Raw genomic sequence first — 113,054 nt, 5'->3', positions numbered from 1 at the left:
TCGTCGACGGGCAGATGGTCCAGCGCGACGACGACAAGCCCGAGACCGTCCGGCACCGCCTGGAGGTCTACCGGGAACAGACCGCGCCGCTCTCGGGGTTCTACGAGACCGTGGGGCTGCTCTCCCGGATCGACGCGATCGGCTCCGTGGAAGAGGTCACGGCCCGGGCGCTGCGGGCGCTCGGTGTCGACCCCGAGGACCCGAGCGCGGCGCCGGCCGGCGCCTGAGGGAGGCCGGCAGTGCACGGCGACCGTCGCGAGGCGCTGCTGGCCCGGGTGCCGCTGCTGGCGAAGTGGAGTGGACGGATGATCCAGATCAAGACGGCGCAGGAGCTCGAGCTCATGCGCGCCTCCGGGCTCGTGACGGCCGGTGCGCTGGCCGCGGTCAAGGCCGCCGTCCGGCCCGGTGTCACCACCGGTGAGCTCGACGCCATCGCGGCCGACCACATCCGGTCCCGGGGCGCCGTGTCGAACTTCCTGGGCTACCACGGCTTCACCGGGACGATCTGCGCGTCCATCAACGACGAGGTCGTCCACGGCATCCCCGACCCCGGCCGCACGCTGGCCGAGGGGGACAACATCTCCATCGACTGCGGCGCGGTCCTGCAGGGGTGGCACAGTGACTCCGCGGTCACCGTGACGGTGGGGGAGCCCTCACCGGAGGACGCCGCGCTGCTGGAGGTCACCGAGCGCTCGATGTGGGCCGGGCTCGCGCGCGCCGTCGCGGGCGGCCGGCTCACCGACATCAGTGCGGCGGTCGAGGAGTCGATCCGGGCGCACGCGCACCCCTACGGGATCGTCGACAACTACGGCGGGCACGGCATCGGCACCGAGATGCACCAGGACCCGCACATCCTGAACTACGGGCGTGCAGGCCGCGGGCCCAAGCTGGTGCCCGGGCTCGCGCTGGCGATCGAGCCGATGGTGACGGTGGGGGACCCGTCCACCGTCGAGCTGGACGACGGCTGGACCGTCGTCACCAAGGACGGCTCCCGGGCCGCCCACTTCGAGCACACCGTCGCCATCACGCCCGAGGGTCCCTGGGTCCTGACGGCCGAGGACGGTGGCGTCGCGGGACTGGCGCCCTTCGGCGTCACCGCCCGCAGCTAGGCCTCCCCGGCCGGGGTGTCCCACCCCTCACGGGGGCCGGTTGGTGGCTGGTGTGTCGTCAGGTACGATTCCCTGTGGCGCTAGCGCCGTTCTTTCGTCGTGCTGTGGCCGCGTGACGGGGAACGCCCTCTGCGACAGCGCCTGCACCACCTGTTCTGCAATCACCGAGCTCGTCGCCCCGGGTCCACCCGTGGGCGCAGGAGCGAGGTACGAGTACCACCGAGTCAAGGAGTGCGTGTAGGGCATGGCGAAGAAAGACGGGGCCATCGAGGTCGAGGGTCGCGTCGTCGAGCCGCTGCCCAACGCGATGTTCCGGGTCGAACTGCAGAACGGGCACCGGGTGCTCGCCCACATCAGCGGCAAGATGCGTCAGCACTACATCCGCATCCTGCCCGAGGACCGCGTGGTCGTGGAGCTCTCGCCCTACGACCTGACGCGCGGTCGCATCGTCTACCGCTACAAGTAACCGCTCGGCCAGCGACTGCCCACCGGCAGAGACGCGGCCGGCACACGATCGAGGAATGAGGGGCGGCACCGGTGAAGGTCCAGCCGTCGGTGAAGAAGATCTGTGACAAGTGCAAGGTGATCCGCCGGCACGGCCGGGTCATGGTCATCTGCGACAACGCCCGGCACAAGCAGCGCCAGGGCTGAGGGAGTACCTGAACATGGCACGACTGGCAGGCGTCGACCTTCCCCGCGAGAAGCGGTTGGAGGTCGCGCTCACCTACATCTACGGCATCGGCAAGACCCACGCCAAGGAGACCCTGGCCGCGACGGGCGTCAGCCCGGACCTGCGCGTCAAGGACCTCGGCGACGAGGACCTGCTGAAGCTCCGTGACTACATCGACGAGCACTTCCGCGTCGAGGGTGACCTGCGCCGCGAGGTGGCCGCCGACATCCGCCGCAAGGTGGAGATCGGCTGCTACCAGGGGCTGCGTCACCGTCGTGGGCTCCCCGTCCACGGCCAGCGCACCAAGACCAACGCGCGCTCGAGCAAGGGCCCGCGCAAGACCATCGCGGGCAAGAAGAAGGCTCGCTGATCCACAGCACGTCGACGTGCCGTCACAGCGACCCGTGAGGGCGGGAGTGACAGCACCCGGCGTGCGCTGCCTCGCGGCAGCACCCCCAGGCCACAGCAACTGAAGGAACCGGAGAGACATGCCTCCCAGGGCTCGCACCGCGGCTGGTGCCAAGAAGGTCCGCCGCAAGGAGAAGAAGAACGTCGCCCACGGCGCCGCGCACATCAAGAGCACGTTCAACAACACGATCGTGTCGATCACCGACCCGGCCGGGAATGTGATCAGCTGGGCTTCCGCCGGCCACGTCGGCTTCAAGGGCTCGCGCAAGTCCACGCCGTTCGCGGCGCAGATGGCTGCCGAGAACGCCGCGCGCAAGGCACAGGAGCACGGCATGCGCAAGGTCGACGTCTTCGTGAAGGGCCCTGGCTCCGGTCGCGAGACGGCCATCCGCTCCCTGCAGGCCACGGGCCTCGAGGTCGGGCAGATCCAGGACGTGACGCCGCAGCCGCACAACGGCTGCCGCCCCAAGAAGCGCCGCCGGGTCTGACCGGTTCTTGACGAGACGATCTAGGAGTATTTGACGTGGCCCGTTACACCGGAGCCGACTGCCGCCTGTGCCGGCGCGAGAAGATGAAGCTGTTCCTCAAGGGCAGCAAGTGCGAGTCCGCGAAGTGCCCGATCGAGATCCGGCCCTACCCGCCGGGCGAGCACGGCCGCGGCCGCACCAAGGACAGCGAGTACCTGCTCCAGCTCCGTGAGAAGCAGAAGGCCCGCCGCATCTACGGCGTGCTGGAGAAGCAGTTCCGCGGTTACTACGAAGAGGCCAACCGCAAGAGCGGCAAGACCGGTGAGGTCCTGCTCCAGATCCTGGAGTCCCGCCTCGACAACGTGGTCTACCGGGCCGGCTTCGCCGAGTCCCGCGACATGGCCCGCCAGCTGGTGCGCCACGGCCACATCCGGGTGAACGGCCGCAAGGTCGACATCCCGTCCTACCGGGTGACCGAGAACGACATCGTCGAGGTGGCCGAGAAGTCGCGCACGATGCTGCCGTTCGAGATCGCCCAGGCCCGCGCCGGCGAGCGTCCCGTGCCCCCGTGGCTCGAGGTCATCAGCAGCCAGCTGCGCGTGCTCGTGCACAACATCCCGGCCCGTCAGGTGATCGACACCCCGGTCCAGGAGCAGCTGATCGTGGAGCTCTACTCCAAGTAAGCAGTTCGACGGCGGGGCGGGCGGACAGATGTCCGCCCCGCCGGCACCACCCCTCACGGCGTCATATGGCGGTCGCCGGAGGACCTGAAGGAGATCTCATGCTCATCGCACAGCGCCCCACGCTCACCGAGGAGACCATCTCGGAGATGCGCTCGCGGTTCGTCATCGAGCCGCTCGAGCCTGGCTTCGGCTACACCCTCGGCAACTCCCTGCGGCGCACGCTGCTGTCCTCGATCCCCGGCGCTGCTGTCACCAGCATCCGCATCGAGGGCACCCTGCACGAGTTCACCACCGTGCCGGGCGTCAAGGAGGACGTCACCGAGCTCATCCTCAACCTCAAAGGCCTGGTCGTCAGCTCCGACTCCGACGAGCCGGTGACCATGTACCTGCGCAAGCAGGGCCCCGGTGAGGTCACTGCCGCGGACATCGCGCCGCCGGCCGGTGTCGAGGTGCACAACCCCGACCTGCACATCGCCACGCTCAACGGCAAGGGCCGCCTCGAGGTGGAGCTCGTCGTCGAGCGCGGTCGCGGCTACGTCCCCGCGCCGCAGAACAAGCAGCCCGGCCAGGAGATCGGTCGCATCCCCGTCGACTCGATCTACTCGCCGGTCCTCAAGGTCACCTACGCCGTCGAGGCGACCCGTGTCGAGCAGCGCACCGACTTCGACCGCCTCGTGGTCGACGTCGAGACCAAGCCCTCCATCGCCCCCCGCGACGCCATCGCGTCGGCCGGGTCGACGCTGGTCGAGCTGTTCGGTCTGCTGCGCGAGCTGAACGTCGACGCCGAGGGCATCGAGGTCGGGCCGAGCCCGGCCGAGGCCGCCGACATCGCGAACTTCTCGATGCCGATCGAGGACATGGACCTCACCGTCCGGTCCTACAACTGCCTCAAGCGCGAGGGCGTGCACACCGTCGGTGAGCTCGTCACCCGCTCCGAGGCCGACCTGCTCGACATCCGCAACTTCGGTGCGAAGTCGATCGACGAGGTCAAGATGAAGCTCGCGGCCATGGGCCTGGCCCTCAAGGACAGCCCGCCCGGATTCATCCCGACCTCCATCGAGAGCTACGACGAGGGCTACGAGACCGACGCCTACCAGGGCACCGGCGAGTTCGCCCCCGGCTACGAGCAGCAGCCCCAGTACGACGAGGGCTCCTACCAGGAGACCGAGCAGCTCTGAGGAAGGGCCCCCTCGCCCCCCACCGCTCGCACGCTCGCGGCGGGGCCCTGCGAGGGGGCCACTCCAGCACGTCACCATGAACGCAGCCGCCCCTCGCACCGGCCGGCAGCCTGAGGAAGGACCGACATGCCCACCCCCACCAAGGGTCCCCGTCTCGGCGGATCCCCCGCGCACCAGCGGCTGATGCTGGCCAACCTGGCCACGTCGCTGTTCGAGCACGGGCGGATCACGACCACCGAGGCCAAGGCCAAGCGGCTGCGCCCCTACGCCGAGAAGCTGGTCAGCTTCGCGAAGCGTGGTGACCTGCACTCCCGTCGCCAGGTGATGACCGTCATCCGGGACAAGGACGTCGTCCACACGCTCTTCGCCGAGATCGGTCCGCGCTTCGCGAACCGGCCGGGCGGCTACACCCGCATCACCAAGGTCGGCCCGCGCAAGGGCGACAACGCCCCGATGGCCGTCATCGAGCTGGTCGAGGCGCTGACCGTCGGGCAGCAGGCCGTCGGCGAGGCCGAGCGCGCCCGTGGCACGCAGTTCGCCACCGGCGCCGGTGCTGCCGCCGCCTCCGGTGAGGTCACCGCCGACGCCGTCGAGCCGGCCCTGGCCGACGACTCCGCGGACGCGGACGCAGTCGCCACTCCGGACGAGGCCGACGCGGTCGCCGCCCCCGACGAGGCCGACGCGGTCGTCGCCGACGAGGCCGAGGCCGTCGCGGAGGCCGAGCCCGAGACGGACGCCAAGTGACCAGCTCCACGGGTACCGGGCCTGAGCCCGGTGCCGGCGCTGCGGGTGTGAACGCCGGCGGCGGCGACCAGGGCGCGACCTTCGAGGGCGAGACCACCGGACCCGGCGGGGACACCTCCCCGGCGGTGACCGACGGCAGCGTCACCGACGAGGCCCAGCAGGTCGTCACCGACGTCTTCAACCCCGACGGCGAGCGCCAGGACGACGGCGCCGTCGACCGGCAGCCCACCGCGGAGAACGGCGTCGTCGTCGAGGGCGACAACATCTCGCCGGAGCTCGCCGATGCGGCCGCGGCCGAGGTCAACGCCGCGGAGCAGGGCGACGCGGCCACCGCGAGCCTGCACGCCCCCGGCGGCGAGTCGGCTCCCGACCCGCGCTGACGCTGCGACAACGCTGAACACCGAACACCCGGGCGAGCCCGTCACCGACACCGGTGGCGGGCTCGTCCGTCTTCGTCTGTCGGTCAGCTACGACGGCACCGCGCTGCACGGCTGGGCCCGCCAGCCGGCGCAGCGCACGGTCCAGGGAGACCTCGAGCAGGCCCTCGGGACCGTGCTCCGGACCCCGGTCGAGCTGACCGTCGCCGGGCGCACCGACGCGGGCGTCCACGCCACCGGCCAGGTCTCTCACTGCGACGTCCCGGGCGCGGTGTGGGACGAGCACCGGGACCGACTGGTGCGGCGGCTCCGGGGGGTCCTGCCGCCGGACATCGCGGTCCCCGCAGTGGTGGAGGCGCATCCGGACTTCGACGCCCGGTTCGCCGCCCTGGGCCGGCACTACGTCTACCGGCTGACCGACGCCGTCTGGGGTCCACCGCCGCTGCGGCGGGCCGACACCGTCGCCTGGCCGCGCACGCTCGACGCCGGCGCAATGGCAGCGGCGGCGGCGCTGCTGCTGGGCGAGCACGACTTCGCCGCCTACTGCCGCCGCCGCGAGGGCGCCACGACCATCCGCACCCTGCTCGCCCTGGACGTCGTCCGCACCGGTGAGCTGGTGACGATCTCCGCCTCGGCCGACGCCTTCTGCCACTCGATGGTGCGCAGCCTCGTGGGTGCGCTGACGGCGGTGGGCGAGGGGCGGCGCACCCCCGACTGGCCCGCCGGGCTGCTCTCCCGCGACGAGCGGGCCAGCGAGGTACCGGTGGCCCCGGCCGGCGGGCTGACGCTGGTCCGCGTCGACTACCCGCCCGACGACATGCTGGCCGACCGCGCCCTGCTCACCCGCGCCCGCCGCTCCTAGAAGAAGGACCCGCTGCCCCCCACCGCTCGCAGACTCGCGGCGGGACCCTGCAGCTGGCCGTTCCATCACGTCGCGTCGCGGACCGCCTCGGCGATCGGGGTGTCGCCGCCGACGAGCTCGACCACGGCGCCGTCGCGCCGGGCGTCGAGCAGCGCCACGAGCACGGCGGCGACGTCGTCCCGGGGCACGCTGCCGTAACCGATGCCGTGGCCCAGGGTCACCCGGCCGGTGCCGGGGTCGTCGGTGAGCCCTCCCGGTCGCAGAACCGTGGTGGACAGCGCCTCCCGCGGGAGCACCGCGTCCTCGGCGCGCAGCTTGGCCTGCAGGTATACGGCCATCACCGGGTCCACCCCTTGCGGCGTCCCCTCGCGGGCCTGCTCGACGCCCATGGACGAGACGAGCACGTAGGGGCGCACGCCGGCTCGCTCCGCGGCGTCGGCCAGCAGGACGGCGGCGCCGTGGTCGACGGTGTGCTTGCGGGCCTCTCCGCTGCCCGGGCCCGCACCGGCGGCGAACACGACGGCGTCGGCGTCGCGCACCACGTCCGCGAGCTCCTCCACGGTGGTGGACTCGAGGTCGAGGACCGCGGGCCGGACGCCGTCGCTCTCCAGGTCCGCGGCGTGGTCGGGGTTCCGGATGATGCCCACGACGGTGTCCCCGCGGCCGGACAGCAGGCGGCCGAGCCGACGGGCGACCTGGCCGTGGGCGCCGGCGATGACGATGCGCATGACCGGCCCCTACCCGTCGAGGTCGGCGGCTACCGCGCGGGCCCGGGCGAGATCGGCAGGGGTGTCGCAGTCCAGCCACGGCGGCGGCGTGCCCGGGGGGACCGTCGGGCGGAGCCGGTCCACGGAGAGCGGGGCCAGCACCCGCCGCAGCGACGTCGGCCCCTCGGCGCCGGGCAGGGCTGCCCGCAGGGACGCCGTCCGCCACACACCCAGCAGGAACTGGTCCCGGCCGCCGTCGTCGACGACCAGGACGCCGTCGCCGGCCAGCCGGTCACGCAGCTGGGCGACCAGCCCGGCGGAGAGGAAGGGCAGATCCCCGGCCAGCAGGGCGACCACGTCGCTGTCCACCGCCGGCAGTCCCGCACTCAGTGCCGCCACGGGTCCACCGCCGGGCGGCTGCTCGCGGACGACGACGACGTCCTCGGGCACCGGCTGCGGCGGACCCACCACGACGCGCCGCTCGGCGTCGGCGACCGCGCCGAGCACGGCGGCGAGCATGGTGCGCCCGCCGACCTCGAGCTGCGGCTTGGCCTGCCCGCCCAGCCGGGCCGCGCGACCACCGGCCAGCACCAGGGCGGTGTACGGGGGCAGCTGGTCCACGGCGTCACCGTAGGGGTCGTGGGTACCGTCGCTGCCGTGGGACGAGTCACCAGCCGGACGCCGGTGCTGCGCATCCGCGGCGCGCAGCGCAACACCCGACCCGACACGGTGGCGGCCGAGGAGCCGCTGGAGATCCGGCTGGCCGGGACTCCGCTGGCGGTCACCATGCGCACGCCGGGGGACGACTTCGACCTGGTGCACGGCTTCCTGGCCACCGAGGGCGTCATCGGCGGCCCCGACGACATCGCCGGACTCCGCTACTGCGACTCCGTCGACGCCGACGGACGGAACACCTACAACGTGGTGGACGTCGACCTCGCGCCCGGCGTCCCCATCCCGGACACCGGCCTGGAACGGAACTTCTACACGTCCAGCTCCTGCGGCGTCTGCGGCAAGGCCAGCATCGACGCCATCCGCACGAAGACGGTGCACGACGTCGCGGCGGACGCGCTCCGGTTGCCGCTGGGCACTCTGCTGGCGCTGCCCGACCGGCTGCGCGCGGAGCAGGAGGTCTTCGACAAGACCGGGGGGCTGCACGCCGCCGGGCTGTTCACCGGGGACGGCGGGCTGGTCGCCCTGCGGGAGGACGTCGGCCGGCACAACGCGGTGGACAAGGTCATCGGGGACGGCGTCCGCGCGGGCCGACTGCCCCTGGCCGGTCAGGTGCTGATGGTGAGCGGGCGGGCCAGCTTCGAGCTGACGCAGAAGGCGGCGATGGCCGGCATCCCGGTGCTCGCGGCCGTCTCCGCGCCGTCGTCCCTGGCGGTGGAGCTGGCCCGCGAGGTGGGCATCACGCTGGTGGGCTTCCTGCGTGGCGACGGCTGCAACGTCTACACCCGCACGGAGCGGATCGTCCTCCCCGCGTAGGCGTCCTCCGGCGCTACGGTGGCCGCGAGGTCGGGGTGGCGCGACCGGGAGAGGTGGGGATGACCGTGCGCGGCAGCCGGCTGCGGGGCCTGGTCGGGGCCGGGGGTGCCTTCGCCGTCCTCGGCCTGCTGCAGGTCGCCCTCTCCGACCAGGACGCCTCCGGGTACGGCATCGCGACCGGCGGAGCGCTGGTTGTGGTCACCGCCGGACTGATCGGGTGGCGGAGCCACCGGTCCTGAGCCCGCGGCGGGGGGCGCGCTAGGCGGGGTGGTCCCCGCCGCGCAGCTGGCTGACGACGTGGGGGAGCAGGGGCCCGAGCACCGCCAGGGCGTCCGTCACGCCGCCGGTGGAGCCGGGCAGGTTGATGATCAGGGTGCGACCCGCTGTCCCGGCCAGCCCACGGGACAGCACCGCCGTCGGCACCCCGTTGTCCGCGCCGTAGCGGCGGACGGCCTCGGCGATGCCCGGCGCCTCGCGCTCCAGCACCCGGCGGGTGGCCTCCGGGGTGACGTCGGTGGGGGAGAGCCCGGTGCCGCCGGTGGTGAGCACGACCTCGATGCCGGCGTCCACCGCCGCGCGCAGCACGTCCTCGATCTCGACGGCGTCGTCGGGGAGGACCTTCGGGCCCTCCACCCCGAACCCGAGCTCGGCGAGGCCGGCGGCCAGCACCCGTCCGCTGCGGTCCTCGTAGACCCCGGCGGCGGCCCTGTTCGACGCGGTGACCACCAGTGCACGCGCGCCCCCCGGCAGCTGGCTCACCTCGTCCACAGCCCGCTCTTGCCGCCGGACTTCCGCAGCAACCGGACGTCGGTGATCGAGGCGCGCGGGTCGACGGCCTTCACCATGTCGATCATCGTGAGCCCGGTGACGGTGACCGCGGTGAGCGCCTCCATCTCCACCCCGGTGCGGTCCGCGGTGCGTGCGGTCGCGGTGATCTCGACGGCGTCGTCGGCCACCTCGATGTCGACGGTGACCCCGTGCAGCGCGATCGGGTGGCACAGCGGCACGAGGTCCGGCGTCCGCTTGGCCCCGGCGATCCCCGCGATCCGCGCCACTGCGACGGCGTCGCCCTTCGGCACGCCCGTGCCGCGGAGCAGGGCCACCACCTCGGAGCTCACCAGCACCCGTCCGGCAGCGGTCGCCTCGCGCGCGGTCACCTCCTTGGCGCTGACGTCGACCATGCGCGCGGCACCGGCCTCGTCGACGTGGGTGAGCCGGGGTCCGGTCATCGCAGCGCTCCTTCGATCAGCACGACGTCGACCTCGGCGCCGGCGGTCAGTTCGGTGACGTCCTCGGGGACGACGACCAGGCAATTCGCCCGCGCCAGGTGCGCGACCAGGTGCGAGCCCGGCCCGCCGACCTGCGACACCTCGCCACCCTCCACGTACCCGCGCAGGAACTGCCGGCGGCCCGCGGGCGAGCGCAGCGGTCCGGTCAGCCGGGCGGGGGCGCGCAGCCGGTCCGGGGAGGCGTGCCCCAGGGCCCGGCGGAGCGCCGGCCGGACGAACACCTCGAAGGACACGAAGGCGCTCACCGGGTTCCCGGGCAGGGTGACGACCGGGACGCCGTCGACGGTGCCCGCGCCCTGCGGTCCGCCCGGCTGCATCGCGACCTTGCCGAACTCGACGGTGCCCAGTCCGCGGAAGGCGTCCTTGACGACCTCGTAGGCGCCGGCGCTGACACCGCCGCTGGTGATCAGCAGGTCCGCCGTCGCCAGTTCCGCGCGCACCGTGGCGAGGAACTGGTCGACGTCGTCGGGCACGAAGTGCAGCCGCCGGGGCAGCCCCCCGGCCTCCTCGACCGCCGCGGCGAGCAACAGCGAGTTGGACTCGTAGATCTGGCCGGGTGCCAGCGGCTCGCCGGGGGCCACCAGCTCGCTCCCGGTCGACAGGACCAGCACCCGCGGCCGGCGACGGACCGGCACGTCGGTCAGGCCGACCGCGGCGGCCAGCCCCAGCTGGGCGGCCCCCAGCGCCGAGCCGGCCGACAGCGCGACGGCGCCGGCGGCGATGTCCTCGCCCGCCCGCCGGAGGTGCGTGCCGGCGGCGGGGGAGTCGCGGATCTCCACCTGCCCGGTGCCGCCGTCGGTGAGCTCCACCGGGACGACGACGTCAGCGCCGGGGGGCAGCGGGGCGCCGGTCATGATCCGGTGCACCGTGCCCGGCGCGAGGGGGACGACGTCGCTGCGTCCGGCGGGGATGTCCTCGGCCACGGGCAGCCGGACCGGTCGCTCCGTCGCGCCGCCCACCTCGTCCCACCGCGCGGCGTAGCCGTCCATCGCGGAGTTGTCGAAGCCGGGCAGCGCGACGGCGGCGGTCACGTCGCGCGCCAGCACCCGGCCGTGCGCCTCGGCCAGCGGCACCCGCTCCTCGGGCAGCCGCGGCAGCAGGGCGGCGACCGCAGCCTGGTGTTCCTCGACCGTCCGCACCGGCCCATCCTCGCCGATGGTCCGGGCCGGGGCCGCCGGGGCCGGGACCGTCGCCCGTCCGAGGGGATCACGGCCCGGGGCCGGCGGTCCGGGAGCGGATGCCCGGCGCCCCGGTTAACCTCCCAGCGACCAGGACGGCAAGGAGGACGCGTGGCCGAGATCGACCGGATGCTCGAGGCGAACCAGCAGTGGGCGAAGGAGTTCCCCGGCAGCAAGCCGGTGCGCCCGGCCCGCAAGGTGGCCGTTGTGGCGTGCATGGACGCGCGCATCCCGCTGTTCGGCGTGCTCGGCCTGGAGGTCGGCGACGCCCACGTCATCCGCAACGCCGGCGGCGTCATCACCGAGGACGTCATCCGGTCGCTGACGATCAGCCAGCACGCCCTGGGCACCCGCGAGATCGTGCTGGTGCACCACACCGAGTGCGGGCTGCAGACCACCGACGACGTCTCCTTCGCCGACACCGTGGAGCAGGCGACGGGCCGGCGCCCGCCATGGGCGGCCCGGGCGTTCACCGACGTGGACCAGGACGTGCGCGAGTCGATCCGCCTGATCCGGGAGAGCCCGTACCTGCTGTCGCACGAGGTCCGGGGGACGGTCTACGACGTCACGACGGGACGGCTGCGCGAAGTGAGCTGATGGAACGCCCCCCCTCCAGGGTTCCGCGCCGAGCGTGCGAGGTGCGGGGGGAAGGGGGGCCTCTCACGGCTGGTATCGTGCTCGGTTGGCGCGTGTGCCGGCTGGTGCCGCGCGTGCAGCTACGTCTCCCGTGCTCGGTGAGGCGATCCCACCAGCCTTCCCGACAACGACGGAGGACACGAGCGCCGTGCGCACGTACACCCCCAAGCCCGGCGAGATCGACCGGGCCTGGCTCGTCATCGACGCCACCGATGTGGTGCTCGGCCGACTGGCCAGCCAGACCGCGCAGCTCCTGCGCGGCAAGCACAAGCCGCAGTACGCCCCGCACGTCGACGTCGGTGACTTCGTCGTCATCGTCAACGCCGGGAAGGTCGCCCTCACGGGCAGCAAGCGGGACGACAAGGTGGCCTACCGGCACTCCGGCCACCCGGGTGGTCTGAAGACCATCAACGTCGGCGACCAGCTGCGCACCCACCCCGACCGCGTCATCGAGCGCGCGATCAAGGGCATGCTGCCGCACAACAGCCTGGGCCGTCAGATGCTCAAGAAGCTCAAGGTCTACGCGGGCCCCGAGCACCCCCACGCTGCGCAGCAGCCCCAGAACTACGAGATCAAGCAGGTGGCCCAGTGACCAGCGCTCCGACCGTGACCGACGCCGACGGGCGTCCGATCCAAACCGTCGGCCGCCGCAAGGAGGCCATCGTCCGCGTGCGCCTCGTGCCCGGCACCGGTCAGTTCAAGCTCAACGGCCGCACCATCGAGGACTACTTCCCGAACAAGGTGCACCAGCAGCTCATCCGTGAGCCGTTCGTCATCCTCGAGAAGGCGGAGCAGTACGACGTCATCGGTCTCCTCCACGGCGGCGGCGTGTCCGGGCAGGCCGGTGCGCTGCGCCTGGCCATCGCCCGCGCGCTGATCGAGATCGAGGCGGACGACCGTCCGGCCCTCAAGAAGGCCGGCTTCCTCACCCGCGACCCGCGGGTCACGGAGCGCAAGAAGTACGGGCTGAAGAAGGCCCGCAAGGCGCCCCAGTACTCCAAGCGCTGACCGGCACGGCTGCGTCGGCCATGGGGGGGAGACTCTTCGGGACCGACGGCGTCCGGGGTCGTGCGAACGCCGACCTCACGCCGGAGCTGGCGCTCTCGGTGGCCCGGGCCGCCGCAGGCGTGCTCGCCGACCGCGACGGGACCTCGCGTCCCGTCGCGGTCGTCGGCCGTGACCCCCGGGCCAGCGGGGAGATGCTCGAGGCCGCCGTCGTGGCGGGGCTGGCGAGCGCGGGGGCCGAGGTGCTCCTCGCCGGTGTGGTCCCCACGCCGGCCCTGGCCCACCTGACCGGGTCGACCGGCGCCGACCTCGGCGTGATGATCTCGGCGAGCCACAACCCCATGCCCGACAACGGCATCAAGCTGTTCAGCCGTGGCGGGCACAAGCTCCCCGACGCCGTCGAGGCGGCGATCGAGGAGTCCGTGGCCGACGGCCACCCGGCCGGCTTCCGGCCGACCGGGGCGGGCATCGGCCGCGTGCGCGCGCTCACGAACGCGGTCGACGACTACGAGGCCCACCTGCTGGCGGCGGTCGACCAGCCGCTGCGCGGCATCTCCGTCGTCGTGGACGGCGCGCACGGCGCGGCCGCGGCCGTCGCGCCCGAGGTGTACCGCCGCGCGGGCGCCACGGTGCACGCCATCGGCTGCGCGCCGGACGGCTGGAACATCAACGACGGGATCGGCTCGACCCACCTGGAACCGCTGATCGAGGCGGTCCGTGCGCAGGGTGCCGACCTGGGCCTGGCCCACGACGGCGACGCCGACCGCTGCCTGGCGGTGACGGCGGCGGGTGACGTCGTCGACGGCGACGAGATCCTGGCCGTCTGCGCCCTGGCGCTCCAGGAGCGAGGCGCCCTCACCGACGCCACGGTCGTGGCCACGGTCATGAGCAACCTCGGCTTCCACCACGCGATGCGCGACGCCGGCATCGCGGTGCAGACCACCGCCGTCGGCGACCGCTACGTGCTCGAGGCGCTCCGCGCGGGCAACCTGAGCCTGGGCGGCGAGCAGAGCGGTCACCTGGTGTTCCTCGACCACGCCACCACCGGCGACGGGCTGCTCACCGGCCTCGCGCTCATGGCGCGCATGGCAGGGACCGGCGCCTCGCTGGCCGAGCTGGCCGCCGTGGTGCAGAAGCTGCCGCAGATCCTGATCAACGTGCCGGTCGTCGACCGGGCCGCGGTCGCGGGCAGCGCCGAGGTCGCCGAGGCCGTGCGCGCCGTCGAGGACGAGCTCGGCGACAACGGCAGGGTGCTGCTGCGTCCCTCCGGGACCGAGCAGCTGGTCCGCGTGATGGTCGAGGCGCCCACGCAGGACCAGGCAGACGCCGTGGCCGGCCGGCTCGCGGACGTCGTCGCCCGCGCCGGCTGAGGCCCGCGGCAGCCCGGCTGCTGCCCCGTGCGGGGTGGGCCGGTCCGCGGATGCCCCGATCGGGTGCCGGCCCCCGGTACCCTCGTGCGAATGTGCGGAATCGTGGGATACGTCGGCCCGCAGGATGCCCGGGACGTCGTCCTGGAGGGCCTGCGCCGGCTCGAGTACCGGGGGTACGACTCCGCCGGGATCGCGGTGCTGGCCGACGGTGAGCTGACGACGGCGAAGAAGGCCGGGAAGCTCGCCAACCTGGAGAAGGTCCTGGCCGAGCGGCCGCTGCCCGCGGCCACCACGGCCATCGGGCACACCCGGTGGGCCACCCACGGCGGCCCGACCGACCGCAACGCGCACCCCCACGTCTCCGCCGACGGCCGAGTCGCCGTCGTCCACAACGGCATCATCGAGAACTTCGCCTCGCTGCGTGCCGAGTGCGAACGCACCGGCATCGAGTTCACCTCGGAGACCGACACCGAGGTGGCGGGGCACCTGCTGGCCGCCGCGTACGCCGACGCCCCCGAGGGCGCGGGCCGGCTGGCCGAGGCGATGCGGGCGGTCTGCCGCCGGCTCGAGGGCGCCTTCACCCTCGTCGCCACCCACGCCGCCGAGCCGGACACCCTCGTCGCCGCGCGGCGCAGCAGCCCGCTGGTGGTCGGCATCGGAGAGACAGCCGACGGTACTGCGGAGTATTTCCTGGGCTCCGACGTCGCGGCGTTCATCGGCCACACCCGCAACGCCCTGGAGCTCGGCCAGGACCAGGTCGTCGAGATCGACCGCGCCCGCGGGGTGACCGTCACCGACTTCGCCGGGGCCGCTGTCGAGCCGACCGCCTACACGGTCGACTGGGACGCCGCCGCCGCCGAGAAGGACGGCTACGACTGGTTCATGCTCAAGGAGATCGCCGAGCAGCCCAAGGCCATCGCCGACACCCTGCTGGGCCGGCTGGGCGAGCAGGGCCAGCTGGTGCTCGACGAGGTGCGGCTGTCGGACCAGGAACTGCGCGACATCGACAAGATCTTCGTCGTCTCGTGCGGCACGTCGTACCACGCCGGCCTCATCGCCAAGTACGCGATCGAGCACTGGACGCGCATCCCGGTCGAGGTCGAGGTGGCGAGCGAGTTCCGCTACCGCGACCCGGTGCTCGACCGCTCCACGCTGGTCATCGTCATCAGCCAGTCGGGCGAGACCATGGACACGCTGATGGCGCTGCGGCACGCCAAGGAGCAGAAGGCCCGCGTGCTGGCCATCTGCAACGCCAACGGGTCCACCATCCCGCGCGAGTCCGACGCCGTCCTCTACACGCACGCCGGTCCTGAGATCGCGGTCGCCTCGACGAAGGCCTTCCTCAGCCAGATCGTCGCCTGCTACCTGGTGGGGCTCTTCCTGGCCCAGGTGCGCGGCATGAAGTACGAGGACGAGATCGCCGCCATCGTCGACGATCTGCGCAAGCTGCCCGACGCCGTCGCGACGGTCCTGGCGAGCATGGAGGAGGTCCGCGCCCTGGGCCGCTCGCTCGCCGACGCGGACACCGTCCTGTTCCTCGGTCGGCACGTCGGGTTCCCGGTGGCGCTGGAGGGTGCCCTCAAGCTCAAGGAGCTCGCCTACATCCACGCCGAGGGCTTCGCGGCCGGCGAGCTCAAGCACGGGCCCATCGCCGTCATCGACCAGGGGACGCCGGTCGTCGTAATCGTGCCCTCCCCGCGGAGCCGCGAGTCGGTGCACGGGAAGGTGGTGTCCAACATCCAGGAGGTCCGCGCCCGCGGCGCCCGGACCATCGTGATCGCCGAGGAGGGCGACGAGGACGTCGTGCCCTACGCCGACCACCTCATCCGCGTGCCGCGCACCCCGACGCTGCTCGCGCCGGTGGTCACCACGGTGCCGCTGCAGGTGCTGGCCTGCGAGATCGCCGACACCCGCGGCTACGACGTCGACCAGCCCCGCAACCTCGCCAAGAGCGTCACCGTCGAATAGCAGAAGGACCCCTCGGCCCCCACCGCCCGCACGCCCGCGGCGGGACCCGGCCGAGGGGCCGTTTCATCCCGTCACCAGGCAGACTGACCCGGTGATCATCGGGATCGGGATCGACGTCGTGCCGGTCGAGCGGTTCGCGGCGTCGCTCGTCCGCACGCCGGGTCTGCGCGACCGGTTGTTCACCTCCGCCGAGCAGCACACGCCCTCGGGCGCGCCTCGCACCGCCGAGTCCCTGGCCGCGCGGTTCGCCGCCAAGGAGGCGCTGGCCAAGGCGCTCGGCGCCCCCGGCGACCTGCGGTGGCACGACGCGGAGGTCATCGTCGGCGACCGCGGCCGGCCGCACCTGGAGGTGCGGGGGAGCGTCGCCGGCCGCGCCGCCCAGCTCGGGGTGAGCGGCTGGCACGTCTCGCTCAGCCACGACGGCGGCATCGCCTCGGCGGTGGTCGTGGCCGAGGGCGTGGTCCGCGGGGACGCCGAGTGATCGGGCTGTTCACCGCCGAGGAGGTCCGGGCGGCCGAGGAGCCGCTGCTGGCCGCGACGCCCGAGGGGGCGCTCATGCAGCGCGCCGCGGCCGGTCTGGCCGCGGTGTGCGGCCGGCTGCTCGGCCCCGTCTACGGCCGGCGCGTCGCGCTGCTGGTGGGCAGTGGCAACAACGGAGGCGACGCGCTGTTCGCCGGGGCGCGGCTGGCCGGACGCGGCGCCCGCGTCACCGCCGTCCTGCTGACCCCTGACCGGGCGCACGGGGCGGGTCTCACGGCACTGCGCCGGTCCGGCGGTCGCGTCGTGCCGGCACGGAACCCCGGAGCGGAGGCGGTCGTCGCGCGGGCCGACCTCGTGCTGGACGGGATGCTGGGCATCGGCGGTCGCGGCGGGCTGCGCCAGGACGCGGCCGTGCTCGCCCGTGCGGCGGCAGCAGGAGCGGGCATCACCGTCGCCGTCGACGTCCCCAGCGGCATCGACGCCTCCACCGGCGAGGTGGACGGCGTCGCGTTCCCCGCCATGCACACGGTCACCTTCGGCGCGGTGAAGCGCGGGCTGGTCGTGGGGGAGGGGCGCGGTCACGCCGGGCAGGTGCACCTGGTGGACCTCGGGCTGGACCCGCACCTGCCCACCCCGACCGCCTGGCAGCTCACCGACGCCGACGTCGCCGCCCGCCTGGAGCCGCCGTCCGCCGGGGACGACAAGTACTCGCAGGGTGTCGTCGGCGTCCTCGCCGGATCGGCGGCCTACCCGGGTGCCGGGGTGCTGTGCGCCGGCGCCGCGCTGCGCACCCGTCCGGGGCTGGTCCGCTACGCCGGCGGCGCGGCCGACGGCGTGCGGGCGGCCTGGCCGGAGGCGATCGTGACCGAGGGCGGACCGGGGGGCGCCGGCCGCGTGCAGGCGTGGGTCGTCGGGCCGGGTGCGGGGACCGACGACGCCGCGCGCACCGTGCTGGCCGAGGTGCTCGCCACCGACGTCCCGGTCCTGGTCGACGCCGACGCCCTGACGCTGCTGGCCCGGGAGCCCGACCTGGTGCGACGGCGCAGCGCACCGACGGTCCTCACCCCGCACGACCGCGAGTTCGCCCGCTTCGGGACGGAGGTCGGCACCGACCGGATCGGCGCGGCCCGTCGGCTGGCCGCCGACCTGGGCGCCGTCGTCCTGCTCAAGGGCGACGCCACCGTCGTGGCCGACCCGGACGGGACGACGTTCGTCAACGGCACCGGGACGGCGGACCTGGCCACCGCGGGCACCGGCGACGTCCTCAGCGGGATCGCCGGGGCGGTCCTGGCCACCTCCGCCGCCACCGGCCTGCCGGCGGTCGAGGCGGCCGCGGTCGCCGCCCACCTGCACGGCCGCACCGGGCAGCTCGCGGCGCAGCGGGGACCCCTGGTCGCCGGCGATCTCGTCCGGCGGCTCCCCGAGGCCGTCGGCCGTGTCCGCGGGGTCGGGCCGGCCGTCCTGGGAGACTCACCGGCGTGACGACAACACCCGGAGCCGGCCGCGCCGAGGTGGTCGTCGATCTCGACGCGATCGCCGCGAACACCGCCGTTCTGCGCGAGCGGGTCGGCCGCCCGCTCATGGCCGTGGTCAAGGCCGACGGCTACGGCCACGGCCTGGTGCCCGCCGCCCGCGCCGTCCTCGCCGGCGGGGCGGACGCCCTCGGCGTCGCCGTCGTCGACGAGGCGCTCGCCCTGCGCGCGGCCGGCGTCACAGCGCCGGTCCTCGCCTGGCTGAACGGCCCGGGAGCCGACGTCGGCGCGGCGCTGGCCGCCGACGTCGAGCTGTCGGTCAACGCCGGCTGGGGGCTGGACGAGGTGGTCGCCGCCGCGCGCGCCGCGGGCCGGACCGCCCGCGTGCACCTGGCCGCCGACACCGGGCTCTCCCGCGAGGGCGCCACCCCGGACGTCTGGCCCGACCTGGTCGCCGCCGCGGCGCGCGCCCAGGGAGACGGCGACGTCGCCGTGGTGGGGCTGTGGAGCCACCTGGCCTACGCGGACGCGCCCACCCACCCGACGATCGGCGCCCAGGTGCGGGCTTTCGAGGAGGCCGTCGCCGTCGCCCGGGACGCGGGGCTGACCGACGCCCGGCGGCACCTGGCCAACTCGGCGGCGACGATCGCGCTGCCGGAGACCTGGTTCGACATGGTGCGCCCCGGCATCGCCCTGTACGGGCTGGACCCGCTGGGCGGCGACCCCCGCCAGTACGGCCTGCGCCCCGCGATGACGGTGCGGGCCCAGGTGGCGCACACCAAGCGGGTGCCGGCCGGTGCCGGCGTCTCCTACGGCCACACCTACGCCACGGATCGGGAGACGACGCTGGCCCTCGTGCCGGTCGGCTACGCCGATGGCATCCCGCGCGCGGTGGGCAACCGGGCGCCGGTGTGGGCCGCGGGCGCGCAGCGGCGGATCGCCGGCCGCGTGTGCATGGACCAATTCGTTCTCGACCTCGGGGACGACGCCGTCGCCGCGGGCGACGACGTGGTGCTGTGGGGCCCGGGCGAGGACGGCGAGCCGACGGCGCAGCAGTGGGCCGACGCCGCGGACACGATCCACTACGAGCTGGTCACCCGCGTCGGTGGCCGGTTCACCCGCCGCTACGTCGGCACGGCCGGTTCGGTCTGATGGCCCGCGCACCGCAGCTCCCGCACCCCAGCGCGCACACCGTCGGCGTCGTCGGCGCCCTGGTCGGCCTGGCCGCCGCCGGGACGGCCGCCGGGGTGGCACTCACCCGCATCGCCCGGCGCCGGCTGGACGTCGGCGGCCTCCGTCCGGCCGACCTGGCCGCCGTGCCCGACGCCGAGCTGCGCGCCAACGACCCGCTCGGCGCGGAGGCGCGGCGTGCCGACCGCACGGCCGTGGTGCGGGCCGACGACGGAGTGCTGCTCAACGTGGAGGAGGTCGGACCGCCGGACGCGCCCCTGACCGTCGTCTTCGTGCACGGTTACACCCTGTCGATGGGCTCGTGGGCCTTCCAGCGCCGCACGCTGGGAGCGCAGCTGGCGACCGCCAACGGGCACCGGCCCGCCGCCCGGCTGGTCTTCTACGACCAGCGCGGGCACGGTGGCTCGGGGCGCGGGCCCAGCGAGCACTCGACCATCGAGCAGCTGGCGTGCGACCTGGCAGCGGTGCTGGAGGCCCGGGTGCCGCGCGGCCCGATCGTGCTCGTGGGCCACTCCATGGGCGGGATGACCGTCATGGGGCTGGCCGCGGAGCGGCCCGAGCTGTTCGGCACCCGGGTGGTCGGGGCGGCCCTGCTCTCGACCTCGAGCGGCAACCTGGCGGACCTCACGTTCGGTCTCCCCGAGTTCCTGACGCGGGTGCGGGCGGCGGTGCTGCCGATCGCGGCCTGGACGATGCGCCGCCGGCCGGCCATCGCCGAGGGCACCCGGCGCGCGGCCGCGGACCTCATCTCGGTCGTCACCCGCTCGCTGTCGTTCGCCTCGCCCGACGTCGATCCGGCGCTGGTCCACTACGTCGACGCCATGATCGCGGGGACGCCGGTCGACGTGATCGCGGAGTTCTACCCGGCGCTGGCGGGGCTGGACGAGACGGGGGCGCTGGAACCGCTGCGCCGCGTGCCGACGCTGGTGCTCACCGGCGACGCCGACCGGATGATCCCCAAGGAGCACAGCGAGCTGATCGTGGAGCGGCTCCCGGACGCCGAGTTCGTCGTCGTTCCGGAGGCGGGGCACATGGTCCTGCTGGAGAAGCCGGACGTGGTCGACGAGGCGCTCACCGGGCTGCTGCGCCGGGTCGCGGCCGCCCAGCCGGCGGTGCGCTGACGATGGCTCCGCGACCGCCGCGGCTGGACGCGACCGCCGGGGAGGTGGCGCGGACCGCGGCTGCTGCCCCCGGCTGGGACGAGTTGGCCGCCGTGGCCCGCGACTGCGTCGCCTGCCCCGAGCTGGCGTCCACCCGACAGCACGTCGTGGTCGGCGACGTGCCGGCGTCGGGACGTCCGCGACTGGTCCTGGTCGGCGAGGCGCCGGGCGCCACCGAGGACGAGACCGGCCGGCCGTTCGTCGGGAAGTCCGGCCAGCTGCTGGACCAGCTGCTGGCCGAGGCGGGACTGGACCGCGCGCAGGCGGCGGTCCTCAACATCGTGAAGTGCCGCCCGCCCGGCAACCGGACGCCGAAGGCCCCGGAGGTGGCGCGGTGCAGCGGGTGGCTGCACCGTCAGCTCGAGCTCCTCGACGCACCCGTCGTGGTCGCGCTGGGGCTCTCGTCCGCGAAGTGGTTCCTCGGGCCCCGCACCGTGCTCGCCGCCGTCCGCGGCCGCCCGCACGAGGTGGACGGGCGGGCCGTCTGGGCCACCTACCACCCGTCGGCCGCGATCCGGTTCGGGCCGAAGGGCGCCCCCCGGGCCGGGCTGCTGGCCGACCTCACCGCCGTCGCCGGCTCGCTGGGAGGAACCGCGTGAAGGCCGAGCACCTGCTCCCCACCGTCGAGGACACCGAGCAGCTGGGTGCGGCGCTCGCCGACGTCGTCGTCCCCGGTGACCTGGTGATCCTGGTCGGGCCGCTGGGCGCCGGGAAGACCGCGCTGACCCGGGGCCTGGGCCGCGGGCTGGGCGTGAGCGAGCCGGTCACCTCGCCCACCTTCGTCATCGCCCGCGTGCACACCGGGGGACGGCTGCCGCTGGTGCACGTGGACGCCTACCGCCTGGGCGGTGCGGCCGACGTCGACGACCTGGACCTCGACGTCACCGTGGCGGACTCGGTGACCGTCGTCGAGTGGGGGCAGGGGCTGGTCGAGCAGCTGACCGACGAGCACCTCGAGGTGCGGTTGGACCGCCGCGACGACGACGTCCGCACCGCCCTGCTCGTGCCGCACGGCCCCGGCTGGGAGCGGCGCGTCGGCTGAACCGGGCTCAGTTGCGGAAGACGACCAGCCGCAGCATCACGAAGTTCCAGGCGGTGCCCAGCCCCTGCGAGATCGCCCAGGCCAGCGTGATCCGCCACGAGGACTCCGGCAGCACGGCGAGGGCGAGCGCGTTGACGCCCAGGATCAGGAAGAACGTCGTCCCGTAGAGCAGCGCGAAGCCGCCTGCCCGTCTCGCGCCGCCCTCCACCTGGAAGGCCCACCGCCGGTTGAGCGCGTACGCGGTGGTGGTGCCGGCGACGAAGCTCAGCGCCCGCGCGACGTAGGTGGACAGTCCCAGGTGCAGGCCGAGCGAGTACACCGACAGGTCGACGATCGCGCTGAAGCCGCCGACGATCGCGAAGCGCACGAGCTGGCCCAGCAGCCCGGAGCGGGCCGCTGCGGCGTCGTCCTGGACCACGTCGACGTCCTCCCGGTGAGCCGCACCGGAACGCGTCCCGGCTCCGGCTGGGTGCCGGTCCCGGGCATTCTCTCCTGCCCGGTCCCCGGCCGGTGACGGCGCCCGGATGACGCCGGACGGCACCGGGTAGGGCGGCGCCGTGGCAGCCACCCAGGACGGTCCCGAGCTCCATCCGGTCACCCGCGAACTGGCCGAAGGGCCCGACTACACGGTCATCAGCACGCTGCTGCCCGACGGGAACATCGAGTCCGAGCGGATCATCGTCCGGATCGAGGCGGAGCGGCAGACCATCCTGGAGTAGCGGGCGGACCGGGGTCGCCGGCGCGCGCACTACCCTCGCCTCTCGTGCTCGTCCTCGCGCTCGACACCGCCACCCCGACCCTCGTCGCAGGTGTGGCCCGGTGGACGCCGGAGGGCACCGCGGTGCTGGCCGAGCGGGCCGTGCCGTCGGGCACGAAGCACGCAGAGCTCCTCACCCCGGCGATCCGGGCGGCGCTCGACGACGCCGGGGTGGCGCTGGCCGATCTCGGGGCGCTGGTCACCGGACTGGGTCCCGGCCCGTTCACCGGGCTGCGGGTCGGCATCGTGACCGCGGCGGCGCTGGCCGACGCCCGGGGGCTCCCCGTGATCGGCGTCTGCTCGCTGGACGCCGTCGGCGCGGGTGCCCGCACGGTGGTCACCGACGCCCGCCGCAAGGAGGTCTACTGGGCCGTCTACGACGCCGCCGGTGCCCGCGTCGACGGGCCGGGCGTGGTGCGCCCGGACGAGCTCGGCCGGCCCGGGCCCTTCGTCGGCGACCCGGCGTTCGCCGAGCGGCTCGGCGCCGCGGTCGAGCGCGCCGAGGTGACGACGGCGGGGCTGCTGCGTGCCGCGGCTCCCCAGCTCGCGGACCCGTCGTCCGCGGCGCCGCTGGTGCCGCTGTACCTGCGCCGCCCCGACGCCGTGCCGCCGACCGCCATCAAGACGGTCACGCAGTGATCGAGCTGCGGCCGATGCGGCCGGCCGACCTCGCCGCGGTCATGGAGCTCGAGGAGGAGCTCTTCGCGCCCGACACGTGGACCGCGGCGATGTACCGCGAGGAGCTGGCGCTGACCGACACCCGGCACTACCTGGTCGCCGAGGACGGCGGCACGGTGGTCGGGTACGCCGGCCTGATCGCCTACGACGACGAGGCGCACGTCGCCACCATCGGCGTCACCGGTTCCCGGCAGGGCGAGGGCACCGGAGCCCTGCTCCTGGACGCGCTGCTCGCCGAGGCCGACCGCCGCAGCCCGGTGGTGCTGCTGGAGGTGCGGGCGGACAACGAGCACGCGCAGGAGCTCTACCGCCGCCGCGGCTTCACCGAGATCGGCCGCCGCCGCGGCTACTACCAACCGAGTGGCACCGACGCCGTCGTGATGAGGAGGACAAAGCCGTGAGCGAGCCGCTGGTGCTCGGGTTCGAGACCTCCTGCGACGAGACGGGGGTCGGGATCGTGCGCGGGCACACCTTGCTGGCCGATGCCCTGGCGACCTCCATGGCCGAGCACGAGCGGTTCGGGGGGGTGGTGCCCGAGATCGCCTCGCGGGCGCACCTGGAGGCGATGGTGCCGACGGTGCACCGCGCCCTCGCCGACGCCGGTATCGCCGCCTCCGACATCGATGCGGTCGCGGTCACCAGCGGGCCGGGGCTGACCGGTGCGCTGCTCGTCGGCGTCGCGGCGGCGAAGGCCTACGCGCTGGCGCTGGACAAGCCGCTCTACGGCGTCAACCACCTCGCCGCGCACGTCGCCGTCGACGAGCTGCAGCACGGGCCGCTCGCCGAGCCGTCGATCGCGATGCTGGTCTCCGGCGGGCACAGCTCGCTGCTGCTCGTGCCGGACCTCGCCCAGGACGTGCAGCCGCTCGGGCGCACGATCGACGACGCCGCGGGGGAGGCCTTCGACAAGGTCGCCCGCGTGCTGGGCATGCCCTTCCCCGGTGGCCCGCCGATCGACAAGGCGGCGCGGGACGGCGACCCGTCGGCGATCGCGTTCCCCCGCGGGCTGACCGGACCCCGCGACGCCCCGTACGACTTCTCCTTCTCCGGGCTGAAGACCGCCGTCGCCCGGTGGGTGGAGGCCCGGGAGCGCGCCGGTGAGCCGGTGCCGCTGGCGGACGTCGCCGCGTCCTTCCAGGAGGCGGTGGCCGACGTGCTCACCGCCAAGGCCGTGCGGGCCTGCCGCGACCACGGCGTCGACCACCTCGTGCTCGGCGGGGGGGTGGCGGCCAACTCGAGGCTGCGTGCGTTGGCCGAGGAGCGCTGCGAGAAGGCCGGCATCGTGCTGCGGGTCCCGAGCCCCAAGCTGTGCACCGACAACGGTGCGATGGTCGCGGCGCTCGGCTCGCGCCTGGTCGCGGCGGGCGTGGCGCCGTCGGCACCCGATCTCGGGGCCGACAGCGCCCTGCCCGTCGACGTCGTCAGCCGCTGACGTGCCTCTGCCGCCGGTGATCCGTCCGCTCGCGCCGGACGAGCTCGCGACGGCGCAGGGGATCGAGCGCGCCGCGGGGCGGGTCTTCGCCGACGTGGGGATGCCGGAGATCGCCGCCGACGACCCGCTGCCGGCCGCCGAGCTCGACCGGTACCGGCGGGCCGGCCTCGCCTGGGTGGCGGTCGACGGGGACGACGGGCCGGTCGGCTACCTCCTCGCCGAGCCGGTGGACGGGGCGCTGCACGTCGAGCAGGTCTCGGTGCACCCCCGGGCCGCACGCCGGGGAGTGGGGCGGGCGCTGCTCGAGCACGCCGCCACGCACGCCGCGGCGGCCGGCCGCACGGCGCTGACCCTGACCACCTTCGCGGACGTGCCCTGGAACGCGCCCTACTACCGCCGATGCGGGTTCCGCGTGCTGGAGGAGCGCGAGTGGACGCCCGGGCTGCGGGCGATCCGCGAGCGGGAGGCGGCGCACGGCCTGGACCGGTGGCCCCGGGTCTGCATGCGCCGGGATCTGTAGCGGGCCGCCGGCTGCTGAGGAGGCGTTCCGTGGCAGGGCGCGGGGACGGTCACCGCAGGGCGAGCACCACGCAGATGGAGGCCAGGACCAGGGCGACCGGCGTCATGACCAGGCGCTCCGGCCGGCTGCGCGAGACGGCGTTCATGACCACGCCGATCGCGAGGTACGCCGTCAGCACCCAGATGCCGACGTCGGCCACGCCGGCGGCGAGGACCTCGACGGCTCCGGCGGACTGCAGCAGGAGCAGGGCGAAGAACGCGTAGAGGGCGATCGACACGCCGCTGCCGATGCGCAGTCGCGCGGGCAGGACGTCGTGCCGGCCGCCCCACGCGAATCGCCCCAGGGGTGCCCCGGAGGCGAGCAGTGCCTGGAAGACGGCCAGGCAGCCGAGGAGGACCACGCCCAGCACCGCGACGACCATGATCACGCACGCACGCTAGCGGCCCGTCAGCCGCTGACGTCGCAGACGAGCACCGTGGGCGCGCCGGCCACGCGGGTGACGACGACGGTCGCGGTCCCGCCGGCGTCGGTGCGCAGCTGCCGGGCGAGCGCCTCGGGCTCGATGGGGGAACCGCGCTTCTTGACCACGACCCGGCCCACCCCGCGCGTCCGCAGCAGCGCCCGGAGCTTCTTGAGGTTGAACGGCAGCACCTCGTCGACCCGGTAGGAGCTGACCCACGGGGACTCCGCGGCCGTGCCGGAGGTCAGGTAGGCGATCGTGTCGTCGACCAGGGTCGCGCCGAGGTCGGCGGCCACCATCGACATCAGCCCCGACCGGATCAGCGCCGGGTCCGGCTCGTGCAGCCACCCGCGGACGGGGCCGACGGGCGCGTGCCCGGGGTCGGCGTCCGCCGTCAGCTCGTGGACGGCGCCGTCGCGCACGAGCGTCGCCCGCCGCCAGGTGGCCGACACCGCCGGGCCCCAGAGCAGTGCCTCGACGATCGAGCCACCGGCCGAGACCCACTCCGCCTCGATGCCCGCGGGCACCCGGTCGTGGTCGAGCCCGGGGGCCACCTTGACCACCGACGTCGGCACCTTCTCCAGCAGCGCGGCGACTGTCGACCAGGGGGGCGACCAGCGGTCCGGGTCGAGCTGCCGGCGCCCGCCGGCCCGCCGGGCGGGGTCGAGGACGGCGGCCGAGCAGCCGGCCACCTCGCCACCACGGGCCGCGGCGACCAGCTCCACCGCGTCGCCGGCCACCACCCAGACGTCGTCGGCGAGGCCGAGCGCCTCGACGTTGGCGGCGGTCAGCTCGCGGGCGACCGGATCGAGGTCCACGGCCAGCACGCGCGCACCCGCCCGGGCGAGCGCGATCGTGTCCGTACCCGCCGCGCAGCCGAGGTCGGCCACCGAGTCGGCGCCGCCGGCCAGCAGCCGGCCCGCGCGACGGGCGGCCAGCTCGGGTCGGCCGGCCTGCTCGAGGGCGTCGGAGGTGAACAGCATCCGGTCGGCGTCCGGGCCGAACGCCGGCCGCGCCTTCTGCCGCTGGCGGGCGATGCCCCACGCCGGCCCGGCCAGGTCGGCGCCGACCTCCGCCCGCAGCCGGGTCAGCCCGGCGACCGGATCGGCCCCGGCGTCCAGCAGGGCTCCCGCCCTGGTCAGCGCCGCGGCGCCCTCCGGCGTGGCCAGGGCGCGCAGCTGGCGCACCGTCTCGGCGGCCTGCACGTCGGTGTCCGGATCCACCGGCACAGCGTGGCGCACGTGTCGATCCGCCCGGCGCTCACCCACCACGGGGACCGGGTTGAGCGGCTGGCACTCTCGTGGGTAGAGTGCCAACCGACACGGGCTGGCGCCCGACCCCCGCGACGGCGGGTGCCCGGATCCCGTGCCACAGCATCAGCACCACCAGCAGTACCTGCCACCTGCCGTCCTACCACCGAAGGGGGCGTCACCTCGTGACGACCGCTACCAAGGTCAGCATCAAGCCGCTGGAGGACCGTGTGGTGGTCCAGGCCAACGAGGCCGAGACCACCACCGCCTCCGGTCTGGTCATCCCGGACACCGCCAAGGAGAAGCCCCAGGAGGGCACCGTCGTCGCCGTCGGCCCCGGCCGCATCGACGACAACGGCAACCGCGTCCCGCTCGACGTGAACGTGGGCGACGTGGTCATCTACTCGAAGTACGGCGGCACCGAGGTCAAGTACGCCGGCGAGGAGTACCTCGTGCTCTCCGCCCGCGACCTGCTCGCCGTCGTGGAGAAGTGACCGCAGGTCACTAGCTCCACCACGCATTTCTCCGACCGCCCCGGCGACCCGTACACCGGGTCCCGGGGCGGTCGCCTTTTGCCTTGCACGAATTGATCGGAAGAGGGCGCATGGCCAAGATCATCAAGTTCAACGAGGACGCCCGTCGCTCGCTCGAGCGCGGCGTCGACAAGCTCGCCGACGCGGTCCGCGTGACCATCGGCCCGCGTGGCCGCAACGTCGTCATCGACAAGAAGTTCGGCGCGCCCACGATCACCAACGACGGCGTGACGATCGCGCGCGAGATCGACCTCGAGGACCCCTACGAGAACCTCGGCGCGCAGCTGGCGAAGAACGTCGCCACCAAGACCAACGACGTCGCCGGTGACGGCACCACCACCGCCACCGTGCTCGCCCAGGCGCTGGTCCACGAGGGCATGCGCAACGTCGCCGCCGGGGCCAACCCGATGGCACTGGGCCGCGGCATGCGCGCCGCCCTCGACGCGGTGCACGCCGCCCTCGACGCCGCCGCCATCCCGGTCGAGGACCGCGCCGCGATCGCCGGCGTCGCCACCATCTCCGCCCAGGACGCCACCGTCGGCGACCTGATCGGCGAGGCCATGGAGCGAGTCGGCAAGGACGGCGTCATCACCGTCGAGGAGAGCAACACCCTCGAGACCGACCTGGACGTCACCGAGGGCGTGCAGTTCGACAAGGGCTACCTCTCGCCGTACTTCGTCACCGACCAGGAGGCCATGGAGGCCGTCCTGGACGACGCCCTCGTGCTGCTGGTCAGCGGCAAGATCGGCGCACTGGCCACCCTGCTCCCGCTCCTGGAGAAGGTGCTCGGCTCCGGCGCCCGGCCGCTGCTCATCGTCGCCGAGGACGTCGAGGGCGAGGCGCTGTCCACGCTCGTCGTGAACTCGATCCGCAAGACCATCAAGGTCGTCGCGGTGAAGTCGCCCTACTTCGGCGACCGCCGCACGGCGTTCATGACCGACCTCGCGATCGTCACCGGCGGTCAGGTCGTCAGCGAGGACGTCGGCCTGTCGCTGGAGTCGGTCGGCCTGGAGGTGCTCGGCACCGCCCGCCGGGTGACCGTCACCAAGGACGCCACCACGATCGTCGACGGCGGCGGCGCCTCCGACACGATCGCCGACCGCGTCGCCCAGATCCGGCGCGACATCGAGAACACCGACTCCGACTGGGACCGCGAGAAGCTCCAGGAGCGCCTCGCGAAGCTGGCCGGCGGCATCGGTGTCATCCGCGTCGGTGCGGCCACCGAGGTGGAGCTCAAGGAGCGCAAGCACCGCATCGAGGACGCCATCGCGGCCACCCGCGCGGCGGTCGAGGAGGGGGTCATCCCCGGCGGCGGCTCGGCGCTGGTGCACGCGGCGGAGGCCGTCGACGCCCTCGACCTCCAGGGCGACGAGCTGACCGGCGCCCGCGCCGTCCGGACCGCCCTGGACGCCCCCGCGGTGCAGATCGCGGAGAACGCCGGCTTCGAGGGCCGCGTCGTCGTCAGCAAGACCCGCGAGGCCGGCAAGGGCCAGGGCTTCAACGCCGCGACGGGGGAGTACGGCGACCTGCTCGCGCAGGGCGTCATCGACCCGGTCAAGGTCACCAAGGCCGCGCTGGAGAACGCGATCTCGATCGCGGCGATGATCCTGACCACCGATTCCGCGGTCGTCGAGGCCCCGGAGGAGGAGGACGAGCACGCCGGCGGGCACCACACCCACGGCCACTCGCACGGCGGCCACGGCCACAGCCACTGAAAGAGGACCCCGTTCCCCTCACGCCTCGCACGCTCGGCGTGAGCCTCTGAACGGGGCCGGGATGAACTGAGAGGGCCCGGTCCAGATTTCTGGACCGGGCCCTCTCGGCGTTCGTGGTGGGGTGTCAGACCCCGGCTGCGACGGCGGCCGGCTCGGCGGCGATCAGCCGGGCCCGCTCCTCCTCGCTCATCCCGCCCCAGACCCCGTACGGCTCGCGCACCGACAGTGCGTGCTTGAGGCAGGCGTCGACGACCGGGCAACGCCCGCAGACGGCCTTCGCCGCGGCCTGGCGCCGCGCCCGGGCGGGCCCGCGCTCACCGTCGGGGTGGAAGAAGAGGGACGTGTTCTCGCCACGGCAGGAACCGTGGAGCTGCCAGTCCCAGACCTCGGCGACGGGCGTCGGGAGTCTGCGGATGTCGGCCATGTCTCCTCCAGGCTTCGATCGAGCCGGAGGACCTTCCGGCTTCAAGGCGGCGGTGCCCGACGCCCCGCATGGTCAAACACGTCGTGATCGCAACTTTTCGCTCCGACCACCCGTCCGTGGCCCTCACCCGCGGGGGTGAGGGCCGCTGTTGCCCACCCCCGGAGTCGATCAAGGTGGAACAGCGCCGTGCCGAATCCGGGAGGGGGAGAGACCCGGATCCGCGCACGACGAGCGCGGAGGCGCGGGGCTCCCCCTGGTGGGGAGCCCCCGCCGAAGCGACCACCCGGCCGGGGTCAGCCCCGGCCGGTACGGACCCGGTACGACCGCCGGGCTGAGCGAGGAGCTGGCGTGATCGACGACAGGATGCGCGCGACCGGGAACCCCGGTGCGACCGTGTGGGTGTACGACGAGCGCCGGCGGGTCCGGGACGACGTCGCCTCGCGACTGGTCGCGCTGTCCTTCGTCGGCCGGGTGGAGGTGGTGGGTGACCCCGCGTCCCTGATGTCGCGGCTGGACACCCGGGCCCCCGACGTCCTCATCGTCGGCACCCAGCGCGCGGTCGACACCGGCCTCACCGCCGCCACCCAGGCGCTGCGCGCCCATCCCGGCCTGCCGGTCCTGGTGCTCGGTGCCCCCGACGACGCCGAGAGCGTCCGGGCGGCCGTCGCGTTCGGCGCCCGCGGCTACCTGCGCTGGGACGCCAGCCCGATCGAGATGGGCCTGGGTCTGTCCCGCGTCGGCCTGCGTCCCGAGGGCGCCCGCATCCCGCAGCAGCACTCGAGCCCGCAGCTGGCCGGTGCGTCGTCGTGGAGCGGGGCCACCCCGCTGGCCGGCTCCGCCCCGACCACGGTGCGCTCGACGGTCCGGGAGGCCGCGCCCGCCGCCGCCCTGTCGATGCGCGAGATGCAGGTGCTCACCGGCATGAGCCAGGGCAAGAGCAACGCCCAGATCGGCCGCGAGCTCTACCTGTCCGAGGACACCATCAAGACCCACGCCCGGCGGCTGTTCCGCAAGCTGGGCGCGAAGGACCGCGCGGAGGCCGTCGCCATCGGTTTCCGCCGGGGCGTCATGAGCTGACCACCCGCTCCACCCCGCACGTCCTCGCCCGGACCCCGCTTCCGCGGGTGTCCGGGCGAGCTGCGTTCAGATGCAGGAGTGGTTGCGGTCGAACCCGCCGGCGATCCACTGCGTCATGACCACCTGACCGCCGGGCGTCAGCGGAGGCAGGGTGCAGGCTCGCCAGGCCGCGGTGGCATCGGCGCCGGTGGCCAGCCAGCTGGGCAGACCTCGCAACGGGCTGTCGGAGCGCACCGCCGATCCGGTGATGACGTTCCACTGGTACCCAGTGGAGTACAGCCCGACCCCGGCCACACCGATCTCGGTGAAGTACTCCACCATCCCCTCGAGCGCAGCCACGTTGCGCTGCTGGCCGGCGGCGGAGCTCTCCCAGCTGTTCTCCGTCTCGACGTCCAGCCACCAGCGGTAGTCCTGCGGGCGGCTCACGCCTCGGGCCGTGGCGTCGGCCACCGCGAGTGCGCGGCCGTACTCGTAGGCGCAGGCGGTGCTCGGCTCGCCGCTGCACGTGCCGTAGCGGTTTTCTCCGCTCGTCGGCCACACGCTGGCGAGGGCCTTGCCGGGGTTGGCCGTGTTGACGTACAGCTGCACCCGCGGCTGCGCGGTGTCTCCTGTCGATCCGGCGGCCCAGGCCAGCTCGTCGGCCAGGCACGGGTTCGTCTGGTTCGCGATGCCGCGGTTGACGCCGACGATCGCGAACGACTGGCCCACCGGCAGGGCCGTGCCGCACTTGTCGTGGGAGACGTCGACGCCGACACCGGTCCACAAGACCGCGTGGTACCGGTGGAGGAAGGCCGCCATGGCCCCGCGGGTCACCGAGGTCAGCGGATGGAAGCCGCCGTCGGAGTAACCGGTGGTGATGTTCTGCTCGCCGAGCCAGCGGACGGCGCCGCAGGACACGCTCGACGTGGCGACGTCGGGGAAGGGTCGGCTCGCGCAACGTGGCGCGGCGGCCTGGCCGTGGGCGAGCCGGTAGAGGAACAGCGCCATCGCCTGCCGGGTCACCGGAGCGGCCGGCTTGAACGTGCCGTCGGGATAGCCGCCGGTCACTCCCAGGGCGACCAGCCAGGAGATCGAGCCACACGCGGGTGCGTCGACTGCGACGTCGGGGAACGGCGGCCGGCTGCACGCCGGCGCGCTGCCACTGCCGGGGTGGGCGAACCGGTAGAGGAACAGTGCCATCGCCTGGCGGGTCACCGGCGCTGCCGGCCGGTACGTGCCGTCGGAGTAGCCGCTGGTGATGCCGTTGGTGACCAACCAGTCGATGTCGGTGGCGAACGGGGCGCCGGCGGGGACGTCGTCGAACCGGTGGCCGGCCGAGGCGGCAGGGGCGAGGACGAGCGTGGCGGCGAGAAGAGCGACCACCAGGGGGAGGACGGCGCGGCTCCTCCGGTCACAGCTCAGCACGCGGGTACCGCCCTCGGTGTCAGCGACCTCTCGGTGGCACCGCGTGAGTCGCCGGCCCCGGTCGAGGCTGGTTCTACCAGGGGAACGCGCCGCCGCTGAGCCGCGGACGGTTCCGGCCGTCACAGGCGGCACACCCGCCCCGTCGCCCCCTGGCGTCAGTCGTCGCGGGCGTGCCGGCCGGTGCCGTGCCGGCCCGTGGGCTCCTCGTTCTCGGCGAGCGCGGCGACGCCGTCGGCGTAGCCGCTCGCGTAGTCCCAGCTGACGTAGTCGTCGGGGTCGGGGTCGAAGGGCGGCTCGTGCCTGCCGGTCTGCCCCTCGTCGAGCAGCTGGCGCAGGTTGGCCGCCATCAGCGCCCAGTCGACGTGGTGCTCCTCGTCGCAGTCGGGGCAGTCGACGACGATGCCCTTCACCCCGGTGGGCTCCAGCAGGGTGCGGAAGACCTCGAGCTCGGCGAGGTCGTCGAGGATCCCCGCACGCTCCTCGAGAGTGAGCGGCGGTGGACCCTGGTCGCCCGGACCGAAGTCCGGGTCCGAGGCACCGAAGTCGAGGCCGGAGCCGTCGTCGAACCCAGACACGGTGACCACGGTAACGGCCCGGCGGGCGGCGCACCGCCCCCCGGGCACCGCCGCCTACGATCGAGGCGGACTTCCTGCGCCCGGTCGGGGTGCCGGCCGGAGTCCGTTCCCGACCCTGAAGGGGTGGCGACCCACATGCAGCCCGACTTCGTGCCCGAGCTGCCGGCGAAGTTCGCCCCGCTCGGCCTCACCTACGACGACGTCCTGCTCATCCCGGGCGCGTCCGACATCGTGCCGACCGAGGTCGACACCAGCAGCCAGGTCACCCGGCGCATCCGCCTCGCCGTGCCGCTGCTCTCCAGCGCGATGGACACCGTCACCGAGGCGCGTATGGCCATCGCCATGGCGCGCGTCGGCGGCATGGGCGTCCTGCACCGCAACCTGGCGGCCGAGGACCAGGCCGGCCAGGTCGACCTGGTCAAGCGGTCGGAAGCGGGCATGGTCACCAACCCGGTCACCTGCACGCCCGACAACACCCTCGCCGAGGTCGACGAGCTGTCGGCCCGCTACCGGATCTCCGGCGCCCCGGTGGTCGACGCCGACGGCGTCCTGCTGGGCATCGTCACCAACCGCGACATGCGCTTCGAGAGCGACCCCAACCGGCTCGTGCGCGACGTCATGACGCCGATGCCGCTGATCACCGCCCCCGTGGGTGTGGACGCCGACACCGCTCTCGCCCTGCTGTCCAAGCACAAGGTCGAGAAGCTGCCGCTGGTCGACGCCGCCGGCCGGCTGCGCGGGCTGATCACCGTCAAGGACTTCGTCAAGCGCGACCAGTTCCCGCTCTCCACCAAGGACGCCAACGGGCGGCTCGTCGTCGGTGCTGCCCTCGGCGTGGGCGAGGACGCCTACAAGCGCGCCGGGCTGCTGGTGGACGCGGGCGTGGACGTGCTCGTCGTCGACACCGCCCACGGCCACCAGCGCGCCGTCCTCGACATGGTCGCCCGGGTGAAGAAGGACTTCGGTGGCGACAACGGCGTCGAGGTCGTCGGCGGCAACATCGCCACCCGCGCCGGCGCCCAGGCGCTCGTGGACGCCGGGGCGGACGCGGTGAAGGTCGGCGTCGGACCGGGCTCCATCTGCACCACCCGCGTCGTCGCCGGTGTCGGCGTCCCGCAGGTCAGCGCCATCTACGAGGCGTGGCTGGCGGCCGGCCCGGCCGGCGTGCCGGTGATCGCCGACGGTGGGCTCCAGTACTCCGGCGACATCGCCAAGGCGCTGGTCGCCGGCGCGGACACCGTGATGATCGGCGGGCTGTTCGCCGGCGTCGAGGAGGCCCCCGGCGAGCTCGTCTTCATGAACGGCAAGCAGTACAAGACCTACCGGGGCATGGGCTCGCTGGGCGCCATGCAGAAGCGCGGCAACCAGTCCTTCAGCCGTGACCGCTACTTCGCCGACGACGTGCTCTCCGACGACAAGCTCGTCCCCGAGGGCATCGAGGGCCAGGTGCCCTACCGCGGCGCCCTGTCCGGCGTCGCCCACCAGCTCGTCGGCGGCCTGCGCGCCTCCATGGGCTACGCGGGCGCGGCCACGGTCAACGACCTCAAGGAGCGCGGACAGCTGACCCGCATCACGTCCGCCGGGCTGGTCGAGAGCCACCCGCACGACATCCAGATGACCGTCGAGGCACCGAACTACCGGGGACGTTGATGAGCGCGCGCGACACCGTCGAGATCGGGCTCAACCGCTTCGCCCGGCGCGGCTACGACCTCGACGAGGTCTCGATCGTCCCCTCCCGGCGCACCCGCGATGTCGACGACGTCTCCACCGCCTGGCAGATCGACGCCTTCCGGTTCGGCATCCCGCTGGTCACCAGCCCGTCGGACGCCGTGGTCAGCCCGGCCACCGCGATCGCGGTCGGCGAGGCCGGCGGCCTCGGCGTGCTCAACGCCGAGGGCCTGTGGGGGCGCTACGAGGACCCGCTGCCGGTCTACCGGAAGCTGCGCGAGGCCGCGGGCGCCGAGGCGCCGCCGGTGGCGCTGCTGCAGGAGGTCTACGCCGAGCCGGTCAAGCCCGAGCTGATCGCCGACCGCATCCGCGAGATGCGCGACGCCGGCGTCACCACCGCCGTCCGGGTCTCGCCGCAGCACACCGTGCAGCTCGCGCCGACGATCCTCAAGGCGGGCGTGGACCTGCTGGTGATCCAGGGCACGATCGTCTCCGCCGAGCACGTGACCACCGGGGGAGACGCGCTCAACCTCAAGGAGTTCATCGCCGACCTCGACGTCCCGGTGATCGTGGGTGGGGCGGCGAACTACACGACGGCGCTGCACCTCATGCGCACCGGCGCGGCCGGCGTGATCGTGGGCGTGGGCGCCGACACCTACTCCACGACCGACGCCGTCATGGGCATCCGGGTGCCGCTGGCCAGCGCGATCGCCGACGCCGCCGCCGCACGCCGCGACTACCTGGACGAGACCGGCGGCCGCTACGTGCACGTCATCGCCAACGGCCGGATCGAGACCAGCGGCGCCATCGCCCGGGCGCTGGCCTGCGGCGCTGACGCCGTCCAGCTGGGGGAACCGCTGCGGATCGCGGCCGAGGCACCCGGGGGCGGCATCTGGTGGGACTCCGTGGCGGCGCACCCCCGCCTGCCCCGCGGGGCGACGTCGGCCCCGGTCGAGCCGGCCGGCTCGCTGCACGACGTGCTGCACGGGGCGGCGGAGTCCGCCGACGGCCGCACCAACCTCTTCGGTGCCCTGGCCCGCACGATGGCCAAGACCGGCTACCGCGACCTCAAGGAGTTCCAGCGGGTGGACCTGGTCATCGGTGGAGCGATCGGGGACGAGACCCGCTGATGGACTTCCCGACCGTCCTCGTCGTCGACTTCGGTGCCCAGTACGCGCAGCTGATCGCCCGGCGGATCCGGGAGGCCGGGGTCTACTCCGAGATCGTCTCCTCCGAGGTCCCGGCCGCGGAGATCGTCGCCCGCAAGCCCGCGGCGATCATCCTGTCCGGCGGGCCGTCGAGCGTGTACGCGCCCGAGGCCCCGCAGGTCGACCCGACCCTGTTCGAGGCCGGCGTCCCGGCCTTCGGCATCTGCTACGGCTTCCAGGCGATGGCCGCCTCCCTGGGCGGCACCGTGGCCCGCACCGGCGACCGCGAGTACGGCGGCACCCCGCTGACCGTCACCACCGAGGGCCGGCTGTTCGGCGACCTGCCGCTGGAGCAGAACGTCTGGATGAGCCACGGGGACGCCGTCAGCGCCGCGCCTCCCGGGTTCACGGTCACCGCCACCTCCACCGGCGCCCCGGTCGCGGCCTTCGAGGACGTCGACCGGAAGCTCGCCGGCGTCCAGTTCCACCCCGAGGTGCGGCACACCGCGCACGGGCAGACCGTCCTCGAGCACTTCCTGTTCGACATCGCCGGCCTCGAGCCGACCTGGACCATGGCCAACGTCGTCGAGGAGCAGGTCGAGCGGATCCGGGAGCAGGTCGGCGAGGGCCGGGCGCTGTGCGCGCTGTCCGGCGGTGTCGACTCCGCTGTCGCCGCGGCTCTGGTGCAGCGGGCGATCGGTGACCGGCTCACCTGCGTCTACGTCGACCACGGGCTGATGCGCGAGGGCGAGACCGAGCAGATCGAGCGCGACTTCGTCGCCGTCACCGGGGTGGACCTGCGGGTGGTCGACGCCCGCGAGCAGTTCCTGGGTGCGCTGGCCGGGGTCTCCGACCCCGAGGAAAAGCGGAAGATCATCGGCCGGGAGTTCATCCGGGTCTTCGAGCAGGCGGCGCTCGACGTCGTCGGCGACGCCAAGGAGCACGGCGAGAAGGTCGACTTCCTCGTGCAGGGCACGCTCTACCCCGACGTCGTGGAGTCCGGCGGGGGCTCGGGCACGGCCAACATCAAGAGCCACCACAACGTCGGCGGGCTGCCCGAGGACCTGCAGTTCACCCTGGTCGAGCCGCTGCGGACGCTGTTCAAGGACGAGGTCCGCGAGGTCGGCGTCCAGCTCGGCCTGCCCGAGGCGATGGTCTGGCGGCAGCCCTTCCCGGGGCCGGGGCTGGGCATCCGCATCGTCGGCGAGGTGACCCAGGAGCGGCTGGACATCCTGCGCAAGGCCGACGCGATCGTGCGCGCCGAGCTCACCGCCGCGAAGCTGGACCGCGAGATCTGGCAGTGCCCGGTCGTGCTGCTGGCCGACGTCCGCTCGGTCGGCGTGCAGGGCGACGGCCGGACCTACGGGCACCCGATCGTGCTGCGGCCGGTGTCCAGCGAGGACGCCATGACCGCGGACTGGACCCGGCTGCCCTACGACGTGCTGGCGAAGATCTCCACGCGGATCACCAACGAGGTGGCCGAGGTCAACCGGGTCACCCTGGACGTCACCAGCAAGCCCCCGGGCACCATCGAGTGGGAGTAGAAGGACCCCGCTCCAGCGTCACCTGACGGTGCGGGCGTCCTCGGGGGGTGTGCCGAAGATGGCCGGGTCGTGGTCCGGTGCCGCTTCGGTCGTGAGGTTCGCCGCCTCGATCCGGTCCCACCGGAACCAGCGCGGCGCCTGCCGCTCGCGGCACCAGGCGGCCAGCATCCAGTGAGCCCCGGGCCGGGCGAGGAACACCGGCTCCACCCGACGCCGGGTCACCTCGCCGGAGCCGCTGCGGTACCGGATGGCCAGGACGCGCCGGCGCAGCACCGCCTCCTCGACGGCGGCGGCTGCGGGCGGCCGCTGGTGCTCCGGCTCGCGCACCCACACCCGGGCGCCGAGCCGCTCCGCGTCGGCCCGCGCCCCGGGTCCGAGCACGTCGAGGATCTTCTCCAGCCCGGCTCGCGCGTCGACGGCGAACGGCGCGTCCGGTGCCCCGGCGAGGGCGACGGCGACGGCGACGGCCTGGGCCGGGGTCAGGTTCACCGGGGGCAGTGACGCCGCCGCATCCAGGACGTAACCGCCGCCAGGCCCGGCGGACGCCCAGATCGGGACGCCGGCCCGCTGCAGCGCGGCGACGTCACGCTTGATCGTCCGGGGTGACACCTCGAGCCATTCCGCCAGCCGCTGCGCAGTCCGGCCGCGCCGACCGGCCCGACGCAACTCCTCGGAGACGGCGTGCAGCCGGTCGGTGCGATTCACCGCGACATCGTGGCAGAGACGGTGACAGGACGGTGTCACCAGAGGCGGGTCACAGTCCCTCCATGACTCAGATCGCGCTCTTCCACTCCGTCCTCGGCGTCCGTCCCGGCGTCCGCGACGCCGCCGATCGGCTGCGCGCCGGCGGTCACCAGGTCCGCGTGGTCGACCAGTACGACGGGCAGGTCTTCGACGACTACGAGCAGGCCGGCGCACACGTGGAGCGCGTCGGCTTCCCTGCGCTCATGGCCGCTGCTCTCGAGGGCGTGGCCGACCTCCCCGACGGCTTCGTGGCCGCCGGCTTCTCGAACGGCGCCGGCATGGCAGAGCACGTGGCCCTCCAGGGTCGCTGCGCCGGCGTCCTGATGGTCTCGGGCGCGCTGCCGCCGGCGATGCTGGGCGCGTCCGCGTGGCCGCCCGGCGTCCGGGTGCAGCTGCATTCGGCGGAGGGCGACCCGATGCGCCATCGGGAGTGGGACGAGGAGTTCCTGGCCGTCGCACGAGCGTCGGGGGCCCCGGTCGAGGTGTTCGACTACCCGGTGAGCGGGCACCTGTTCACCGACCCGAGCCTCCCCGCGGAGTTCGACGCGCCGGCCACGGAACTGCTGTGGACCCGGGCGCTGGCGTTCTGCGCCGGGGTCGACGCTCAGCTCGCGGCCCGGTAGACGAGCCCCCGGCCGTCGTCGGCGGTGAGGGTGAGCCGGTCGGCGTCGATCGTGGCGACGGGACGGGCGGCGAGCACCCCGAGCACGTGCACGTCCTGGCGGTCCGCCGGCGGCGGGCAACCGAACGCGTCGTACGGCGCGTCGACGACGAGTGACTCGCCCTCGGAGCGCCACGAGCCGCCAATCGACCGGCAGCCGGTCGACGCCGTCAGGGCGCCGTCCTGCCCCAGCTCGAGGACGGCGGGTTCGCCGAGCGTCGAGGACGCCGTCGCGCCGTCGACCAGGGTGTCGAGCACCCAGCGGGTGCCGGCCAGCGGGCTGTCGGGCAGAGGCGCGACCCGGGAGAAGCGGAGCTCGACGGCGTCCCCGCTGAGCACCAGCTCGTCCCCGCGGACGGCCGAGGTCCGCACGCCGCCCAGCGCGGCGAGGTAGGCGCTCTCGGCGGCCATCACCTCCGGCGGGCAACCCATTTCGGTCTGCCCGATCCCGTCGAAGGTGAGCGCAGACCCGTCGAGCCGGGCGGTGGCGAACCAGGAGTTGCAGAAGGCGGTGCCTCGCGCGTCGTCCCCGGCCAGCTCGAGGGTCGCCTGCGCTCCCGGAGGTGCCGGGAGGTCGGCGCCGTCCGCCGTCCCGCCGGTGAGATGCCACTCGCCCTCGACGTCGGCCGTCCCTCCGCCCGCGTCCGCCTCCGTGCCGCAGGCGGCGATCGCCAGCACACCGAGCAGGAGCAGCACGAGACGGCGCATGCCTGCACGACGCCCGGCAGCAGCGGTCGGTTCCCGCACGCGGAAGGGCCCGGGGAGCTCAACGCTCCCCGGGCCTCTGCCTTTCCGCGGAAAAGCGGGCTGTCTTTCCGCGGAATAGCGGGCTGCCTTTCCGCGGAAAGGCGGACCGTCAGCGGCGGCGGCGCCGGGACCGGCGCAGCTCGCTGACCAGCAGGCTCACACCGGCGACGATCACCGCGATCCACACCAGGACGCCGTCGAACAGCTCCTCCGGCAGGTCCACCGGGGACATGAGCACGATCGCCAGGGCGATGAAGAGCAGCCCGGGGATCAGGGCGCCGAGGTCGGGACGGCGGCGCGGGGGCGTGCCGTCCTCGGTCTCCAGCGGGGTCACTGCCTGCCAGTCAGCCACGGTCCACCTCCACGTTCCCGACGCCGGCGTCGACGTCCAGGTAGATCTCGATCTCGTCGTCGCCGATCCACGAGCCGGGCCCGGTGCCGTCGAAGGAGCCCTCGGTGAGCCCGTCGCGGCCGAAGATGCTGACCTCGCCCATCCCCGAGTCGACGTCCACCTGCACGTCGGCGTCCCGGGGGAGGATGATCTGCACGTCGCCCAGGCCGTGGTCGACCTTGGTGCGGATCGGCTCGTCCAGGTCGCCCACGTCGACCCGGGACAGGTCGATGGTCATGTCGCCCACGCCCCCCTCGTAGGAGGACCGCACCTCCGCGGCGCTGGTGGGAACGAACGTGCGGTCACCGAGGCCACCGTCCACGTCGTCCCACGGCACCGACTCGGCCGCGATGAGCGCCAGCGACAGCACCGCCCCGAGGGTGATGAGCGCGCCCCGGGCCGTGCGGCCGCCGGTGAACGAGGCGACGACGAGCCCGGCGCCCACGACGAGCAGCGCGCCACCCAGGACGACGGTGGCGTCCAGGTCCCAGTCGGTGAAGCGGCCGACCAGCGCGAGGGCGCCGACCACGATCAGCAACCCGGCGAGGGTGATGCCCGGGACGGGGGAGCGGGGCCCGGCCGGCCGACGGGGACCGGTCGGCTGCTCGCCGACGGAGGTGGCTGCCGGCATGAGCAGCCAGAGCAGGAGGTAGACGAGGACGCCGGTGCCGCCGGCCAGCGCCAGGGCGACGAAGCCGACCCGCCAGAGCAGGGCGTCGACGCCGCTGTACTCGGCGAGGCCGCCCCCCACGCCGCCGATCACCTTGTCGCTGCGGCTGCGGCGCAGCTGCGGGCGGGCCCAGGCGCCGGGGGGCGGCGGAGGGGGCTGCCAGGCCGGCGGCTCGAGCGGCGGTGCCGGCGGCGGAGGAGGGAATGCCGATGTCATGGCGACCAGCCTGCCCAGCGCCGGGCTCGCGGACCATCAGGGAAGGCCCCCAACCGACCCTGGTTCCTCTTCCAGGGTGATCACCGGTACCGGCCCCGGTCCGCGCGGTGCGACGATCGTCATCGTGACCACCACCGTGCCCGCGGCACCGCCGCGCCCGCCGCTGGTGCGCCCGCGATCCGGGCGCGCCATCGCCGGCGTCGCGGTGGGGACGGCCGTGCACCTGCGGCAGGACCCGCTGGTGGTCCGGGTGGCCTTCGCCCTGCTCGCGACGACGGGGATCGGCATCGTGGCCTACGGGCTGCTGTGGCTGACCATGCCGGTGGCCGCGCCCGGCGACGAGCCCGTCGACCCGCTGCCGGGCTGGCGGCCCCGGGGCGCCAAGCAGTGGATCGCCACCGTGGTGCTCGGTCTGGTGGCGGTCAGCCTGCTCAGCGGGCTCTCGCAGTGGAACAACAGCGTCGTCACCCTGCCGCTGGTGCTGGTGGCGGCCGGGCTCACGGTGATCTGGCGGCAACTGGACACCGACCGCACCCTCGCCGTCGCCGGCACCCGCTGGACGCTCGCCGGCGGCGTGGTGCTCGCCGGCGCGGGGCTGGTGATCCTCCTGGCGACGACGGGCCAGCTGGCCAACGCCCGCAACGGCTTCGGGGCCACGCTGGTCCTGCTCACCGGCCTCGTGCTGGCCACGGCACCCCTGTGGCGGCGGCTGCTGGACTCCCGCGACGAGGAGCGCGCCGCCCGCATCCGCTCGGAGGAGCGCGCCGCCGTGGCCGCCCACCTGCACGACTCCGTGCTCCAGACGCTGGCGCTCATCCAGCGGCACGCCGACGACCAGCAGTCGGTCGGCCGGCTGGCCCGCAGCCAGGAGCGCGAGCTGCGCGCCTGGCTCTACGACCCCAAGGTCGTCCGCGAGGGCGGGACCTGGGCGGGGCTGGTGGCCGGCATGGTCGCCGAGGTCGAGGGCGACCACGCCCTCGTGGTCGACCACGTCGTCGTCGGCGACGCGCCCGTCGACGAGGGGCTGGCGGCGCTGGGAGCGGCGACCCGCGAGGCGCTGGTCAACGTGGCCAAGCACTCCGGCGTCACCGCCGCGGACCTGTACACCGAGGTGACGCCGGACCGCGTCTCGGTCTTCGTGCGCGACCGCGGCGCCGGCTTCGACGCCGACCTCGTGCCGTCGGACCGCCGCGGCCTGCGCGACTCGGTCACCGGCCGCATCACACGACTCGGCGGGACGGCGCTGATCCGTTCCGCCCCCGGAGAGGGGACTGAAGTGGAACTCGCACTGCCCAGGGCGGCGTCCTCGTGATCCGCGTGTTCGTGGTCGACGACCACGCGATGGTGCGGGCCGGCGTGCGCGCCGAGCTGGGCGACGCGGTCGACGTCGTGGGGGAGGCCCCCGACGTCCCCACCGCCGTGGAGGGCATCCGGGCCACGCGTCCCGACGTCGTCCTGCTCGACGTCCACCTGCCCGGGGGCGGTGGCCTCGGCGTGCTGGAGGCGCTGCGCGCGGAGCTGCCGGACGTGAAGTGGCTGGCGCTCTCGGTGTCCGACGCCGCAGAAGACGTCATCGCCGTCATCCGGGCCGGGGCGCGCGGCTACGTCACCAAGACCATCTCCGGGCCCGACCTGCTGGACGCCGTCCGCCGGGTCGCCGACGGCGACGTCGTGTTCAGCCCCCGGCTGGCCGGCTTCGTGCTCGACGCCTTCTCGGCCGCGGGTGCCGCGCCGGCCGCGCCGGTCGAGGAGGCGACGGATCCAGGCCTGGACCTGCTGAGCGCCCGCGAGCGCGAGGTCATGCAGTTGCTGGCGCGCGGCTACACCTACCGGGAGATCGGCTCGCGGCTGTTCATCTCGGTGAAGACGGTGGAGTCCCACGCCTCGAACGTGCTCCGCAAGCTCCAGCTGTCCAACCGCAACGAGCTCACCCGGTGGGCGGCCACCAACCGGCTGCTCTGAACGGTCGGGGTCACGCCAGCGCGGCGACGTACGCGCGTGCCTCCTCGACCACGTCCGCTCGGTCGGCCGGACCGCCCAGGACGATCCAGCCGTTCATGCGGCGGCCCTCCATCGGCTCGAACGGGCGCCCGTCCCCGCCGTCGACCAGCTGCGCGAGGCGGGCGGGCGGCAGCTTGACCACGAGCTGCTCGTGCCACCGGATCGCGAAGAACCTCCGGCCCGCCCGGAGCCCGGCGCAGCCGAACATGTGCCCGGGCGTGACGTCCCCGTCGACGAACCGGTCGACCAGGTCTGCCCAGCTCTCGTCGTTCACGGCACCCAGGGGATCACGCGGTGTGCACGACGTGGAAGGCCTCCGCGAGCCGTCCCTCGCCCAGTCCGAAACGCTGGGCCGTCTCCCGCATCCAGGCGGTGACGAACTGCTCGAGCTGTCCCTCGGGCTGGTGGCCCACCTGCGTCACGTGGCGGTGCAGCGCGGCGAACTTCCGGTCGACGACGTCGGTGACGTCGACGGCGTGGTCGGGGCGGGGGCTGGCGCCCAGCCACACCTCCGGCACGGTCCACGCCTCCAGGCCCTCGTCGGCGAGCAGCTCGGGGAAGGCGAACGGGTTGCGGGCGTCTGGGTAGACCGCCCGCAGCGTCGACTCGCCGACGGTCATGTGATCGGGGTGGCTGGCCCCGATGCGCTCCCAGAAGCGCTCCGGCGAGCTGGTGAGCACCCGCTGCGGCCGCACCTGGCGGATGACCCGGCTGATGTCACGGCGCAGGTCGAGGGTGGGCTCCAGCCGGCCGTCGGGATGGCCGAGGAAGTGGACGTCGCTGACGCCGACCTCCGCGGCGGCGGCGCGCTGCTCCTCCCGGCGGAGCGGGCCCATGCGGTCGCGCGGGGTCTCGTCGAAGCCGCCGGCGTCGCCGTCGGTCACGATGCAGTAGGTGACCTCCGTGCCGGCGGCGGTCCACGTCGCGACCGTCCCCGCGGAGCCGAAGTCGACGTCGTCGGGGTGGGCCAGGACGCAGAGGACGCGCTCGACGTGGTCGGCGGGGCCCGGGGGCAGCGGAGCGGTCACCTGCGGGAGCCTACGGAGCAGCCCGTCGGGTCAGCGGCGCAGGAACCGGCGCAGCAGCCCGGGCGGAGCCTCGACGACCACGGCTTCGGCTTCGGCCTCGGCGAGGGCAGCCGGGTCCGGATCCATCGACTCCGGGATCTCGCTCCGCTGGAGGTGCTTGCGCGACCACAGGATGTTGCGGCGCACCACCTGCACCGGCGAGCCCACCGCCAGGGCGCGGTCGGGCACCGGACGGGAGCTGGTGACCATGCCGCGGAACCCGATGACCGCACCGTTGCCGATCCGGCTGCCGGGCAGGACGACGCTGTCGCGCCCGATCCACACGTGGTCACCGATGTGCACCGAGCGCGAGGGGTTGATCCGTCGACCGGTCAGCCCGTCGTAGAGCGGGTGGGAGTCGTCGGCGCGGATGTTCGTCAGCGGGGCGATCAGGCAGTCGTCGCCGATGACCACCTGCTGCCCCTCGGCGGCGGTGATCTCGAACCCGCGGCCGATCCAGCCGCCCTCGCCGATCGTGACCGTGCAGTCCCGGCCGAGCCCGATGTGTCCGGTGACGGCGGTCCGCGCGCCGATCCGGATCGTCGAGTTCGGCGCGCGGAAGCGGACGGTCCCGGTGTAGGCCACGCCCTCGGCGAGCTCCAGGACGCAGTTCTCCGCACGCTTCTCGAACGTGACGGTCAGCCGGGCGGACAGGTCGGACTGGCCGACGATCCGGTTGTTCCCCGGCCTCTCCTCGATCTGCGATCGAACCGACGTGACGGACACGGTCGGTAGCGTAGGCAGGACCGCCTTGCCGCCGCCACGCTGACAGGCGGGCGTCTGATTAGGGTGACCGGAGTTCCGCCTCGGCGATTGAAGGACACATGAAGCGCGCACTCGTCACCGGGATCACCGGCCAGGACGGGCTCTACCTGTCCGAGTTGCTGTTGTCCAAGGGCTACGAGGTCTACGGCCTCATCCGCGGCCAGAACAACCCGAAGGCCGACCTGGTGCGCAGCGTGGTCCCCGACGTCCGCCTGCTCAACGGCGACATCACCGACCTGTCCAGCCTGATCCGTGCGCTGTCGACCTCCCAGCCCGACGAGGTCTACAACCTCGGTGCCGTCAGCTTCGTGGCGTACTCCTGGGAGAACGCGCGGCTGACCTCCGACGTCACCGGCCTCGGCGTGCTCAACGTCCTGGAGGCCACGCGGCTCCACGCGGGCCCGGACCTGTCGAAGATCCGCTTCTACCAGGCGTCGAGCTCGGAGATGTTCGGCAAGGTCCAGGACGTGCCCCAGCGGGAGAGCACGCTGCTGTGGCCGCGCTCGCCCTACGGCGTCGCCAAGGTCTACGGGCACTACATGACCATCAACTACCGCGAGTCCTACGGGATGCACGCCTCGTCGGGGATCCTCTTCAACCACGAGTCCCCGCGCCGCGGGCCCGAGTTCGTGACCCGGAAGATCACCCAGGCGGTGGCCCGCATCAGCCTCGGTCTGCAGGAGAGCATCTCGCTCGGGAACCTCGACGCCAAGCGCGACTGGGGCTTCGCCGGCGACTACGTCGAGGCGATGTGGCTGATGCTCCAGCAGGAGCAGGCCGACGACTACGTCGTGGCCACGGGGGAGACCCACTCCATCCGCGAGTTCCTCGAGATCGCCTTCGCCCACGTGGGCATCGACGACTGGCAGCGCCTCGTCACCCAGGACCCGCGCTTCCTCCGTCCGGCGGAGGTCGACCTGCTGATCGGCGATCCCACCAAGGCGCGCGAGCAGCTGGGGTGGCAGCCCAAGGTCGGCTTCGAGGACCTCGTCCGCATGATGGTCGACTCCGACCTCGCGGAGCAGAGGAAGACCAGCGCCCGGTGAGCACCGTGCGCGTCCTCGTGACCGGCGCCAGCGGCCAGGACGGCAGCTACCTGGTGGAGCGGTTGCTGGCCGAGGGGGCCGAGATCCACGCCCTCGTGCGTCAGGGTGAGGAGCCGGGCGCCGGCGTCCACCCGCTGCCGGTCGAGGTGCACCAGCACGAGGGCGACCTGCGCGACGGTGCGGCCCTCGAGGCGCTGGTGGCCGAGGTCGCCCCGACCGAGCTCTACAACCTCGGTGGGCTGAGCTCGGTCGCGCTGTCGTGGCAGGAACCTGCGCTGACCGCCCAGATCAGCGGGCTGGCCGTCGGGCACCTGCTCCAGGCCGCTCACGACCTGCAGGAGCGCAGCGGGCGGCCGGTGAGCTTCGTGCAGGCATCCAGCGCCGAGATCTTCGCCCGCACCTCCCGCATCCCGCAGGACGAGACGACGCCGCTGCGCCCGCTGTCCCCGTACGGCGCGGCCAAGGCCTACGCGCACCACCTCGTGGGTGTCTACCGCGCGCAGGGCCTGCGGGCGTCCAGCTGCGTGCTCTACAACCACGAGTCGCCGCGCCGTCCCGAGACGTTCGTGACGCGCAAGATCACCGCGGGCGTCGCGCGCATCGCCCGCGGACTCCAGGACGGGTTGGCCATGGGCAACCTCGACGCCCGGCGGGACTGGGGCTGGGCACCGGACTACGTGCGGGCGATGGTCCTGGCCGCCCGCGCCGACCGGGGCCGCGACTACGTCGTCGCCACGGGCGTCTCGCACAGCGTGCGGGACTTCGTCGAGGCGGCGTTCCGCGCCGCCGGGATCGACGACTGGGAGCGCCACGTCACCCTCGATGCGCGCTTCGTCCGTCCCAACGACGCTCCGGAGCTCGTGGGGGACGCCACCCGCGCCCGGGAGCTGCTCGGCTGGCAGCCGGAGGTGGGGTTCGAGGAGGTCGTGGCCCGGATGGTGCGGCACGACCTCGCGCTCCTCGACGGCGAGGGCTGACCGCCCCTCCGAGGCCGCGGCCACCGGAGGCGCGACGCGTTCACGCCGGCGTCGACCGGACGTCGCTGCACCTTCATCCGGACAGGCCCTAGTGTTCGTCCCCGTGACCCCTGGGCGTAGGACGAGCTGCGCCATCCCACCCGGGGGAGCGGACCGGTCCGTCGCGCTCCGCGTGCGACGTCCGTGGCTGGTGGTGGCGGCTGTGACTGGTGGTTCAGCTGCGAGACGAAACGGTTTCGCGCGTCGCGGGCTGCGAGGGTCGGCGAACGTACAGTGACGAAGCCATGACAGAAGCCCAGGCACTGCCTCTCCCCGGGAATGCCGACTCGCGCCTGGACGGCACGGCCCTGCGCCTGCCGGTGCCGCGGCCGGTCCCGGACGACGTCCCGCCACCCGCGCGTCGCGAGTGGCCGGCCGTGTCGGTCGTCATGCCGGTGCTGAACGAGCAGAAGCACCTGGCCGCCAGCGTGGGGCAGATCCTCGGGCAGGAGTACGGCGGCGAGCTGGAGCTGGTGATCGCCCTGGGCCCGTCCAAGGACGCCACCGACCGCATCGCCCGCAAGCTCGCCTTCAGCGACGCCCGCATCAAGCTCGTCAGCAACCCGAGCGGCCGCACGCCCGCGGGTCTGAACGCCGCGGTCCTGGCCGCGAGCCACGACATCATCGCCCGGGTCGACGGACACGGCGTCCTGCTGCCCGGGTACATGGAGAAGGCCGTCCGGCTGCTGGAGGAGACCGGCGCCGCGAACGTCGGCGGCCTGATGCTGGCGGTGGGGGAGACCCCCTTCGAGCAGGCCGTGGCGCGGGCGTACGGCTCCAAGGTCGGGCTGGGCGGCGGCAGCTTCCACGTCGGCGGCATCGAGGGGCCGGCGGAGTCGGTGTACCTCGGCGTCTTCCGCCGGGAGGTGCTCGAGCGCCTCGGCGGCTTCAACGACCACTACCACCGCGCCCAGGACTGGGAGCTGAACTTCCGCATCCGCCAGGCCGGTGAGCTGGTCTGGTTCTCGCCGGACCTCGCGGTGACCTACCGGCCGCGCTCGTCGTGGCCGGAGCTGGTCCGCCAGTTCTTCCACACGGGCCGGTGGCGGCGCGAGGTGATCCGCCAGTACCCCGACACGGTGTCGGCGCGGTACCTGGCCCCGCCGGTCGTCACCGGCGCCATCCTGGCGGGCGCGGTGGCCGGTGCCGCAGGTACCGTCGCCGGAGTGCCCCTGCTCCGCCACGGATGGCTGGCTCCGGTGATGTACGTGCTCGGTGTCCTCCTCGCGTCCTTCCGCGAGGGTCGCGGCCTGCCCTGGCGAGCTCAGGCAGTCCTGCCCGCAGTCCTGGCCAGCATGCACCTCAGCTGGGGCGCCGGATTTCTCTTCGGACGTCGGCCGAACGGTGACGTCTCGCGTTGATGGCCCTGCGCGCATCCGACGCCGGCCGACGACCAGCAGGTGAACGGGGAGTTCGACCATGAGCAAGATCCGCCATGCCGTCCGCGCGCTCGCGCCGAGGGCGAAGCGGTCCGCTCGGCGTGCGGTGGAGATCGGCGTCCGGGGACTCGGCGCGGTTCCGCTCGCCCGGTCCCCGAAGGTCAGCGTCGTCGTGCCGGTCTACAACGTCGAGCCCTACCTGGCGTCGTGCCTGCACAGCATCTCGCACCAGACGTACCTGAACATCGAGATCGTCGTGGTGGACGACGGCTCGACGGACGGCAGCCTGGCCGTCGCGGAGCGCGCCCGGCGGCGTGACCGACGCATCCGGATCGTCCGCCAGGCCAACGGTGGGCTGAGCGCGGCCCGGAACACGGGCATCGCGGCGGCCACGGGTGAGTACCTGGCCTTCGTCGACTCCGACGACCGCATCGCCCGGCGGACGCTGGCCACCGTCATGCGGACGCTGCGCACCACCGGCTCCGACTTCGCCGTGATGAGCTACCGGCGCATGAACAGCGAGCGGACCTGGCCCGCCGGGGAGTGGATCCGGCAGGTGCACGCGGAGCCGCGCCTCGGGGTGACGCTGAGCGAGTACCCCGAGGTACTGGTGAACGCCGTCGCCTGGAGCAAGGTCTACCGGCGGGCGTTCTGGGACGCCGCAGGCCTGCGGTTCCAGGTGGGCGTGCTCTACGAGGACCAGGCCGTGTCGGCCGAGGCCTACGCCAAGGCGTCGTCGTTCGACGTCCTCCCCGACGTCCTCTACGACTGGCGGGTGCGCGAGGACAAGTCCTCCATCTCCCAGCAGGTGGCCACCGAGAACGACCTGCGCGAGCGGCTCGGCGCCGCCACGGCGAGCCTGCAGGCACTGCGGGAGTTCAGCACCGAGGACGTGCTGCGCGCCCGCTCGCGGCAGCTCCTGGTCAACGACTTCCGGCTGTCCCTGGCGCAGATCTCCGTGGCCGGCGACGAGTACTGGAAGATCCTGGTCGAGGGGGTGCGCCAGCTGTTCGAGCTGGCCCCCGAGGACGTGTGGCCGGACATCTTCGCGCAGGCCCGTGCCCTGTACCACCTGGTCCTGGTCGACGACCGGGCGCACGCCGAGGCCTTCCTCGCGCAGGACGGCCTGGCCATCGACAGCTTCCCGACCGAGGTCCGCGACGGACGCGTGTACTCGCTGCTGCCCCTGCACGACGACCCGGACATCGAGTGGCCCTCCGGCTGGAACGAGCTGGGCGAGTCCCAGACGCTGCTGAAGACCGCGGTGCGCGCGGGGCGCTGGTCCGCCGCGGGCGTGCTGGAGCTGCAGGGCTGGGCCTACATCGCCAACGTCGACCTCGCCGAGAACGACACCGCCGTCACGCTGGTCCTGAGGCGGCAGGGCGGCGACGACGAGGTGGCCCTGTCGGTGGGGCCCTGGACGCACCCCGACCTGGCCCGTGTGCCCAAGCAGCACTGGTGCGACTACTCGCGCGGCGGCTGGTCGGCCTCCGTGGACGTCGCCGCGCTGACCGTGCTGACCGACGGCGAGCCCGCGACGTGGCAGCTGCACGCCCGCGTGGAGACCGCCGGCGTCGTGCGCGAGGCGCCGGTCGTCGGCGTCAACCGCTGGGGCTCGGCGGGTCAGCTGCCTGCGCAGGACCTCCCGGACGGCACCCGCGTCAGCCAGCGGATCGACGGCTCCGAGCACTTCGTCCTCCACACGCACCGGCCGCAGGTCGTGCTGGCCTCCGCCCGTTCCGCCGGTCCGGAGCTGTCGGTGCAGCTCCGGGTGACCGCCGGTGCGCCGGTGGAACAAGTGTCGCTCCGGCGTGCCCACCAGGTGGTGCACGCCCGCACCGTCCCCGCCGGGGACGACGGCCTGGTGTCGGCCACCCTCCACCTCCCGCGCGGCACCCGCCGTCCGCGCTACTGGACCGTCCGGGCCTCCGGGGCGGACGGGCGGGACCGCCCGGTCGGCTTCGGCGGCGTCGTCCCCACGGTGGCCGCCGGTGGCGGCGTCCAGCTGCGGAGGACCGCGGCCGGGAACGTCACCGCCGTGCAGAACGGCACGGTCGTCGACGTGACCGACTGGCGGGTGGAGGACGAGCAGCTGGTGGTCGCCGGTTCGACGACCACCGACGACCAGCTCGAGCTGTGCTGGCGCGCCACCGGCCGGGAGGTCCTGGGCACAGTGCAGCGCGACGGCCGCTCCTTCACCGCCAGGCTGCCGCTCACCGAGGACCCCTGGGGCCGGGGCCCGGCAGCCCTGCCCGTGGGCCGCTACGCCCTCGTGACCCGCACCGTGGACGCGGACGGGAAGACCTGGCCGGTGGCGCTGGAACCGGCCGACACCGCGATCGCCCGCTTCCCGCTCCAGGTGGTCACGCCGGGCCTCCACGGCCGGCTGGAGCGCTCGCCGCAGGGCGTCGTCACGCTCATCGTGGAGCCTCCGCTGGCCGCCGACGAGGTCGGCGCCCGCAACCAGCGGCGGCTGCGCGCCCTGCACCTGGACGACGAGCTCACGCCGCGTCCCGACGCCGTGCTCTTCCGCTCCTTCTACGGCGAGAACACCTCCGACGGGCTGGCCGTGCACCGCGAGCTGCAGCGACGGGGCAGCGACCTGAGCCTCTACTGGGTCGTCCGGGACCACTCGGTGCGAGTGCCCTCCGGTGGGATCCCCGTGGTCGCGAACAGCCGCGAGCACTACGAGCTGATGGCGTCGGCCCGCTACGTGTTCGACAACGTGCACCAGCCCGACTGGGCCCACAAGCGTCCGGGACAGGTCTACGTGCAGACCTTCCACGGCTACCCCTTCAAGTTGATGGGGCACCCGTACTGGGAGAAGTCGGGGTACGCCCGGCACCGCATCGAGTCCTTCGACCGCCGGATGCGCGACTGGGACTACGTGGTGTCCCCGGCCCGCTACGCCACGCCGCTGCTCCGGGACGCCTTCCGGATCGAGGGCGAGATGCTCGAGATCGGCTACCCGCGCAACGACGTGCTCGTCGACGAGCACGCCGCCGCGACCCGCCGCCGGACCCGCGAGGCCCTGGGGCTGCGCGACTCCCAGCGCGTGGTGCTCTACGCCCCGACCTACCGGGACAACCTCTCCACCTCGGAGTTCAGGTCCCGCATGGTCGACTTCCTCGACGTGGAGCAGTTCTCGACGGCGGTCGGGCCCGAGACGGTGCTCCTGGTGCGCGGTCACGCGATGAACGCCCGGATGAACACCCGGACGAAGCGGCGGGGCAACGTCATCGACGTCACCGACCACCCCGAGATCTCCGACCTGGTGCTGGCGTCGGACGCGGCGATCCTGGACTACTCCTCGCTGCGGTTCGACTACGCGGTCACGGGCAAGCCGATGATCTTCCTGGTGCCGGACCTCGACGTCTACAAGGACAAGGCGCGTGGCTGGCTCTTCGACTACGAGCCGACCGCGCCGGGGCCGCTGGTCTCCACCACCGCCGAGGTCCTCTCCGTCCTCGCCCGGTTGCCGAAGGCGACGGCGCGGTACGAGCTGGCCCGGGAGCGGTTCCGGCTGGAGTACATGGAGCTCGAGGACGGCCACGCGGCGGCTCGCCTGGTGGACGCCGTCATGGGCCCGCGAGGGGATGCATGAGCGCGGCCGTGCTGAGGCCGGCGACCTCGCGTGCCTCCGCCCTGTGGCGGTCCCGCCGCATCTTCGCCCTGCTGGTCGTCCGCGACCTGAAGGTGCGTTACGCCGGATCCGCGCTCGGCTGGCTGTGGTCGGTGCTCGACCCGCTGCTGATGGCGGTCGTCTACTGGTTCGTCTTCACCACCATCTTCGAGCGTACGGTGGGGGAGGAGCCCTACATCGTCTTCCTGCTGGCGGGGCTGTTGCCGTGGACCTGGTTCAACGGCGCGGTCACCGACACCGCCCGCGCCCTGCGCGTGGACGAGAAGCTGGTCCGCTCGACCAGCGTCCAACGGGAGGTGTGGGTGCTCCGGCTGGTGGCCAGCAAGGGCCTGGAGTTCCTGCTCAGCCTGCCGGTGCTGGCCATCTTCGCCGTCGCCTTCGGCGCGGATCTGCACTGGCAGGTGGTGTACGCGCCGCTGGCGCTGGTGCTGCAGACCGTGCTGCTGGCGGGGCTCGGCCTGCTGCTGTCCCCGCTGATCGTGCTGGTGCGGGACCTGGAGCGGGTGGTCCGCATCGTCCTGCGCTTGTGGTTCTACGTGACCCCGGTGATCTACGGGGCGGTCGACATTCCCGAGGAGTACCGCGCCGTGTTCGCGCTCAACCCGCTGACGGGAGTGTTCTCCCTGTACCGGGCGGCGTTCTTCCCGGACCAGGTCGTGTGGTCCCACGTCGCCACGGCAGCGGTCGTCTCCGTGCTGGTCCTGGTCGTCGGGTGGATGGTCTTCGCGCGGCTGGAACGCACGGTGCTCAAGGAGATCTGAGCTCATGCAGACGCCGATAGTCTCCGTCGACGGCGTGGGGATCCGCTTCTCCACCGGGCGACGGCACCGCAGCGCCCGCGACTTCCTGTTCCGCAACGATCGTGGCACCCGCGAGGACCGCTCCTTCTGGGCGGTCCGCGACGTCTCCTTCGACGTCATGCCGGGGGAGTCGGTCGGTCTGGTGGGGGCCAACGGGCAGGGCAAGTCGACCCTGCTCAAGCTCATCGCCGGCGTGATGCTGCCCGACGAGGGCACGCTCGACGTCCGCGGCGGTGTGGCGCCCCTGATCGAGATCACGGGCGGTTTCGTGCCCGACCTGACGGTCCGGGAGAACATCCGGCTCATCGCCGGCCTGCACGGCATGCGCAAGTCGACGATCGACGAGAAGTTCCCGGAGATCGTCCAGTTCGCCGACATCGGCGACTTCCTGGACACGCCCTACAAGCACCTGTCCAGCGGGATGAAGGTGCGCGTCGCTTTCTCCGTGGTCTCCCGGCTGGACGAGCCGATCATGCTCATCGACGAGGTGCTCGCGGTCGGCGACGCGGCGTTCAAGAAGAAGTGCTACCGCCGGATCAAGAACCTGCGCACCAGCGGCACGACCATGTTCGTGGTCTCCCACCACCTCGGTGAGCTGCGCCGCTTCTGCACCCGGGGCCTGTACCTCAGCAAGGGCGAGCTGCTCTTCGACGGCCCGATCGACGAGGTCATCGAGCGCTACCGGGCGGACGTCGGGCTCTCCCGGTGACCGCGCCCGCCGCGTCCATCCGCCGTCTCGGCGCCGGCCCCGCCGGAGCGGTGGCCGGTCAGCTGCTGCTCGTCGGCGTCGCCGTCGTCGCGGGGCTGCTCGGGACGCCGGAGCTGGGCAGCGCGGCCCTGGCGGGCGCTGCCGCGCTGGACGCGCTCCGCCGGCCGGAGCCGGCCGGGCCGGGGTGGCTCTCCCTGCGCCTGCTGGTGTTCGTGGCCGGGGGCGCGGCCTCCTGGGGCCACGCCGGGACGGCGTGGGTCGCCGTCACCGCCGCGGTGCTGCTGCTCGCCTCCATGGCCGTCGACCTGGTCGACGGCCGGGCCGAGGGTCTGGAGAGGCATCCGACGTCGCGCGGCCTGCCCGGCGTCGGCGGCGTCGCCACCGTGCCCCGTCCCGCGAGGGTGTGGTTGCCGCTGGTGCCCGAGCTGGCCCTCTACGTGTCGGGGCTGCTGCTGGCCGACCACCTCGGGCCCGCCGTGCTGGTCATGGCGCTGGGATCGGCGGTGGGGCTCCTCGCGGTGCTCCGGTGGGGCCTGACCCTGCGACGGGAACGCGGCCGCAGCCGCCAGGTGCTGGCCGCCGCTCGACGCCACCTCGTGCAGGAGCCGCCGACCGTGCTCCTGTACGCGGGGGCCGGCTCGGAGTCGGTGCACGAGGTCGTCACCTGGCTGCCCACCTTGGAGCAGCTGCCGCAGCCGGCCATGCTGGTGCTGCGCAACCGTGCGCTCCTCGACAAGCTGCCGCCGACGACCGTGCCCGCGCTCTGCGTGCCCGGCGCCACCGACCTGCTGTCGCTGCCCATGGAGCGGGCGCAGGTGGCCCTGTTCGTGGCCAACGTCGGCAACAACATCCACATGCTGCGGGTGCCCGGCGTGCGATCGGCGTTCATCGGCCACGGCGACAGCGACAAGAACGCCTCCGCCAATCCCTTCGCGAAGGCCTACGACGAGGTGTGGGTGGCCGGGCCCGCCGGCCGCGACCGCTACCTGCGCGCCGACGTCGGCGTCCGGCCCGACGCCTTCGTCGAGGTCGGCCGTCCCCAGGTGGCCCTCGTGCGGCCGGCGGACGACCGGTCACCCGGGCAGCCGGTCACGGTGCTCTACGCCCCCACGTGGGAGGGGTGGAACGCCGAGCAGGACTACTCGTCCGTGGCGACCCACGGCCCGGCCCTGGTCCGGGCGCTGCTCGGCGGCCCCGTGCCGGTACGCCTGGTCTACCGACCGCATCCCTACGCGGGACGTCGTTCCGGCGCGGTCCACGCCGCGCACCGGCAGGTCGTGGCCCTGCTGGACGAGGCGAACGAGCGGGCCGGTCTGGGCCCTGCCCTCCTCCCGGAGTCCGTCGACCCGGAGCGTGCCGCGCAGCCGTCGGCCGCAGCAGCGGAGCGGGCCGAGGTCGCCCGGGGGGAGCAGTTGCTGGCCGCCGTCCCGGCGGGGGCGCACGTCGTGGTCCCACCCGGCCGGCTCCCGCTGATCAGCTGCCTCAACGCCGCCGACGCCCTCGTCACCGACGTGTCCAGCGTGCTGACCGACTTCCTGGCCAGCGGCAAGCCGGCGGCGGTGTGCGATCCCCGGGGCGGGGACCCGGAGGAGTTCGTGGCCCGCTTCCCCGCCGCCGGTGCGGCCGTCGTCCTCCCGCCCGGGGCCGACGCGGCCCGCCCGCTGCTCGACGTCCTCACCGGTGGGCCGGACCCCGCCGCGCAGCGCCGGGCAGCCGTGCGCGCCCACCTGCTCGGCCGCGACGACGTGCCTGCCACCGACCGCTTCGCGGCCGCCGTCGAGGCCCTGGCCCTCCGCGCGCACCGGCGGCAGCCGGAGCCGCGGGCGACCGTGGGCGAACCCACCTGACCTGGTGCTCCTGGTGAGCCACCGACGCCCTCCCATGTCCGGCGACGTCCGGACGTGATCGAGTGAGAGAAGGAAGAGATGACCCGAGTACTGATCCGATCCGGCAAGGGGCCGCTGCTTCCTGTTCCGGCCGAGGCCTCGCTGGCCCGCAACGGGTGGGGGGTCTTCGGTGCCAACGTGGGCAACCGGTTGTTCACCGACTCGGTCCACCGTGCCGTCAGCACGCCCGGGACCGAGGTCGTGTCCAACTCCCTGCTGTCGGAGATCAACGACGTCGACGACGCGTACGCGGCGCGGGTGAACGAGGAGTTCTCGCACTTCGTGCTCCCGCTGGCCAACGCGTTCCGCCCGCAGTTCCTCAAGAACCTGCGGCGGCTGACCGCCTTCATCGACAAGCTGACCATCCCCGTCACGGTGGTCGGGATCGGGACGCAGCTGCCCGTGACCGGCACCGGCGACACCGGTGACACCGAGGTCGACGCCGTCGCGACCGCGTTCGTCAAGGCGGTGCTGGAGCGCTCGGCCTCCATCGGTGTCCGCGGCGAGATCACCCAGGCCTACCTGCGCAACCTGGGCTTCCCCGACGACGCCGTCGACGTCATCGGCTGCCCCTCGCTGATGGTCGGGCCCGACGGTGTCCCCGTGACCAAGAAGCTGGACGCGCTGGACGCGGACAGCCTGGTCTCGCTGAACGTCACGCCGTCGGCGCAGCGGATGGCGGAGATCACCCGCCAGCACATGGAGCGGTACCCGCACCTGGACTTCATCGCCCAGGAGCACGTCCGGCTGGCCCTGCTGCTGTGGGGTGAGAACCCGGCGAAGGTGGCCGATCCGGACATGCCGGTGCACAGCGGGCACCCGCTGTACCGGCAGGACCGCGTGCGGTTCTTCCTGGACCCGGTGCCGTGGATCTCGCACCTGGCGGACCGGCACTTCTCCTTCGGCACCCGCATCCACGGCAACATCGCCGCGCTGCTCGCCGGGACGCCGGCCGTCGTGCTGACCCACGACTCCCGGACGCTGGAGCTCGCGCAGTACCACGAGATCCCCTACCGGCTCCTCGACGAGCTGCCCGAGGGCTTCGACGCCGCCGAGCTGTACGCGGCGGAGGACTTCTCCCGGTACAACGCCGGCCAGGCCGAGCGCTTCGCCCGGTACACCGCGTTCCTCGACCGCAACCGCATCGACCACATCTGGAACGAGGGACGGGCCAACCCCGAGTTCGAGTCGCAGGTCGCCGCGACCGACTACCCGCCGGCCGTGACCAGCGTCGTCGCCGACGACGTGTCCGCGGCGACGCTGGTGCCCCGCCTGCGCTGGCTGCGCCAGGGTGCGACCGCCGACAAGAGCCGGGCCGTGGGCGGGTACCGCCCGCCGTTCGGACTCACCCCGGCCCCCAAGGTCACCCTGGCGGCCCTGGCCAAGGACGTCCGCTCGCAGGCGGCCCGGCTCGAGCAGGCGACCACGGTCATCGAGGAGCAGCGGGCCCTGATCGACGCGCAGAGCCGCGAGGTGGCCCAGCTGCGCGAGGAGCTGCGGACCGCGGAGAAGAAGGCCACGGTCGTGCCCTCCACGGCCGCCCGCCTGGCGCGCAGGCTCCGCCGGTCCTGACCGCACGGACGACGGCGCCCGGCGCCCGGACCTCGGTCCGGACGCCGGGCGCCGTCGTTCGTGCTGCGGATCCCGCCCGGGATCAGCGCGTCTGCTCGACCACCCCGGCCGCCACGAGCTGCCGCTCCAGGTAGGGGGCGAGCGAGACGGTGTAGGTACGGGTCAGGTGGTGGGCGTCCCGGTACACCAGGACGTTGCCGAGCACCGGCGGGCAGCTGCCGTCGCCGGGGCACAGCAGCCCGGTGAGGTCCACCAGCGGCACCTGGCCGTCCATCGCCTCGGTCGCCACCACGGTCGGGGTCTGCTCCGGCAGTGCCTCGTCCCGGTCGGCGGTGCAGTCGGCGAGGGCGGCCCCGCGGGTGCTGAGGCAGTCGGGCACGTTGACGCCCATCTCGGGCGTCTCGCGGATGGCCACGACCCGGGTGCCCTCGGCCATGACCTCCTCCCAGTAGGTGGTCATCCCGAGCCCGATCTGGCGGTGGCTGACCTCGTCGACCTCGGGGTGGTCGACGGTGCCCACCACGGCACGGTCGGTGGTGACGAGCAGGTCCGGCGGGTCCTGCAGCAGCCGGTCGAGCACGTCCCGGCCCCAGACGGCGCAGTCCGTGTACGCGCTCTCGTCGTCGACACCGACCGTCGTCGCGGTGGCGGTCCACGCGCAACGGCTGCGCAGGTAGGTGACGATCCGCCAGCCGCGCTCCTCCGCCAGCGCCTCGAAGGCCGGCAGCCACTGGCCGGTCTTGGAGTCACCGACCAGGGCGACGGTGACGGCGCCGTCGGGCACGCCGAACTCGCAGCGGGTCGTGCCAGGAGTGCCGATGCCCACCTCGCAGCCCTGGGAGTAGTAGCCCGGACGGTCGGCGACGGCGTCGTCGGCCGCGGGCAGCATCGTCGCGACCGAGTCGGCCACGGGCTCGGCGTCGCCGCCCGGTGCGGCGGCCCCCGGGTGCGCCGCGTCCAGGACGACGACCGGCGGCGGCCCGTCCGACGCCAGCACCTGCGGGGCGACGACGGCCACCGGGATCACGGCGGCCAGCGTCAGCGCCAGTCCGCGCCCGCGCGGGGCGAGCGAGCGGCTGCGTCGGACCGGGTCCTCCACCAGTCGCTTGGTCAGCCAGGACAGCGCCAGGCCGACCACCAGCAGGGCCGGTCCGTCCAGGACGCCGATGTCCCCGCCGGAGTGGCTCTCCCACAGGACGATCAGCGGCCAGTGCCAGAGGTACAGGGCGTAGGAGTGGTCGCCGACCCAGGTGGCCGGGCGGGAGGCGAGCAACCCCACGTGCTGCTCGCCGCCGCCGCCGGCGAGCACCAGCAGGGCGCCCCCGACGGGCACCAGCGCGGCCGCTCCGGGGAAGGCGGTGCCGCTGTCGTACCAGAACGCGGACCCGGCGATGAGGACCAGCCCGGACCACTGCACGGACCGGCCGGCCAGGCCCAGCGAGGACCGCCGGGTGGCGAGGACGACGGCGAGGAGCCCGCCGGCGGCCAGTTCCCACACCCGGGTGTGGGTGACGAAGTAGGCGGCTCCGCTGCCGCCGGCGGTGAGCACCACCGAGAACGCGAGGCTGGCCAGGGCGACGCCGCCCCCCAGCACCAGGACAGCGGTGCGCCAGCTGCGCACCCTCCCGCGGCACAGCCAGGCGGCGAGCACGAACAGCAGCGGCCAGCCGACGTAGAACTGCTCCTCGACCGACAGCGACCAGTAGTGCTGCACGGGGGAGGGCGCGTCCTCGGCGGTCAGGTAGTCGACCGAGTCGCCGGCGAGCAGCCAGTTCTGCACGTAGACGGCGCTGGCGGCCACCTGCCGCGCGGCCGCGTCGAGCCGGGAGGCGGGCAGCAGGAACACCGAGGCGACCCAGGTGACCAGCAGGACCAGGACCGCGGCCGGCATCAGCCGGCGGGCGCGGCGGGCCCAGAACCCGAGGACGTCGACCCGGCCGTGCTGCTGCAGCTCGCGGACCAGGTGGCTGGTGATCAGGAAGCCGGAGATGACGAAGAAGACGTCCACGCCGACGAAGCCACCGGTGAGCGCGTCCGGGTAGAGGTGGTAGATGACCACCAGGCCCACCGCGACGGCCCGGAGCCCCTGGATGTCACTGCGGAACGGGGGTGTCGTCGTCGGGGGCGTGACCGCCGCCGGGTACGTGTCGAGAGCCGCGGTGTTCGACAGCGGGAACTCCTATGCGTGGGGGAGCCGATCCGTGGTGGAGAGGGCTCCGCTGCTGCGCGTGGCGGGAACTCCGGCCGACATTGGTCCGTATCCGGGCGGTCGCGCTGGGTGACCGAAGTCTACGGTCGGGTTCCGGATCCCGGGGATGCCAGCTGCCGCGTGGGGTAGCCGTGACGAATGAGTCGGCAGAGCTGCCGATGGGGTACGGCCGGGGGTCAGGGGCGCAGCCGGGACGAGCTCACGATGGCGAGGAAGTGACCGGCCACCGCCAGCAGCGCCGCCGGGAGGAGCACGGTCAGCAGCACGCGGGTGCCCGTGAGATCGCCGATGACCACGTCGACCACCGCCGCGACCAGCACCAGCAGGCTCAGCTCGATCGAGTGGTACAGCCGGTGGAAGGGCAGGAACCGCGCCAGTCGGCGCAGGCGGGCGAGCCCACCCGAGCGCGGTGCCGTGGTCGCCTCGTCGTCCGGGGCCTTCGCCAGCCCCGCGGCCGCGCGGGACACGTGCACCATGTCGTTGAGCGACTTGTTGAGGACGATCACCACCGCGAGGAGTGCGCCCAGGGTGGTCCAGCCGTAGCCGTCCGACAGGTCGTCGAGCCCCCCGGCCGCGCGGACGCCCAGCGCGATCGGGATGAGGGACTCGGCGAGGTAGTGGCCCACCCGGTCCAGGAAGATGCCCAGCGGGCTGGACGTCCTCCGCCAGCGGGCCACCTCCCCGTCGCTGGCGTCCCAGAGCATCTGCAGCTGCGTCAGCGCGACGGCGAGCACCGCGCCCGCGAGACCGGGAACGAGCAGGGCGAACCCCGAGGCCGCACCGGAGACGATCATCAGCGCGGTGACCGCGTTCGCCGACAGGCCCGCCCGCAGGAGCAGCCGGGTCAGGTAGGGCGAGACCCGGCGCATGTACAGGTCGCCGGTCCAGTGCTCGGCCGTGCGCCGTCCCCTGATGGTCGCAGGCTGGGTGACCTCGCGCAGCTCCGCGATGGTCGGCCGTTCGGGGCGTTCGACGTTCATCGGCCGACCCCGGGCACGGCGCTGCGGAGGGTGTCCCGGGCGGTGATCACGTCGTCGCACGCCTCCAGGAAGCGGGTGAGCGCGGCGGCCGGGTCCGACCCGCCGAGGTAGTGCTCCACGAGCGCGGCGCGCGCCGGCGCCTCCCGGTCGTCGGTCAGGCACCGGCGGACGAGGGTCCCGGTGGCATCGGCCGCGGAGGCGGGCAGCCGGGGGACGGCATCGAGGAGCGGCGAGGGGGCGACGACGGCAGCCGGGTCCGCCGGCACCGTGACGACCAGCGGCCTGCCGGTGGGCAGCCACTCGACCGCCATGGACGAGACGTCGGTGACCAGGGCGTCGGCCTCGGCGAACGCCTCCTGCAGCGGTCGGTCGGCGTCCGTGCGGCTCCCGGTGCCCTGGGCGTCCGGGGCGTCGAGCAGCCGCCGGAGCGCCGCATCGGCGGCCGCGACCTCCCGGCGGTTGGCGCCGGTCCGCGGGTGCGGGCGGTAGACCACGCGGATGCCCGCGGCCACCAGCGAGGTCACCAGCGCGCTGCCGTGGGTGGGCACCGAGCTGTACGCCATCGACGGCTGGGCCCCCTCCCAGGTCGGTGCGTAGAGCACGGTGGGCACGGCTGCCGCCGACCGCGGCGCCGCGGTGGCCGCCTGCGGCCGGCCGATGCGGACCAGGCGGGAGCGGTCGAACCACAGCAGCTCGGCGAGCACCCGCTCCTCGGCCGCCGGCCCCGCCACGAAGACCCGGTCGTAGGCCTTGAGCTGGTTGGAGGCGGAGACCGCCTTGTCGCTCTCGCCGTGGCCGATGTAGACGTGACCGGCCGAGGAGTAGCGCAGCATCTGGAAGTTGCGCGGGTGGTGGCTGACGTACAGGGCCAGGGCGACGTCGCTGCGCTGCACGATGCCGTCGAGCGTGGCCGTGCGGGCGACGCAGAGCACGGGCAGGGACGTCCGCCGGCGCAGCCAGGCGGTCGTCCGGCTGTCCTGGGTGACGACGGCGACGCCGCGGCGGCCGTGGAGCGCCTCCAGGGCCGGCAGCCACTGCGCCAGCTGGTAGACGTTGCGCAGGGGCTCGGGGAAGAAGACGACCACGCGCTGCTCCAGCACGGCACCTGCGAGCACGGCGTCCTCGCCCAGCCCGTCCGGCTCACCGCCGGGAAGGAGTCCGAGCCGACGTACCAGACGGCCACCGCCGGAGCGGACGCGCGCGGGCACTGCAGGGAAAGGGAACGGCACTCGGAGGCTCCTCGGATCGGCCGAGTCGCACGGTACCTGTCAGACCACCGGGGGCCGGCCATGCCGGGCCATGCGCAGGATCGTGGCCCAGCGCAGGGGGCGTCGCGGTCCGGCGTCGGTGCGCCAGCCCTCCAGCCAGCCGCGGAACCACGGGAGCAGCGTGGCGGGGGAGCGGACCGAGCGGGCGACCTGCAGCGCCGTCCAGGTGAGCACGTACGGGACGCCCAGGACCCACGGCAGGTTCCGCTTGGCCAGCCACACCCGGTTGCGGGCGTTGAGGCGGTAGAAGTCGCGGTGGCGCGTGGTGACGGTGAGCGGGTGCTCGACCACGAGGTCGCCGGCGTAGCGGACGGCGGCGCCGGCGTCCCACACCCGCCACGCGAGCTCGATGCCCTCGTGGGCGTAGAAGAACGGCTCGGGCCAGCCGCCGGTCCGCTCGAACACCGCGCGCCGGACGACCACCGCGCCCTCCCACACGGAGAACACCGGGCTGCTCCGCCGCCGGTCGCCGACCCGCATCCGTGGCGTCCAGCGCCGCGGTCCGGGCACCCCGCCGGGTCCGTCCACCCGCGGCTGGAGCAGGCCGAGGTGCGGGTCGGCGTCGAACCGACGCACGGCCTGCGCGAGGAAGTCCGGGTCGGTGAGGGTGGCGTCGTCGTCCAGGAAGAGCAGCAGGTCGCCGGTCACCCGGGGCACTCCGGCGTTGCGTCCGGCGGGGATGCCGACGTTCTCCGGCAGCCCCAGGGCGGCCACGCCGTCCGGCAGGCCCACGGGCTGCCAGCCGTTGCCGACGACGACGACGTCGGTGACCACCCCGCGCTGGGCCAGCGCGGAGCGGATCGCCCGGTCGAGGTCGGTGGGCCGGCGGCCCTGCGTCAGGACGACGACGCCGACGACGGGTCCGCGGGTCACGGGACCCGGTGGGAAGCGCGCGGGAGGCGGCGCTCAGCCACCGTGGACGGCGGTCGGGTCGGCGTCCACGGGCGGCAGGTCGCCCAGCGTGTCGCCCTGCAGGAGCTCGGCCGTCACCGACGCGCTGACGTGGGATGCCAGCGCGTCCTCGCGACGGACGTCGATGATGTGCCCGGTGAAGGCGGAGATCAGCACGTCGAGGGAGGTCTCGGCGACCGCCTCCGAGGTGAGCAGGCTGCCCTCGGGCTCCTCGCCGAACGCCTTCGTCCGCATGGGCGTGGCGGTCCGCTCCGGGTTGATGCAGTTGATCCGCACGCCGTCGCCGGCCCACTCGTCGGCCAGCGCCTGGGTCAGGTTGACCACGGCGGCCTTCGCCGAGGAGTACAGGCTGTACCCGCTGCGACCGCGGGTGTAGGAGCTCGAGGTGAACAGCAGCAGCGATCCGTTGGTCTTCTTCAGGTGGGGCTGGAAGACCTGGGAGATGTGGATCGGCGCGAGGTAGTTGACCTCGGTCGCCGAGTAGACGGTCTCCTCGCTGGTCTCGGCCAGCTCGCCGCGGTGCAGGATGCCGGCCGTGTTCACCACGTAGTCGATGCGGCCGGTGGCGGCCAGCACCTGCTCGCAGGCGGCGACGATGTCCGCGCGCCGCTCCACGTGGGTGTTGGTGGCCGACCGGCTGAAGACCTTGGTGATGGCGCCGTAGGACTCCGCCATGCGGGCGATGTCGGCACCGATGCCGTAGGAGCCACCGAAGACGACGACGGTCTTGCCGGCCAGAGCGGCCCGGTACTCCGACTCGTAGCGGGGGCGTGGCGCCTCGTGGCTGTCGAGCTGGAAGAGCTTGTCGGCGATGTAGACGTCGATCGGCTCGGTGATCTTCATGTTGCGCTCTTCACCGCGCACGACGGCGATCGGCACCTCGGGTGCATACCGCAGCACCACCGTGCAGTCGTCGGTGGCCTCGAAGTCGGCGTCCTGGGCGGCCTCGGCGTAGGCGCGGCGGATCACCGAGAGCCGGAAGCCCTGCGGGGTCTGGCCGCGGCGCAGCAGGCCGCGCTTCAGCACGTCGTCGATGGTCCGCCCGGACTCGTCGACCTGGATGATCGTGTCGGCCGACGGGATGGCGGTGTCGACGGCCTCGAACTCGTCCAGGGCGTCCACGCAGTCGGCGATGACCCGCTGGCTCAGCAGCGGTCGGACGGCGTCGTGGAAGAGGACGTTGCACTCCTCCGCGCCGAGGGCGTCGAGCGCGCGCTGGGTCGTCGCGTTGCGGGTGTCGGCTCCCTCCAGCACGCGGGTGACCTTCGGGTAGCCGCCGGGCCGCAGGATGGCGTGGATGGCGTCCAGGTGGCCCGGCGTCATCAGCACGATGATCTCGTCGATCTGCGGCGAGGCCTGCAGGGTGCCGATCGTGTGCTCGATGATCGGCTTGCCGGCGATCTTGATGAGCTGCTTGGGGATGGCGAGGCCGACCCGCGTACCCGTTCCCCCGGCAAGCACGACAGCCACGTTCCGCAATCTGGTCACGCGGCGAACGATATGCAGACCGGCCGGTCCGCCCGGGGAGGCTGCGCGTCCCGTGGGGTGTCTGTGACGGGGGTAGCGGGTGTGGCGCGGACCGGTCCTTCACATCCGCCGCGGACGGCTCCGAGCCGTCGGGTCACCCGGGGGAGCGGGTGGCGAGCCCCGCCAGCTTGTCGGGGTTGCGCACCACGAGCACCTGGGTGACCAGCCCGTCGGCCACGACCAGGGACATCGTCATCAGCGGAACGCCCTCGGCCCAGGCCACCACGGCGGAGGCGCCGTTGACGTCGAGGATCTCGACGCGGAGGCCCGGCAGGGCCAGGCCCTGGCAGGCGATCCCGACGGCGAACCGCGCGACCTTGTCCGCACCGGTGATCGGCCGCAGGGCCGCCCTGGCCTTGCCGCCGCCGTCGCTGACCAGCACCGCGTCGGGGGCCAGCGCGGCCAGGAGCGCCTCCACGTCCCCACCGGCGCAGGCCGCGAGGAACCGCTCGGTGACCGCCCGCTGCGCTCCGGGGTCGGTGTCGAACCGCGGCCGCCGGGCCTGGACGTGCTCGCGGGCACGGTGCGCCATCTGCCGCACGGCGGACTCGGTGCGGCCCAGCGCGGTGGCGGTCTCGGCCACCGGCAGGCCGAAGACCTCCCGCAGGACGAACACGGCGCGCTCGGCGGGGGAGAGGGTCTCCAGCACGACGAGGAGTGCCATCGAGACCTGCTCGCCGAGCTCCGCTGCCGCGGTCGGGTCGGTCGGCGCCGGTCCCGCGGCGACCGTGTCCCGGCCGGTGAGCAGCGGTTCGGGCAGCCACGGGCCGACGTAGCTCTCCCGGCGGGTGCGCGCCGAGTCGAGCCGGTCGAGCGCCAGCCGGCTGACCACGCGCACGAGGTAGGCACGCGGGTCCGCGACGTCGTCGCGGTCGCCCGCCGACCAGCGCAGCCACGCGTCCTGCACGGCGTCCTCGGCGTCGGCGACGCTGCCGAGCATCTGGTACGCCACGGAGAACAGCAGCCGCCGGTGCTGGTCGAAGACGTCGAGCAGGTCGCTCATCGCGCCGGGCTCTCGCAGCGGTCGCGGAAGCCCTGGCTGGTGAGGCCGAGAGCGCTGTTGAAGCGCGAGCGCGAGTTCTCCACGGAGATCATCATGGTCAGTTCGACGAGCTGGGCGTCGTCCAGGGAGCGGCGCAACCCGGCCACCATCTCGTCGGTCACCTCCAGCGGCGTCGTCGTCATCGCCTCGGCGTAGGCCATCACCTGCCGCTCCAGGTCGGTGAAGCGGTCGCTGTCCCGCCAGCGGGGGACGTCGCGGAGCTTGGCCGGGTCGATGCCCCGGGTGGTGCTCTCCCAGAACCCGAAGTCCAGGCACCAGGAGCAGCCGACGGTCGCCGCGGATGCCATCACGGCCAGCGCGCTCAGCGTCGGGTCCAGGCGGTCCCACCGGGCGAGGGACTGCTCGTAGCGGATGTAGGTGCGCAGCACCCGCGGGTTGTGGGCGATGGCCGCGCCCGGGTCCAGCACCGTGCCGAACCTGCGGCGCGAGTACCACTCGGTGAGCCGCACGAAGGTCGAGCGGGGCGGGTCGAGCGGGATGCGGGTCATGGCGGCGACCTCTCCGTCGTCGGGATGCTGACGATGGAGACGACGCGGCCCGCGCGGGTGTGACATCCGGGCCGCCGTCACCCGTGGTGCCCGACCGGGCAGACTCGCCGGGTGCCCACCTTCACCATCTACGCCGTGCTGCGAGCCGCCGCACAGGTGGACGACGACACCGTCGACACCGTCGCAGCGGGGCTCCGCCCGGGGGACGAGGAGCTGCGGGTCTGGCGGGAGCCGGACCGTGCTGCGCTCCGGGCCTCCACCGAGTGCGACGCCGAGGACCTCGGGTCCGCGCTGGAACAGGCCCGCGCGCTCGGCGAGGAGCTGCGCGAGCGGTGCCCGGGCGACGTGCTCGAGGCGGCGGCGCTCAGCGACGACGACTCGCTCGTCTGGCGCGCCTGGCTCTAGGAGGACCTCGCTGCCCCCCGCCACTCGCGAGCTCGCGGCGGGTCCCTGCAGCGAGCCCGTCAGAGCCGCCCGCGGCCCTGACGGAGCAGCATCATCCCGAGTGCGGCGCCGTCGGGGCCGAGCGCGTCCTGGAAGCGCGCGAGCACCTGCTGCTCGCGTGCGAGGTTCAGCCGGGTGCCGCCGCTGGCCCTGCGGACGGCGCCGATCTCCTGCGAGACGGACAGCCGGCGCTGCACGAGCTCGATGATCGCGGCGTCGCAGGCGTCGATCTCCTCGCGGAGCGCGCTGATCCGGTCGATCTCGGCTCCGGTGACGGCGGTCGTGGCGGAGGTGCTCATGGGTGTCCTTCCGGGAGGGAGCCCGTGCTGCCCCGGAAACGAAGAACGCCCCGGAGCCATCGGGCCCGGGGCGTCTGGTGCGGCGTGTGCTCAGCCAGCGGCGACGGCGACCGGATCCCGGTGGCCGTAGTAAAAGCTGTGAGTGGCGAGCACGGGACGGAGTCTGCCACACCCTCCGGGCGCGGGCCAGGACCGCGCCCGAGGCGGGGAGGACGGGGTGGACGGCGCCGGAGAAGTGTCCCCCGATCGGCTTACAGTGATGTCGTCATGAGCAGCGTCCAGCAGGCCCTCCCCGGCACCGCCGCACTCCAGCGCTCCGCGCCCGGGTCCCTGGGGCGGGAACTGGACCGCATGCTCGCCGGCCTCAACGGCCCGCAGCGGCAGGCCGTCGTCCACGAGGGCGGGCCGCTGCTCATCGTCGCCGGTGCCGGCTCGGGCAAGACCCGGGTGCTGGCGCACCGCATCGCCTACCTGCTCGGCGCCCGGCACACCCAGCCCGGCGAGATCCTGGCGATCACCTTCACCAACAAGGCCGCCGGCGAGATGAAGGAGCGGGTGGCCCAGCTCGTCGGCCCCCGCGCGCGGGCGATGTGGGTGTCGACGTTCCACTCGATGTGCGTGCGCATCCTGCGCGCCGAGGCGGGCAAGCTCGGGCTGAAGTCCTCGTTCACCATCTACGACCAGGGCGACTCGGTCCGGCTCATGACGATGGTCGCCCGCGACCTCGACCTGGACGCGAAGCGCTACCCCGGGCGCAGCCTGGCCGCGCAGGTGTCGAACCTGAAGAACGAGCTGATCGACGAGGAGAGCTACGTCCCGGGGACGGCGCCGGAGAAGGTGCTCGCCGAGGCCTACACGCTGTACCAGCAGCGGCTGCGCCAGGCGCACGCCATGGACTTCGACGACCTGATCATGAACACGGTGCACCTGCTGCAGGCGTTCCCCGACGTCGCCGAGCACTACCGCCGCCGGTTCCGCCACGTGCTGGTCGACGAGTACCAGGACACCAACCACGCGCAGTACATGCTGGTCCGCGAGCTGGTGGGCACCGGCGAGGGCCCGGTGCCCATGGCCGAGCTGTGCGTCGTGGGCGACGCCGACCAGTCGATCTACGCCTTCCGCGGGGCCACGATCCGCAACATCGACGAGTTCGAGCGCGACTACCCGCAGGCCACCACGATCCTGCTCGAGCAGAACTACCGCTCGACCCAGCGCATCCTCAAGGCCGCGAACACGGTCATCGCCAAGAACACCGGCCGTCGTCCCAAGAACCTCTGGACCGACTCCGGTGACGGCGAGCTGATCGAGGGCTACGTCGCGGACAACGAGCACGACGAGGCGGCCTGGGTCGCCGAGCAGATCGACGCGCTGGTGGACGAGGGCGCCGCCCAGCCCAAGGACATCGCGGTCTTCTACCGGACCAACAACGCCTCACGTGTCTTCGAAGAGGTCTTCATCCGGGTCGGCATGCCCTACAAGGTCGTCGGCGGGGTCCGGTTCTACGAGCGCAAGGAGGTCCGCGACGCGCTGGCCTACCTGAAGGTCGTCGCCAATCCGACCGACATCGTGAGCCTGCGCCGGGTCATCAACACCCCCAAGCGAGGCATCGGCGAGCGGGCCGAGGCCTGTATCGAGAACTTCGCCGACCGCGAGCGGATCGCGTTCGCCTCCGCGCTGCGCCGCTGCTCCGAGGTGGGGGAGCTGGCCACCCGCTCGCTCAAGGCGATCCAGGAGTTCGTGGCCCTGCTCGAGGAGTTCGAGCAGCTCGTCGAGACCGGCTCCGGCCCGGCCGCGCTGCTGGAGAGCATCCTCGACCGCACCGGTTACCTGGCCGAGCTGCAGGCCAGCACCGACCCGCAGGACGAGGGGCGGGTGGACAACCTCAACGAGCTCATCTCGGTCGCCGCCGAGTTCGAGGCGGCCAACCCCGACGGCACGGTCACCGACTTCCTCGAGCAGGTGTCCCTGGTGGCCGACGCCGACCAGATCCCGGTCACCGGTGACGACGCCGGCGTGGTCACGATGATGACGCTGCACACGGCGAAGGGCCTGGAGTTCCCGGTGGTCTTCCTGACCGGCCTGGAGGACGGCGTCTTCCCGCACCTGCGCGCGCTCGGCGACCCGCGCGAGCTGGAGGAGGAGCGCCGGCTGGCCTACGTCGGCATCACCCGCGCCCAGCAGCGGCTGTTCATCTCGCGGGCCACGGTGCGCACGAGCTGGGGCCAGCCGGCCTACAACCCGCCGTCCCGGTTCCTGGACGAGATCCCGGCCGAGACCATCCACTGGGAGCGCCTCGACCCGACGCCGGCGCCCTCGACGGGCTACCGGTCGGCGCAGACGCGGGTGGCGGCGACCGGCCTGTCCACCGGTGGCCTGCGCGGCGGCGTGGGCAACCGGCAGGTCGTCTCCGTCGACGTCGGCGACCGCGTCAGCCACGACGCCTTCGGCCTCGGCACGGTGGTCGAGGTGACGGGCGCGGGCGACAAGGCGCAGGCCACCGTCGACTTCGGCTCCGGGGGCACCAAGCGCCTCGTCCTGCGCTACGCCCCCCTCGTCAAGCTCTGACCTGAGGAGCGGGGGCCCAGAGGGTCCCCCGACGAGCGCGCAGGACACGCTCAGCGCAGCAGGGGAACGGCACGTGGCCGCGGTGTCGGCCGGAGGCCGACGAGAGATCAGAGAGAGACGCCGCGCTCGGCGAGCCAGGCGCGTGGGTCGGTGGGCCGGCCGTGCATGCCCCCGCGGTGGATCTCGTAGTGCAGGTGCGGGCCGGTGGACTGGCCCTCGTTGCCGACCTTCGCGATCTGGTCGCCGGCGTGCACGATGTCGCCCGCGGAGACGTCGTAGTACCGCATGTGGCCGTAGATGTGGACGTTGCCGTCGGCGTCCTGGACGTAGACGGCGTTGCCGTAGCCGGAGGCGCTGCCGGCCCGGAGGACGACGCCGTCGGAGGCCGCGAAGATGGGCGTACCGAGGGGGGCGGCCAGGTCGAGGCCGTAGTGCATGGTGCCCCAGCGCTGGCAGAAGCAGGTGGTGAGCCGGCCCGTGACCGGCAGCACCGTCTTGGGCTGGCGGGCGGCGCGGGAGGCGGCCAGCTCGCCGAGGCGGGCCTGGGCCTCGGCCTCGGTGATCCCGCGGCGCACGTCGGCGTCCTCGAGACCTCCGCTGAAGCCGTGGTCGAGGTCGGTGCCGAGCCCGAGGTCGGACGCGGTGACGTCGGACCGGTCGGCGTTCCCGTCGAGGATCGCGGGGGCGCCGGCGACCAGCGCGCCGGCGACCAGGGCGGCGAACCAGATCGGTGCGCGCCGGCCGGGCGGGTGCGGGAGGCGCCGGAGCGCGGCGAAGCGGGGGAGCCGGCGGCGGGCGCCGGGCTGCGGGGCCGGACCGGCCGGGTCGGCCACGACGGGTTCGGCGGTCTCCGCGGGGACGGCGTTCCCGGCGGCGGCCTCGGCGTCAGCGGCAGCCGCGGCGCGCATGGGCGCGGTGGTCGCCGGACGGGGGACGGGGATCGCGGGGGTGCCGCGACCGAGCTCGATGCGGCCGGTGGCGCCGTCCTCGGGGCCCGGCCGCTCGAGGAGCGTGGGCGCACTGGTGGGGGACACGGCGCACCTTCCGGGACAGTGCTCCGCGAGGGCTCGGTGCGGCCCGTCGGGGGAGCGGGGGCGCCGCCGGTGGGTACCGGCGCCGTGACCGAACCGTAACGACGCGTAAGGGCGCTACCAAGCACATCACGGTCCGTGTCGTGAGTTGTGCCCCAGGTAACGAAACGGAGTGGGCCGGGTGGGCCGCCGGTCAGGCGACGGCGTGCACCGGTGCGCGGTCGGCGGTCGCGGCGCGGCCGCCGGCCAGCGTCAGGGCGACCTCGTCCAGCACTCCGCGGTGGATGGGCAGCGACATGTGCCCCACCCCTCGGACGAGCACGTTGCGGGCATCGAGGTCGGGGTGGTCGCAGCGGCCGGCCGACGTCGGCAGCACGAGCTGGTCGAGGTCGCTGTAGATCGCCGTGATGCGGGTGTCGCACCGGTCGACGGGCTCGGCCAGATCCTGCAGGACGGGCGAGCCGGGCCGGAGCTGACGCACCAGCGGCGTCGGCAGGGCATGGGCGAGCACCGACCCGCCGTGCGGCGTGCCCAGCGTGACCAGGGAGTCGACGCGACGGTCCCCGCCCTGCCGCTGGACGTGGTACCGGGCGATCAGCCCACCCAGGCTGTGCCCGACCACGTGGACGCGGTCGTGCCCGGTCTGGGCGCAGATGCGCTCGATGTGCGCGCCGAGGTCCTCGGCGGCCCGGGCGACGTCGCGGAGCAGGGGGCTGTAGTTCCACGAGCACACGGAGGCGAAGCCACGGCGGCGCAGGCTGCGGCGCATCACGGCGAAGATCGAGCGGTTGTCGACCAGGCCGTGGACCAGCAGGACGGGCGTGCGGGCGGCCAGCGGGTCGGCGGCGAAGAGCGCGCGGACGGCGGGGGACCGGCCCGGCCGGTGCAGGGAGTCGGGCTGCAGCTGCTCGGTCCTCGTCCCCAGCGGGTACATCAGGACGTGGGCGCCGACCCAGGCCAGTTCGGTGAGGCCGCCGGTCAGGGTCGCCGGGCTGCAGAGTGCGCGGAGGGCACTCCGTGGCGCGGCCTCCGGAGCGGCGGTCGTGTGCGACGCTGGTTCGGAGCCCGGAGTGCCCGTCGGTCGCATGGCCTGGATCTCCCCGTGTCGTCCGTCCGGCGGTGCCGTGCTCGGCGTGCCTGCCGGGAGCGGTGCACCCCTCTGTGCTCCGTTCACCCGACGGTAATGCCCGTGTGTGGTGGCCGTCACACCGACGCCCCCGAGGGGTGTCCCGATCGAGGCCGGTTCGTGACCGACGTGAAGGGGAACTGCGTGCCTGCCCGCGACGCCCGAACCGGGGCAGCCCGCGCCGCCCGCCCCCGGACAGCGGGGGGCGCGGCCGCGGCCGGTTCCAGGGACCGGGTGCGCCCGGGACGCCCGGGCCCTTCCGGCGGCGAGGGCCTGGTCATCGGCACCGTTCCGGCCGGCGCGCGGTTCGCCGGGGTGCTGCTCCTGCTGGCCGCCCTCGCCGGCCTGGTCTCCGCCTTCCCCACCTACCTCGAGGTGGACGGGCAGGAGCTCGTCCTGGGCGGCAGCGTCCTGGGTGTCCTCGCCACGCTGCTCGTCCCGCTCGTCGGTGGTGCGGTGGGCGTGCTGCTCGTCCGGGGCACCGTCCCCAAGTTCGGCCTGGCCTACGCGTCGGTCGCCGGCGCCCTGTCCCTGGGCAACCTGCTCATCGAGCTCTACCGCGGCCGCAGCTCCACCGACCGCCCCGGCGTCGAGGTCCTCGCCGGTGAGCAGGTGCTGACCAGCGACATCCACATCGGTGCCGGGTGGGTCGCGGGCCTCGTCGCGCTGGCCCTGACGGTGCTCGCCGGCTGCGTCGCCGCGGCTGTCTGGGGGCGCACGGTGATGGACGACCGGGGCACCCTCGACGCCGTCCGCGGACCGCTGGCCGGCACCACGCTGCTGCTGGGCGTGGGCACGGTGCTCTCCCTGGCGCTGCCGGCGGCCGACGTGCGCGACGACCTCGTCCTCGATCCGGCCACCGGGCTGGAGGTCGTCGTGACGCGGGAGGGCCCGCAGGCGCTGCTCGAGCGACCCGGCCTGGCGCTGCTGGGCGGACTGCTGCTGGCCGGCGCGCTGGTGCTCTGCTCGGTGACCGCGCCGTCGCTGCGGCCCCGCCTCGCCGCCGTCGGGGGGCTCCTCGCGATCACCGTCACCGTGCTCGCCGCCGGCATCTCCGGCCTGCGCGACGCCGTCGTCTCCGACGACCTGGACTGGACGCTGCCCGGCGTCGGCCTGGTGGTGGCCGGGCTGGGCTTCGCCGTCCTCACCGTGCTGGCCTGGCGGCTGCGCCGGTCCTCCTAGGGTTCTCCCGTGGAGGAACGCATCCGGGTGGTCATCGCCGGGCCGGACCGCGAGGGCGGGGACCGGACGGCCGAGGTCCTGGCCCGCGCGCTCCGGGACGCCGGCATGGAGGTCGTCTACACCGACCGGCCGCACGCACCCGGACAGCTCGTCGAGACCGTCGTGCAGGAGGACGCCGACGCCGTCGGCATCGTCCTGCCCCGGGACGGCGATGCGGGACCGCTCGCCCGCTTCCGGGACCTGCTGGCCGACCGGGGCGTCGAGGACGTGCTGCTCTTCGCCGTCGCCGACGACGTCCCGCCCGGGGTCGCGCGGGTGTTCCCGCACGACACCGCGCCGGCCGAGCTGGTCGGCTGGGTGCGCGAGGGCCTCAGCGGCTGACGACCGGGACGGTCAGCCGCTGCACCCGCCCGGGTCCGGTGGTCAGCTGGACCTGCTGCGGGAACGTGGCGCCCCGGTAGGCGAGGTCACCGCCGGCGAGGACCACCGCGAGCGAGTGGCCCTTCTCGAACCGGTGCACGATCCCGGGGAGCTCGATCGTCACGGGCCGGGTCACGTCGGTGATGCGCACCGGTGAGATCAGCCGGCGCGGCAGCTCGACCGCGCCGTCCGGGCCGACGTCGTAGACCTTGGCGTAGGCGACCAACTGCCCGCCGGGGCCGGCCCGCTGGCTCAGGGCCACGGCCGGAGCGGTCAGCTGCACGGTCAGCCGCGGCGATCCGACGACGTCCAGCGGCTGGGCCAGCGGTGGCGTGGAGAAGCGGATCGCGGTCGGGCCGGGATCGGTGACCGGTCCGGTCTGGTCCAGGAACGAGGTCTCGGTGTAGTTCGGGCCGATCGGCGCGGTGCTGGTGTAGCCGCTCGTGCCCGCGGCCACCTGCCGGGGCGAGGCGACCAGGGCGCCGCCGCCCGCGCCGGTGCTGGACAGGTGGAAGGTGCGCTCCGTGCCGACGGGGTAGGACGGCGCCACCGCGTAGGCCTTGGCGATGCTGCCGGTCGCCCGGTGGACCCAGTCCCGGTAGTAGGCGAAGCCCTGCGGCGGCCGGGGCCCGCGGTCGCGCACGTAGTGGTCGAACCAGGCGAGAGCCGCCGCCCCCTGCAGCGATCGGGCGGGGTGCCGCTCGTCGAGCTCGCCCGGCTGCGGGGCCGAGCTGCTGTGGCCCCAGGACTGCCACATCAGGGAGACCGGCGTCCCCTGCCGCTTCAGCGCGCTGTAGGTGGCCACCGACTCCTGCAGGTTGAACAGGGTGTCGGCCTGGCCCTGGCCCAGCAGCGTGGGCACCCGGACGTTCCTCATGTAGCTGGTCACCGAGTTCGACCGCAGGTACTCGACGGACCGGCGGCTCGGGTACCCGAGCGTGGCGACCTCGGCCAGCGCCGTGCACACCTGCGGTTCGAAGTTCGCGCAGTTCCGCGTCTGGGACGCGGCCGTGAAGAAGGCGGTGAACTGCGCCGGGTCGGCCAGGGCCCGCAGGTCCTGGACGCCGTTCGCGGCCCCGAGCGCGGTGAACAGGGCCGCCCACTGGTACTTGAAGACGCCGGTGCCCGAGGCGCGGGCCGACCCGTTGCGGACCGTGCCCCCGGGGAGGCTGCTGTTCTCGGGGGCGAGGGAGTAGGACAGGTCGTTCCAGGTGATCTGCGGGACGATCGCGTCCAGCCGGTTGGTCCGTGCGGCGTTCTCGAAGCCTGCGGCGGCGAACTGGATCTGGCCGCCGTAGGAGCCGCCGATCATCCCGACCTGCGGGTCGTGCCGGACCTTGGTCCGCGCGTCCTCCCGGACGACCTGGTCGATCCGCACGCGCTCGCCGGTCGTGTCGTCGATCGCCGCGATCGAGGGGTCGCCGCCGAGGAAGCGCAGGAGCTGGCTCGCCGCCGCGCCGTCGTGCTCGACGTCGTCCAGGGTGATCGGGCAGGTGTCGCCGTCGACGAAGCCCAGGCCGGTGTAGGCCAGCGTCACGTAGCCGTGCTCGCCGAAGCCCTGGGCGAAGTCGGCCTGGTCGTCCTTCGTGCCACCGAAGCCGTTGGTCGTGAGCAGTGCGGGCGCGGGCCGGTTCCGGCTGACGCCGGCGGGCACGTAGAGGTCGGCGTCGATCCTGCAGGTGCGCTTCTCCGGCCCCAGACCGGTCACCGTGATGGTGAGGTCGCGCGGGGCGATCTCCGCGGTCGCCGCCGCCGGAGGCGCTACGGCGGCCATGCCACCGGCGGCCAGCACGGAGGACAGCAGGACGGTCGCGGCTCGGCGCACGGGGGCTCCTCTGGTGGGTGACACGCGGCGGGCCAGCACGTTCCCCCTGCGAAGGGTGAAGCAGCCTGTGATGCACCCCACGCCGGACCCGTATCTACAACGCCCGGGGCAGCGATCCGGTTACGGGCGGGCTACGGTCCCTGTTCGTGGATCTCTTCGAGTACCAGGCCCGTGACCTGTTGGCCTCGCACGGCGTCCCCGTGCTCCCCGGCGGTGTCGCCGAGACGCCCGAGCAGGCGGAGGCGATCGCCCGCGAGATCGGGCAGACCGTCGTCGTCAAGGCGCAGGTGAAGGTGGGCGGCCGCGGCAAGGCCGGTGGCGTCAAGCTCGCCGACAACCCCGAGGACGCCAAGGCGCGCGCCCAGGACATCCTCGGGCTGGACATCAAGGGGCACATCACGCACCGCGTGATGGTCGCCCAGGCCAGTGACATCGCCGAGGAGTACTACTTCTCCTACCTCCTCGACCGCTCCAACCGCACCTTCCTGGCCATGGCCTCCAAGGAGGGCGGCATGGAGATCGAGCAGCTCGCCGTCGAGCGCCCGGAGGCGCTGGCCCGCATCCCCGTCGACGCCAGCGTCGGTGTGGACGCCGCCAAGGCCGCCGAGATCGTGGACGCCGCCGGGTTCGCCCCCGAGGTGCGCGACCAGGTCATCGCCATCGCCGTGCAGCTGTGGGACGCGTTCTCCAAGGAGGACGCCACCCTGGTCGAGGTCAACCCGCTGGCCAAGGCGCCCGACGGCACCGTGCTGGCGCTCGACGCCAAGATCACGCTGGACGAGAACGCCGGCTTCCGGCAGCCCGCCCACGAGGCGCTCGAGGACGCCGCCGCCGCCGACCCGCTCGAGGCCGCGGCCAAGGAGAAGGACCTCAACTACGTCAAGCTCGAGGGCGAGGTCGGGATCATCGGCAACGGTGCCGGCCTGGTCATGAGCACGCTCGACGTCGTCGCCTACGCCGGCGAGGAGTTCGGCGGGGTCCGCCCGGCCAACTTCCTCGACATCGGTGGTGGCGCCTCCGCCGAGGTCATGGCCAACGGCCTGGGGATCATCCTCAGCGACCCCGCCGTGAAGAGCGTCTTCGTCAACGTCTTCGGTGGCATCACCGCCTGCGACGCCGTCGCCAACGGCATCGTCGCCGCCCTGCAGCAGCTCGGCGACCAGGCCACCAAGCCGCTGGTGGTCCGTCTCGACGGCAACAACGTCGAGGAGGGCCGGCGCATCCTCGCCGAGGCCAACCACCCGCTCGTGACCGTGGTCGACACGATGGACGGCGCTGCGCGCCGGGCCGCCGAGCTCGCCGCCGCCTGAAGCCCTAGCGAACAGGACCTGTAGAGATGTCGATCTTCCTCAACGAGAACAGCAAGGTCATCGTCCAGGGCATGACCGGCTCCGAGGGCATGAAGCACACGTCGCGGATGCTGGCCTCCGGCACCGCGATCGTCGGCGGCGTGAACCCCCGCAAGGCCGGCACCAGCGTCGACTTCGACGGCACCAGCGTGCCGGTGTTCGGCTCGGTCGCCGACGCCATGAAGGAGACCGGCGCCGACGTCAGCGTCATCTTCGTGCCGCCGCCGTTCGCCAAGGCCGCCGCCATCGAGGCCGTGGACGCGCAGATCGGGCTCGCGGTGATCATCACCGAGGGCATCCCGGTGCACGACTCGACCTACGTCTGGGCGCACGCGCAGGGTGGTGCGACCCGCATCATCGGTCCGAACTGCCCCGGCCTGATCAGCCCCGGGCGCAGCAACGCCGGCATCATCCCGGCCAACATCACCAAGCAGGGCAAGATCGGCCTGGTGTCGAAGTCGGGCACGCTGACCTACCAGATGATGTACGAGCTGCGGGACATCGGTTTCTCCACCGCGGTCGGCATCGGTGGCGACCCGGTCATCGGCACCACGCACATCGACTGCCTCCAGGCCTTCCAGGACGACCCGGAGACCGAGGCCATCGTGATGATCGGTGAGATCGGTGGCGACGCCGAGGAGCGGGCCGCCGACTTCGTCAAGGCCAACGTCACCAAGCCCGTCGTCGGCTACGTCGCCGGCTTCACCGCTCCCGAGGGCAAGACGATGGGCCACGCCGGCGCCATCGTCTCCGGCTCGGCCGGTACCGCGCAGGCGAAGCAGGAGGCCCTCGAGGCCGCCGGTGTCCGCGTCGGCAAGACGCCGTCCGAGACCGCGCAGCTCATGCGGGAGATCATCGGCGGCTGACGCGCCAGCAGCTCAGGACTGCCCGGTGACCGCAGCTGCGGTCACCGGGCAGTGCTGCGTCCCGGGGCGGTACCGGAACGAGACGCCGCGCACGGGTGTCTTGCGCCGGGCTGACGGACGGGACCAGCATCCACCTCGCGAACATCCTGCACTCCTGCGAGGAGCCCCCGCGATGACGTCCAGCCAGCCTCCGCAACCGCCGGTGGGCGGCCAGCCCCCGCAGGGCTCCCCGCAGCCGGGCTACGGGCCCCCGCCAGGTTCCCAGCCGGCGGCCGGCCCGCCACCGGGGCACTCCGCCTACGGGCAGCCGTCGAACACCGGTGGGACCGATGTGTCGTTCGACCCGAAGCGGCTGAAGATGGCGGACTACGCCATCGCCGGCCTCACGCTGCTCTTCCTCGTCCTCAGCTTCTTCACCTGGTACGACTTCGGCGACGACTTCTTCGGCGTCGACGTCAGCGTCAGCGGGTGGACCGACGGACAGGTCAAGTTCGCCTTCTTCCTGTTCCTGCTGGCCACCGTCTGGGCGCTGCTGCCCGCGGTGACCCACCTCGAGGTCGGCTTCCCCCGGTCCCTGGTCACGGTCGGCCTGGCTGCCCTGGGGTTCCTGCTCACGCTCTTCGCCTGGTTCGACACCTTCGACTTCGAGTTCTCGATCTTCGCCCTGCTCGGGATGCTGACCGCTGCGGCGATCCTCGGGTTCGCCGTCCTCTCGCTGCTGCCCGAACTGCGCAACGGCCCGGCGATGCCGGGCGCCCTGTCGGGCGCCGCGCAGTGGGCGAACCGGCCCGCGTCGGGTGCCGGGCAGGACGCGCGGTCGCACGGCCAGCCGGGCCCGCCGCCGGCGCAGCCCCCGACGTACCGCCCGCCCGGCTCCCCGGGGCAGCCGGGCGCCCCCGGCGGACCGGACCGCCCCGGAGGCCCGGCCTGACCGGTTCCTGACGCACGTGCCGACGAGGGTCGGCGGCTGCCCTGCCGCCGGCCCTCGTCGCTGTGCCAGGCTCGTCGAGCGCGGCGGGCGACGGCCTCGTTCCCGCCACGAACGGGGAGTGTGCGGCCGGTGAGGTTGCCAGTGCTGGGCGACTCCTCGAACATGCGTTCAGTGATCGAACGACTACTGAGGAGTGGCCCGAGATGACCAGTCAGCCCCCGCCGCCCTCCGGCGGACCCGGGCAGCCGGGCCCCGGCGAGCAGCCACCCCAGCGGCCGTGGGGTCAGCAGCCCGCGCAGCCGCAGCAACCCTTGGGTCAGCAGCCGCAGCAACCCTGGGGTCAGCAGCCGCAGCAACCGTGGGGTCAGCAGCCCCAGCAGCCGTGGGGCCAGCAGCCCCCGCAGGGCGGGTACGCCCAGCCCGGCCACGGCGCTCCCGGCGGCTCGAAGACCTCGGCGGACTTCTCGAAGGTGGGCCGCTACGAGCGCCTCATCGCCGGTTCGGCGCTGCTGTTCACCCTCTTCCTGATCCTGCCCTGGTACGGCTTCGACGACGAAGGCCTCGAGGACGTCGACGCCTCCACCAACGGGTTCAGCGACACCATCGGGTTCGGTGACTTCACCTTCGACGTCGGCTACGCGACCTGGCCGGCGGTCCTCGCCTGGCTGCTGCTGCTGGCCGCCGCGGTGTGGGTGCTGCTCCCGGCGTTCACCACGGTGCGGGTGCCCGTGCCCCGCAGCTTCGTCACCGCCGGCCTGACCGGCCTGGCCGCCGTGCTGTTCCTCATCACCTGGATCGACCAGCTCGGCCTCAGCGACGGCGCGGACGACGACGCCGGCTTCAGCATCGTCGCCTTCCTCGCCCTGCTGACCGTGCTCGCCGCGGCGGTCCTCGCCGTGCTGCGGCTGCTTCCGGACCTGCGCGCCCGGAAGGCCGGGGGCGGCCAGGTGCCGGGGGCCCCGCCGGCGACCGGCCAGCCGCCGCAGGGGTACGGCCAGCCGCCGCAGGGCTACGGGCAGGCGCCGCAGCAGCCGCCCTACCAGCAGCAGCCGTACCAGCAGCCGTACCAGCAGCCGTACCAGGGGGAGCAGCCGCCGCCGGGCGTGCCGCCGACCCCGCCGCCGGCACCGGGCCCGCAGGGCCCGGCCTGACCGGTGTCCCGGCACGACCCACGAGGGTCGGCGGCATCCTGCCGCCGGCCCTCGTCGCTTTGTCGGGCTCGTCGGGCGCGTGCGCCGACCACGGGTGGCGCGGCCTTGGCAGAGTGGACCCGTGGTCTCGTTGCTGGCACGCCTGCCCCGCTCGGGTCGGGACGGCGGGGAGGCGGCCCGGCCCCTCCCGCTGGTCTGGACCGCGCTCGCCGCGGCCGGGGCCGTGTCGGCGGCCGGTCTCGCGGTCCTGGCGCTGGCCGTCGGGGTGGTCTCCACCCTCGACCCCACCGGCGGGTCCGGGGTCGGCGGATCGGTGCTGCTGGCCGGCCGGCTGTGGCTGCTCGCGCAGGGGACGGACCTCACCGTGGCCTCCGGTCCGATCGCCCTCGCCCCGCTGCTGCTGACGATCGGCATCGCGTGGGGTCTGGCCGGCGCGGGCCGCGTCGTGGTGCGCGCTTCCGCTCCCTCCGGTGCGCGGGCCGCGATCGGTGCGGCCGGCGTCCTGGCCGGCGCACACGTCGTCCTCACCGCCGTCCTGGCCTTCGTGGTCGACGGGCCGGGCGCCGAGGTGGGGCTGCCGCGGGCCCTCCTGGGCAGCGCCCTCCTGTCGGCCGCGGCGGCCGGCTGGGGAGTGGGCCGGGAGTCGGGGCTGCTGGACGCGGCCCTCGACCGGCTGCCCACCCAGACCGGTCCGGTGCTGCGCGGCGTCCTGGCCGGCCTCCTCACCGCGCTCGCCCTGTGCCTCGCCGTGGTGGCGGTCGCGCTGGCCGCCGACGCCGACGGGTACGCCGCGGTGTCCGGTCGGCTCGGCGGGGCCGGGGCGGGTGCGCTCGGCCTGCTCGGCCTCTGCGTGCTGCTGCTCCCCAACGCCGCGGGGGCGGTCCTGGGCCTCGCCGCGGGCCCGGGGTTCTCCGTGGGCAGCGGCACGCTCGTCTCGGTGCACGGCGTGACGCTGGGCCCGGTGCCGGCGCTGCCGCTGTTCGCGGCGCTGCCCGACACCCAGGCCGTGCCCCTGCTCGCCTTCGCGTCGCAGGCCGTGCCCGTGCTCGCGGGGCTCGTCGCCGGCCGGACGCTGGCCCGCCGCTTCTCCGCCCGCGACGGCGGATCGGTCGTGGCGGGGCTGGGCGGCGTCCTCGCCGGCGTGCTGCTCGGCGTGGTGTGCGGTGTCCTCGTCTGGGCAGCCGGCGGCTCGCTGGGCGACGGCGCCCTCGCCCACGTGGGGGCACCGCCGGTCGCGACCGGGGTGGCGATCGCGGCCCAGGCCGGTATCGCCGCAGCGCTCGCGGCGGCGGTCACGCGCTGGCGCGCCTCCGCCTGAACGGCCCCCCCGGAGGTCTGGACCGAGCCTGTCAGGGGTGGACGGGGTCCTTGTAGGGTCGCGGGGTGGGCGGCCCCGGGCGATCGACGTCTCGGGCGCGGGTCGTCGTCCTCATCTCCGGCACCGGCTCGCTGTGCGCGGCGCTGCTCGACGCGACGGAGGACCCGGCCTACCCCGCCGACGTCGTCGCCGTGGGAGCCGACCGTCCCGCTCCGGGGCTCGAGCACGCCCGTCGCCGCGGCGTCCCCACCTTTGTCTGCGCGCTGGGGGACCACCCCGACCGCTCCGCGTGGGACCGGGCCCTGGCCGCGGGGATCGCCGCGTTCGAGCCCGACCTCGTCGTCTCCGCCGGCTTCATGAAGATCGTCGGACCGGCGGTGCTCGACGCCTTCGAGGGTCGGCTGATCAACACGCACCCCGCGCTGCTGCCCGCCTTCCCCGGCGCGCACGCGGTGCGCGACGCGCTGGCCGCGGGTGCGACCGTGACGGGGTCGACCGTGCACCTGGTCGACGCCGGCGTGGACACCGGGCCGGTGCTGGCCCAGCGCGAGGTGCCCGTCCTGCCCGGCGACGACGAACCCCGACTGCACGAACGCATCAAGGCCGTGGAGCGCGAGCTCCTGGTGGAGACGGTGGCCCGGATGGCGGCCACCGAACGAGAGGACGAGAGCTCCCGATGAGCGACCGCAGCCCGATCCGCCGCGCCCTGCTGGGCGTGTACGACAAGACCGGCATCGAGGAGCTGGCCCGCGGGCTGGCCGGCGCCGGCGTGGAGCTGGTGAGCACCGGTGCGACCGCGCGCCGGATCGCCGACGCCGGCATCCCGGTCACCCCGGTCGAGCAGGTGACCGGCTTCCCGGAGTGCCTGGACGGGCGGGTCAAGACCCTGCACCCCTCGGTGCACGCCGGCATCCTGGCCGACCGCCGCCGTCCCGAGCACGTCGCGCAGCTCGAGGAACTGGGCATCGCCGCGTTCGACCTCGTCGTGGTGAACCTCTACCCGTTCACCGAGACGGTGGCCTCCGGCGCCTCGCCCGACGAGTGCGTCGAGCAGATCGACATCGGCGGGCCGGCGATGGTGCGCGCCGCGGCGAAGAACCACCCCTCGGTGGCCGTCGTCGTCGACCCGGCCCGGTACGACGACGTGCTGGCCGCCGTGTCCGAGGGGGGCTTCTCCCTCGAGCAGCGCCGTCGCCTGGCGGTGGCCGCCTTCCGGCACACCGCGTCCTACGACATCGCCGTCGCCTCCTGGATGGGCAGCGTCCTCGCGCCCGACGGGGAGTCGGACTTCCCGGAGTGGGTCGCCGCGAGCTGGGAGCGGGCCGACGTGCTGCGCTACGGGGAGAACCCGCACCAGGGCGCCGCCCTTTACCGCGGCTCCGTCCAGCCGGGCCTGGCCCACGCCGAGCAGCTGCACGGCAAGGCCATGTCCTACAACAACTACGTCGACACCGACGCCGCCTGGCGGGCCGCCCACGACCACGCCGACCCCTGCGTGGCGATCATCAAGCACGCCAACCCGTGCGGCATCGCCGTCGGCCCCGACATCGCCGCCGCGCACCGCAAGGCGCACGCCTGCGACCCGCTCTCGGCGTTCGGCGGGGTCATCGCGGCCAACCGCGAGATCGACCTGACCATGGCCGAGCAGGTCGCCGAGGTGTTCACCGAGGTCGTCGTCGCCCCGGCGTTCACCGACGACGCCGTCCGGGTGCTGACCGGGAAGAAGAACATCCGGCTGCTGCGCCTGCCGCACCTGCCCGGTGCGGCCACGGAGCTGCGGCCGATCAGCGGCGGGCTGCTGCTGCAGGCCACCGACCGCATCGACGCCCCCGGCGACGACCCGACGAGCTGGACGCTCGCCGCCGGCGAGCCCCTGGACGCCGCCGGCCTGGACGACCTCGTCTTCGCCTGGCGCGCGGTGCGCGCGGTGAAGAGCAACGCGATCCTGCTGGCCCACGACCGGGCCACGGTCGGCGTCGGCATGGGGCAGGTGAACCGGGTGGACTCCGCGCGGCTGGCCGTCTCGCGCGCGGGGGAGCGGGCCACCGGGTCGGTCGCTGCCTCCGACGCGTTCTTCCCCTTCGCCGACGGGCTGCAGGTGCTGCTGGACGCCGGCGTGCGCGCCGTCGTCCAGCCCGGCGGGTCGGTGCGCGACGAGGAGGTCGTCGCAGCGGCGGCCGCTGCGGGCGTGCCGCTCTACCTGACCGGCACCCGCCACTTCGCCCATTGATGAAGGACCCCCTCGCCCCCCGTCCCTCGCAGGCTCGGGTCGGGTCCCTGCGAGGGGGCCGGCCGCACGTCGGTCCGCCGGAGGCCGGTGCGGTCGTCGAGGGCGAGGACTTCGCCCGGGTCGACTGGTGGGGCGCCGAGCTCGACGCGGTCACGTTCACCCGCTGCCGGTTCGACGACGCCTCGCTCGAGGAGCTCGTCACCCGCCGGTGCGTGTTCGACGACTGCGTGCTCACCGGTGTGCGGCTGAGCGGGTCACGGCACTCCGGGACGGCGTTCCTCTCGTGCCGGTTCGACCGCGCCACCCTCATCGACGTGACCTGGGAGGGCTGCAAGCTGACCGGCTCGCAGTTCCCGGGGGCGCACCTGCGGCCCATGACGTCGACCGACTGCGACTGGAGCTACGTCAACCTGCGGGCCGCCGACCTGTCGGGCCTCGACCTGTCGGGTCAGCGGCTGCGCGAGGCCGACCTCACCGACGCCGACCTGCGGGAGTGCGACCTGACCGGCGCGGACCTGGACCGGGCCCGCCTGCAGGGCACCAGGCTCCGCGGCACCGACCTGCGCGGCGCATCGATGGACGAGGTCAACTGGCTGTCCTTCGAGCTGACCGGCGTGCGGCTGGACCTGGTGCAGGCGGTGCAGGTGGCCCGCGCCCACGGCGCCCTCGTGGCCGACTAGCGGTACTTCCTGCCCGTCAGCAGGGCCTTGAGGCTGCCGAGCACGCCGAGGACGGCGACGGCGACTGCGCACCAGAAGCCCGGCCCGAAGAAGTCCAGCTCCCAGTCGGCGTCCTGGAGCGGTACGACCACCGCCCACACGATCACGCCGCTCACCACCAGCCCGAGCAGGCCGAGGAAGCGGTGCGACCGGGCCGGGAGCCACATCAGGATCCCGAGCAGCAGCAGGACGCCGCCGCCCAGCACGACAGCGAGCGGCTGCCACAGGCCGTTGTCCACGATTCCGCCGAGGTCCTCGAACCCGTCCCGCACCAGGTCCAGGCCGGTGCCGTCCTCGTCCGCCAGCCAGTCGAGCACCAGGCTCACCGCGGCGGCGATTCCGGCGAGGATGAGCAGCAGCCCGCCCAGGCTCTCCGGCCCGCGCCGGGCGACCGGCTCGGCCGAGTACGCCGGTGCCGTGGTCCCGCCGGGCGGGGGACCGGAGGCCGCCGTCGATCCGAGGGGGGTCTGTTCGCGTTCGGTCATCGCGCACCTCCGGCCGGGCGGGCGAGGAAGGGCCCGCCACGACGGAGCCTAGGACCGTGACGCGGGCGGCGGGAGCTCTCGGGCACACTGTTCACGTGCCCGCGACGATCCTGGACGGCAAGGCGACGGCGGCGGCGATCCGCTCGGAACTGACCGGACGGGTGGCCGCGCTCGCCGACGCCGGTCATCGTCCCGGCCTCGGCACGCTGCTGGTCGGGGACGACCCGGGCAGCCGCTGGTACGTCAACGCCAAGCACTCCGACTGCGCCCAGGTCGGCATCGCCAGCATCCAGCGCGAGCTGCCGGCCACGGCCACGCTCGCCGACGTCCTCGCCGTCGTCGAGGAGCTCAACGCCGATCCCGCGTGCACCGGCTACATCGTCCAGCTGCCCCTGCCCGCCGGCATCGACGAGAGCGTCGTCCTCGAGGCGATGGACCCGGCGAAGGACGCCGACGGCCTGCACCCGGTCAACCTCGGCCGGCTGGTGCTCAACGTCCCGGGCGCGCTGCCCTGCACCCCGGTGGGCATCATCGAGCTGCTCCGCCGCTACGAGGTCCCGATCGCCGGCGCCGAGGTCGTGGTCATCGGCCGCGGCATCACCGTCGGGCGCCCGCTCGGGCTGCTGCTGACCCGCCGCACGGAGAACGCGACGGTGACGCTCTGCCACACCGGCACCCGCGACCTCGCCGCGCACGTGCGCTCGGCCGACATCGTGGTCGCCGCGGCCGGCGTGCCGGGGCTGATCACCGCCGACCTGGTCAAGCCGGGCGCCGCCGTCCTGGACGTCGGCGTCAGCCGGGTCGACGGCAAGATCGCCGGCGACGTCGCCAAGGACGTCGTGGAGGTGGCCGGGCACGTGGCACCCAACCCGGGGGGCGTCGGCCCGATGACCCGCGCGATGCTGCTCCAGAACGTCGTCCTGGCCGCCGAGCAGGCGGCCGCCCGCGAGGCACTCACCGCGTGACCGAGGGCCGGCCGCCGCTCTACGTCCGGCGCCCGTTCGTCGCCGGGCTGGTGCGCCAGCTGCCCCTGCTCGCGGTGCTGGCGGTGGTCGCGGTGGGGCTGACGCTGGTCGCCGTCGAGCACTGGCGCAGGGGGCTCACGGTCATGGGTCTGGCCCTCGTGGGGGCAGCGCTCCTGCGCCTGTTCCTGCCGGAGCGGCGGGTGGGCTTCCTCGCCGTGCGCAGCCGGCCGGTGGACGTCGTCCTGCTCGCGGCGGCCGGCCTCGCGCTCACCACCATCTCGCTGGCCATCCCCAGTCTCGAGTACTGACGCGCAACCCGCTGAGGCGCGACGGCGTGCACGGCGCTAGGTTGGCGGCCATGGCAGACAAGCCTCGGAACGGCAAGGTCACCGTGGTGGGTGCCGGCTTCTACGGCTCCACGACTGCTCTCCGTCTCGCGGAGTACGACATCTTCGAGACCGTCGTCCTCACCGACATCGTCGAGGGCAAGCCCGAGGGCCTGGCCCTCGACATGAACCAGTCGCGGCCGATCGAGGGCTTCGAGACCCGGGTGGTCGGCATCGGGGGCGGGTCCTACGAGGGCACCGAGAACTCCGACGTCGTCGTCATCACCGCCGGTCTGCCGCGCAAGCCGGGCATGAGCCGGATGGATCTCATCGAGACCAACGCGAAGATCGTGCGCGAGGTCGCGGAGAAGGTCGCCGCCGCCTCGCCGGACGCCGTCCTCATCGTGGTGTCCAACCCGCTGGACGAGATGACCGCTCTCGCCCAGCTGGCCAGCCAGTTCCCGAAGCACCGGGTGATGGGCCAGGCCGGCATGCTCGACACCGCGCGCTTCACCAACTTCGTGGCCGAGGAGGCCGGCGTCCCGATCTCGTCGGTGCGCACGCTCACCCTCGGCTCGCACGGCGACACGATGGTCCCGGTGCCCTCGCGGTGCACGGTGGACGGCAAGCCGCTGACCGAGGTGCTCGCCGCCGACAGGATCGAGCACCTCGTCGACCGCACCCGCAACGGCGGCGCGGAGGTGGTGGCCCTGCTCAAGACCGGCTCGGCCTACTTCGCCCCGTCGGCCGCGGCGGCCCGCATGGCCCGCGCGGTCATGGAGGACTCCGGCGCGGTCATGCCGGTGTGCGCGTGGGTCGACGGCGAGTACGGGATCAACGGCGTCTACCTGGGCGTCGAGGCCGAGATCGGCCGAGAAGGAGTGCGGACGGTCGTCGAGGGCGACCTGTCCGAGAGCGAGCTGGCCGGGCTGCGCGATGCAGCCGAGGCCGTGCGCGCCAAGCAGGCTGACATAGCCGACCTCTGAGCGAACGCTCGGAGCAGCAGAGAGTAAGGAACCAGTACGTGGCGAAGATCAAGGTCGAGGGCACCGTCGTCGAGCTCGACGGCGACGAGATGACCCGGATCATCTGGCAATTCATCAAGGACCAGCTGATCCTCCCGTACCTCGACGTGAACCTGGAGTACTACGACCTCGGCATCGAGCACCGCGACGCCACCGACGACCAGGTCACCGTCGACTCCGCCAACGCCATCAAGAAGCACGGCGTCGGCGTCAAGTGCGCGACGATCACCCCGGACGAGGCGCGGGTCGAGGAGTTCGGCCTGAAGAAGATGTGGCGCTCCCCGAACGGGACGATCCGCAACATCCTCGGCGGCGTCATCTTCCGCGAGCCGATCATCATGCAGAACGTGCCGCGTCTGGTGCCCGGCTGGACCAAGCCGATCATCGTCGGCCGCCACGCCTTCGGTGACCAGTACCGCGCCACCGACTTCAAGTTCCCCTCGGCGGGCACCCTGACGGTGACGTTCACGCCGTCCGACGGCTCCGAGCCGATCGAGCACGAGGTCTTCCAGGCCCCCGGCGCCGGCGTCTCGCTGTCGATGTACAACCTCGACGAGTCCATCCGCGACTTCGCGAAGGCCTCGCTGAACTACGGCCTCGACCGCGGCTACCCGGTCTACCTCTCCACGAAGAACACGATCCTCAAGGCCTACGACGGCCGGTTCAAGGACATCTTCGAGGAGGTCTTCCAGGCCGAGTTCAAGGAGAAGTTCGACGCCGCCGGCATCACCTACGAGCACCGGCTGATCGACGACATGGTCGCCGCCTCGCTCAAGTGGGAGGGCGGCTATGTCTGGGCCTGCAAGAACTACGACGGTGACGTGCAGTCCGACACCGTGGCGCAGGGCTTCGGCTCGCTCGGGCTCATGACCTCGGTGCTCGCCACCCCGGACGGCCGCACGGTCGAGGCCGAGGCCGCGCACGGCACGGTGACCCGGCACTACCGCCAGCACCAGCAGGGCAAGGAGACCTCGACCAACCCGATCGCGTCGATCTTCGCCTGGACCCGGGGTCTGGCCCACCGCGGCAAGCTGGACGGCACCCCCGAGGTGACCCGGTTCGCCGAGACGCTGGAGAAGGTATGCATCGACACCGTCGAGAGCGGTCAGATGACCAAGGACCTCGCGCTGCTGATCTCCAAGGACAGCCCGTGGCTCACGACCCAGGACTTCCTGGCCGCCATCGACGCCAACCTCCAGAAGGCCATGGCCTGAGGTAGCGCCTGACGAACGACGGCCCCCGTACCTCTCCGGGTACGGGGGCCGTCGCGCGCCCGGGGCCCCTCACGGACACGCGAGTACCAACTGCGGGGAAAGTGGGCCTCGCACCGGCCCGGGAAGGCCAACTTCCCGGTACTCGGCGCCTGTGGACGGCGACAGCGCACACCTGCCGGGCTGCGACACCCTGGCCCGGTGCCTCGCCCCCGCGAGCCGCCGGAACTCGTCGGTTGCGTGTTCCGGGCGCGCGACGTGGTCCACGACAGCCTGCTCACCCACGATGCGCTGCGGAGTCAGGCATGGCGGCGGCTGTACCGCGGTGTCTACGCGGACGCAGACCTCCCGGACTCGCTCGACGTCCGTATCCGCGGAGCGCGTCTCATCTCGCCGTCCACGGCCGTCTTCAGCGGACGCACCGCGGCCCACCTGCACGGCGCGCCCGAGCTCGCCGACCGGCGTGGGTTGCCGGTCGAGGTCACGGTGCCCGCGGGGGTGCGGTTCGGGCCGGTCCGCGGGCTCCAGGTACGCCGGGTCGACCTACCCGTCTCCGACGTCGCCCGAGTCGGGGAGTGGCGGTGCACCACCGGCCTGCGGACGGCGCTGGACATCGCCCGGTGGGATCCGCTGCCGGATGCGGTGGCAGCCCTGGACCTCCTGCTGGCGCGCGGCGTCGTGGCGGAAGTGGCCCTGCGCGAGCCGGCGGCATCGCGGGACGGCCGCGGATCGCGGCAGGCTCGGAGGGCGGTGGAACTGTCGGATGCGCGGGCCGAGTCGCAGCCGGAATCGAGGCTGCGCGTGATCCTGACGCTCGCCGGCCTGCCGCCTGTCCCGCAATGCGTGGTGAGAGGCCAGGGCGGCGAGTTCCTCGCACGTGTCGACCTCGGCTATCCGGAGCTACGGGTGGCCGTGGAGTACGACGGTGCCTGGCACGCCGGGAACGGGCAGTTCGTGCGTGACCGCCGCCGGCTGAACCTGCTCACTGCTGCCGGCTGGGCCGTCCTGCACGTCACGTCGGCCGATCTGCGGGATACCGCGCTCCTGGTCGAGCGGGTTCGGGCGCTGCTCCGCCGTGCAACTACGGGGAAGTAGGCCCTCGCTCGGTCCGTGGAACGCCAACTTTCCCGTAGTTGGGGCGAGGAGGCTCGTGGCGGGTGGTCAGGCGAAGAGCTGGGTCCACCAGGGGCCGCCGCCGCCGTCGGCGATGCCCACGCCGAGCCGCGTCAGGCCGCAGTCGAGGATGTTCGCCCGGTGGCCCGGGCTGTTCATCCACGAGTCCATGACCGCCGCGGGATCGCGCTGACCGCGCGCGATGTTCTCGGCCCGCGCGGACACCCCGGCGGCTCCGGCGCGGTCGAACGGGCTCTGCCCGGCGAGGTTCACGTGGTCGAAGAACCCGCGGTCCCGCATGTCGGCGCTGTGCGCGGCGGCGACCGCGGCGAGGCGCGCGTCGGCAGCCAGCGGCCGGCAGCCGGCAGACGCCCGCGCCTGGTTCACCAGGGCCAGCACCTGACCGGCGCGGTCGGACCCGGCCGGCACGGCGGCCGGCGGCGGGGGAGCGGGGGCGGCCGGCAGCGCCGTCCGGGGCGCCGCGCTGGTGGCAGGCGCGGGACGCGCCGGTGCGGCAGCCGGCTTCGGCGCCGCCGGCACCGGGACGGCGGCCGAGGGTGCCGGGGCCGCGACCGGCGCGGGCTCGGGCGTGGGTGCAGGAGCCGGCGCGGGGATCGGAGCGGGGGCCGGAACGGGCAGGGGCGAGCGCTCCGCCCGGCTCGCCGTCTGCTCCACCCGCACGGTGCCGTCGGCGTCCAGCTCCAGTGCCGCGGCGGCGCTGGCGAAGGTCGCGGAGGTCGGGCGGCCGTCGAGACCCATCACGACGAGGTCGCCGTCGGCCCGCGGTTCGGACGGCGACACGGTCCCCGAGACGACGGGCGCGGCGATCACGAACCCGGTCACGAGGCCCACGACCACCAGGGACCGTGCCCACCGGCTGCTGCGACGGCATGGCTCGGTGGGGCGGGTACGGCCGCCCGCCGCATGGCGTGCGGACGGCGACGGGCCGGTGGGGCGATGGCGCACGGGACTCCCCGGAGAAGATCACGATTCGTTATCAGCCCGAGACTAACCGTGAGCACAAGGGCACCGACAGTCCACAAGACGCAGGTCACCGGCGGCAGCTCCATACCGCGACCGGGCACGCGACCTACGCCCGGCGGTCGCGAGCAGGCACCATGGGGACCCGCACCGCCCCCGAGTTCCGAGGAGTACGCCGCCGGTGAGCGACGACGTCTGGCTCAGCATCGTCATGGTCGTCGTCTTCATCCTGATCGGCGGCGTGTTCGCGGGAGCGGAGATCGCCCTCGTCTCGCTGCGGGAGTCCCAGGTCCGCGCCATGGCCGAGACCGGCCGCCGCGGTCTGGCGGTGCAGAAGCTGCTCAGCGACCCCAACCAGTTCCTCGCCGCCGTGCAGGTGGGCGTCACCTTCGCCGGCTTCTTCTCCGCCGCCTTCGGGGCCAGCACTCTGTCCCAGCCCTTCGCCGACTGGCTCCAGGAACGGGGGGTCTCCGAGGGTCTCTCGGGCACCCTCGCCCTCGTGCTGGTCACCATCGCGATCAGCTACCTCTCGCTGGTGGCCGGCGAGCTCACCCCCAAGCGGCTGGCCCTGCAGCGCGCCGAGGGCTTCGCGCTGCTCGTCGCCGCGCCGCTCAACGCCATCGCGAAGCTCTCCCGGCCGGTCATCTGGCTGCTGTCGAAGTCCACCAACGCGCTGGTGCGGCTGACCGGCGGCGACCCGACGCAGGCCGGTGAGTCGATCAGCCAGGAGGAGCTGCGCGACCTGGTCGCCGCGCACGAGTCCCTCAGCAGCGACGAGCGGCGGCTGATCGACGAGGTGTTCCGCGCCGGCGAGCGCGAGGTGCGCGAGGTGATGACCCCCCGCACCGAGGTGGGCTTCCTCGACGCCTCGATGACCACCAGCCGCGCGGCGAAGCAGGTGGCCGACTCGAACTGGTCCCGCTTCCCGGTGTCGGGGCGCGACCAGGACGACGTCGTCGGGTTCGTGCACGTCCGCGACCTGTTCCTGCCCAATCACCCGGCCGGGCGGGCCGCGACCGTGGGAGACCTGGCCCGCGAGGTCAAGCGCCTGCCCGGCACCGCCGGCGTGCTGACCGCGCTGAGCGAGATGCGGCGGGAGAACCAGCACCTGGCGATCGTGGTCGACGAGTACGGCGGCACCGACGGGATCGTCACGCTGGAGGACCTCATCGAGGAGGTCATCGGCGAGATCTACGACGAGTACGACGCCGAGGTCGAGCCCGAGGCGCGCCAGTCGCCCCACGCCCCGCGCGAGGTCGACGGGCTGCTCAACCTCGACGACTTCACCGAGGCCACCGGCCTGCAGCTGCCGGAGGGCCCGTACGAGACCGCCGCGGGGTACGTGCTCGCCGGCCTCGGCCGGCTGCCCGAGGTGGGCGACGCCATCGAGGTGGAGGGTCGCGCGATCACCGTCGTCGAGCTGGACGGACGGCGCATCGCCCGGCTGCGGGTCGAGCCCCCGCCCGCGACGCCGGAGGACGACGGGACGCGCACGGACGGCGGAGCGCCGCCGGCCGGCTAGCGCGTCCGGGCCACATCCCAGGCGTCGCGGACGATGCCCACCAGGTCGGTGTGCCGGGGCGCCCAGCCCAGGTCGGCGCGGATCCGGTCGCTGGAGGCGACCAGCTGCGCCGGGTCACCCGCCCGCCGGGGGCCGTCGGTGGTCGGGATGGGGTGGCCGGTGACCTCGCGGGCGGCGTCGACCACCTCCTGCACGGAGAAGCCGGTGCCGTTGCCGAGGTTGTAGATGCGGTGCTCGCCGGCCGACGGCGCGGGCAGCGCCAGCAGGTGGGCGTCCGAGAGGTCCGCGACGTGCACGTAGTCGCGGATGCAGGTGCCGTCGGCCGTCGGGTAGTCGCGACCGAACACCGTGAGCGACTCCCGCTGTCCGGCCGCCACCTGCAGCGCGAGCGGGATCAGGTGGGTCTCGGTCGCGTGCCGCTCGCCCAGCCCGAAGGCCGCGCCGGCGACGTTGAAGTACCGCAGGCTGACCGCCGCGAAGCCGTGGGCCACCGCGTAGGAGGTCAGCATGTGGTCGACGGCGAGCTTGCTGGCCCCGTAGGTGTTGGTGGGCCGGGTCGGTGCGTCCTCGCGGATGGGCACCTGGTCGGGCTCGCCGTAGGTGGCCGCGGTCGAGGAGAACACGATGCGACGGCAGTCGACGGCACGCATGGCCTCCAGCAGCGCCAGCGACCCGGCGACGTTGGTCGACCAGTAGTCCTCCGGCTGCTGCTGGGAGACGCCGACGAGCGACTTCGCCGCGAAGTGCAGCACCGCCTCGGGCCGGACGTCGGCGAGCACGGGCGCCGAGTCGTGCAGCGACACCTCCGCCAGCGTCGCCCCCGATGGGACGGCGTCGGCGTGCCCCGTGGAGAGGTCGTCGAGCACCGTGACCTCGTGGCCGTCGGACAGGAGGGCAGCGGTCACTACGCTGCCGATGTAGCCGGCACCACCGGCGACGAGGACACGCATGCCGCCAGCCTAGGCGGACGAGGAGGCGACGACCCGTGGTGAGCCCGCGACCGGCGGTCCAGGCCCTGCCGGCGTACCGGCCCGGGCGCAATCCCGCAGACCTCGCCCGCGAGATCGGCGTCGACCGCGCGGTCAAGCTGGCCAGCAACGAGGTCGCCTTCCCGCCGCTGCCCGCCGTCGTCCAGGCCGTGGCCGCCGCGGCCGCCGAGACCAACCGCTACCCGGACAACGGGGCGGTCGTGCTCACCGCGGCGCTGGCCCGGCGCTACGGGGTGGAGCCGGCGCAGATCGCCACCGGCGGCGGCGCGGTGACGCTGTGCCAGGAGCTGGCCCAGGCCTACACCGAGCCCGGCACGAGCATCGCCTTCGCCTGGCGCTCGTTCGAGATGTACCCGCTGCTCGCCCAGGTGGCCGGCGCCCGTGCCGTCCAGGTGCCCCTCGTCCCCGGTCGCGAGGGTGGCCCGGCCGACACGCACGACCTCGACGGCCTGCTGGCCGCCATCGACGACACGACCCGCCTGGTCTTCGTGTGCAATCCGAACAACCCCACCGGGACGGCGGTCCGGCGGGCGGAGCTCGAGCGGTTCCTCGACGCGGTGCCGCCGACGACGCTCGTGGTGCTGGACGAGGCCTACCGCGAGTTCGTGACCGATCCCGACGTCCCCGACGGCATCGAGCTCATGCGCGGCCGCCCCAACGTCGCCGTGCTGCGGACCTTCTCGAAGGCGTGGGGCCTCGCGGGACTGCGCGTCGGCTACCTGGTCGCCGAGGACCCCGCCGTCGCCGAGGCCGTCCGCAAGACGCACGTGCCCTTCAGCGTCTCGATGCTCGCCCAGGCCGCGGCCGTCGCGGCGCTGACCAGCGAGGACGAGGTGCGCCGGCGCTGCGCCGCGGTCGCGGCCGAGCGCGAGCGGCTCACGTCGGCGCTGCGCGAGCGCGGGCTGGACGTCGCCGACAGCCAGGCCAACTTCGTCTGGCTGCCGGTCGGGGAGCAGGCCGCGGAGCTGGCCGGGGCCCTCGAGGCGCGGGCGGTGATCACCCGTCCGTTCGCCGGGGAGGGGGTGCGGGTCACGGTCGGTGCGCCCGAGGAGGACGACGCCTTCCTCGCCGCGCTGGACGCCGTGCGGGACGGCCGGCGGGACGGTGCCCCGTTCCGCTGAAGCTCCGGCTGGTTTGATGGCGACCGTGCCTCTTCCCCGTGTGTTCTCCGGTATCCAGCCGACCGCGGGCTCCTTCCAGCTCGGCAACTACCTGGGTGCGCTGCGGCAGTGGGTGGCCCTGCAGGAGACGGCCGAGGCCTTCTACTGCGTCGTGGACCTGCACGCCATCACGATGGACTGGGACCCCGAGGAGCTCCGGCAGAACTCGTTGACGTCGGCCGCGCAGTTGCTGGCACTGGGCGTCGACCCGGCCAGGAGCACGCTGTTCGTGCAGAGCCACGTGCCCGAGCACCTGCAGCTGTCGTGGGTGCTGGAGTGCGTCGCCCGCTTCGGCGAGGCGAGCCGGATGACCCAGTTCAAGGACAAGAGCCAGCGGGAGGGCGCCGACGGCTCCTCGGTCGGACTGTTCACCTACCCGGTGCTGATGGCGGCCGACATCCTGCTCTACCAGACCGACCAGGTGCCCGTGGGCGACGACCAGCGCCAGCACCTGGAGCTCACCCGCGACGTCGCCACCCGGTTCAACAACCGCTTCGGGCCGACCTTCACGGTGCCCTCGGTGTTCATCCCCGAGGCCGGCGCGCGGGTGATGGACCTGCAGACGCCGGAGAAGAAGATGAGCAAGAGCCTCCCCCCGGCCGGCTGCGTCTTCCTCCTCGACGACCCGAAGGTCTCGGCGAAGAAGATCCGCTCGGCGGTCACCGACACCGGCCGCGAGGTCGTCGCCGACGCGGCGAACAAGCCGGGGGTGACCAATCTGCTCACGATCCACAGCGCGCTGTCCGGCCGCAGCATCCCCGAGCTCGAGCAGCACTTCGCCGGCCGCGGCTACGGCGACCTGAAGAAGGAGCTGGCCGAGGTCGTCACCGAGTTCGTCTCGCCAGTGCGCGCGCGGACGCAGGAGCTGCTGGACGACCCGGCCGAACTGGAGCGCGTCCTCGCCGGTGGCGCGGAGCGGGCCCGCGAGGTGGCGGCGGCGACCGTCGCCGACGTCTACGAGCGCACCGGCTTCCTCGCCCCGGGAGCGAAGCGGTGAACGACGACACCTTCGTGACCCGCCGCCCGTCACCGCCGGAGACCGCGGTCATCGGCGTCGTCGTCGCGGTGCCCGAGCCGTGGGCCCAGCTGCTCGTCGACTGGCGCACCAAGGTGGGCGACCCCCAGGCCAGGCTCGTGCCCCCGCACGTCACCCTGCTGCCCCCCACGGAGGTGCCGGCCGCCGACCGCGCCGCCGTCGCCCAGCACCTCGCCGACGTCGCGCGGGCGCACCCCGCCTTCACCATGCACCTGGCGGGCACGGGCACCTTCAGCCCGGTGTCGGACGTGGTGTTCGTGACCGTGGCCCGCGGGATCGGGGACTGCGAGCTGCTCGCCACCGACGTCCGCCGGGGTCCGCTGGACCGGCCGCTGGCCTACCCGTACCACCCGCACGTGACGGTGGCGCACGACGTGGGACCGGACATGCTCGAGCTGGCCTACTCCGGGCTGGCCGACCTCTCGGCCGAGTTCCGGGTCGAGCACTTCACCGAGTTCGAGCAGACGCCGACCGGTGCGTGGGCCGTCGCCCGCGAGTACCCGCTCACCGGTCCTCCTCGCTGACGCCCCGCCCCGGCGCCCGGTCCGGGGCGGGCACCCAGCGCACGGCCCGCCGCCGGCCCACCACGGTGACGCCGACGACGACCACGGCGGCCACCGCCAGCCCGGCGCCCACCAGCGGCGAGGCGTCGTCCCCGGGCCGGTCCGCGGCGACCGGCGGGGCGGGCTCGTCCGGGCGGGGGGCGGAGCGGGTGGGCTCGGGCGGGGCCAGCAGGTCGGCCGGCTGGACCAGCCGGCCCACCCCCTCGGTACCCGCGGGGACGGCGAAGCCCCAGTCGAGCAGCAACGCGGCCTGGTCGGCGGCGCGCAGCGGCTGGTTCTCGGTGTCCAGCACGCTCACGACCAGCCGGCGGCCGTCCCGCTCGGCGGCGGTCACGAAGGCATGGCGGGCCGCGTCGGTGAAGCCGGTCTTCCCGCCGAGCGTGCCCGGGTAGGCGGCCAGCGGGTTCTGGTTCTGGATCTGGAAGCCGGGCGCGCGGCCGGGCACCTCCGGCACCTGCGCGACCCGCGTCGTCAGGACGGCGGCGGTGGCCGGGTCCGCCACCAGGTCGCGGAAGATCAGCGCCAGGTCGTAGGGCGAGGACGACTGCCCGGCGACGTCGAGGCCGGAGGGCCCGCCGACGACGGTGTCGTAGGCGCCGATCGACTCCGCCGTCTCAGTCATGGCGTCGACGGTGGCCTCCGTGCCCCCGGCGGCGCGGGCCAGCGCGTTGGCCGCGTCGTTGCCCGACTGCAGGATCAGCGCCTGGAACAGGAAACCGACGGTGTAGCTGCCGCCGGCGAGGAGGCCGACCCGGCTGCCCTCCACCTGCTCGTCCTCCGGCGTGCCGACGACGACCTGCGCGGGGTCGAGGCGGGGGGCCAAGGTCAGCAGCGTCAGCGCCTTCAGCGTGCTCGCCGGGTAGTAGCGGCCGTGCGGGTCCCGGGCGGCCAGCACGGTGCCGGAGGACGCGTCGGCCACCAGCCAGCCGGAGGCGGCCAGCGGACCTGGCAGCGGGGGCGCGTCGTCGGCCACCACGAGCCCGCGGGTGTCCAGGTCCTCGCCGCCCACGGTGCGGCCGTCGGGCGCGCTGCCCTGCGGAGGCCGCCCCGTGCGCGGAGCGGTCGGGGTGGGTGCCGACCGGTCCGCCGTCGGCCGCGCGGCCGAGCCGGTGGCCGGTGCCCCGGCCGAGGCGGAGGGCACCCCGGCGAGCACGGGGAGGAGGGCGAGACCGGCCGCCAGCAGCGCGGCCACCGGTCCGCGGGCCGCGCGCGGAAGTCCCATGCGCCGAACGGTAGGGGCCGCCTCCGCGGGCCGCACGTGACCTCCGCCACCGAACCCCGGCATCCGGCGGGCCCTTCGCAACGATCGGGTCTCAGTCCTCCTCGCGGCCAGGGGAGGTCCGCGGCCCCGCGGTTAGCGTTCTGCGTCGTGTCCCGCGGCGGCGCGCTCCGGCGTCCGGCCAGGAACACGCGGAAGGAACATCATCGGGACGCGCCGCCTCCGGGCGGCCGGGTCCCCCCAGAGAGGAGATCGTCTTGCGCCGAGCGCGGATGACGAAGACGGCGGCACTGCTGCTGGCCGGCGGCCTGGCCCTGTCGGCGTGCGCCAGCGACGAGGACGGCGGCGACGGCGGCGGCAGCGGCGGCGGCAGCGAGGGCACCCTCAAGGTCGGTGTCGCCTACGACACCGGCGGCCGCGGCGACAAGTCCTTCAACGACTCGGCCATCGCCGGCGTCGAGGCGGCCGTGCAGGCCCTCGGCGGCGACGTCGACGAGGACATCGAGGAGCTCTCGCCCAACGAGGACGACTCCAACCGCGAGGAACTCCTCACCCAGCTCGCCGAGAACGACTTCAACCCGGTCATCGCGGTCGGCTTCGCGTACGGCGACATCATCGCCGACATCGCCGCCGACTACCCGGACACCCAGTTCGCGATCGTCGACACCTCGGTCGAGGACCTGGGCGTGGACAACCTGACCGGGCTGATCTTCGCCGAGGAGGAGGGCAGCTTCCTGGCCGGCGTCGCCGCCGCGTCCAAGAGCGTGACGGGCCACCTCGGTTTCGTGGGCGGCCAGCAGAGCCCGCTGATCGAGAAGTTCGAGGCCGGCTACGTCGCCGGCGCCAAGGCGGTCAAGCCCGACATCATCGTCGACGTCACCTACCTGTCGCCGGCCGGCGACGGCTCCGGCTTCGGTGACCCCGAGGGCGGCAAGGTCGCGGCCCAGGGCATGTACCAGGCCGGTGCGGACATCGTCTTCCACGCCGCCGGTGGTTCCGGTGAGGGCGTCTTCGAGGCGGCCGTCGAGGCCGGTCAGCGCGCGATCGGCGTCGACTCCGACCAGTACCTGAGCGCGTCGCCCGACCAGCAGGCCGTGATCATGACGTCCATGCTCAAGCGGGTGGACCTGGCGGTGGAGGAGTACCTCAACTCCTTCGCCGACGACAGCCTCGAGTCGGGCACGGACATCCTCAACGACCTCTCCACCGAGGGCGTCGGCCTGTCGGAGTCCGGCGGCTACATCGACGACATCCAGGACGTCATCGCCGACTTCCGCCAGCAGATCATCGACGGCGACGTCGAGGTCCCGACCACCCCGTGATCCAGGCGCGGGCCCGCTATCGGCGGGCCCGCGCTCACGGGCGGTCCCACGGCGGGCCCGGGCGCACGCGCCCGGGCCCGCCGTCGCCGTAAGGGGCTGCCGCACCGCCCCGCGGCGGCGTGCGACATCATGCGCGCAGCCGGGCAGCGGACCAGCCGCCCGGAGATCCCGGTGCGCGACGGACGACCTCCGTCCCGCGCCGGCGCACAGCACCAGCCGAGGTCCGCCCATCCGCGGACGCACCGGAAGAGAGAGGCCCACCCATGGCCGAGGGACCAGCCGGCGCGCACGCCGCCGCTGCCGGGACCGGGGACGCCCCGTACGCCGTGGAGCTGCGCGGCATCACGAAGCGCTTCCCCGGAGTGGTCGCCAACCGCGACATCGAGCTGCGGGTCCGCCGCGGCGAGGTGCACGCCATCGTGGGCGAGAACGGCGCCGGCAAGTCGACGCTGATGAAGACGCTCTACGGCATGCACCGGCCCGACGAGGGCACGATCCTGCTCGACGGCCGCGAGACGACGCTGCGCAGCCCGGCCGACGCGATCGCCGCGGGCATCGGCATGGTGCACCAGCACTTCATGCTGGCCGACAACTTCACCGTCCTGGAGAACGTCGTCCTGGGCAGCGAGCCGACCAGGGGTGGCCGGCTGGACCGGGCGGAGGCCCGGCGCCGCATCCGGGAGATCTCCCAGCGGTACGCCCTGAACCTCGACCCGGACGTGCTGGTCGAGGAGCTCGGCGTCGGCGACCGGCAGCGGGTCGAGATCGCCAAGGTGCTCTACCGCGGGGCGACGACGCTGATCCTGGACGAGCCCACCGCCGTCCTGGTGCCGCAGGAGGTCGACGAGCTGTTCGGCAACCTCGCCGAGCTCACCCGCGAGGGGCTCACCGTCATCTTCATCTCGCACAAGCTCGACGAGGTCCGCAAGGTGGCCGACTCGATCACCGTGATCCGCCGTGGCACCACCGTCGGCAGCGCCGACCCGAGGACGACGACGGCGCGCCAGCTCGCCGAGATGATGGTCGGCTCCGAGCTGCCCTCGCCGCAGACCCGCACCTCGACCGTGCGCGAGACGCCGGTGCTGGAGCTGCGCGGGGTCACCGTCGCCTCGCTCGGCGGGCGGCCCGCCGTCGACGACGTGAGCCTGACCGTCCGCGAGGGCGAGGTCGTGGGCATCGCCGGCGTCGAGGGCAACGGCCAAGCCGAGCTGGTCGACGCGATCATGGGGCTGCGGCCGGCCGAGGGCGTCGTCGTCCTCGGCGGCGAGGACATCAGCGGGTGGAGCACCCGCGCCCGCCGCGAGGCCGGCGTCGGGTTCGTGCCCGAGGACCGGCACCGCCAGGGGATGCTGCTCGAGGCACCGCTGTGGGAGAACCGGATCCTGGGCCACCAGACCCGGCCGCCGGCGGTCAAGGGCCCGTTCATCGACCGGACCGCCGCGCGCGCGGACACCGAGCGCATCATGCGCGACTACGACGTCCGCGCCCCCGGGCCGGACACCCTGGCGGTCGCCCTGTCCGGCGGCAACCAGCAGAAGCTGATCGTCGGGCGCGAGATGAGCGCCGCCCCGCGCCTGCTGATCGCCGCCCACCCGACCCGCGGGGTCGACGTGGGCGCGCAGTCGGCGATCTGGGAGCTGCTCAAGGACGCCCGCGCCGAAGGGATGGGGATCCTGTTGATCTCGGCCGACCTCGACGAGCTGATCGGCCTGTCCGACACGCTCCAGGTCATGCTCCGCGGACGGCTGGTCGCCACGCTCGACCCGTCCTCGCTGACCCCCGAGGAGCTCGGCGGGCACATGACCGGCGCCTCCGACGGCGCGGTGGGTGCCCTGTGACCGCACTCCGCCGCCTCGGCTCGGCCCTGTTCGCACCGGCGATCGCGGTCGTCTTCGCCGTCGTCATCACCGCGCTGGTCATCCTGCTGATCGGGGAGAACCCCACGACGGCGCTGCGGGTGCTCTTCGACTTCGGGGACAGCCCCGCCCAGCAGACCCAGGCGATCGTGGTCATCCTCAACCGGGCGGTGCCGCTGTTCCTGGCCGGCCTGGCCGTCTCCGTCGCCTTCCGCATGGGCCTGTTCAACATCGGCGTGGAGGGCCAGTACCGGATGGCCACCGTGCTGGCCGCCGGGGCCGGCGCCGCCGTGGCGCTGCCCGCGCCGCTGCACATCCTGCTGGTCATCGTCGTGGCGATGGCCGTCGGCGCCCTGTGGGCGGCCATCGTCGCGATCCTCAAGGTCACCCGGGGCGTGAGCGAGGTGATCAGCTCGATCATGCTCAACTTCATCGCCCTGGGTACGGCCTCCTGGCTGCTCACCGGCCCGCTCCGGGGGAGCGAGGAGGGGGCGGCGATCATCACGACGAAGGACCTGCCGGAGTCCGGCCAGTTCCCGGGCCTCAACGGCCTGTTCGACGTGATCGGGCTGGCCCAGCCGCGTGGCGAGCTCTACGGCTTCCTGATCGTGGCGGTGCTCGTCGGCATCGCGATCTCGGTGCTGCTCAAGCGCACCCGGTTCGGCTTCGACCTGCGGGCCACGGGCCTGTCACCCTCGGCGGCCACGGCCAGCGGCATCGACGCCCGCGCCATGGTCGTCAAGACGATGCTGATCTCCGGCGCGATCGCGGGGCTGATCGGCCTGCCCGACCTGATGGGGCGGACCCACCACTTCGGCACCGAGTTCACCGCCGGGCTGGGCTTCCTGGGCATCGCCGTGGCGCTGCTGGGCCGCAACAGCCCGCTGGGCATCGCCTTCGCCGCGCTGCTGTTCGCCTTCCTCGACCGGGCCGCCGTGCCGCTGCAGTTCGCCGACATCCCTGCCTCGGTCGTGACGATCATCCAGGGGACGATCGTGCTCGCCGTCGTCATCGCCAACGAGATCGCCCGGCAGATCACCCGCCGGCGCGCGGAGGGCGACAGCGGACAGGCCGGGCCACCCGCCCCGGAGAGCCCACCGGGAGGTCCGGCGGGCACCGCCGGCAGCCGCATCGACGAGCCGCAGGGGGCGCAGTCATGAGCACCACGGCCGCTCCGGTCACGACCTCGGCCCCGAGCCGCGGCCCGCTGACCGACCTGTTCCTCGGCGGCGGCACCGCCCGCCGGGTGACCTGGATCGTCGTCGGCCTGATGCTGCTGCTGTCGGTCGTGCGGATCATCTCCGGCGAGCAGGCGCTCACCTCGTCCTCGACCTTCTCGACCGCGCTGCTGCTGGCCGTCCCGATCGGGCTGGCCGGGCTGGGCGGGCTGTTCGCCGAGCGCGCGGGCGTAGTGAACATCGGCCTCGAGGGCATGATGATCCTGGGCACCTGGGGCGCCGGCTGGGCCGGCTACCAGTGGGGCTGGGCCGGCGCCATCGTCGGCGGCATCCTGTTCGGCGCGGCCGGCGGGCTGGTCCACGCCATCGCCACGGTGACCTTCGGGGTCGACCACGTCGTCTCCGGTGTGGCGATCAACATCCTGGCCGGCGGACTGGTGCGGTTCCTGTCCGAGCTGCTCTACGTCGACAACCCGGCCGGTGGCGGGGTGACGCAGTCGCCGGCCCTGTCCAGCCGGCCGCCGAGCTTCTCCCTGCCCGTGCTCTCCGACGGTCCCGACCTGCTCGGCGACCTCGCGGGCAAGGAGTGGTTCCTGGTCTCCGACGTCGCGGGTCTCCTGCGGGGCGTGACCAGCGGCGTCGGCGTCCTCACCCTCATCGCGATCCTGCTGGTGCCGATCAGCTACGTGGTGCTGTGGCGGACGGCGTTCGGCCTGCGGTTGCGCTCCTGCGGCGAGAACCCGGCGGCCGCGGACTCCCTCGGCGTGCCGGTCTACCGGATGAAGTACATCGCCGTGGTCATCTCCGGCGGGCTGGCCGGGCTCGGCGGTGTGGCGCTGGTCTTCGTCGCCAACATCTTCAAGGAAGGGCAGACCGGCGGGCGCGGGTTCATCGGGCTGGCCGCGCTGATCTTCGGCAACTGGCGTCCCGGTGGGCTGGCAGCCGGCGCGGGCCTGTTCGGGTTCGCCGACGGCCTGCAGCTGCGCAGCCGCACCGCCGTCGTCGCGCTGCTCCTCCTGCTTGCCGTCCTGCTGCTGGCCGTGGCGGTGTTCCAGACCGTCCGGGGCAAGTACGTCCAGGCGGTGCTGGCCGCGGCGTTCGCGGCGCTGAGCCTGGTCGGCTTCCTCACCATCGAGGAGCTGCCCGAGGGCATCGTCTCGTTCACGCCGCACCTGATCACGCTGCTGGTGCTGTCGCTGGCCTCCCAGCGATTGCGGATGCCCAAGGCCGACGGTCTGGTGTACAGGCGAGGGGAGAGCTAGTGCCCGACGGGGTGGTGGGGCGGGTGGACGATGCCACCTGGGACGTCCTGCGGACGGCGGCGCGCGAGGCCATGACCCGTGCGTACGCGCCGTACTCGAAGTTCCCGGTGGGCGTCGCCGGCCTGGTGGACGACGGCCGGCTGGTCACCGGCTGCAACGTGGAGAACGCCTCGTACGGGCTGAGCCTGTGCGCCGAGTGCGGCATGGTCAGCGACCTCGCCCGCTCCGGTGGCGGCCGGCTGGTCGCGGTGGCGTGCGTCGGCGGGGACGGGCAGCCGCTCATGCCGTGCGGCCGCTGCCGGCAGCTGCTGTGGGAGTTCGGCGGGGCCGATCTGCTCATCGAGACCGTCTCCCTGGGCATCGTGCCGATGCGCGAGGTCCTGCCCGACGCCTTCGGCCCGGACGACCTGGTCGCGGCGGCCGAGCGGGGGCAGGGCTGATGGCCGGCCACGACGCGATCGACGTCATCCGCGCCAAGCGGGACGGCGTCGAGCTCACGGCCGACCAGATCCGCTGGGTGATCGACGCCTACACGCAGCAGCAGGTGCCCGACGAGCAGATGAGCGCGCTGCTGATGGCGGTCTTCTTCCGCGGCATGTCTGCCGCGGAGCTCGCCGTCTGGACGCAGGCGATGATCGACTCCGGCCAGCGCAAGGACCTGTCCGCGCTGGGGCGGCCCACCGCGGACAAGCACTCCACCGGTGGCGTCGGGGACAAGATTACGTTGCCGCTCGCGCCGCTGGTCGCCGCGTGCGGTGTCGCGGTGCCGCAGCTGTCCGGGCGGGGCCTCGGGCACACCGGCGGCACGCTGGACAAGCTCGAGGCGATCCCGGGGTGGCGGGCAGCCGTCCACGAAGACGCCTACCTGGCCCAGCTGCGCGACGTGGGGGCGGTCATCTGCGCGGCCGGCGAGGACCTGGCGCCGGCGGACAAGCTGCTCTACGCGCTGCGCGACGTCACCGGCACGGTGGAGTCGATCCCGCTGATCGCCAGCTCGATCATGAGCAAGAAGATCGCGGAGGGTGCCGACGCCCTGGTGCTCGACGTGAAGACCGGCTCGGGCGCGTTCATGAAGGACCCCGACGCCTCCCGCGAGCTGGCCCGCACGATGGTCGGGCTCGGCGAGGCGGCCGGCGTGCGCACCGTGGCCCTGGTGACGGCGATGGACCGGCCGCTGGGCCGGGCGGCGGGCAACGCCGTCGAGGTCGCCGAGTCGGTCGAGGTGCTGGCCGGCGGCGGTCCGGCCGACGTCGTGGAGCTCACCCTGGCGCTGGCCCGCGAGATGCTCGCCGGCGCCGGGCGTGCCGACGTCGACCCCGCGGACGCGCTGGCCGACGGCCGGGCCATGGACGTGTGGCGGCGCATGATCGCCGCGCAGGGCGGGGACCCGGACGCACCGCTGCCGCGCCCGGCGGAGACCCACGTGGTGACGGCGCCGGCCAGCGGCACGCTCACCCGGCTCGACGCGTACGCGCTCGGGGTGGCCGCCTGGCGGCTGGGCGCCGGGCGGGCCCGCAAGGAGGACCCGGTGTCCGCCGCTGCGGGGGTGCTCTGGACAGCGGGGGTGGGGGAGCAGGTGACCGCCGGGCAGCCGCTGCTCGAGCTGCACACCGACGACGCCGCCCGCATCCCGCGCGCGCTGGAGGCGCTCGAGGGCGCGATCGGCGTGGACACCGGTGACACGCCCCTGCCCCTGGTCCTGGACCGCATCACGGCGTGAAAGCGATCTCCCCGGCGCAGGTCACACAGGGGAGGGGAGCACACTGTTCACCCGTGACCAGTCCTCCGCCGGGCGCCACCGTGGCCGCCCGCCCGCGTCCCGGTGACCCGCTGGACCCGGACGCGGCGATCTCCGTCCGCGGCCTGGTCAAGCGGTACGGGGACTTCACCGCGGTGGACGGGCTCGACCTGGACATCCGGCGCGGCGAGATCTTCGCGCTGCTCGGCCCCAACGGAGCCGGCAAGACGACGACGGTCGAGATCTGCGAGGGCTACCGCGCCCGCGACGCCGGCGAGGTGCGGGTTCTCGGCGAGGACCCCGCCGTGGGCTCCCGCGCCTGGAAGGCGCGGCTGGGGATCGTGCTGCAGTCGGGATCGGGGGACAGCCAGCTGACCGTGCGCGAACTGGTCGGCGCGCAGGCGTCCTACTACGCGGACCCGCGCGACGCCGATGAGGTGCTCGAGCTGGTCGGGCTCACGGAGAAGGCGGGCGTCCGCGCGAAGCTGCTGTCCGGCGGGCAGCGGCGCCGGCTCGACGTCGCGCTGGGCATCGTGGGCCGCCCGACGCTGCTCTTCCTCGACGAGCCGACCACCGGCTTCGACCCGGAGGCCCGCCGGCAGTTCTGGTCGCTCATCCGCTCGCTGCGCGACCTGGGCACCACGATGCTGCTCACCACCCACTACCTGGACGAGGCCGAGGCGCTGGCCGACCGGGTCGGGGTCATCGCCGGGGGGCGGCTCGTCGAGGTCGCCGTCCCCAGCGCCCTCGGCGGACGGGAGACCGCTCCCGCCGTGGTCACCTGGACCGAGGACGGCGCCCGCCGCACCGAGGCGACGGCGACCCCCACCGCGTTCGTCGCCGAGCTCGCCGCCCGCTTCCCCGGAGAGGTCCCCGACCTGGCCGTGGCCCGCCCCACCCTCGAGGACGTGTACCTGCGGATGATCGGGGACGACCGGTGACCGCCACCCGCGAGACGACGCAGCTGCCGTCGCTGCCGTCGGTCTACCGCTCGCGCAGCTCGGTGGAGCTGAAGGAGTTCTTCCGGCAGCGGGAGTCGGTGGTCTTCACGCTGCTGCTGCCGGTCCTGCTGCTGGTGGTCTTCGGTGCGGTCCTGAACTTCGACCTGAGGGACGGGGTGAGCTTCACCCAGTACTTCATGGCCGGGATCATCGCCGCGGGCATCCTCGGCGCCAGCTTCCAGAACATGGCGATCAGCATCGCCACCGAACGATCCGACGGGACGCTGAAGCACCTGGCCGGCACACCGATGCCGCCCAGCGCCTACTTCGTCGGCAAGATGGTCCAGGTCCTCGCCGTCACCCTCATCAGCGTGGTCGTGCTGCTGCTGGTCGGCGTCGTCTTCTACGGCATCGACCTGCCCACGGGCACCGACTGGCTGACCTTCACGTGGGTGGCCGGCCTGGGTGCGGCGGCCTGCACGCTGCTGGGCATCGCGATCTCCAGCATCGCCAAGAACGGGCGCTCGGCCTCGGCCACCGTGACGCCGTTCGCGCTACTGCTGCAGTTCATCTCCGGCATCTTCTTCCAGTTCAGCGAGATCCCGACCTGGATGCAGACCTTCGCCGCGCTCTTCCCGCTCAAGTGGATGGCGCAGGGGCTGAGGTCGGTGTTCCTGCCCGACGCGCTCGCCGCCGACGAACCGACCGGCTCGTGGGAGCTGGGCCGGGTCGCGCTGGTGCTCGGGATCTGGTGCGTCCTGGGCCTGGTGCTCTGCGTGCGCACGTTCCGCTGGCAGGACAGGTGAACGCGGTCCCCGCGCCGCTGGACGCCGGGTCGATCCGGCGGGCCCCCAAGGTCCTGCTGCACGACCACCTGGACGGCGGGCTGCGGCCGCAGACGGTGCTGGAGCTGGCCGACGAGCACGGCTACCGGGACCTGCCGGCCGGGGACGCCGAGGGCCTGGGCCACTGGTTCCGGCAGGCCGCCGACAGCGGCTCGCTGGTCCGGTACCTGGAGACCTTCGCGCACACGGTCGGGGTGATGCAGACGGCCGACGCCATCCACCGGGTGGCCCGCGAGTGCGCGCTCGATCTCGCCGCCGACGGTGTCGTGCACGCCGAGGTGCGGTTCGCGCCGGAGCTGTCGACGGCGGGCGGACTGCCGATCGAGGCCGTCGTCGAGGCGATGGTGGACGGCTACGCGGCGGGGGCGGCCGAGGCGACCGCCGCCGGCACTCCGATCCGGGTCGGTGCGCTGTTGTGCGCCATGCGGCAGGCCGACCGCTGGGAGGAGGTGGCCGGGCTCGTCGTGCGCTACCGCGACGCGGGCGTCGTCGGCTTCGACCTGGCCGGCCCCGAGATCGGCTTCCCGCCCGACCGCGTCCCGGCCGCGATCGAGCTGCTGGACCGCGCCGGCGCGCACCGCACCATCCACGCCGGTGAGGCGGCCGGCATCGACAGCATCCGCGCCGCGCTGGACGGGGCGCGCGCCGAACGGCTCGGGCACGGGATCCGGATCGCCGACGAGGTCGCCGCGGACGGCGCGCTGGGTCCGGTGGCCCGGCGGGTGCTCGACGAGCAGGTGCCGCTGGAGGTCGCGCCGTCGTCGAACGTGCAGACCGGCGCCTACCCGTCGCTGGCCGCGCACCCCGTCGACCGGCTGCACCGGCTCGGCTTCGCGGTCACCGTGAACACCGACAACCGGCTGATGAGCGGCGTCTCGGTGACCAGCGAACTGACCGACGTCGCCGCCACGTTCGGGTGGGGCTGGGACGACCTGCAGACGGTCACCGAGCGTGCCCTGGCGGCGGCCTTCCTCGACGACGCCGAGCGCGCGCGCCTGCTCGCCGACGTGGTCCGGCCGGGGTACGCCGCCCTGCGGGGCTGACGGAGGGTGACCGTCCCCACCCCCTCGCGGGGAATCACCTGAGGGCTGGCGCTGCTAGCCTGGGGGTACCGGCACAACGCCGGTCATCCTCCCGGACGGTTTGTCCGGGCATGAGCGCATCCGTGCAGATCACGCGTTCCATCCCTGGGCGCACACGATCGCCAGTGAGGACGCCGGTACCTGCGGCGCTCTCCTCTTCCACGGGACGCGCTCCGAGCAGTATCGGAGCCCCACCCCGCATGACTTTGGTCAACCCTGTGTCGTTCGAGTCGAACAACGCTGACAACACCACTGAGAACACCGCCCAGTTCACCCCCGCGGTCGACGTCGTCATGACGGAGAACAGCGCCGCGGAGAGCACCACCCCGGAGACCACCGAGGCGCCCGCGGAGCCCACCGGCCCCACGTTCGGCCAGCTGGGCCTGCCCCAGCCGCTGGTCACCGCCTTGGAGCGGCGCGGCATCCACCGCCCGTTCGCCATCCAGACCTCCGCCCTGCCGGACGCCCTCGCCGGGCGCGACGTGCTCGGCAAGGCCGCCACCGGCTCGGGCAAGACCCTCGCCTTCGGCCTGCCGCTGCTCGCCCGCATCGGCGCCGAGGTCAAGCAGGGCCGTCGCGCCCCGCGTGGTCTGGTCCTCGTGCCGACCCGCGAGCTGGCCCAGCAGGTGCACGACAACCTGGCGCCCCTCGGCCAGGCCACCGGCGTGGTGCTCGCAACCGTCTACGGCGGCGCGCCCATGTACCGCCAGATCCAGCAGCTGCGTCGCGGCGTCGACGTCATCATCGCCACGCCCGGCCGCCTGCAGGACCTGATCAACCAGGGCGAGGCCACTCTCGCCGAGGTCGTCATCACGGTGCTGGACGAGGCCGACTTCATGGCCGACCTGGGCTTCCTGCCGGTCGTCAAGGAGCTGCTCGACCAGACCGCCCGTGACTCCCAGCGCCTCCTGTTCTCGGCGACGCTGGACGGGGAGGTCGACAGCCTCGTCCGGCGCTACCTCAAGGACCCGGCCCGTCACGAGGTCGTCCGCCCCGGCGGCGAGGCGCCCCCGGCCGAGCACCTGGCCTTCACGCTGGCCTTCCGCGACAAGCTGCAGGTGGCCACGGAGTTGGCCTCCCGCCCGGGTCGGACGATCATCTTCGCCCGCACCCAGCTCGGCGTGGACCGGCTGGCCGACAACCTCAAGGCTGCCGGCATCAAGGCCGAGGCGATCCACGGCGGACTGCCCCAGGCGGCGCGCAAGCGTGCGCTGGAGGAGTTCACCGACGCACGGTCGCCGGTCCTGGTCGCCACGGACGTCGCCGCCCGCGGCATCCACGTCGACGACGTCTCGCTGGTCCTGCACTACGACCCGCCGACGGACGCCAAGACCTACCTGCACCGTTCGGGCCGTACCGCCCGCGCCGGTGCCGGCGGCGTCGTCGTCTCGCTCCTGCTGCCCGACCAGGTCGGTCAGGCCAAGCGCCGGTTCCGCACGGCCAAGGTCGACCCGCCCCTGGACCGGACGCGGCCCGGCGACAAGCCGATCCTCGACCTGATCGCCGCCGGCGTGCCGGTGGAGCCCAAGGAGCGCACGCAGCGCGACATGCGCCGCGGTGGCGGTGGCCCCGGTGGCCGTCCGCGTCGTGACGGCGAGCGTCCCAGCGGTTCCCGTGGCGGCCCGCGTCGCTCGTACGGCGACCGTCCCCGGCCCGCCGGTGAGCGGCCCGCGGGCGAGCGGTCCTACGGCGGCGGCGGCGAGCGCTCGGCGTCGGGTGAGCGCTCCTACGGCGACCGCGGTCGCCCGGGTGGGCGGCCCGGCCGCCCCTCGCGCTACGGCAGCTGACAGCACCTGAACGACGAAGCGGCCGGTCCCGGGATCTCCCGGGGCCGGCCGCTCGGTCGTTCGTAGGTCAATCCCGGAAGACGAGCTTCCCGCTGATCAGGCCGACGATCTCGTCCCAGGCGGGGCGCACCGCGGCGGCGTCCTCCGGGCGCAACACGGCGTCCGGCTGGCGCTCGCCGATCGCCACGGCCCGGCCCAGTGGCGCGGTGGGGGAGAGCAGCTCCTCGACGCGCGGCAGGGACACGTACTCGGCGAGGTCGCGTGCGCCCTCCACCGGCTGGGCCAGGGACGCGTGGGCGACCAGCCCGGCGGCGCCGTCGGCCACCTCGCCGAGTACCTCGGACAGGCCGGCCAGGTCGTAGCGGTCCTGCTCGGCCGGCAGCGGCCGGGTGTCGGTGACGGCGACCTCCGGCCAGGACGCGATCTCCGTGAGGTCGTGGGTCTCGGAGCCGGCGCAGAAACGGGACAGCTCCGCCGGGGTGTCGAAGAGGAACACCTCGCCGTCGCGCCCGAGGAACCGGGCGACGTCGTCGACGTAGCAGCGCAGCGTGAGGCCGGCGCCCTCCGGCACGACCACCTCGACCGGCAGGATGCCGACGGCCTCCCAGAACTCCGCCGCCTTGGCGACCGCCGCCGGGTCGTGCACGAGCCGCCCGCCACCACCGGCGATGGTCCGCACGCCGGCGGACGCCCCGGTGTTCGCGTCGTCCCCCTCGAGGTCGTCGTCGTCCACGTCGTCCACGTCGTCGAGGTCGTCGTCCACGGCGACCGGGGCAGCCTCGGACGCCGAGGGGTAGTCGGTCACCGCGACGGTGGCCGCGCCGGTCCAGTCCAGGTGCTCGCCGAGCTCCTCGACGACGTCCTCCCACAGCTCGTCCAGCGCGGTGCCGACCCCCAGCCAGGCGTCCTCGCCGGAGCGGCCGACGAACGCCTCCGCGCCCAGGCCGAGGGAGCCGATCTCGGGCTTGGCCACCAGCTCGGCGACGGCCTCGAACTCGGTCTCGTCGTCGTCCAGGTCGTCGTCCTCCTCGTCCGCGGTGTCGAGGCACTCGGCCAGCCGGCTGACGATGTCGATCGTGGCGGCCAGCTCCTCGACCGCCCAGCGGTCGGGGTTCTCCGCGGCGATGTCGTACACGCCGTCGAGGTCGAAGCGGTGGTCGTCGTCGGGGGTCAGGTCGGCCGCCCCCAGGCCCGCCACGACCGGCCACACCGGGTGGTCGGCGAGGTCGTGGTCGGTGCTGGAGCGGCAGAACGCCGCCAGGGCGGCGGGGGAGGGGAAGAGGTGGACGACGGCGGTGGGCACCGGGTTCTCCGGGTCGTCGTCGTTGATGTCGGCGCGGACCTCGACGGTGGTGCCGAGGAACGCCTGCCACTCCTCGCCGTCCTCCTCCCACGGAGGAGCCCACAGCGTGTAGCCCGTTCGGTCGTCGAGGGTCAGTGCGATGGGAACGATGCTGGGCCTGGCCACGGGGAGACTCTGCCAGATGGGGAAGCCCGCGCTCCCGACCATTCGGGTTCGGTCAGTGCCGACCGGCCGCCCGTCGACGCAGCTCTCGCGCGCACGGGTGCGAACCGCGACGCTGGACCCGTGTTCGCCGATCCTCCGGTGGTCCGGCTTGCCTGGCGCAGTCTGTTCCTCGGCGAGCGGCTGGTCCGGCCGGTTGCGGCCCGGCTGACCGCTGCGCTGGCGCTGCGGGCCACCGCGCGGTCATCGCACAGCTATGCAAAGACGGTGCGGCGCATCTCGCCGCGGCTGCGTGCGGACAACCCCGGGCTGGTGAAGATTCCGGACCGCTGGTCGCGGAACCCGACCGTGCGGGTCCGGCGCAACGGGTTGGCGCTGGAGCTGGATCTCCGTGACAACCTGCAGGCCGTCCTGTTCTACACCGGGGTCTACGAGCCACGCTTCACCGCCCACTTGCTCAACCACCTGCGCCCGGGCGACGTGGTGGCCGACGTGGGCGCGCACATCGGTGTGCACTCCCTCGCCGTCGCACGCCGGCTGCACCGCCTCGGCGGCGGGGGCTCGGTGCTGGCCTTCGAGCCGGCCGCCGACTCGGCCGCCACGCTGCGCGGTGCCGCGGTCCGCAACGGCCTCGACGTCGAGGTCCTCGAGGCCGCGTGCAGCGACGTGCCGGGGCGGCTGCCCCTGTTCGCCGACGAACGCTATCCCGTCGCCGACGCCGGTGTGCGTTCCCTGCACGGCCGAGGGCAGCAGATCGGAGAGGTCTCCGCAGTCAGGTTCGACGACTGGGCAGCCGACCGCCCCGGCGGGCCGCTTCCGCGGCTGGACGTGGTGAAGCTGGACGTCGAGGGGCACGAGGCCGCGGCGCTGAGCGGCATGCGGAACACGCTGGCCCGGCTGCGACCGCGCGCGCTCTACGTCGAGATCAAGGAGAACGCCATGGGTCGGGCGGTCACCTCGGACGAGCGGCTACGCGACCTGCTGACCGATCTCGGCTACCGGACGACCGGTCGGACGTTCGACCACAACGAGCTCTTCGCCCCCGTCGGCTGACCACAGTCCGGCACCCGGTTGGGACTCACAGGCCGATCGGGTGCCAGACGGTCTTCGTCTCCAGGAAAGGGGTCATCCGGGTGAGGCCGGGGTCGGCGGTCCAGTCCGGCTCGGTGGCCGGGGGGCGGACCACGCGCTTGATGGTGCCGGCCGCCTCCCGCTCGAACTCCATGGCGCGGTTCAGCGGAGCGCCGGTCAGGTCGATGCCGTCGACGTCGGCGTGCTCGGCCAGCCAGGTGCCCAGCTCCTCGGCGTCGCCGGTGAGCAGGTTGACCACGCCGCCGGGCACGTCGCTGGTGGCCAGCACCTCGGCCAGGGTGACCGCCGGCAGCGGCCGGTCCTTCGACGTCACGACGACGGCGGTGTTACCGGTCGCCAGCACGGGGGCCAGGACGCTGACCAGCCCCAGCAGCGAGGACTGCTGCGGCGCCAGGACCGCCACCACGCCGGTCGGCTCGGGCGTCGAGAAGTCGAAGTAGGGGCCGGCCACGGGATTGGCCCCGCCCAGCACGGCGCCCAGCTTGTCGGTCCAGCCGGCGTACCAGACCCAGCGGTCGATGGCGGCGTCCACGGCGGCCCGCGCCTTCGAGGCGCTGAGCCCCTCGCCGGCGGCGACCTCCTCGCAGAACTGGGCGTGCCGGCCCTCCATCACCTCGGCCACGCGGTACAGCACCTGGCCGCGGTTGTAGGCGGTCGCGCCCGACCACTTCGCGAAGGCACCCCGGGCGGCGACGACGGCGTCCCGGGCGTCCTTGCGGGAGGCCCGGGCGGCGTTGGCGAGGAAGTGCCCCTTGGCGTCGGTGACCTCGTAGGTGCGGCCGGACTCCGACCGCGGGAAGGCGCCGTTCACGTAGAGCTTGTAGGTCTTGCGCACGGCCAGCCGGTCGTTCCCGATCACTGCTCTGCACCTTCCAGGTACGCAGCCAGACCGTGGCGGCCGCCCTCGCGGCCGTAGCCGGACTGCTTGTAGCCGCCGAAGGGCGACGTCGGGTCGAACTTGTTGAACGTGTTGGCCCACACGACGCCGGCGCGCAGCTGGTCCGCGATCTTGAGGATGCGCGAGCCCTTCTCCGACCAGATGCCGGCCGACAGCCCGTAGGTGGTGTTGTTCGCCTTGGCCACCGCCTCGTCCGGCGTCCGGAAGGTGAGGACGCTGAGCACCGGGCCGAAGATCTCGTCACGGGCGATGCGGTGGGCGGGGGAGACGTCGGTGAAGATCGTCGGCGGGTACCAGAAGCCGCGGTCGGGCAGCTCGCAGGCCGGCTGCCAGCGCTGCGCGCCCTCGGCCTCGCCGATGTCGGAGAGCTCGCGGATGCGGGCGAGCTGCTCGGCGGAGTTGATCGCCCCGATGTCGGTGTTCTTGTCCAGCGGGTCGCCCACGCGCAGCGTGCCGATGCGCCGCTGCAGGCTCGCGATGACCTCGTCGTGGATCGACTCCTGCACCAGGAGCCGGGAGCCCGCGCAGCAGACGTGGCCCTGGTTGAAGAAGATGCCCTGCACGATGCCCTCGACGGCCTGGTCGATCGGGGCGTCGTCGAACACGATGTTCGCCGCCTTGCCGCCGAGCTCCAGCGTCAGCTTCTTCCGGGTGCCCGCGACGGCCCGCGCGATCGAGCGGCCGACGTCGGTCGAACCGGTGAACGCCACCTTGTCGACGTCGTCGTGCTCGACCACCGCGCGACCGGTCTCGCCGGCGCCGGTGACGATGTTGACCACGCCGGCGGGGAGGTCGGCCTGCCGGCAGACCTCGGCGAACAGCAGCGCGGTGAGCGGCGTGGTCTCGGCGGGCTTGAGGACGACGGTGTTGCCGGCGGCCAGGGCCGGCGCGACCTTCCACGCGAGCATGAGCAGCGGGAAGTTCCAGGGGATGACCTGGCCGGCGACGCCGAGGGGGCGCGGGCGGGTCCCGAGCCCGACGTGGTCGAGCTTGTCGGCCCAGCCGGCGTAGTAGAAGAAGTGCGCCGCGGCGAGGGGGACGTCGACGTCGCGGGACTCGCGGATCGGCTTGCCGTTGTCCAGCGACTCCAGGACGGCGAACTCGCGGGCGCGCTCCTGCAGCAGGCGGGCGATGCGGAACAGGTACTTGCCGCGGTCGGCGGGGCGCATCGGGCCCCAGGTCTTCTCGAACGCGCGGCGGGCGGCGCGGACGGCGCGGTCGACGTCGGCGTCGCTGCCCGACGCGACCTCGGTGAGGACCTCCTCGGTGGCCGGGTTCACGGTCTTGAACGACTCACCGGTGCCGTCGACGAACTCGCCGTCGATGAACAGGCCGTAGGACGGCGCGATGTCGACGATCGACCGCGACTCGGGGGCGGGGGCGTACTCGAAGGGGGAGGGCTGGGACGGGACAGTCGGGGCAGTCATCAGTCGACGCTCACGTGGTCGGGGCCGGAGTAGTGGCCGGTGCGGAGCTTCTGCCGCTGCAGCAGGAGGTCGTTGAGCAGGCTGGAGGCGCCGAAGCGGAACCAGCCGGGGTCCAGCCAGTCGCGGCCGACCGTCTCGTTGATGAGCACGAGGTGCTTGACGGCGTCCTTCGTCGTCCGGATGCCGCCGGCGGGCTTGAAGCCGACCTGGCGCCCGGTGGCGACGCGGAAGTCGCGGACGGCCTCGAGCATCACCAGCCCGACCGGCAGGGTCGCGGCCGGGCTCACCTTGCCGGTGGAGGTCTTGATGAAGTCGCCGCCGGCGAGCATCGCGATCCAGCTGGCGCGGCGGACGTTGTCCAGGGTGACCAGTTCGCCGGTCTCGAGGATGACCTTGAGGTGGGCCTCACCGCAGGCCTCCTTCACGGCGACGATCTCCTCGTAGACGTCCAGGTAACGCCCGGACAGGAAGGCGCCGCGGTCGATGACCATGTCGATCTCGTCGGCGCCGTTCTGCACCGCGTCGCGCACGTCGGCGAGCTTCACCGCCCGGCTGGCCCGGCCGCTGGGGAAGGCCGTGGCCACGGCGGCCACGTGCACGCCGCTGTCGCCCAGCGCCTCGCGAGCGACCCCGGCGAGGTCGCCGTAGACGCAGACCGCCGCGACCCGCGGGCAGCTCGGATCGGTGGGATCCGGCCGCATCGCCTTCGCGGCCAGGCTGCGCACCTTGCCGGGGGTGTCGGCGCCCTCGAGCGTGGTCAGGTCGACCATCGAGATCGCGGTGTCGATCGCCCACGCCTTGGACGTGGTCTTGATCGAGCGTGTGCCCAGCTGTGCCACGCGGGCTTCTGCGCCCACCTGGTCGACGCCGGGCAGGCCGTGCAGGAAGGCGCGGAAGGCCGAGTCGGACCGGGTGACGTCGCGGTACGGAGGCAGCGGCACGGACAGCGCCCGGGCGTCGTCCGACAGTGCGTCGGGGTCGAGCACGTGGGTCATGCGGGTCATTCTCCCTCGTCCCCGGGCAGGCATCTCCGTCCGCTCACCCGGAGGGAGGGCGTGTGATCCGACACCTGCGATCCGTCCGCGTGGAGGAGCCAGGCTCGTCGACCGGCACCGGGGGTGTCGAGGCGCTGCAGGAATCTGTGGACGAATCTCTGACCTCGGGATTCGCACCGCGGCTGAGCGCATCCACCGGTAGACTTCGAACACCTGATCGAACGGCTAGGAGGTGTCGTGGACGAGCTGCCCGAGGCTCTGGACGCGCTCGCCGGTGAGCGGATCGAGGGGTTGTCCGGTCCGGCGCTGCTGGAACGGCTCGAGCCGTTGCTGACGGCGGCGAACCGGCTGGCGGCCGAGGTCGCGCGCACGGTACGGCAGTGCGAGCTGGCCGGGGCGGCGGACCACGACGGCAAGGCGTCGATGTCGGCGTGGCTGCGCGGGCACCACCGGCTGTCCCCGGGCGAGGCGAGCAGGTTGGTGCGCAACGGCCGTGCCCTGGAGCAGTTGCCGTCGCTGGCCGCGGCGGCTGCTGCCGGTGCGGTGACCGCGGAGGCGGTGTCGACGATCGCGCCGGTCGCCTCGGCCGAGAACCTGGCCTCAGCGGAGGCGCAGGACGTGGACGTCGCCGCCATCGACGCGGCGCTGGCCCGGGTCGCCGCGACCCGTCCGCACACCGAGCTGCG

The 113,054-nt window shown here is 73.7% G+C and carries 116 protein-coding genes (1 of these 116 running past the window's edge); 79 read left to right on the top strand and 37 right to left on the bottom strand.

Features of this window, described 5'->3' with window-relative positions:
* The 11 genes from BLS70_RS16260 to truA all read left to right on the top strand — a co-directional run.
* Positions 1-227, top strand: partial view of an adenylate kinase gene (locus BLS70_RS16260; protein WP_091770119.1) — the 3' end only. The gene continues 388 nt to the left of window position 1, outside the view; the window shows 227 of its 615 coding nt (coding positions 389-615); its start codon lies off the left edge, out of view; its stop codon occupies positions 225-227.
* Positions 228-239: 12 nt separating this feature from the next.
* On the top strand, positions 240-1,109 hold the full coding sequence (map, locus tag BLS70_RS16255; RefSeq protein WP_255362524.1) for a type I methionyl aminopeptidase: 870 nt from the start codon (positions 240-242) through the stop codon (positions 1,107-1,109).
* A 244-nt stretch (positions 1,110-1,353) separates the two neighbouring features.
* On the top strand, positions 1,354-1,575 hold the full coding sequence (gene infA, locus BLS70_RS16250; protein WP_012950459.1) for a translation initiation factor IF-1: 222 nt from the start codon (positions 1,354-1,356) through the stop codon (positions 1,573-1,575).
* A gap of 71 nt (positions 1,576-1,646) precedes the next feature.
* Positions 1,647-1,760, top strand: a complete 114-nt coding sequence (rpmJ, locus tag BLS70_RS16245) for a 50S ribosomal protein L36 (RefSeq protein ID WP_012950458.1) — start codon at positions 1,647-1,649, stop codon at positions 1,758-1,760.
* Between the two features lie 14 nt (positions 1,761-1,774).
* Positions 1,775-2,149 carry a 30S ribosomal protein S13 gene (rpsM, locus tag BLS70_RS16240; RefSeq protein WP_091770117.1) on the top strand — a complete coding sequence of 125 codons (375 nt, stop codon included), beginning with the start codon at positions 1,775-1,777 and terminating at the stop codon, positions 2,147-2,149.
* Between the two features lie 118 nt (positions 2,150-2,267).
* A complete protein-coding gene (gene rpsK / locus BLS70_RS16235) occupies positions 2,268-2,675 on the top strand; it encodes a 30S ribosomal protein S11 (RefSeq protein WP_040338531.1) in 408 nt (135 codons plus the stop codon).
* Between the two features lie 35 nt (positions 2,676-2,710).
* A complete protein-coding gene (gene rpsD, locus BLS70_RS16230) occupies positions 2,711-3,337 on the top strand; it encodes a 30S ribosomal protein S4 (RefSeq protein ID WP_091770115.1) in 627 nt (208 codons plus the stop codon).
* 98 nt (positions 3,338-3,435) lie between these two features.
* Positions 3,436-4,515, top strand: a complete 1,080-nt coding sequence (locus BLS70_RS16225; protein WP_091770112.1) for a DNA-directed RNA polymerase subunit alpha — start codon at positions 3,436-3,438, stop codon at positions 4,513-4,515.
* Positions 4,516-4,641: 126 nt separating this feature from the next.
* Positions 4,642-5,259 (top strand): 50S ribosomal protein L17, encoded by a 618-nt coding sequence (rplQ, locus tag BLS70_RS21525; protein WP_091770110.1) that lies wholly within the window; start codon positions 4,642-4,644, stop codon positions 5,257-5,259.
* On the top strand, positions 5,256-5,639 hold the full coding sequence (locus BLS70_RS16215; RefSeq protein ID WP_091770108.1) for a hypothetical protein: 384 nt from the start codon (positions 5,256-5,258) through the stop codon (positions 5,637-5,639). Before rplQ ends, BLS70_RS16215 begins: the two co-directional genes overlap by 4 nt.
* A gap of 13 nt (positions 5,640-5,652) precedes the next feature.
* Positions 5,653-6,498, top strand: coding sequence for a tRNA pseudouridine(38-40) synthase TruA (gene truA / locus BLS70_RS16210; protein WP_255362536.1), 846 nt, complete (start codon positions 5,653-5,655; stop codon positions 6,496-6,498).
* 65 nt (positions 6,499-6,563) lie between these two features.
* Here the strand turns inward: truA and BLS70_RS16205 are convergent, their stop codons facing one another.
* Positions 6,564-7,226: an SDR family oxidoreductase gene (locus BLS70_RS16205; RefSeq protein ID WP_091770104.1), complete on the bottom strand. Its 663-nt coding sequence runs from the start codon at positions 7,224-7,226 to the stop codon at positions 6,564-6,566.
* A gap of 9 nt (positions 7,227-7,235) precedes the next feature.
* A complete protein-coding gene (gene mobA, locus BLS70_RS16200; protein WP_091770102.1) occupies positions 7,236-7,826 on the bottom strand; it encodes a molybdenum cofactor guanylyltransferase in 591 nt (196 codons plus the stop codon).
* Positions 7,827-7,862: 36 nt separating this feature from the next.
* Here mobA and fdhD point away from each other — a divergent pair, with 36 nt between their 5' ends.
* Both fdhD and BLS70_RS16190 read left to right on the top strand, forming a co-directional pair.
* Positions 7,863-8,693, top strand: coding sequence for a formate dehydrogenase accessory sulfurtransferase FdhD (fdhD, locus tag BLS70_RS16195; protein WP_091770100.1), 831 nt, complete (start codon positions 7,863-7,865; stop codon positions 8,691-8,693).
* A 59-nt stretch (positions 8,694-8,752) separates the two neighbouring features.
* Positions 8,753-8,932 (top strand): hypothetical protein, encoded by a 180-nt coding sequence (locus BLS70_RS16190; RefSeq protein WP_091770098.1) that lies wholly within the window; start codon positions 8,753-8,755, stop codon positions 8,930-8,932.
* A 19-nt stretch (positions 8,933-8,951) separates the two neighbouring features.
* On the opposite strand, the gene BLS70_RS16185 is transcribed toward BLS70_RS16190, so the two are convergent.
* The 3 genes from BLS70_RS16185 to moeA are packed head-to-tail and all read right to left on the bottom strand — an operon-like array spanning position 8,952 to position 11,121.
* Positions 8,952-9,461: a MogA/MoaB family molybdenum cofactor biosynthesis protein gene (locus BLS70_RS16185; RefSeq protein ID WP_255362523.1), complete on the bottom strand. Its 510-nt coding sequence runs from the start codon at positions 9,459-9,461 to the stop codon at positions 8,952-8,954.
* The gene (gene moaC, locus BLS70_RS16180) at positions 9,449-9,922 is read right to left on the bottom strand and encodes a cyclic pyranopterin monophosphate synthase MoaC (protein WP_091770096.1); all 474 of its coding nucleotides are present in this window, start codon (positions 9,920-9,922) and stop codon (positions 9,449-9,451) included. Before moaC ends, BLS70_RS16185 begins: the two co-directional genes overlap by 13 nt.
* Positions 9,919-11,121: a molybdopterin molybdotransferase MoeA gene (moeA, locus tag BLS70_RS16175; RefSeq protein WP_091770094.1), complete on the bottom strand. Its 1,203-nt coding sequence runs from the start codon at positions 11,119-11,121 to the stop codon at positions 9,919-9,921. Before moeA ends, moaC begins: the two co-directional genes overlap by 4 nt.
* 150 nt (positions 11,122-11,271) lie before the next feature.
* Here moeA and BLS70_RS16170 point away from each other — a divergent pair, with 150 nt between their 5' ends.
* The 11 genes from BLS70_RS16170 to tsaE all read left to right on the top strand — a co-directional run bounded on the left by BLS70_RS16170 (position 11,272) and on the right by tsaE (position 21,484).
* Positions 11,272-11,757 carry a beta-class carbonic anhydrase gene (locus tag BLS70_RS16170; RefSeq protein ID WP_091770092.1) on the top strand — a complete coding sequence of 162 codons (486 nt, stop codon included), beginning with the start codon at positions 11,272-11,274 and terminating at the stop codon, positions 11,755-11,757.
* Positions 11,758-11,944: 187 nt separating this feature from the next.
* A complete protein-coding gene (gene rplM / locus BLS70_RS16165; protein WP_091770091.1) occupies positions 11,945-12,388 on the top strand; it encodes a 50S ribosomal protein L13 in 444 nt (147 codons plus the stop codon).
* Positions 12,385-12,804, top strand: a complete 420-nt coding sequence (rpsI, locus tag BLS70_RS16160) for a 30S ribosomal protein S9 (RefSeq protein WP_091770089.1) — start codon at positions 12,385-12,387, stop codon at positions 12,802-12,804. The genes rplM and rpsI overlap by 4 nt, the downstream gene beginning before the upstream one ends.
* A gap of 20 nt (positions 12,805-12,824) precedes the next feature.
* Positions 12,825-14,171, top strand: coding sequence for a phosphoglucosamine mutase (glmM, locus tag BLS70_RS16155; protein WP_091770087.1), 1,347 nt, complete (start codon positions 12,825-12,827; stop codon positions 14,169-14,171).
* A 90-nt stretch (positions 14,172-14,261) separates the two neighbouring features.
* A complete protein-coding gene (gene glmS / locus BLS70_RS16150) occupies positions 14,262-16,139 on the top strand; it encodes a glutamine--fructose-6-phosphate transaminase (isomerizing) (RefSeq protein WP_091770085.1) in 1,878 nt (625 codons plus the stop codon).
* Between the two features lie 91 nt (positions 16,140-16,230).
* Positions 16,231-16,620 (top strand): holo-ACP synthase, encoded by a 390-nt coding sequence (locus tag BLS70_RS16145; RefSeq protein ID WP_091770083.1) that lies wholly within the window; start codon positions 16,231-16,233, stop codon positions 16,618-16,620.
* Positions 16,617-18,101 (top strand): NAD(P)H-hydrate dehydratase, encoded by a 1,485-nt coding sequence (locus BLS70_RS16140; protein ID WP_176946451.1) that lies wholly within the window; start codon positions 16,617-16,619, stop codon positions 18,099-18,101. The genes BLS70_RS16145 and BLS70_RS16140 overlap by 4 nt, the downstream gene beginning before the upstream one ends.
* Positions 18,098-19,243, top strand: coding sequence for an alanine racemase (gene alr / locus BLS70_RS16135; RefSeq protein WP_091770081.1), 1,146 nt, complete (start codon positions 18,098-18,100; stop codon positions 19,241-19,243). The genes BLS70_RS16140 and alr overlap by 4 nt, the downstream gene beginning before the upstream one ends.
* The gene (locus BLS70_RS16130; protein WP_091770079.1) at positions 19,243-20,403 is read left to right on the top strand and encodes an alpha/beta fold hydrolase; all 1,161 of its coding nucleotides are present in this window, start codon (positions 19,243-19,245) and stop codon (positions 20,401-20,403) included. The genes alr and BLS70_RS16130 overlap by 1 nt, the downstream gene beginning before the upstream one ends.
* Before the next feature lie 2 nt (positions 20,404-20,405).
* The gene (locus BLS70_RS16125) at positions 20,406-21,041 is read left to right on the top strand and encodes a uracil-DNA glycosylase (RefSeq protein WP_091770077.1); all 636 of its coding nucleotides are present in this window, start codon (positions 20,406-20,408) and stop codon (positions 21,039-21,041) included.
* Complete coding sequence (gene tsaE, locus BLS70_RS16120) at positions 21,038-21,484, top strand: tRNA (adenosine(37)-N6)-threonylcarbamoyltransferase complex ATPase subunit type 1 TsaE (protein ID WP_091770075.1); 447 nt, start codon at positions 21,038-21,040, stop codon at positions 21,482-21,484. The genes BLS70_RS16125 and tsaE overlap by 4 nt, the downstream gene beginning before the upstream one ends.
* A 7-nt stretch (positions 21,485-21,491) precedes the next feature.
* On the opposite strand, the gene BLS70_RS16115 is transcribed toward tsaE, so the two are convergent.
* Positions 21,492-21,902 carry a GtrA family protein gene (locus BLS70_RS16115; RefSeq protein ID WP_091770073.1) on the bottom strand — a complete coding sequence of 137 codons (411 nt, stop codon included), beginning with the start codon at positions 21,900-21,902 and terminating at the stop codon, positions 21,492-21,494.
* 139 nt (positions 21,903-22,041) lie between these two features.
* Here BLS70_RS16115 and BLS70_RS20880 point away from each other — a divergent pair, with 139 nt between their 5' ends.
* Genes BLS70_RS20880 through BLS70_RS16095 form a run of 5 tightly spaced genes read left to right on the top strand, consistent with a single transcriptional unit; the run spans position 22,042 to position 24,871 of the window.
* Positions 22,042-22,203: a hypothetical protein gene (locus BLS70_RS20880; RefSeq protein ID WP_176946450.1), complete on the top strand. Its 162-nt coding sequence runs from the start codon at positions 22,042-22,044 to the stop codon at positions 22,201-22,203.
* Positions 22,204-22,247: 44 nt separating this feature from the next.
* Positions 22,248-22,880, top strand: a complete 633-nt coding sequence (gene tsaB / locus BLS70_RS16110; RefSeq protein WP_091770071.1) for a tRNA (adenosine(37)-N6)-threonylcarbamoyltransferase complex dimerization subunit type 1 TsaB — start codon at positions 22,248-22,250, stop codon at positions 22,878-22,880.
* Positions 22,877-23,320, top strand: coding sequence for a ribosomal protein S18-alanine N-acetyltransferase (rimI, locus tag BLS70_RS16105; RefSeq protein ID WP_255362522.1), 444 nt, complete (start codon positions 22,877-22,879; stop codon positions 23,318-23,320). Before tsaB ends, rimI begins: the two co-directional genes overlap by 4 nt.
* On the top strand, positions 23,317-24,351 hold the full coding sequence (tsaD, locus tag BLS70_RS16100) for a tRNA (adenosine(37)-N6)-threonylcarbamoyltransferase complex transferase subunit TsaD (RefSeq protein ID WP_091770069.1): 1,035 nt from the start codon (positions 23,317-23,319) through the stop codon (positions 24,349-24,351). Before rimI ends, tsaD begins: the two co-directional genes overlap by 4 nt.
* Positions 24,352-24,367: 16 nt before the next feature.
* The gene (locus BLS70_RS16095; RefSeq protein WP_218122459.1) at positions 24,368-24,871 is read left to right on the top strand and encodes a GNAT family N-acetyltransferase; all 504 of its coding nucleotides are present in this window, start codon (positions 24,368-24,370) and stop codon (positions 24,869-24,871) included.
* Positions 24,872-24,920: 49 nt separating this feature from the next.
* Here BLS70_RS16095 and BLS70_RS16090 read toward each other — a convergent pair whose 3' ends face one another.
* On the bottom strand, positions 24,921-25,292 hold the full coding sequence (locus BLS70_RS16090; RefSeq protein ID WP_091770359.1) for a hypothetical protein: 372 nt from the start codon (positions 25,290-25,292) through the stop codon (positions 24,921-24,923).
* Between the two features lie 26 nt (positions 25,293-25,318).
* The gene (locus BLS70_RS16085) at positions 25,319-26,554 is read right to left on the bottom strand and encodes a THUMP-like domain-containing protein (protein ID WP_255362521.1); all 1,236 of its coding nucleotides are present in this window, start codon (positions 26,552-26,554) and stop codon (positions 25,319-25,321) included.
* Positions 26,555-26,766: 212 nt separating this feature from the next.
* Between BLS70_RS16085 and groES the strand changes: the two genes are divergently transcribed.
* Positions 26,767-27,075 (top strand): co-chaperone GroES, encoded by a 309-nt coding sequence (gene groES, locus BLS70_RS16080; RefSeq protein ID WP_014377938.1) that lies wholly within the window; start codon positions 26,767-26,769, stop codon positions 27,073-27,075.
* Positions 27,076-27,185: 110 nt separating this feature from the next.
* The gene (groL, locus tag BLS70_RS16075; RefSeq protein WP_091770067.1) at positions 27,186-28,829 is read left to right on the top strand and encodes a chaperonin GroEL; all 1,644 of its coding nucleotides are present in this window, start codon (positions 27,186-27,188) and stop codon (positions 28,827-28,829) included.
* A gap of 124 nt (positions 28,830-28,953) precedes the next feature.
* Here groL and BLS70_RS16070 read toward each other — a convergent pair whose 3' ends face one another.
* The gene (locus tag BLS70_RS16070) at positions 28,954-29,253 is read right to left on the bottom strand and encodes a WhiB family transcriptional regulator (protein ID WP_091770065.1); all 300 of its coding nucleotides are present in this window, start codon (positions 29,251-29,253) and stop codon (positions 28,954-28,956) included.
* A gap of 348 nt (positions 29,254-29,601) precedes the next feature.
* On the opposite strand from BLS70_RS16070, the gene BLS70_RS16065 reads away from it, so the two are divergent.
* A complete protein-coding gene (locus BLS70_RS16065; protein WP_091770063.1) occupies positions 29,602-30,330 on the top strand; it encodes a response regulator transcription factor in 729 nt (242 codons plus the stop codon).
* A 66-nt stretch (positions 30,331-30,396) separates the two neighbouring features.
* Here BLS70_RS16065 and BLS70_RS20875 read toward each other — a convergent pair whose 3' ends face one another.
* Positions 30,397-31,692 carry an S-layer homology domain-containing protein gene (locus tag BLS70_RS20875; protein ID WP_176946449.1) on the bottom strand — a complete coding sequence of 432 codons (1,296 nt, stop codon included), beginning with the start codon at positions 31,690-31,692 and terminating at the stop codon, positions 30,397-30,399.
* Between the two features lie 197 nt (positions 31,693-31,889).
* Positions 31,890-32,309, bottom strand: coding sequence for a DUF5319 family protein (locus tag BLS70_RS16040; RefSeq protein ID WP_091770356.1), 420 nt, complete (start codon positions 32,307-32,309; stop codon positions 31,890-31,892).
* Between the two features lie 123 nt (positions 32,310-32,432).
* Between BLS70_RS16040 and guaB the strand changes: the two genes are divergently transcribed.
* The 3 genes from guaB to guaA are packed head-to-tail and all read left to right on the top strand — an operon-like array spanning position 32,433 to position 36,669.
* Positions 32,433-33,959, top strand: a complete 1,527-nt coding sequence (gene guaB / locus BLS70_RS16035; protein ID WP_255362520.1) for an IMP dehydrogenase — start codon at positions 32,433-32,435, stop codon at positions 33,957-33,959.
* Positions 33,959-35,107, top strand: coding sequence for a GuaB3 family IMP dehydrogenase-related protein (locus BLS70_RS16030; protein ID WP_091770058.1), 1,149 nt, complete (start codon positions 33,959-33,961; stop codon positions 35,105-35,107). The genes guaB and BLS70_RS16030 overlap by 1 nt, the downstream gene beginning before the upstream one ends.
* On the top strand, positions 35,107-36,669 hold the full coding sequence (gene guaA / locus BLS70_RS16025; protein WP_091770056.1) for a glutamine-hydrolyzing GMP synthase: 1,563 nt from the start codon (positions 35,107-35,109) through the stop codon (positions 36,667-36,669). Before BLS70_RS16030 ends, guaA begins: the two co-directional genes overlap by 1 nt.
* A gap of 18 nt (positions 36,670-36,687) precedes the next feature.
* On the opposite strand, the gene BLS70_RS16020 is transcribed toward guaA, so the two are convergent.
* Entirely contained in the window at positions 36,688-37,374 is a 687-nt protein-coding gene (locus tag BLS70_RS16020; RefSeq protein WP_091770054.1) for a helix-turn-helix transcriptional regulator, read from the bottom strand.
* A 62-nt stretch (positions 37,375-37,436) separates the two neighbouring features.
* Here BLS70_RS16020 and BLS70_RS16015 point away from each other — a divergent pair, with 62 nt between their 5' ends.
* Complete coding sequence (locus BLS70_RS16015) at positions 37,437-38,036, top strand: dienelactone hydrolase family protein (RefSeq protein WP_091770052.1); 600 nt, start codon at positions 37,437-37,439, stop codon at positions 38,034-38,036.
* On the opposite strand, the gene BLS70_RS16010 is transcribed toward BLS70_RS16015, so the two are convergent.
* From BLS70_RS16010 to BLS70_RS16000, 3 genes are all read right to left on the bottom strand, one after another.
* Positions 38,018-38,782, bottom strand: coding sequence for an META domain-containing protein (locus BLS70_RS16010; RefSeq protein WP_091770050.1), 765 nt, complete (start codon positions 38,780-38,782; stop codon positions 38,018-38,020). The genes BLS70_RS16015 and BLS70_RS16010 overlap by 19 nt on opposite strands.
* Before the next feature lie 148 nt (positions 38,783-38,930).
* On the bottom strand, positions 38,931-39,173 hold the full coding sequence (locus BLS70_RS16005) for a hypothetical protein (RefSeq protein ID WP_091770048.1): 243 nt from the start codon (positions 39,171-39,173) through the stop codon (positions 38,931-38,933).
* Positions 39,166-40,098, bottom strand: a complete 933-nt coding sequence (locus tag BLS70_RS16000; protein WP_091770046.1) for a PspC domain-containing protein — start codon at positions 40,096-40,098, stop codon at positions 39,166-39,168. Before BLS70_RS16000 ends, BLS70_RS16005 begins: the two co-directional genes overlap by 8 nt.
* A gap of 124 nt (positions 40,099-40,222) precedes the next feature.
* On the opposite strand from BLS70_RS16000, the gene BLS70_RS15995 reads away from it, so the two are divergent.
* Both BLS70_RS15995 and BLS70_RS15990 read left to right on the top strand, forming a co-directional pair.
* The gene (locus BLS70_RS15995; RefSeq protein ID WP_255362519.1) at positions 40,223-41,410 is read left to right on the top strand and encodes an ATP-binding protein; all 1,188 of its coding nucleotides are present in this window, start codon (positions 40,223-40,225) and stop codon (positions 41,408-41,410) included.
* The gene (locus tag BLS70_RS15990; RefSeq protein WP_255362518.1) at positions 41,407-42,060 is read left to right on the top strand and encodes a response regulator; all 654 of its coding nucleotides are present in this window, start codon (positions 41,407-41,409) and stop codon (positions 42,058-42,060) included. Before BLS70_RS15995 ends, BLS70_RS15990 begins: the two co-directional genes overlap by 4 nt.
* A gap of 10 nt (positions 42,061-42,070) precedes the next feature.
* Here the strand turns inward: BLS70_RS15990 and BLS70_RS15985 are convergent, their stop codons facing one another.
* The 3 genes from BLS70_RS15985 to BLS70_RS15975 are packed head-to-tail and all read right to left on the bottom strand — an operon-like array spanning position 42,071 to position 43,892.
* Entirely contained in the window at positions 42,071-42,373 is a 303-nt protein-coding gene (locus tag BLS70_RS15985; protein ID WP_091770042.1) for a hypothetical protein, read from the bottom strand.
* A 13-nt stretch (positions 42,374-42,386) separates the two neighbouring features.
* The gene (locus tag BLS70_RS15980) at positions 42,387-43,127 is read right to left on the bottom strand and encodes a PIG-L deacetylase family protein (RefSeq protein WP_091770040.1); all 741 of its coding nucleotides are present in this window, start codon (positions 43,125-43,127) and stop codon (positions 42,387-42,389) included.
* A gap of 30 nt (positions 43,128-43,157) precedes the next feature.
* The gene (locus BLS70_RS15975) at positions 43,158-43,892 is read right to left on the bottom strand and encodes an acyltransferase (RefSeq protein ID WP_176946448.1); all 735 of its coding nucleotides are present in this window, start codon (positions 43,890-43,892) and stop codon (positions 43,158-43,160) included.
* Between the two features lie 98 nt (positions 43,893-43,990).
* Between BLS70_RS15975 and gmd the strand changes: the two genes are divergently transcribed.
* The 8 genes from gmd (at position 43,991) to BLS70_RS15935 (ending at position 55,982) form a co-directional block, all read left to right on the top strand.
* On the top strand, positions 43,991-44,977 hold the full coding sequence (gene gmd, locus BLS70_RS15970; RefSeq protein WP_091770036.1) for a GDP-mannose 4,6-dehydratase: 987 nt from the start codon (positions 43,991-43,993) through the stop codon (positions 44,975-44,977).
* The gene (locus BLS70_RS15965) at positions 44,974-45,954 is read left to right on the top strand and encodes a GDP-mannose 4,6-dehydratase (RefSeq protein WP_091770033.1); all 981 of its coding nucleotides are present in this window, start codon (positions 44,974-44,976) and stop codon (positions 45,952-45,954) included. Before gmd ends, BLS70_RS15965 begins: the two co-directional genes overlap by 4 nt.
* A 284-nt stretch (positions 45,955-46,238) precedes the next feature.
* Positions 46,239-47,354, top strand: coding sequence for a glycosyltransferase family 2 protein (locus BLS70_RS15960; protein WP_091770031.1), 1,116 nt, complete (start codon positions 46,239-46,241; stop codon positions 47,352-47,354).
* 58 nt (positions 47,355-47,412) lie between these two features.
* Positions 47,413-50,976, top strand: coding sequence for a bifunctional glycosyltransferase/CDP-glycerol:glycerophosphate glycerophosphotransferase (locus BLS70_RS15955; RefSeq protein WP_091770029.1), 3,564 nt, complete (start codon positions 47,413-47,415; stop codon positions 50,974-50,976).
* On the top strand, positions 50,973-51,776 hold the full coding sequence (locus BLS70_RS15950; protein WP_091770027.1) for an ABC transporter permease: 804 nt from the start codon (positions 50,973-50,975) through the stop codon (positions 51,774-51,776). The genes BLS70_RS15955 and BLS70_RS15950 overlap by 4 nt, the downstream gene beginning before the upstream one ends.
* Before the next feature lie 4 nt (positions 51,777-51,780).
* A complete protein-coding gene (locus tag BLS70_RS15945) occupies positions 51,781-52,524 on the top strand; it encodes an ABC transporter ATP-binding protein (RefSeq protein ID WP_091770025.1) in 744 nt (247 codons plus the stop codon).
* Positions 52,521-54,371 carry a hypothetical protein gene (locus BLS70_RS15940; RefSeq protein WP_091770023.1) on the top strand — a complete coding sequence of 617 codons (1,851 nt, stop codon included), beginning with the start codon at positions 52,521-52,523 and terminating at the stop codon, positions 54,369-54,371. Before BLS70_RS15945 ends, BLS70_RS15940 begins: the two co-directional genes overlap by 4 nt.
* A gap of 78 nt (positions 54,372-54,449) precedes the next feature.
* The gene (locus BLS70_RS15935; protein WP_091770021.1) at positions 54,450-55,982 is read left to right on the top strand and encodes a polysaccharide pyruvyl transferase family protein; all 1,533 of its coding nucleotides are present in this window, start codon (positions 54,450-54,452) and stop codon (positions 55,980-55,982) included.
* 82 nt (positions 55,983-56,064) lie between these two features.
* Here the strand turns inward: BLS70_RS15935 and BLS70_RS15930 are convergent, their stop codons facing one another.
* The 7 genes from BLS70_RS15930 to BLS70_RS15900 form a co-directional block, all read right to left on the bottom strand.
* Positions 56,065-58,074 carry an acyltransferase family protein gene (locus tag BLS70_RS15930; protein WP_091770019.1) on the bottom strand — a complete coding sequence of 670 codons (2,010 nt, stop codon included), beginning with the start codon at positions 58,072-58,074 and terminating at the stop codon, positions 56,065-56,067.
* Between the two features lie 293 nt (positions 58,075-58,367).
* Positions 58,368-59,171, bottom strand: coding sequence for a CDP-alcohol phosphatidyltransferase family protein (locus tag BLS70_RS15925; RefSeq protein WP_091770017.1), 804 nt, complete (start codon positions 59,169-59,171; stop codon positions 58,368-58,370).
* The gene (locus tag BLS70_RS15920) at positions 59,168-60,286 is read right to left on the bottom strand and encodes a CDP-glycerol glycerophosphotransferase family protein (RefSeq protein WP_143030433.1); all 1,119 of its coding nucleotides are present in this window, start codon (positions 60,284-60,286) and stop codon (positions 59,168-59,170) included. Before BLS70_RS15920 ends, BLS70_RS15925 begins: the two co-directional genes overlap by 4 nt.
* Before the next feature lie 153 nt (positions 60,287-60,439).
* Positions 60,440-61,312: a glycosyltransferase family 2 protein gene (locus BLS70_RS15915; RefSeq protein WP_091770012.1), complete on the bottom strand. Its 873-nt coding sequence runs from the start codon at positions 61,310-61,312 to the stop codon at positions 60,440-60,442.
* Positions 61,313-61,345: 33 nt separating this feature from the next.
* Positions 61,346-62,821 (bottom strand): bifunctional cytidylyltransferase/SDR family oxidoreductase, encoded by a 1,476-nt coding sequence (locus BLS70_RS15910; RefSeq protein ID WP_218122456.1) that lies wholly within the window; start codon positions 62,819-62,821, stop codon positions 61,346-61,348.
* 151 nt (positions 62,822-62,972) lie between these two features.
* Positions 62,973-63,881, bottom strand: a complete 909-nt coding sequence (gene sigJ / locus BLS70_RS15905) for an RNA polymerase sigma factor SigJ (RefSeq protein ID WP_091770008.1) — start codon at positions 63,879-63,881, stop codon at positions 62,973-62,975.
* The gene (locus tag BLS70_RS15900) at positions 63,878-64,429 is read right to left on the bottom strand and encodes a carboxymuconolactone decarboxylase family protein (protein WP_091770005.1); all 552 of its coding nucleotides are present in this window, start codon (positions 64,427-64,429) and stop codon (positions 63,878-63,880) included. The genes sigJ and BLS70_RS15900 overlap by 4 nt, the downstream gene beginning before the upstream one ends.
* Positions 64,430-64,540: 111 nt before the next feature.
* Between BLS70_RS15900 and BLS70_RS15895 the strand changes: the two genes are divergently transcribed.
* Positions 64,541-64,834, top strand: a complete 294-nt coding sequence (locus BLS70_RS15895; RefSeq protein ID WP_091770003.1) for a hypothetical protein — start codon at positions 64,541-64,543, stop codon at positions 64,832-64,834.
* A gap of 59 nt (positions 64,835-64,893) precedes the next feature.
* On the opposite strand, the gene BLS70_RS15890 is transcribed toward BLS70_RS15895, so the two are convergent.
* The gene (locus tag BLS70_RS15890) at positions 64,894-65,172 is read right to left on the bottom strand and encodes a chorismate mutase (protein ID WP_091770001.1); all 279 of its coding nucleotides are present in this window, start codon (positions 65,170-65,172) and stop codon (positions 64,894-64,896) included.
* Between the two features lie 267 nt (positions 65,173-65,439).
* Between BLS70_RS15890 and pcrA the strand changes: the two genes are divergently transcribed.
* The gene (pcrA, locus tag BLS70_RS15885; RefSeq protein WP_091769999.1) at positions 65,440-67,737 is read left to right on the top strand and encodes a DNA helicase PcrA; all 2,298 of its coding nucleotides are present in this window, start codon (positions 65,440-65,442) and stop codon (positions 67,735-67,737) included.
* 107 nt (positions 67,738-67,844) lie between these two features.
* On the opposite strand, the gene BLS70_RS15880 is transcribed toward pcrA, so the two are convergent.
* Both BLS70_RS15880 and BLS70_RS15875 read right to left on the bottom strand, forming a co-directional pair.
* Positions 67,845-68,771 (bottom strand): M23 family metallopeptidase, encoded by a 927-nt coding sequence (locus BLS70_RS15880; protein WP_255362517.1) that lies wholly within the window; start codon positions 68,769-68,771, stop codon positions 67,845-67,847.
* A 190-nt stretch (positions 68,772-68,961) separates the two neighbouring features.
* Positions 68,962-69,855, bottom strand: coding sequence for an esterase/lipase family protein (locus BLS70_RS15875; RefSeq protein ID WP_091769997.1), 894 nt, complete (start codon positions 69,853-69,855; stop codon positions 68,962-68,964).
* Between the two features lie 159 nt (positions 69,856-70,014).
* Between BLS70_RS15875 and BLS70_RS15870 the strand changes: the two genes are divergently transcribed.
* Positions 70,015-71,076, top strand: a complete 1,062-nt coding sequence (locus BLS70_RS15870; RefSeq protein ID WP_255362516.1) for a hypothetical protein — start codon at positions 70,015-70,017, stop codon at positions 71,074-71,076.
* Between the two features lie 9 nt (positions 71,077-71,085).
* Positions 71,086-71,457 (top strand): hypothetical protein, encoded by a 372-nt coding sequence (locus BLS70_RS15865; RefSeq protein WP_091769995.1) that lies wholly within the window; start codon positions 71,086-71,088, stop codon positions 71,455-71,457.
* Here BLS70_RS15865 and BLS70_RS15860 read toward each other — a convergent pair.
* Positions 71,447-73,321 (bottom strand): CocE/NonD family hydrolase, encoded by a 1,875-nt coding sequence (locus BLS70_RS15860; RefSeq protein ID WP_091769994.1) that lies wholly within the window; start codon positions 73,319-73,321, stop codon positions 71,447-71,449. The two genes, BLS70_RS15865 and BLS70_RS15860, sit on opposite strands and share 11 nt — an antisense overlap.
* A gap of 146 nt (positions 73,322-73,467) precedes the next feature.
* Here BLS70_RS15860 and sucC point away from each other — a divergent pair, with 146 nt between their 5' ends.
* From sucC to BLS70_RS15820, 8 genes are all read left to right on the top strand, one after another.
* Positions 73,468-74,631, top strand: a complete 1,164-nt coding sequence (gene sucC, locus BLS70_RS15855) for an ADP-forming succinate--CoA ligase subunit beta (RefSeq protein ID WP_091769991.1) — start codon at positions 73,468-73,470, stop codon at positions 74,629-74,631.
* Between the two features lie 26 nt (positions 74,632-74,657).
* Entirely contained in the window at positions 74,658-75,536 is an 879-nt protein-coding gene (gene sucD / locus BLS70_RS15850) for a succinate--CoA ligase subunit alpha (RefSeq protein ID WP_091769989.1), read from the top strand.
* 172 nt (positions 75,537-75,708) lie between these two features.
* The gene (locus BLS70_RS15845; RefSeq protein ID WP_143030432.1) at positions 75,709-76,467 is read left to right on the top strand and encodes a hypothetical protein; all 759 of its coding nucleotides are present in this window, start codon (positions 75,709-75,711) and stop codon (positions 76,465-76,467) included.
* A 203-nt stretch (positions 76,468-76,670) separates the two neighbouring features.
* A complete protein-coding gene (locus BLS70_RS20870; protein ID WP_091769985.1) occupies positions 76,671-77,618 on the top strand; it encodes a hypothetical protein in 948 nt (315 codons plus the stop codon).
* Between the two features lie 121 nt (positions 77,619-77,739).
* Positions 77,740-78,936 (top strand): cell division protein PerM, encoded by a 1,197-nt coding sequence (locus tag BLS70_RS15835; RefSeq protein WP_091769983.1) that lies wholly within the window; start codon positions 77,740-77,742, stop codon positions 78,934-78,936.
* A 65-nt stretch (positions 78,937-79,001) separates the two neighbouring features.
* Entirely contained in the window at positions 79,002-79,616 is a 615-nt protein-coding gene (gene purN / locus BLS70_RS15830; RefSeq protein ID WP_091769981.1) for a phosphoribosylglycinamide formyltransferase, read from the top strand.
* Entirely contained in the window at positions 79,613-81,166 is a 1,554-nt protein-coding gene (purH, locus tag BLS70_RS15825; RefSeq protein WP_091769978.1) for a bifunctional phosphoribosylaminoimidazolecarboxamide formyltransferase/IMP cyclohydrolase, read from the top strand. The genes purN and purH overlap by 4 nt, the downstream gene beginning before the upstream one ends.
* Entirely contained in the window at positions 81,166-81,846 is a 681-nt protein-coding gene (locus tag BLS70_RS15820) for a pentapeptide repeat-containing protein (RefSeq protein WP_255362515.1), read from the top strand. Before purH ends, BLS70_RS15820 begins: the two co-directional genes overlap by 1 nt.
* Here BLS70_RS15820 and BLS70_RS15815 read toward each other — a convergent pair.
* Positions 81,843-82,370, bottom strand: coding sequence for a hypothetical protein (locus tag BLS70_RS15815; protein ID WP_176946447.1), 528 nt, complete (start codon positions 82,368-82,370; stop codon positions 81,843-81,845). The two genes, BLS70_RS15820 and BLS70_RS15815, sit on opposite strands and share 4 nt — an antisense overlap.
* Positions 82,371-82,465: 95 nt before the next feature.
* Between BLS70_RS15815 and BLS70_RS15810 the strand changes: the two genes are divergently transcribed.
* The 5 genes from BLS70_RS15810 (at position 82,466) to BLS70_RS15790 (ending at position 86,992) form a co-directional block, all read left to right on the top strand.
* Positions 82,466-83,335, top strand: a complete 870-nt coding sequence (locus BLS70_RS15810; RefSeq protein ID WP_091769976.1) for a bifunctional methylenetetrahydrofolate dehydrogenase/methenyltetrahydrofolate cyclohydrolase — start codon at positions 82,466-82,468, stop codon at positions 83,333-83,335.
* Complete coding sequence (locus BLS70_RS15805; protein WP_091769974.1) at positions 83,332-83,643, top strand: DUF3017 domain-containing protein; 312 nt, start codon at positions 83,332-83,334, stop codon at positions 83,641-83,643. The genes BLS70_RS15810 and BLS70_RS15805 overlap by 4 nt, the downstream gene beginning before the upstream one ends.
* A 50-nt stretch (positions 83,644-83,693) precedes the next feature.
* Positions 83,694-84,647: a malate dehydrogenase gene (mdh, locus tag BLS70_RS15800; protein WP_091769971.1), complete on the top strand. Its 954-nt coding sequence runs from the start codon at positions 83,694-83,696 to the stop codon at positions 84,645-84,647.
* Between the two features lie 38 nt (positions 84,648-84,685).
* A complete protein-coding gene (locus tag BLS70_RS15795) occupies positions 84,686-85,900 on the top strand; it encodes an NADP-dependent isocitrate dehydrogenase (protein ID WP_091769969.1) in 1,215 nt (404 codons plus the stop codon).
* Positions 85,901-86,098: 198 nt separating this feature from the next.
* Positions 86,099-86,992, top strand: a complete 894-nt coding sequence (locus BLS70_RS15790; protein ID WP_143030431.1) for a hypothetical protein — start codon at positions 86,099-86,101, stop codon at positions 86,990-86,992.
* Positions 86,993-87,058: 66 nt separating this feature from the next.
* On the opposite strand, the gene BLS70_RS21395 is transcribed toward BLS70_RS15790, so the two are convergent.
* On the bottom strand, positions 87,059-87,853 hold the full coding sequence (locus BLS70_RS21395; protein WP_255362514.1) for a CAP domain-containing protein: 795 nt from the start codon (positions 87,851-87,853) through the stop codon (positions 87,059-87,061).
* A gap of 319 nt (positions 87,854-88,172) precedes the next feature.
* On the opposite strand from BLS70_RS21395, the gene BLS70_RS15780 reads away from it, so the two are divergent.
* Positions 88,173-89,513, top strand: a complete 1,341-nt coding sequence (locus tag BLS70_RS15780; RefSeq protein WP_255362513.1) for a hemolysin family protein — start codon at positions 88,173-88,175, stop codon at positions 89,511-89,513.
* On the opposite strand, the gene galE is transcribed toward BLS70_RS15780, so the two are convergent.
* The gene (gene galE, locus BLS70_RS15775) at positions 89,510-90,463 is read right to left on the bottom strand and encodes a UDP-glucose 4-epimerase GalE (RefSeq protein WP_091769965.1); all 954 of its coding nucleotides are present in this window, start codon (positions 90,461-90,463) and stop codon (positions 89,510-89,512) included. The genes BLS70_RS15780 and galE overlap by 4 nt on opposite strands.
* A gap of 38 nt (positions 90,464-90,501) precedes the next feature.
* Here galE and hisC point away from each other — a divergent pair, with 38 nt between their 5' ends.
* From hisC to BLS70_RS15760, 3 genes are read left to right on the top strand one after another with little or no spacing between them, the layout of a single operon-like run.
* Positions 90,502-91,623, top strand: a complete 1,122-nt coding sequence (hisC, locus tag BLS70_RS15770) for a histidinol-phosphate transaminase (protein WP_255362512.1) — start codon at positions 90,502-90,504, stop codon at positions 91,621-91,623.
* Between the two features lie 16 nt (positions 91,624-91,639).
* The gene (trpS, locus tag BLS70_RS15765; protein ID WP_091769960.1) at positions 91,640-92,659 is read left to right on the top strand and encodes a tryptophan--tRNA ligase; all 1,020 of its coding nucleotides are present in this window, start codon (positions 91,640-91,642) and stop codon (positions 92,657-92,659) included.
* Positions 92,656-93,222: a 2'-5' RNA ligase family protein gene (locus BLS70_RS15760; protein ID WP_091769958.1), complete on the top strand. Its 567-nt coding sequence runs from the start codon at positions 92,656-92,658 to the stop codon at positions 93,220-93,222. Before trpS ends, BLS70_RS15760 begins: the two co-directional genes overlap by 4 nt.
* Here BLS70_RS15760 and BLS70_RS15755 read toward each other — a convergent pair.
* Positions 93,203-94,483 carry a D-alanyl-D-alanine carboxypeptidase family protein gene (locus BLS70_RS15755; RefSeq protein WP_091769956.1) on the bottom strand — a complete coding sequence of 427 codons (1,281 nt, stop codon included), beginning with the start codon at positions 94,481-94,483 and terminating at the stop codon, positions 93,203-93,205. The genes BLS70_RS15760 and BLS70_RS15755 overlap by 20 nt on opposite strands.
* A gap of 254 nt (positions 94,484-94,737) precedes the next feature.
* Between BLS70_RS15755 and BLS70_RS15750 the strand changes: the two genes are divergently transcribed.
* The 10 genes from BLS70_RS15750 (at position 94,738) to BLS70_RS15705 (ending at position 106,491) form a co-directional block, all read left to right on the top strand.
* Positions 94,738-95,802 (top strand): BMP family lipoprotein, encoded by a 1,065-nt coding sequence (locus tag BLS70_RS15750; protein WP_255362511.1) that lies wholly within the window; start codon positions 94,738-94,740, stop codon positions 95,800-95,802.
* 263 nt (positions 95,803-96,065) lie between these two features.
* Entirely contained in the window at positions 96,066-97,640 is a 1,575-nt protein-coding gene (locus BLS70_RS15745) for an ABC transporter ATP-binding protein (protein ID WP_091769952.1), read from the top strand.
* Entirely contained in the window at positions 97,637-98,818 is a 1,182-nt protein-coding gene (locus BLS70_RS15740) for an ABC transporter permease (RefSeq protein ID WP_091769950.1), read from the top strand. Before BLS70_RS15745 ends, BLS70_RS15740 begins: the two co-directional genes overlap by 4 nt.
* Positions 98,815-100,098 (top strand): ABC transporter permease, encoded by a 1,284-nt coding sequence (locus BLS70_RS15735; RefSeq protein WP_091769949.1) that lies wholly within the window; start codon positions 98,815-98,817, stop codon positions 100,096-100,098. Before BLS70_RS15740 ends, BLS70_RS15735 begins: the two co-directional genes overlap by 4 nt.
* A 23-nt stretch (positions 100,099-100,121) precedes the next feature.
* Positions 100,122-100,538: a cytidine deaminase gene (locus BLS70_RS15730; RefSeq protein WP_091770345.1), complete on the top strand. Its 417-nt coding sequence runs from the start codon at positions 100,122-100,124 to the stop codon at positions 100,536-100,538.
* Positions 100,538-101,818 carry a thymidine phosphorylase gene (locus BLS70_RS15725; protein WP_091769947.1) on the top strand — a complete coding sequence of 427 codons (1,281 nt, stop codon included), beginning with the start codon at positions 100,538-100,540 and terminating at the stop codon, positions 101,816-101,818. The genes BLS70_RS15730 and BLS70_RS15725 overlap by 1 nt, the downstream gene beginning before the upstream one ends.
* Before the next feature lie 53 nt (positions 101,819-101,871).
* On the top strand, positions 101,872-102,777 hold the full coding sequence (locus tag BLS70_RS15720; RefSeq protein ID WP_255362510.1) for an ABC transporter ATP-binding protein: 906 nt from the start codon (positions 101,872-101,874) through the stop codon (positions 102,775-102,777).
* Positions 102,774-103,583: an ABC transporter permease gene (locus BLS70_RS15715; protein WP_091769944.1), complete on the top strand. Its 810-nt coding sequence runs from the start codon at positions 102,774-102,776 to the stop codon at positions 103,581-103,583. Before BLS70_RS15720 ends, BLS70_RS15715 begins: the two co-directional genes overlap by 4 nt.
* Positions 103,580-104,665 (top strand): adenosine deaminase, encoded by a 1,086-nt coding sequence (locus BLS70_RS15710; RefSeq protein ID WP_091769942.1) that lies wholly within the window; start codon positions 103,580-103,582, stop codon positions 104,663-104,665. Before BLS70_RS15715 ends, BLS70_RS15710 begins: the two co-directional genes overlap by 4 nt.
* A 257-nt stretch (positions 104,666-104,922) precedes the next feature.
* Complete coding sequence (locus BLS70_RS15705; RefSeq protein WP_255362509.1) at positions 104,923-106,491, top strand: DEAD/DEAH box helicase; 1,569 nt, start codon at positions 104,923-104,925, stop codon at positions 106,489-106,491.
* A 67-nt stretch (positions 106,492-106,558) separates the two neighbouring features.
* Here the strand turns inward: BLS70_RS15705 and BLS70_RS15700 are convergent, their stop codons facing one another.
* Positions 106,559-107,959, bottom strand: coding sequence for a SatS C-terminal domain-containing protein (locus BLS70_RS15700; protein WP_091770343.1), 1,401 nt, complete (start codon positions 107,957-107,959; stop codon positions 106,559-106,561).
* A 120-nt stretch (positions 107,960-108,079) separates the two neighbouring features.
* On the opposite strand from BLS70_RS15700, the gene BLS70_RS15695 reads away from it, so the two are divergent.
* Positions 108,080-109,009 (top strand): FkbM family methyltransferase, encoded by a 930-nt coding sequence (locus BLS70_RS15695; protein ID WP_091769938.1) that lies wholly within the window; start codon positions 108,080-108,082, stop codon positions 109,007-109,009.
* A gap of 25 nt (positions 109,010-109,034) precedes the next feature.
* On the opposite strand, the gene BLS70_RS15690 is transcribed toward BLS70_RS15695, so the two are convergent.
* Genes BLS70_RS15690 through deoC form a run of 3 tightly spaced genes read right to left on the bottom strand, consistent with a single transcriptional unit; the run spans position 109,035 to position 112,377 of the window.
* A complete protein-coding gene (locus BLS70_RS15690; protein WP_255362508.1) occupies positions 109,035-109,907 on the bottom strand; it encodes an aldehyde dehydrogenase family protein in 873 nt (290 codons plus the stop codon).
* Complete coding sequence (locus BLS70_RS15685) at positions 109,904-111,373, bottom strand: aldehyde dehydrogenase family protein (RefSeq protein ID WP_091769936.1); 1,470 nt, start codon at positions 111,371-111,373, stop codon at positions 109,904-109,906. The genes BLS70_RS15690 and BLS70_RS15685 overlap by 4 nt, the downstream gene beginning before the upstream one ends.
* Complete coding sequence (gene deoC / locus BLS70_RS15680) at positions 111,373-112,377, bottom strand: deoxyribose-phosphate aldolase (protein WP_255362507.1); 1,005 nt, start codon at positions 112,375-112,377, stop codon at positions 111,373-111,375. The genes BLS70_RS15685 and deoC overlap by 1 nt, the downstream gene beginning before the upstream one ends.
* Positions 112,378-112,605: 228 nt before the next feature.
* Here deoC and BLS70_RS15675 point away from each other — a divergent pair.
* The coding region (locus BLS70_RS15675) for a DUF222 domain-containing protein (protein ID WP_143030430.1) at positions 112,606-113,054 on the top strand (449 nt) is incomplete at its 3' end.

Source organism: Blastococcus aurantiacus, from assembly GCF_900102425.1.
Classification (GTDB): domain Bacteria; phylum Actinomycetota; class Actinomycetes; order Mycobacteriales; family Geodermatophilaceae; genus Blastococcus; species Blastococcus aurantiacus.
This window is presented reverse-complemented; position numbering and strand designations above follow the sequence as displayed.

What these genes read in the sequence shown, in the direction of transcription:
- BLS70_RS16070 (WP_091770065.1), bottom strand. Translation starts at nt 29,253, where the DNA reads ATGGCCGACATCCGCAGACTCCCGACGCCCGTCGCCGAGGTCTGGGAC.
- BLS70_RS16130 (WP_091770079.1), top strand. Translation starts at nt 19,243, where the DNA reads ATGGCCCGCGCACCGCAGCTCCCGCACCCCAGCGCGCACACCGTCGGC.
- BLS70_RS20870 (WP_091769985.1), top strand. Translation starts at nt 76,671, where the DNA reads ATGACCAGTCAGCCCCCGCCGCCCTCCGGCGGACCCGGGCAGCCGGGC.
- groL (WP_091770067.1), top strand. Translation starts at nt 27,186, where the DNA reads ATGGCCAAGATCATCAAGTTCAACGAGGACGCCCGTCGCTCGCTCGAG.
- purH (WP_091769978.1), top strand. Translation starts at nt 79,613, where the DNA reads ATGAGCGACCGCAGCCCGATCCGCCGCGCCCTGCTGGGCGTGTACGAC.
- BLS70_RS15890 (WP_091770001.1), bottom strand. Translation starts at nt 65,172, where the DNA reads ATGAGCACCTCCGCCACGACCGCCGTCACCGGAGCCGAGATCGACCGG.
- BLS70_RS16015 (WP_091770052.1), top strand. Translation starts at nt 37,437, where the DNA reads ATGACTCAGATCGCGCTCTTCCACTCCGTCCTCGGCGTCCGTCCCGGC.
- BLS70_RS15935 (WP_091770021.1), top strand. Translation starts at nt 54,450, where the DNA reads ATGACCCGAGTACTGATCCGATCCGGCAAGGGGCCGCTGCTTCCTGTT.
- BLS70_RS15685 (WP_091769936.1), bottom strand. Translation starts at nt 111,373, where the DNA reads ATGACTGCCCCGACTGTCCCGTCCCAGCCCTCCCCCTTCGAGTACGCC.
- BLS70_RS16125 (WP_091770077.1), top strand. Translation starts at nt 20,406, where the DNA reads ATGGCTCCGCGACCGCCGCGGCTGGACGCGACCGCCGGGGAGGTGGCG.
- BLS70_RS16090 (WP_091770359.1), bottom strand. Translation starts at nt 25,292, where the DNA reads ATGGTCGTCGCGGTGCTGGGCGTGGTCCTCCTCGGCTGCCTGGCCGTC.
- BLS70_RS16225 (WP_091770112.1), top strand. Translation starts at nt 3,436, where the DNA reads ATGCTCATCGCACAGCGCCCCACGCTCACCGAGGAGACCATCTCGGAG.
- BLS70_RS15725 (WP_091769947.1), top strand. Translation starts at nt 100,538, where the DNA reads ATGGCCGGCCACGACGCGATCGACGTCATCCGCGCCAAGCGGGACGGC.
- BLS70_RS15820 (WP_255362515.1), top strand. Translation starts at nt 81,166, where the DNA reads ATGAAGGACCCCCTCGCCCCCCGTCCCTCGCAGGCTCGGGTCGGGTCC.
- BLS70_RS15950 (WP_091770027.1), top strand. Translation starts at nt 50,973, where the DNA reads ATGAGCGCGGCCGTGCTGAGGCCGGCGACCTCGCGTGCCTCCGCCCTG.
- glmM (WP_091770087.1), top strand. Translation starts at nt 12,825, where the DNA reads ATGGGGGGGAGACTCTTCGGGACCGACGGCGTCCGGGGTCGTGCGAAC.
- BLS70_RS16205 (WP_091770104.1), bottom strand. Translation starts at nt 7,226, where the DNA reads ATGCGCATCGTCATCGCCGGCGCCCACGGCCAGGTCGCCCGTCGGCTC.
- BLS70_RS15815 (WP_176946447.1), bottom strand. Translation starts at nt 82,370, where the DNA reads ATGACCGAACGCGAACAGACCCCCCTCGGATCGACGGCGGCCTCCGGT.
- BLS70_RS15925 (WP_091770017.1), bottom strand. Translation starts at nt 59,171, where the DNA reads ATGAACGTCGAACGCCCCGAACGGCCGACCATCGCGGAGCTGCGCGAG.
- BLS70_RS15900 (WP_091770005.1), bottom strand. Translation starts at nt 64,429, where the DNA reads ATGACCCGCATCCCGCTCGACCCGCCCCGCTCGACCTTCGTGCGGCTC.
- BLS70_RS15875 (WP_091769997.1), bottom strand. Translation starts at nt 69,855, where the DNA reads ATGCGACCGACGGGCACTCCGGGCTCCGAACCAGCGTCGCACACGACC.
- BLS70_RS16030 (WP_091770058.1), top strand. Translation starts at nt 33,959, where the DNA reads ATGAGCGCGCGCGACACCGTCGAGATCGGGCTCAACCGCTTCGCCCGG.
- BLS70_RS16000 (WP_091770046.1), bottom strand. Translation starts at nt 40,098, where the DNA reads ATGACATCGGCATTCCCTCCTCCGCCGCCGGCACCGCCGCTCGAGCCG.
- BLS70_RS16190 (WP_091770098.1), top strand. Translation starts at nt 8,753, where the DNA reads ATGACCGTGCGCGGCAGCCGGCTGCGGGGCCTGGTCGGGGCCGGGGGT.
- rplQ (WP_091770110.1), top strand. Translation starts at nt 4,642, where the DNA reads ATGCCCACCCCCACCAAGGGTCCCCGTCTCGGCGGATCCCCCGCGCAC.
- rpsK (WP_040338531.1), top strand. Translation starts at nt 2,268, where the DNA reads ATGCCTCCCAGGGCTCGCACCGCGGCTGGTGCCAAGAAGGTCCGCCGC.
- pcrA (WP_091769999.1), top strand. Translation starts at nt 65,440, where the DNA reads ATGAGCAGCGTCCAGCAGGCCCTCCCCGGCACCGCCGCACTCCAGCGC.
- galE (WP_091769965.1), bottom strand. Translation starts at nt 90,463, where the DNA reads ATGCGTGTCCTCGTCGCCGGTGGTGCCGGCTACATCGGCAGCGTAGTG.
- sigJ (WP_091770008.1), bottom strand. Translation starts at nt 63,881, where the DNA reads ATGAGCGACCTGCTCGACGTCTTCGACCAGCACCGGCGGCTGCTGTTC.
- guaA (WP_091770056.1), top strand. Translation starts at nt 35,107, where the DNA reads ATGGACTTCCCGACCGTCCTCGTCGTCGACTTCGGTGCCCAGTACGCG.
- BLS70_RS15845 (WP_143030432.1), top strand. Translation starts at nt 75,709, where the DNA reads ATGACGTCCAGCCAGCCTCCGCAACCGCCGGTGGGCGGCCAGCCCCCG.
- BLS70_RS15955 (WP_091770029.1), top strand. Translation starts at nt 47,413, where the DNA reads ATGAGCAAGATCCGCCATGCCGTCCGCGCGCTCGCGCCGAGGGCGAAG.
- BLS70_RS15960 (WP_091770031.1), top strand. Translation starts at nt 46,239, where the DNA reads ATGACAGAAGCCCAGGCACTGCCTCTCCCCGGGAATGCCGACTCGCGC.
- gmd (WP_091770036.1), top strand. Translation starts at nt 43,991, where the DNA reads ATGAAGCGCGCACTCGTCACCGGGATCACCGGCCAGGACGGGCTCTAC.
- BLS70_RS16010 (WP_091770050.1), bottom strand. Translation starts at nt 38,782, where the DNA reads ATGCGCCGTCTCGTGCTGCTCCTGCTCGGTGTGCTGGCGATCGCCGCC.
- BLS70_RS15945 (WP_091770025.1), top strand. Translation starts at nt 51,781, where the DNA reads ATGCAGACGCCGATAGTCTCCGTCGACGGCGTGGGGATCCGCTTCTCC.
- BLS70_RS15735 (WP_091769949.1), top strand. Translation starts at nt 98,815, where the DNA reads ATGAGCACCACGGCCGCTCCGGTCACGACCTCGGCCCCGAGCCGCGGC.
- BLS70_RS15745 (WP_091769952.1), top strand. Translation starts at nt 96,066, where the DNA reads ATGGCCGAGGGACCAGCCGGCGCGCACGCCGCCGCTGCCGGGACCGGG.
- moaC (WP_091770096.1), bottom strand. Translation starts at nt 9,922, where the DNA reads ATGACCGGACCCCGGCTCACCCACGTCGACGAGGCCGGTGCCGCGCGC.
- sucD (WP_091769989.1), top strand. Translation starts at nt 74,658, where the DNA reads ATGTCGATCTTCCTCAACGAGAACAGCAAGGTCATCGTCCAGGGCATG.
- infA (WP_012950459.1), top strand. Translation starts at nt 1,354, where the DNA reads ATGGCGAAGAAAGACGGGGCCATCGAGGTCGAGGGTCGCGTCGTCGAG.
- glmS (WP_091770085.1), top strand. Translation starts at nt 14,262, where the DNA reads ATGTGCGGAATCGTGGGATACGTCGGCCCGCAGGATGCCCGGGACGTC.
- BLS70_RS15755 (WP_091769956.1), bottom strand. Translation starts at nt 94,483, where the DNA reads ATGGGACTTCCGCGCGCGGCCCGCGGACCGGTGGCCGCGCTGCTGGCG.
- trpS (WP_091769960.1), top strand. Translation starts at nt 91,640, where the DNA reads ATGGCGACCGTGCCTCTTCCCCGTGTGTTCTCCGGTATCCAGCCGACC.
- mdh (WP_091769971.1), top strand. Translation starts at nt 83,694, where the DNA reads ATGGCAGACAAGCCTCGGAACGGCAAGGTCACCGTGGTGGGTGCCGGC.
- rpsM (WP_091770117.1), top strand. Translation starts at nt 1,775, where the DNA reads ATGGCACGACTGGCAGGCGTCGACCTTCCCCGCGAGAAGCGGTTGGAG.
- deoC (WP_255362507.1), bottom strand. Translation starts at nt 112,377, where the DNA reads ATGACCCGCATGACCCACGTGCTCGACCCCGACGCACTGTCGGACGAC.